This window comes from gamma proteobacterium symbiont of Lampromicra miyakona (genome assembly GCF_059730895.1).
The window spans coordinates 228,936-344,278 of the sequence record NZ_AP035932.1; the positions used below are offsets into that span (position 1 = coordinate 228,936).

The following is a 115,343-nucleotide window of genomic DNA, read 5'->3' on the forward strand; positions in this document are numbered from 1 at the left end:
TCCTCGTCGCGCAGCAGATGGCGGGCGATCAGCGGCGAGCCAGGGTAATAGCGCAGCGTGCCGGTTGGGTTGAGGTTGCGAATCGCCGCCAGATAGGGCTTCAGCAGCGCCGGTGCGTCCGGCTGTTGCCAGATACGCGCAATGCCTTCCAGATATTCGCCGGTACGTTCGGCGTGCTCACCGCTCAGCTGGTAACGTCCGGCACCGGCGTGGGTGTCCAGATAGAGGAAAGGTTTCTCCTTCTCCATCAGGGCGGTGAGAATCAGGCTTTCAACGGTGTGTTTCAGCACGTCGGCGTGGTTGCCGGCATGAAAACTGTGGCGATAACTCAGCATAAAAAAGAGGGGTCCGCGGTTGGATCAATGAAGTCGAATAGATCGTGTGTGGCGCGATTATAGCCGCGCCGCATAAAAATTGCTGACGTTTTACCATCCGCTTAAGTTTTCAGCGCGCGGGTCGCTTTAGCGGAATGCGACCGGTCTGGTAGAGAACTAATTTCACTCAGGGATAATTCGACTCTCGAAATTTTACCGCAGATTAAGTAAGTTAGTAGCCGAAAACGAAGCGGTCGCGAGCGAAATGCCAGGAATGCGTCTCTGGCAAGGAAACTTTTCGGCCATGGCCGTATAATTTTTTGCTTCAAGCATCCTTAATAACTCCTGGTGACAATAATGAAAAAAATGACTGGTATCGCGGTGGCAAGCCTGCTGGCACTGGCCGGCTGCGCGAAACAACAGCCTGTTCATAGCCTGGTAACGCCGCCCGCCGCCGACGCTCAGCCGATGGCTGAATCCGCTGCACGGCCTGACGGCCAGCCGTTTGTAACCGAAGCGCCAGCCCAGCCGGCCGCTGCCTCGTTCGCTGACGATCGCGCCAGCAATATTCAGCAGTGCCGTAAAGAGCTGGATGCGATGCGCCTCTACAGCCAGGCGTCTTATGACAGCTACCAGGCGGAGTTCCAGAAAATTGGCGCGCAGACCAACAAATATCTGCAGATTAAAGATTCGATTGGCGCAGATATTAACGATTTAGTCATGCCGCGCTATCAGTTCCAGATCCGTGAACTATGCTTCCGCATTAAAACCCGTCTGTCACAGCTGATTATTCGCCAGGCCGGTTAACAATAACGGCGTAAGCCGACCCCTTTTTTAACAGCGCGACAACCTCGCGCGGTGGATGGCTTCATCTCAATTAACATATTGAGATGAGGCCTTTTGTTTTCTTAGCGGCAAGGAGCCGCGACTGGAGGTTTTGATGACACAGCGTCATCTGCTGGCGGTGCTGATTAGCGCGGCCTTACTGCTACCCGGACAGGCCGCTTCAGCGGCTGATGATGACATGCTGCGCGCGTTCAGCGAAGCAGCGCGCACCCTGCCGCCGGCACCGGCAGCAAAACCACAGCCACCTGCAAAACCGGCCGCAAAACCGGCGGCGAAAACCGTCAGCAAGGCAGAGAAAAAAGCCGCAACAGCGCCCGATCACAGTGCGGAACTGACGCGTCTGCGCCTCCGCGTGGCGGAACTCGAAAAGCTGTCTGCGGCACCTGCGGTGAAAGCGGACGATGCGTTAAAGGCGCAGCTGGCTGCCAGCGACAAAAAACTGGCAGCGCTCAGCGCGGAGAAGCAGCAGCAGGAGAAAAACATCGCCACGCTGCAGCAGGCGCTGAAAGAGGCACAGCAGCAGCAAAGCGCCGGCAGCGCCCAGCTGACGAAACAGCTCAGTGACGCGCGCGCGGCGGCCACCCAGAGCGCCGATGCGCTTAAAGCGCTGAAAGGGGAAAACGACAAGGCGCTGGCGGCGCTGCAGGCTGAAAGCAAACAGCAGCTCAGCGCCCAGCAGGCCGGGAACGACAAAAAGCTGGCAGCGCTCAGCGCGGAGAAGCAGCAGCAGGAGAAAAATATCGCCACGCTGCAGCAGGCGCTGAAAGCGCTGAAAGCCGAAAACGAGAAAACGCTGGCGGCACTGCAGGCTGAGAGCAAAAAACAGCTCAGCGCCCAGCAGGCGGCAAGCGACAAAAAGCTGGCGGCGCTACAGGCAGAAAACGAGAAGGCGCTGGCGGCGCTGCAGGCTGAGAGCAAAAAGCAGCTCAGCGCCCAGCAGGCGGAAAGCGATAAAAAGCTGGCGGCATTACAGGCTGAAAGCAAACAGCAGCTCAGCGCACAACAGGCTGAGAGCGCCCAAAAACTGGCCGCGCAGCAGACTGCAAGCGACAAACAGCTGAAAGCGTTACAGTCACAGCAGACGGAAAGCGAGAAGAAGCTCACCGCCCTGCAGACGCAGCAGGCCGAGCGTGAAAAACAACTCGCCGCGCTGGATAGCGAAAAACAGCAGCAGGCGCACAACCTGGCGCAGCTGACGCGGGAACTGGAGGCAGCGAAGCAGCAACCGGCCGCCGCGCCGAAACTTTCTGCCCCGAAAAGCGATGCCGAACGCGATGGTTATACGCTGGGTCAGTTCATCGCCAGCAATGCGGTGGTGCAGCTGCAGATGGTCAAAGACATCGGCCTCAGCATCAGTATGGATCAGCTGATTGCCGGCTTAACCACCCAGTTGCAAAGCGGTGATTCGCTGCTTGATGGCGAAGAGATGGCGCGCCGTTACGCCACCATGCAGGCCTCCATTGGCAAAGGACTGAACGCACTGATTGAAAAAGGTTACGCGCAGCTGGACAAGAAAGTGGCGAAGCGTAAAGCGCTGAAGAAAGATCTCGGCATGCAGTGGTTTGCGGTGAAAAGCGTGAAAGGCAAACTGCTGCCGGACCAGCAGGCGGCGGTCAGCGTCCGCGTTACCACCCTGAGCGGCAAGGTAATCAATGATTTTTCGCACGATCAGGTGCCGTTCAACGACAGCCTGCCGCCACTGTTGCAGGAGGGCATGTCACTGACCGGTAAAGGCGGCGCAGTGGAAGGCTGGGCGCTGGCGAAAGATATTTACGAGCGCGAGCCGCTGCCACCGTGGGTCGCGCCGTATGATGTGATCCATTATCAGCTGACCATCAAATAACCTCTGGCCCGCCGTCTGGCGGGCTTTTTTTTCAACAATGCGCGATAAATCGCGTCGCTACTGATACGTGCACTTATTGTAGCGGCGCGATTCATCGCGCGTTTTTCTCTCTGCCCTTGCGGGTGGCATTGATTTTCCCCTCGTCTGGCCGCATGTTAGTAAAATTGCGCCGCGCCCCTGCGCGCGGCCCCACTCCATGATGAAAGGACTGCGCTTATGACCAATCCGTTACTCACGCCTTTTACGCTACCGCCTTTTTCCGCCATCAAACCTGAGCACGTGGTTCCCGCTGTAACTGAAGCGCTGAACGACTGTCGCGCAGCGGTGGAGCGCGTAGTGGCGCAGGGCGCGCCTTACACCTGGGAAAATTTAGTCCAGCCGCTGGCAGAAGTGGACGATCGCCTGGGCCGCATCTTCTCGCCGGTCAGCCATCTCAACTCGGTAAAAAACAGCCCGGAACTGCGCGAAGCCTACGAGCAGACGCTGCCGCTGCTGTCCGAATACAGCACCTGGGTGGGCCAGCACGAAGGCCTGTATCAGGCGTATCGCAACCTGCGTGAGGGCGAGAGCTACGCGCAGCTGGATACCGCGCAGAAGAAAGCGGTGGATAACAGCCTGCGCGACTTTGAGCTGTCCGGTATCGGCCTCGATAAACAGAAACAGAAACGCTATGGCGAGATCGCCGCGCGCCTCTCCGAACTGGGATCGGCTTACAGCAACAACGTGCTGGACGCCACCATGGGCTGGAGCAAACTGATCACCGACGAAGCCGAGCTGGCGGGCATGCCGGAGAGCGCACTGGCTGCGGCCAAAGCGCAGGCGGAAGCCAAACAGCAGGAAGGCTGGCTGCTGACGCTGGATATCCCGAGCTATCTGCCGGTGATGACCTACTGCGACAACGCCGCGCTGCGTGAAGAGATGTATCGCGCCTATTCCACCCGTGCCTCCGATCAGGGCCCGAACGCCGGTAAATGGGACAACGGCCCAATCATGGCGGAAGAGCTGGCGCTGCGCCACGAGCTGGCCGAGCTACTGGGCTTTGACTCATTCGCCGACAAATCGCTGGCGACCAAAATGGCGGAAAGCCCGTCTCAGGTGATCGACTTCCTGAACGACCTCGCCAAACGCGCGCGCCCGCAGGGTGAAAAAGAGCTGGCGCAGCTGCGTGCCTTCGCCAAAAAAGAGTTTGGCGTGGATGACATGAATCCGTGGGATCTCACCTATTACGGCGAGAAGCAGAAACAGCATCTGTATACCATCAGCGACGAACAGCTGCGTCCGTACTTCCCGGAATCACGCGCGGTGAACGGTCTGTTTGAAGTGGTGAAGCGTATTTATGGCATCACCGCCAAAGAGCGTACCGACGTGGATGTTTACCATCCGGACGTGCGTTTCTTCGACCTGTACGACGAGAGCGGCGAGCTGCGTGGCAGCTTCTACCTCGACCTTTACGCGCGCGAGCACAAGCGCGGCGGCGCGTGGATGGATGACTGCGTCGGGCAGATGCGCAAAGCCGATGGCAGTCTGCAGAAGCCGGTGGCGTACCTGACCTGTAACTTCAACCGTCCGGTTCAGGGCAAACCGGCGCTGTTCACTCACGATGAAGTGACCACGCTGTTCCACGAGTTCGGCCACGGCCTGCACCACATGCTGACGCGCATCGAAGCGCCGGGCGTATCTGGCATCAACGGCGTGCCGTGGGATGCGGTCGAGCTGCCGAGCCAGTTTATGGAGAACTGGTGCTGGGAGCCGGAAGCGCTGGCGTTCATCTCCGGCCATTACGAAACCGGTGAGCCGCTGCCGAAAGCGCTGCTGGATAAAATGCTGGCCGCGAAGAACTATCAGGCGGCGCTGTTCATTCTGCGTCAGCTGGAGTTCGGCCTGTTCGATTTCCGTCTGCACACCGAGTTTGATCCGGCGCAGGGCGCGCAAATCCTCGAAACCCTGCGTGAAGTGAAAAAGCAGGTTGCCGTGGTGCCGAGCCCGGAGTGGGGCCGCTTCCCGCACGCCTTCAGCCACGTGTTTGCCGGTGGCTACGCGGCGGGTTACTACAGCTATCTGTGGGCCGACGTTCTGGCTGCCGATGCCTATTCGCGCTTCGAAGAAGAGGGCATCTTCAACCGTCAGACCGGTCAGTCGTTCCTCGACAACATCCTGACGCGCGGCGGTTCCGAAGAGCCGATGGAGCTGTTCAAACGCTTCCGCGGCCGTGAACCGCAGCTGGATGCGATGCTGGAACACTACGGAATTCAGGGATAAGCCTGCTTGTGAAGATCGGTTTAGTGGATGAAACAGGCGCCGGAGACGGCGCCTTATTACATTTGGCGCAGCGCTGGGGGCTGGAGCAGGACGACAGCGCCACGCTGGCGCTGGCGCTGACAGCGCAGCATCTGGAGCTGCGTAAAGTCGATGAGCCAAAGCTTGGCGGCATCTTTGTCGATTTCGTTTCCGGCGCGATGGCGCACCGGCGCAAATTTGGCGGCGGACGCGGCGAAGCGGTGGCGAAAGCGGTGGGCATCAAAGGGGATTATCTGCCCGACGTGGTGGATGCGACGGCGGGGCTGGGACGTGATGCCTTTGTGCTGGCCGCGCTGGGCTGCCGCGTGCGCATGCTGGAGCGCCATCCGGTGGTCGCGGCACTGCTGGAAGATGGCTTGCGCCGTGGCTATGACGATCCGGAGATCGGCGGCTGGCTGCGCGAGCGCCTGACGCTGCTGCATGTGGTCAGCCAGCAGGCGCTGAGTGACATCACGCCGGCACCGGACGTGGTGTATCTCGATCCGATGTATCCACACCGGCAGAAAAGCGCGCTGGTGAAGAAGGAGATGCGGGTGTTTCAGTCGCTGGTGGGGCCGGACGAGGATGCCGATGCGCTGCTCGAACCGGCGCGCCGTCTGGCGAAGAAGCGCATCGTGGTGAAGCGCCCGGATTACGCACCGCCGCTGGCCGGCGTCGCCACTCAATCGGCGGTGGTGACCAAAAGCCACCGTTTCGATATTTATCCGCCGTTGTCGTAAGCAGTCACTATGGCTTAGCGGCGTGAATCATCGCGTCGCTGCAAGCCATATAATTTCATATCATGACGATGCATAACGTGGATTGTGCATAGCCATAAGTTAACTGGTTAAAACTCATATCTTTACTGTCTTCCGCCCGGAAATTCACTCCTTCCAGACTTATGCTAACCCATCAGGTATATTTCCGTTATTTTTTTTGATATCGGTGTTGCTATTTTTATGTTTTTTGTTTTTAAGGGTGAAATTACTGATAAACATCCGACTATATAAGATTTTTCCCCTAAGAGATTAATCTTAATATTTATCTAAGTCATTGATAAAATTAATTATATGTATTTTTTATCTGGATTTGTTTTGCGACATGTCTCAATAAGAAAGTGCGGTCCTTGTTGATATTATTTCCGCGTTAAGGATGGAGCTTTCATTGTGCTCTCTCATCCGGGAAATTTCTCAACGCTAACCTGGTTGTTTAGCGTGACTATTAAAATACATGGACTAAATAAATTATGAACGCCATCCCCGTTAATGTCGCCGTTGTAGACAAAAAAACGGTTGTCGAAGCGCAGGTGCTTCGCAACGGTAAAAATGGAAAACCAGTAAAAATCAAAGCCATTGCCAATGGGAAATATATCCTTGCTGAAGGTGAGAAGGGTGTTGCACCTGAAAACATCACCGTCAAGCGCGTAGGCAAAAGTCTCTGGGTTATCCTGGAGGATGGCGATCTGGATAAACCCGATCTCATCATTGAGGATTTTTTTGTCTACCCTGGTCAGCTGGTTGGTAAAGCAGAAGATAACGCTTTCCATGAATACATCGCCTCTGATGCGCGTGATGATCACGAAGCTGCAGCGCTTGCTGATGGCGATTATTCGGCGCTGGTGCTCGGGTCAGAATCCGTCCCGGGGCTGGATAATCTGCTGATTGCCGAAAATGGTCTGATTAATCCGATGCTGTTGGGGCTGGGTTTACTTAGCGCGATTGGTGCAGCGGCAGGCATCATTTATCACAACAATAAAAAAGATCACGGTAAGTCAGGTGAGGGTGAAGGCGGGAATCTGCCTGATCCGGTATTCACTCAAGGCGCAACCATTGATGCGGTGACGGATAACGTGGGCGCAATTCAGGGACCGCTGGCCAGCGGCGACTATACCGATGACGCGACGCCAACCCTGAGCGGCACTGGCACCAATCCTGGTAATACTGTTGAGATCTGGGATAACGGCACAAAAATTGGTGAAGCCATTGTCGATCAGGACGGTAACTGGACATTTACGCCAGGCACGGCGCTGGCTGAAGGCGACCATAGCTTTACGGTGATTGAACGCGACGGTAAGGGTAACACCAGCCAGCCTTCCGAACCGTTTGAGCTAATTATCGATCTCAAAGCGCCAGCACAGGCGACGCTGGACAGCGTATTCGACGATCACGGTTCGCTCACCGGGTTGATTGCCAACGGCGAGGCCACCGATGACAATACGCCGACCCTTTCCGGCAAAGCGGAACCGTACAGTACCGTATCGATCTACGACAACGGTGAAAAAATCGGTGAAGCACTGACTGATGCCAACGGCAACTGGACCTTCACCCCTGCAACGGCACTGGCTGATGGTGAGCACGCATTCACCGTGGTTGCTGCCGACCGTGCCGGTAATATCGGCCTGCCCTCTGCTCCTCACATCATCACTATTGATACGCAGGCACCGGTAAATCCGGGCATTGGTGAAGTCACTGACAACGTGGGTAGCATTGTCGGACCGGTAGACAACGGCGGCAGCACCGACGACAGGACTCCTACCATCGGCGGCGGCGGCACGCCTGGCGACGTGGTAACCATTATTGATGACGGCAAGCCGATTGGCAGCACTGTCGTGGGTGATGACGGCAAGTGGGAGTTTACGCCAGAACAGCCCCTGGAAGACGGTGAGCACAACATCGGTATCATCATCACCGATCCGGTCGGCAACGAGTCTGCACCATCAGATGATTACACCATTATTGTCGATACCCAGGCACCGGATAAGCCGCGTATTGTTGCGGTTATCGACAATCAGGGTGAACAGCAGGGTGAACTGCAGCCGGGCGATACGACCGATGATGCGCTCCCGACCATAAAAGGCGAGGCTGAAGCTGGCAGCATTGTTAATCTGTATGACAATGGCGTGCTGATTGGCTCCGCGCGAGCAGACGCCGCAGGCAACTGGGAATTTACCCCGAACAAACCGCTCAGCAATGGCGGACACTCTCTCACGGCAGAAGCAACTGACGCGGCGGGTAACGTCAGTGAACCGTCTGACAGCTTTGATTTCACGCTGATTACCGGTGGTGTGCCAAGCGCGCCGGCGATTATTGGTGTGCTGGACGATGTGGGTGATATTCAGGGCAACGTCGCGAAAAACGGTGTCACCGATGACACCCGCCCGACCGTGCATGGCACGGCACAGCCAGGTTACACCGTTTCTGTCTATGACGGAGACGTGCTGCTGGGCACCACCACCGCTGATGAAAACGGCCGCTGGCGCTTTACACCGGAAGTGGACCTGGCTGAAGGTGAACATCAGCTGTCCGCTACTGCTACCGATGCGGCGGGCAACATTAGTCCGCAGACCGGCGTGTATCCGATCATCATTGACACTACCCCGCCAGAAAATAGCGGCGACAACACCCTGACTGATGATGTCGGCGCGATTCAGGGCCCGATTAACAGTGGCGATACTACTGATGACGCCACACCTACCTTTGACGGTAAAACTGAGCCGGGCGCTGTAGTGATCATCCGTGATAACGGTGAAGAAATTGGCCGCGTTGTCGCGGACAAAGACGGTAACTGGACATTCACCCCTGAACAACCGCTGGCCGAAGGCGATCACAGCTTTACCGTACAACCGGTAGATAACGCCGGTAACAAAGGTGAAGAAAGCGCGCCAGTCGACTTCATCGTCGATACCTCTGGTGTTGAAGTGACGATTATCAACGTCTATGACGACGCAGGCGAAGCTGGCTACGTGCAAAAAGGTGGCGTGACTAACGATGCTACGCCGACCATCAATGGTTCAGCGACGCCAGGTGCGCTGATCCATATTTATGACAACGGTGAGCTGATTGGCTCCGCGCTGGCAAATTACAAGGGCGAGTGGTCATTTACACCAGCGGAGCCGCTGAATGAAGGCGAACACAGCTTTACCGCCACGGCGACGACCGAAGCCAATGGCGTCAGCGCACCGACCGCACCGTTTGATCTGATCATTGATATCACTGCCCCGGGCAACGACGGCATTGACGAGGTGCAGGATGACGTAGGTAGCGTTCAGGGACCCGTTGAAAGCGGCGAGGTGACTGATGACAGCACGCCAACGCTGGTTGGTGGCGGCACGCCGGGTGACGTGGTGACCATTATTGATAACGGCGAAACCATCGGTAGTACCGTCATCGGTGATGACGGCAAGTGGGAATTCACGCCAGAAACGCCACTCAACGACGGTGAACACGAGTTTGAAACCATAATCACCGATCCGGCGGGTAACACCAGCGAACCGTCCGATCCTTACACTGTCATCGTGGATACCACCCCACCCGCGAAACCGGAAATCGGCGATATCATTGACGATGTCGGTAACGAAACCGGGCCGATCGAAAACGGCGAATCAACCGACGACACGCAGCCGACCATCGGCGGTGGCGGCACACCGGGTGACGTAGTGACTATCATCGATAACGGTAATCCAATCGGCAGCACCGTGATCGGTGACGATGGCAAGTGGGAATTTACCCCGGAAGAGCCGCTGGAAGACGGCGAACACAATATCGGCATCATCGTGACCGATCCGGCAGGTAATGAATCCTCACCGTCTGACGATTACACCATTATCGTTGATACGCAGGCGCCAGAAAAACCTGTAATTAAAGAAGTATATGATAATCAAGGTGATAAGCAGGGTGCACTCAATCCGGGTGAGGTGACGGATGACGCCCAGCCGACCGTGCGCGGCGAAGCGGAGCCGGGTAGCCTGGTCAACCTGTATGACAATGGCCAACTGGTGGGTTCAGCTGTCACGAATGCTGAAGGCCAATGGGAATTCACGCCAACCCGACCGCTGCTGAACGGTGCGCATTCACTCACTGTGGAAGCAGTTGATGCGGCCGGTAACATTAGCGAACCGTCCGACAGCTTTGACTTCATGCTGGAGGCCGGCGGCGCGCCGACCGCACCGGCGATCACTGGCGTAGTGGACAACGTCGGAGATGTGCAGGGCGCAATCGAAAAAGGCGGCATGACCGATGATGTCCGTCCTGCCATTAACGGTACCGCGCAGCCAGACAGCGTAGTCACCGTGTATGCCGATGGCAAAGTGCTGGGGACCGCCCTGACGGATGCCGCAGGCAAATGGTCATTCACGCCAGATAGTGACCTGGCCGAAGGGCTGCGTAATCTGAGTGCTACCGCGACCAACGCGGCCGGTAATATCAGCCCGTCAACCGGACTCTACCCGATTGTGATTGACACCACCGCGCCTGATGCCAGCAGCGATAATCAGCTGACGGATGACGTTGGCGACATTCAGGGGCCGATTAATAGCGGCGACACTACGGATGACGCGCAACCAACCTTCAGCGGTGTGACCGAGCCGGGTGCGACCATTATTATCCGCGACAACGGCCAGCCGATTGGCAGCGCGGTCGCCGGTAAAGACGGCAACTGGCGCTTTACGCCGGACCAGCCGCTGGCGGATGGCGATCACAGCTTCACTGCGCAGCCAGTTGATAAAGCCGGTAATAAAGGTACGGAAAGCCAGCCAGTTGACTTCATTGTCGATACCTCTGCGGTGCTGGTGACCATCAATAGCGTTTATGACGATGCGGGTTCTGTCACGGGCAACCTGACCAGCGGTGCGGTCAGCGATGACACCACGCCAACCCTCAACGGTTCGGCGACGCCAGACGCGCTGATTCACATCTATAACAACGGCACGCTCATCGGTTCCGCAAAAGCCAACTACAAAGGCGAGTGGAGCTTTACGCCAGATGTTGCGCTGGCGGAAGGTGAACATCACTTTACGGCTACGGCGACAAACGCCGCCGGAACCAGCGCCGAGTCGTCACCTTTTGACCTCACCATCGATCTGACCCCGCCAGTCGTGGGCGGTATTGATAGCGTCCTGGATGACGTGGGCACGGTGCAGGGCCCGGTCGACAACGGTGGCATTACTGACGACACCACGCCTACGCTGGTAGGCGAAGGCGTGCCGGGCGATGTGGTGACCATTATCGATAACGGTGAAACCATCGGCAGCGCGGTAATTGGCGAGAATGGCAAGTGGACCTTTACGCCGGAAACCCCGCTCAACGACGGTGAGCACAAATTTGAAACCGTGATCACCGATCCGGCCGGCAACAGCAGCCAGCCGTCCGATCCGTACATTGTGACTGTTGATACGCAGGCGCCGAACAAGCCAGCGATTACCGAAGTGTTTGATGACCAGGGCGATCGCACCGGTGCGCTGAAATCCGGTGATACCACCGATGACAGCATTCCTACCGTGAAGGGCACTGCGGAAGCCAACAGCCTGGTGAAGATTTATGACAACGGTGAACTGATCGGTAGCGTGCGCGCTGACGGGCAGGGCAACTGGCGCTTCGAACCGGGCAAACCGCTGGTTAACGGCGCACACTCGCTGACCGTGGAAGCGATCGACGCGGCGGGCAACGCTAGCGAGCCATCAGAGAAGTTTGACTTCTCGCTGGCAGCCGGCGGTAAGCCAACGGCACCGGCTATCACTGGCGTGATGGACAACGTAGGTGACATTCAGGGTGCAATCCAGAAAGGCGGTCTGACCGACGACGCGCGTCCGACCATCAACGGTACCGCCCAGCCGGGCAGCATCGTTACGCTGCTGGTTGATGGCAAAGCTGTGGGCAGCACCCAGGCCGATGGCGCCGGGAACTGGTCATTTACGCCGGACAGCGATTTGGCGGATGGTGTGCGCAACATCACCGCTACCGCCACTAACGCGGCCGGTAATATCAGTCCGGAAACCGGGGCGTATCCAATTGATATCGATACCTCCGCGCCAGAAGCCAGCAAAGGTAATCAGCTGATTGACGACGTTGGCCTGGTGCAGGGTCCGATTAACAGCGGCGACATCACCGATGACGCGACGCCCACCTTTAAAGGTAAAACCGAGCCGGGCGCCACGGTAATCGTGCGCGATAACGGTAATGAACTGGGTCGCGCGGTAGCTGATAAAGACGGTAACTGGAGCTTCACGCCGGATCAGCCGCTGGCGGATGGCGACCACAGCTTTACCGTTCAGCCGGTGGATAAGGCCGGTAACAAAGGGCCGGAAAGTGACACCATTGACTTCACCGTAGACACCTCCAAAGTGGTGATTGCTATCACTCAGGTGTATGACGATGCGGGCAGCATTACCGGTAATCTCACGTCCGGTCAGGTGACAGATGACACCACGCCGACCCTGAAAGGCACCGCAACCGGCAACGCGCTGGTGAAAATTTACGACAATGGCCAGCTGATTGGCAGCACGGTGGCAGCCAAAGACGGCAGCTGGAGCTTTACGCCTGGCGTTGCGCTGAGCGAAGGGCCGCACAGCCTGACGGCGACCGCCACCACGCCGGCACACGGCGAGAGTGAGGCCACAGCCGCCTTCGATATCACTATTGATATCACGGCGCCAAACAACGCGGGTATTGAGGATGTCCGTGATGACGTGGGTACAGAGCAGGGCACCGTGGACAACGGCGGCGCGACTGACGATACCACGCCAACGCTGACTGGCGGCGGTAAACCGGGCGACGTGGTAACCATTATCGATAACGGTGAAACCATCGGCAGCGCGGTAATTGGCGAGAATGGCAAGTGGACCTTCACGCCGGAAACTCCGCTCAACGACGGTGAGCACAAATTTGAAACCGTGATCACCGACCCGGCGGGCAACAGCAGTAAGCCGTCGGATCCTTATGTAGTGAATGTGGATACGCAGGCACCGAATAAGCCAGCGATCACTGAAGTGTATGACGATCAGGGCGATCGCCGTGGACCAATCGCTGCAGGCGACACCACTGATGATGCGACACCGACGGTACGCGGTACCGCTGAAGCCGACAGTCTGGTGAATATTTATGACAATGGCGTGCTGATAGGCTCAACCCGCACTGACGGCAAAGGCAACTGGAGCTTCGAGCCACCGTTACCGCTGGCCAACGGTGCCCATGCGCTGACAGCGGAAGCGGTAGATGCCGCTGGTAACGTCAGCGAGTCGTCAGACAAGTTTGAGTTTGGCCTGATCAGCGGCGGTGTGCCGAATGCGCCGGCGATTACCAGCGTAATGGATAACGTAGGAGACATTCAGGGCCTGGTGCAGAAGGGAAGCGTCACCGACGATGCACGACCAACCATTAACGGTACCGCACAGCCGAACAGCCTCGTTACGCTTTATGCAGACGGCATTAAGCTGGGCACGGTAACGGCAGACGCCAACGGTAACTGGAGCTATACGCCAGCCAGCGATCTGCGTGACGGCGTGCATAACATCAGCGCGACTTCCACCAATGCTGCCGGCAACGTCAGCCCGGAAACCGGCGTCTATCCGATTGAAGTGGATACCACGGCGCCAGGCAACATCATCAATCCGGTACTGACGGATGATGTCGGCCAGGTACAGGGGCCGATTCGCAGCGGCGAGACCACCGACGATGCCACGCCGACCTTTAGCGGTAAAACTGAGCCGGGCGCTACAGTAATTGTGCGCGACAACGGCAAAGAGTTGGGCAGAGCGGTCGCCGATGACAGCGGTAACTGGACGTTTACCCCGGGCACGCCGCTGACAGATGGCAAGCACAGCTTCACCGCGCAGCCGGTCGATCTCGCCGGTAATCAGGGCCCAATTGGCGGGGCGATTGACTTTACCGTCGATACTTCTGCGGTGGTGGTAGCGCTGACTCGCGTGGAAGACAACGCCGGCAGTGTCAAAGGCGATCTGAGTTCCGGCCAGGCCACCGATGACACCACGCCAACGCTGTATGGCACCGCGACGCCGAACGCGCTGGTGAAAATTTATGACAACGGCAAGCTGATTGGTCAGGTAAGCGCTAACGCGCAGGGCCAGTGGAACTTCACGCCGGGTACAGCGCTCAGCGAAGGTTCGCACGCCCTGACCGTGACGGCGACCACTGAAGCACACGGCGAAAGTGAGCCAACCAGCCAGTTCGATCTGCTGATTGACATCACCGCGCCGAACAAGGGCGTGATTGACTCCGTCAGCGACGACGTCGGCACGGTTCAGGGACCAATTGGCAAAGGCGGCTACACCGATGACACCACGCCAACCCTGTCTGGCCGCGGTACGCCAAATGATAAGGTCACCATCATCGATAACGGTACACCGATTGGTGAAGCCACCGTTGGCAACGACGGGCGCTGGAGCTTTACCCCGACTACGCCGCTTAACGATGGTACGCACAACTTCACCGTGGTGATGACCGATCCGGTGGGCAACAGTTCGGCACCGTCTGACATCTGGCCGGTGATTGTCGATACCCAGGCGCCGAATCCGGTAGTGCTCACCAGCATCATGGATAACGCTGGCAGCGTGACCGGTGAGATTAAGCGCGACGGCGTGACCGATGATAAGCGGCCAACGCTGAATGGTATCGCCGAGCGTGACAGCCTGGTGACCATTTACATTGGTGAAGATGCAGTAGGCTCGGTGAAAGCTGATGCCAGCGGCAACTGGAGCTTTACCCCGGGCAGCGATCTGGCTGACGGACGCTATGAGTTTACCGTCACCGCCACTGACGCGGCCGGTAACACCAGCTATCCAACCCAGCCGTGGGCGATAACCGTTGATACCGTGGCGCCGAACCTGCCAGCGATTGTCCGCGTCTACGATGACGCCGGCAGCATCACCGGTGATGTGCTGAACAACGGTATTACCGATGACAAGCGGCCGACTATCAGCGGCACCGCCGAGGTCAACAGTATCGTTACCGTATACATCGACGGCACGCCTGCCGGTACGGTACGCACCGATGGCAGCGGCAACTGGAGCTTTACCCCGGGCAGCGATCTGGCCGATGGCCTGCACCGCATTACCGCCACCGCTACCGATACCGCGGGCAACATCAGCGGCCAGACCGCGGCGTGGAACATTACCGTAGACACCGTGGCACCGAACGCACCGGTAATTGTCACCATTGAAGATGATATCGGCAGCATTAAGGGCAACATCGATAAAAATGGCTTCACTGACGACAAGCGGCCAACCATCAACGGCACCGCCGAGGTCAACAGTCTGGTAACCATCTACATCGACGGCAAAGTGGTGGGCAGCACCCGCGCCAATGGCAGCGGTAACTGGAGCTTTATCCCGGCCAGTGACCTGTCGGACGGACTGCACCACATCAGTGCCAAAGCCAGCGATAGCGCTGGCAACAGCAGCGGTGAGGCTGTGACGTGGGATATTACCGTTGATACGGTCATCAGCACGCCCACCATTGACACGGTGTATGACAACGCTGGCAGCAAAACCGGTAACGTGGGCAAAGGGAGTAGAACTGATGACACTACGCCGACCTTATCCGGTAAGGCTGAAGCAGGCAGCGTGGTGACTATTTATGATGGCAGCACCAAACTGGGCTCAGTGAACGCAGGAATAGATGGTACCTGGACGTTTACTCCGTCCCCTGCACTGGCTAACGGTGCTCATCAGTTTAATGTACAGGCTACAGATAATGCGGGTAATACAGCCAAATCAGAAAGCTGGAATATTGCAATAGGTCCTGATGTTACATTAAAAAAAGGTTCCGAAAAGTTCATGTATAGTGATAAATACTTCTTATCCGGAACAACGCTTTCGAGTGGTTTGAAAATAACCACTAAACCTGGAGAATACTTTTTTATATACGATACCTATAACGTTCCTGGGGGAGTATTTAAATTGGACTCCAATGTTTCATCGGCCTTACATTTCGGTGCGACAACTGATATTCATTTTGCTACTTTAGGTTGGGGTTCAACAAATGTTTCCAGCAGCCCTTTATTCATCAAGGTTTATGATATAGATGGTAAATTAATACATACTCAACAAATACAAAGTAGTGTTTTTATGGAGTATGTTCAATTCGATTATGTCGCTCCTGAGGGTGTTTATATCAGCCATGTTGAGCTCTCAACTAAGGATTCGGGTGGGTTATATATTGATGATGTTAAATGGGGGAATGATATTTCCAAAGTGTCAAATAGTTCTGTTGATGTTTTGAATTATGATGATATCACGCCAATACACGACGAAAATTCTCTTATTAACGCTATTAATGATAATGATGGTTTAGTTCTTAGTGTCCAGAATTTCGAAAGTTTAAATGATATTAGGCTGAACGAAGTTTTCTCTTCTATAGGTGAGAATGGACTGGAAAATATTAAATATGAACAGCTCATATTAGAAGCATCTCAGGAAGAAACGATCACTTTAAATGATCTGCTCAAAGACGGCACCGATCTCGGCGACTGGTCGCAGGTCGCGGGCACGATTACTCAGGGCGGTCAGGTCTACGATGTCTATCGTCACAGCGGAGTGGAAGGTGAATTGCTGGTGCAGCAGGGGGTAAAAGTCGAACTGGATAATCATTAATCAGCCGTGGCTTTTTTAACCTGTTAACCATCAATACTAATCGGGTGCCCTTTTGGGCACCCGTGGAGGAGTTATGAAAACTTTCAGCCTTACCCTGCTGGCCGCACTGCTGGCCGGTTCCGCCACCTTTAGTCATACCGCGCTGGCGGCAAAACCGTTCGGTGAACTGTATCAGCCGGTGAGCGGCGTACCGGCGTCGCAATCGCAGGTAGTGTATTACCGCACACTGGCACAGTCGGGCAACGATGCGGCGCACGTGTATGTCGATGGCGAATTCCAGACCGCGCTGCTGCCGGGTGGCTTCAGCGTATTTTGCCTCAAACCGGGCAGCCACTCGCTGGATAACTACATGAAAGACGCGCCGCGTTACAGCGGTAAGCGCGCCCAGGCATGGCGCGACAACTTTGCCGGCGGCACCACCTACTTTGTGCGCCTCGGCAACGTCACCACTGGCCAGCCGCAGGTGGTCAGCCGCCAGCAGGCGGAGCGGGAACTCAACGGAGCGCAGCAGCAGATTCACGCGCTGTCGCGCGCATCATCGGTAGTGAAGTGTGACAACCTCGCGCCGCGCAGCTACAAAGACTACGTGCTGGCCGGTGACGTGCTGTTTAACTTTGGCAAATCGTCCATTGGCGATATCTCCGCCGCCGGCCGCCGCGCGGTCGGCGCGCTGATTGCCGAGCTGCAGCGCGATCGCGCCGAGCTGAAAAGCCTCGAAGTGATTGGTCACACCGACCCGATTGGTAACGCCAGCGCCAACCGCCAGCTCGGTCAGCAGCGCGCTGCTACGGTACGCCAGATGCTGATTGACGGCGGCCTGCCGGCCACGGTGATCCGCGCCAGCAGCGCGGGCAGCAGTGAACCGGTGGTGGAGTATTGTGAAGGATCGCGCGCCGCACAGATTGCCTGTAACGCGCCGAATCGCCGGGTGGTGGTGCGGGTGGCGCTGAACCAACAGCCGTAAGCGTCAGGAATTTCCCTAAGCCATGTTGTAGTTGTTCTGTTATTGCAGTCTTTTGCCCCTCGGTCCGAGGGGCTTTTTTACTGGTTATTCCTCTTCCTCATCGCGCAGCGGCACAATCAGCATATCGATATGCACGGTATTGATCAGCTGGCGCGCTGACGACATCAGCTTGCTCCAGAAATCCTGATGATGGCCGCACACCACCAAATCAACATCGTATTTTTTAATCGCGTCCACCAGCACCTGGCCGAGATCGCCGCTGCCGCTCAGGGTTTCGCTAATCGGATAACCGGCATTGGTGGAGAGCTCGCGCAGCGCGGTGTGTGTCTCTTCCGAAATACGCTTCTGCATATCGCCGAGGTTGACGTCAATCAGCCCGGTGTAGAGATCTGAATAGTTCACATCAACGTGAATCAGCGAGATTTTTGCATCATAAGGACGGGCCAGTGATACCGCTTTATCAACCAGTAACTGGCTTTCCGGGGAAAGGTCTACTGCAATCAGGATGTGTTTATAAGCCATGATAAAACTCCTTTCTCAAGATTCTGGGGCAACCCGAATTTCTGCCGTTTGGCTGGCGTAATCCTTTGCGCGTAACGGCGATGAAGCGCCACCAACCACAATGTCAGCCACGCAGGCGAATAATTGTTATATCCCGAGTATAGCCAGAGTGGGTAGCAAATGCTGCAAACCGAAGCCCGGCTGTGAGTCAGATCATGGGTTATCGCTTTTTTCGCTCGCGCTGAACGAAAATCATCGCTGGAAAAAATTTAAACAGATCTCCTACACTGAAAATGAGGGCCACTCCCGTCCGGGTAGCGCGCTCAGGTCCGCATAACAACAATGCAATTCGATTCATCTGTGGCTGGTTTATTTCCCGTGGGGCGTCTGCAGCTTTTCCCCGCTGCAGGTAACGTCATTGCGGCTCCAGCCGGGAGGGGAACATGATCAGCACTATCGCGCTTTTTTGGGCTCTGTGTGTGGTTTGTCTGGTGAATATGGCGCGTTACTTCTCATCGTTGCGCTCACTGCTGGCGGTGCTGCGCGGGTGCGATCCGTTGCTGTATCAGTATGTTGATGGTGCCGGTTTCTTTACGTCCCACGGTCAGCCGAGCAAGCAGGTGCGGCTGGTGCGCTATATATGGGAGAAACGCTATCGCGATCATCACGACGATGAATTTATTCGTCGCTGCGAGCGGGTGCGCGGTCAGTTTGTTCTGACCAGCGGGCTGTGTTTTCTGGTGGTGGTGAGCCTGATCGCTTTAGCGATTTGGCACTGAGAGGGGGAGCGGGTTCTGTCGCGGCGCGCTGTGTTGTATTCGCAACGCACCACGGCAGAACCGTGCAACGCTGAAGCGTTAAATCAGCTTCAGCGCAATCCAGTACAGCGAGCCAGACAGCAAAATACACACTGGCAGGGTGAATACCCAGGCCATCGCGATATTTTTGATGGTGCGGCTTTGCAGCCCACCGCCATCCACCAGCATGGTACCGGCAACCGACGATGACAGAATGTGCGTGGTCGAAACCGGCATCCCGGTGTAGCTGGCGATACCAATCGACACCGCCGCCGTGACCTGGGCCGACATGCCCTGCGCATACGTCATGCCTTTTTTACCGATCTTCTCGCCGATGGTGGTCGCCACGCGGCGCCAGCCAATCATGGTACCGATGCCGAGCGCCAGCGCGACCGCCACGATAATCCATACCGGCGCATACTCGATGGTGCCGAGCAGATCGCCTTTCAGCTTATTGAGGAAGCGCTTATCGTCGGCGCTGGTCTCCGGCAGCTTAGCGGCTTTGTCCGCGGTGTCGGAGATGCACAGCAGCAGACGACGCATCTGACCGCGCTGGTCAGGTGTGAGATCGCTGTAGCTCTGCAGATTACCCAGCAGACCCTGCGCACGGTTAATCGCATCGAGCGCACGGGAGCTATCACAATGGAACTCCTGCGGGCCGCCGAGCGACTCTTCCGGCGTCGGCACTGCCGGTGGCGCCATCTGCACGATGTGCGTCAGCGACTGGCCGTGCTGCTGGTAATACTGCTCCAGATGGTTCACCGCATCGCGCGTACGGGTAATGTCATAACCGGAGGCATTCATATTCACCACAAAGCCCGCCGGCGCGACGCCAATCAGCACCAGCATGATCAGGCCGATGCCTTTCTGACCGTCGTTGGCACCGTGCGAATAGCTCACGCCAATGGCGGAGACAATCAGCGCGATACGCGTCCAGAACGGCGGCTTTTTCTTGCCGTCGATCTTCTCGCGGTCAGCAGGCGTCATGTGGATGCGAGCCCGTTTTTTGGTGCTGCTCCAGTAGCGACGCAGCAGGAAAATCAGGCCACCCGCAATGATCAGACCAACAATCGGCGACAGAATCAGGGAGAGGAAAATATTGATGACTTTCGGCAGATTCAGCGCATCCACCACCGATGTGCCGGTCATCAGCGCATTGGTGAGACCAATACCGATGATAGCGCCGATCAGCGTGTGTGAACTGGACGCCGGTAAGCCGAGATACCAGGTACCGAGGTTCCAGATAATCGCCGCCAGCAGCATGGAGAACACCATGGCGAGCCCATGCGCCGAACCGACATTCAACAGCAAATCGGTTGGCAGCATATGCACGATGGCATAGGCCACGCTCAAACCGCCGAGCAGCACACCTAAGAAGTTGAACACACCGGCCATCACAACCGCCAGTTGCGCCCGCATCGCACGGGTGTAAATGACTGTAGCGACCGCGTTGGCAGTGTCGTGAAAGCCGTTGATTGCTTCGTAAAACAACACAAACAGCAGAGCAAGAACCAATAACAGGCCGGTGCTTAGGTCAAGACCAGCAAACAGATGTAGCATAAACGTTACGCCATTTTGGAGGACATGAACGCGGCGCATTATCTGCGACAACGTGCGCTATGGGAAAGAAAAATATAGCTCTTTTTTGTCTTAAATTTGTCATCCGGCAGGTAATTAAAGGCAAAAAGACCGCAAAATGAGCAAGTTACAATATGACACATTTACGGCAATTTTTTGTCACTGGCGCGAAAAGCCGCAGATCTCTACAATCAGCGCCTTTCAATCAGGTGGGTTAAGGCAGTGGAAAAGTTTGACGTTATCATTATTGGTGCAGGCGCGGCCGGCATGTTCTGCGCGGCACAGGCCGGGCAATTGGGCCGTCGCGTATTGCTGCTGGATAACGGCAAGAAGGCAGGGCGCAAAATCCTGATGTCCGGCGGCGGCCGCTGCAACTTCACCAATCTCTACACCGAACCGGCGGCGTACCTGTCGCACAATCCACATTTCTGTAAATCGGCGCTGGCGCGTTACACCCAGTGGGATTTCATCGATCTGGTTAATCGTCACGGCATCGCCTGGCACGAGAAAACTCTCGGCCAGCTGTTCTGCGATGATTCGGCGCAGCAGATTGTTGATCTGCTGCTGAAGGAGTGTGAAGCCGGCCAGGTGACGCTGCGACTGCGCAGCGAAGTGCTGAGCGTGGCGCGCGACGACGACGGTTACACGCTGCAGCTGAATGGCTCGGCGGTTCGCGCGGACAAGCTGGTGATCGCCAGCGGTGGTTTGTCGATGCCGGGACTGGGGGCAACACCGTTCGGTTATAAGGTGGCGGAACAGTTTGGCCTGCGCGTCCATCCAACGCGCGCCGCGCTGGTACCGTTTACGCTGCATAAGCCGCTGCTGGAGCAACTGAACACGCTTTCCGGCGTGGCGCTGCCGACCACCATCACCGCTCAGGACGGCACGCTGTTTAAAGAGGCGATGCTGTTTACCCACCGCGGCCTGTCCGGTCCGGCGGTGCTGCAGATCTCCAGTTACTGGCAGCCGGGCGAGTTTGTCACCGTCAACCTGTCGCCGGAGACGCCGCTGGACGATTTTATCGACGTGCAGCGCGCGGCGCATCCCAACCTCAGCCTGAAAAACAGCCTGGCGAAGATTCTGCCAAAGCGGCTGGTGGAAGTGCTGCAGGAGCTGCAGCAGATTCCCGACGTGACGCTGAAGCAGCTCAACAGCAAGCAGCAGAGCGAGCTGGTCACCACGCTGCACCAGTGGCGCGTGCAGCCAAACGGCACCGAAGGCTATCGCACCGCCGAAGTGACGCTGGGCGGCGTGGATACCACGCAGCTGTCGTCAAAGACCATGGAAGCGCGCGACGTGCCAGGGCTCTATTTCATCGGCGAAGTGGTGGACGTGACGGGCTGGCTCGGCGGCTACAATTTCCAGTGGGCGTGGAGCTCGGCGTGGGCGTGCGCGCAGGCGGTTTAATTTTTTAATAGTCGAGTGGTTTTTCCCTCACCCTAACCCTCTCCCGCAAGCGAGAGAGGGAACTGGCCGGTGCCGGTTGGGGAAAGGGAACTGGGCGGTGCTGGTAGGGGAAGAGGGAACGGGCTGGTACGCCAGGGTGCAATCGGTCATCTTCAGTCTTTGTCTGCGAGCTTTTCACACTTGCCCCCTGCTTCATGCCCCTTATTTTCCCCAGTTACGCACGGCATTCCCCGCCCGCAGCGGACCACTCCCTCTCCCGCAAGCGGGAGAGGGAACTGGGCGGTGCATGCCTTTCACATTTCCACTCGCTGCGCCTTCCCGGTTAACAAATGTTACGTACTGCATTCCCCGCCCGCAGCGGACCGCTCCCTCTCCCGCTTGCGGGAGAGGGCCGGGGTGAGGGCAAACCCAAACCCAAACCCAAACGACTAAGAATCTCCCCCATTTGTCAGACTGCACTGACCGGCGCGTAGGCCTGGTCTCATTAACCTTAAACCTGCCAGTCCTTAAAATAGCCTGAGGCCAGCCGGTCAGCACAGGGGAAGCGCAGGGATGAAAGACGCATACATGGATTGGTTCATTCACCACTTTATTCAGCCACCGCGCCAGGCGCGCGTGCGTTTGCTGGCTTACACCGGCGGGCCGGTGGCAGCGCATCAGCTGGCGAACAGCCTGCCGCGCTGGCTCACTAACGATGTGCAGCACCTGCGACGCGGCATGATGCGCGAGTACCGGGCGCAGATTAACGGCATGGCGCATTTTCCGGCGCTGGTGACGGATTTCAATGACGCGCGCACGCTGGCGCTGGGGGAGCTGCAGCCGCAAAGGTGTAAGCTAAGGCTGGTGATCAGCCCTGCAGCCGGTAAATTCTTCCTGTTCGACCAGACAGGCGATGTATGGATAGGTTGTATTTAACGTCTGATTTGCTTTGGACACGGCCATGGCAGGGGAAATTAAAGCCTGAAGGATACTGCTTCAACAAAATTGTGTCGCGCTGTTAAGGTTAGCATTTTGTTGTTATCGGATTATTCCCTCCGTGTTAAAAATCGAGCGCTGTTAACGCAAGAAAATTTTATTAACTAAAAGTGACGTCATTGTGATGTCCTTGATGCGCACGCCAGCATGGCATTAAGCGATGAAAAACCGCTTCTTGCCAGGCAATTAATTTTGCTACGACTGATTTCACGTGGGTGCAGTCCCATTTCCCGTGCAATCAACGACGGTTTCACTCCGCGTAATAAAGCACAAATGACGCGTTTTTCACGTATGAGGGCGTTTTTCCCGATTAATTGTTCTTCAATAGACTCAGGGTTAGCTTGCAGCAGATTATGTATTACCTGATGCAGCGTCGTTAATTTTTCTTTTTTCATTACCACATCACTGAAGTCTGCATCCAGGAGTGTGCGACGCATCGCCTTAGCTTCTTCATCCAATAAAATCAACGTGCTGCCTTTGAACCATTCAGGAATGAGAAGTAACTCTGCCAGACCTGCCGCATCACGAGGCAGGTCGGTAATCACTAAATCGGCATAACTAAACATGAGCTCATCTGATATTGCCTCTGGCGCACCCAGTATCGTTTGCACTTCACATCCCGGGAGTGAACGGCAAAGCTCTTGTAAACCGGTCAGCGCAAAATTGCAGCTCAGCGCAATAATGATTTTTTTGGTTTTATTATCGTCACCAGTGTTGAACAGAATATCCATTCCCATTTTTGTGCTCTTATTTTATGACGGTTTGTGAAATTGTTTACAGGGTGATTAATTGCGACATGAAGATCATACGATTAATGTTCTTACAAAGATATGGGATTGTTCATCGGTGCCGTGTAGGACGTGGCCTACGTTTTGTTATTTGATTATTATTGATTATTTGTTGAATTTATTAGTCTAATAGTTAGATAGAGGAAGTTTATATTTGGCTACTGACAGGAAATGAATCATGGCGAACTTTATCGTCGTCGACGATCATCCCATGGCGCGTATGGCTGTAACTTTTTTACTTGAAAAAGAAGGGCATACCTTAATTGCCGAAACTGATGATGGTCGCGAAGCACTCGAGCTGGTTGATCAGCATTACCCGGAAATCGTCGTAATGGATATTGATATTCACTCGATAAATGGTATTGAAGTAGTAAAAACTCTGCGCGCCAGGAGTTTTCCGGGTATTATTATTATCGTCTCAGGTAAGAATCAGAGTTTCTATGCAATACAGAGTATTCGCTGTGGCGCAAATGGTTTTATCAGTAAAAAAGACAATTTGCCGGAAATCATCACCGCAATTCGGGCGGCACAAAATGGTTATGGCTACTTTCCGTTAGCCGGTATTAATGCACCACCGGAACAGAGCAGCACTCATCCCGATATCCGGCTACTGGAATCGCTGTCGCCGCAGGAATTTCAGGTATTTAACTACCTGTTGAAGGGGCTGGATAACATGCGCATTGCTAACCGCATGAATCTTAGCAATAAAACCGTTTCTACTTATAAAAGCCGTCTGCTGGATAAGTTGCATTGTCAGAGCCTGCGCGATCTCTTTGCCTTTGCCAATCGTAATCATATGGAGTAGCGATGCTGCGCCTGGTCACTCTGCTTCTGCTGCTGTTGAGCCCGCTACTGGCCGCCCAGCCGCAGCCCGAAATATTTCAGTTGTTCAGCCGTGAAAAGCTGGCACCGATGCATATTGAGTTGAGCGGTGACGAGTGGCGCTGGCTGCGCATTAAACATGAGCTGCGCATCGCGGTGTGGGCACCGGAGCTGCCGCCTTATCTGATCTTTCAGGAGGCAGCGGGCAGCGGCAACAGCGTGGAAGGGATCTACGCCGATTATCTGCAACTGCTGGCGCGTAATCTTGGCGTGCAGGCGGTGATGGTGCGTTATCCCAGTCAGACGGCGGCGCAGGCAGCGGTGAAAAGCGGCGCGGCGGACGCCTTGTTTAGCTCGCCGGGGCGCGAACTGCACGATGCGGCGGCCTTCAGGGCGACAGACAGTTTTCTCATCGATCGTCCGGTGGTGATTGCTGCGGAGAAGCAGGCCTCACAGCCGGTGCCCTACGATGCGCCGCTGCGCCTCGCCATGCGCGAAGGCTCTCTTACCGATGCTCAAATCAAACAGCGTTTTCCGCAGGCCAGTATAGTGCGTTATCCCTCCAGCCAGGCGGCGCTGGCGGCAGTGGCCAGTGGCGAAGCGGACTATGCGCTCGGCAGCCTGCAGGCGGCGACGTTTTTGATTGAGCGCAGCTATGTCAATCAGCTGGCGCTGGCAGCGATTTTGCCGCAAGACGCGCTGTACGGCAGCCGTCTGGTGGTGAAAGCCGATAATCAGCCGCTGTTGAAAGCGCTGAATGCCACCATCGCCGCCATTCCCGGCGAACAGCATCGGCTGATTTCGCGGCAGTGGACGCAGCGGCCGGACGTCTGGCGCCTGCAGGAGCCGCTCAGCCTGACGCCGCGCGAGCAGCAGTGGCTGCAGCAGCATGCGCAGGTGAAAGTGGGGTTCAATCCGTTCTCCGCACCGCTGGCGCTGCTGGATGAGCAGGGTGAATTTCAGGGCATTAGCGCCGATCTGCTGCATCTGATCCAGCTGCGCACCGGGCTGTTTTTCACCCCGGTGCCGGCGTATTCGTGGCGTGACGGCGTACAGCAACTGGAGCAGCATCAGGTAGCGATGCTGGCAGCGGTGGCGCAGGATGGCGGCCATCAGGAGGCAGTGCGCTTTACCCGACCTTACCTGAAGGTGCCGCTGGTGCTGCTGGTGCCGGACCAGCCTGATGCGCCGCAGGCTCTCTATCCCGGCATGAAGCTCAGTATCGTCAAAGGCAATCCGGCGCGTCAGGCGCTGCTGGATCGTTTCCCCACGCTGCAGTTGTCTGAAGTGGATAACGCCAGCCTGGCGCTGCAGCTATTGCAGGAGGGCAAGGTCGCCGGGCTGATCGATAACCAGCTGAGCGTGAACACATTACTGGCGCGCTACGCGCAGCAGCCGCTGAAGATCGTGTCGCGTCTGGCGCTGCCGCCGGTGGAGCTGAGCTTTGCCGTCAGCCGCGATCAGCCGGAGCTGCTGAGCATTATTGATAAGGCGCTGGCCGACATTCAGCCGAGCGAAATCTCACTGATTGCCAGCCGCTGGCAGGGCACACCGCAGACCACGCGCACCACCTGGCAGCTATACCGCGCGCAGTTTTACGCCATCTCTCTGCTGACCGCGCTGCTGCTGATCGCCTGTCTGGCGTGGGTTTACTATCGCGGCAAAGAGGTGAAGCATCGCCGTCGCGCTGAAGCTGACCTGCAGGCTGAACTACGTTTTCGCGATGCGCTGCTGAATGGCCTGCCAACGCCGGTCTATGTGCTGGATCGCAACTGGAACGTGGTCAGTGCTAACGGTGCGTTTCAGCGCTTTTTTGCCGGCGTCGACGCACAGCGCCTGAGTTTTTCGCTTTACGATCAGCGCCATCCGCTGTCGCCGCTCATCAGCAAACTCTATCCGCTGATGAGCCCGGAAGCGGTCAACGACCCGGAACTGGTGGCGCTGGCGCATAACAGTCTGTGGGGCGATACCGCCCAGGATCTGGAAATTGAGATCGAGAACGGCAGCGAAGCGCGTATGGTGCACCACTGGGCGCAGGAGCAGCGCGATGCGCAGGGCAATATTACCGGGCTGATCTGCGGCTGGCAGGATGTTACCGCCTACGAACTGCTGATGCTGGCGCTGCAGGCGGAGAAAAAGGTGGCGGATGAGGCCAACCGCGCCAAGAGTTCGTTCCTCGCCACCATGAGCCATGAGATCCGCACGCCGATCAGCGCCATCATCGGCCTGCTGGAGCTGGAAGGGCGCAAACAGCGCGACAACGAAGCCATTCAGATCGCCTACGAGTCAGCCAACACGCTGCTGGGGCTGATTGGCGATATCCTCGACATGGCCAAGATTGAGAGCGGCCAGCTGGAGCTGATGCCGGAGTGGGTCAGCACCGAGCAACTGGTGCTGCCGGTGGTGCGGTTGTTTGACGGCATGGCCAGCGGCAAAAATCTGACGCTGCACTACCACAGCGATACGCCGCCGGGGCTGGAAGTGTTTATCGATGCCGCGCGCTTCCGCCAGGTAATCGCCAACTACATCAATAACGCCATCAAGTTTACCCACGAAGGCGGCGTGGAAGTGCGGGTGATCGGCCATGAGTGGGAAGACGGCTCGCTGGAGCTGGAAATTGAGATCGAAGACAGCGGCGTGGGCATCAGCGCTGCCGACCAGGCCAAACTGTTTCAGCCGTTTGCCCAGACCGAAGAGGGGCGCAAGCAGACCGGCACTGGTCTTGGTCTGGTGATTAGCGCCCAGCTGCTGGAGAAGATGCAGGGCACCATGAACCTCAACAGCCAGCCGGGACGCGGCACGCTGATTCAGCTTAACGTGATAATGCCGGCACGCCGGGCGCGCAAGCTGCTGGAGAAAACCCGCGTGGCGCGCAGCCGTGCGCTGCCGCAGCTGAATATTCTGGTGGTCGACGACCATCCGGCCAACCGCCTGCTGCTGCGGAGCCAGCTCAGCGAGCTGGGCCAGCAGATCAGCGAAGCCAGCAGCGGCGAAGAAGCGCTGGCGCTGCTGGCGCATCAGGCGTTCGATCTGATTATTACCGACTGCAATATGCCGGGCATGAGCGGCATCGAACTGACGCAGACCCTGCGCCGCAGCGGCAACGCGGTGAAAATTTTTGGTCTGACGGCGAATGCGCAATCGGACGTGCGCGTGCGCTGTCTGGAAGCGGGCATGAACGCCTGCCTGTTTAAGCCGCTGAAGATTGACAAGCTGGCCGAGCTGCTGAGCAGCAACGAGCCGGTCGCCGAAGTACCGGCGCTGGATTCGCTGCTGTCGCTCGAATCGCTGCGCGCCATGGTGTATCACGACGATGCGATGGTGGCGAAGATGCTGGCGAAGGTTGGCGAGGAGAGCCGCAACGATATGCAGCAGTGCTGGCGCCATTTTGATGCGCAGGACTGGCCGGCGCTGGCTTCATCGCTGCATCGGCTGGGCGGATCGGCGCAGATCATTTATGCCGGCGAGATCGATGATCTGTGCGGGCAGATCGAGCGCGCCTGCCAAAGCGCTGAAGATCAGGAGGTCATCCGCGAAGGGCTTCTCCTGCTGGAAGAGAAACTGGACACGCTGAACCAGTCGGTAATGCATTATTTGCAGGCGTCGTGATGGCGCGGTGCGGTAATTGAAATGCGCGATAAATCGCGCCGCTACGGTTTGTGCGACTGGATAATGCAGAATCGCATCCGCAATGAATCATGCATGATGGCGCGATTTCTCGCGCAGATATTCCTTCCATGTGATGCCGCTGATAACCGCACGGATGGTAGCGGCGCAATTTATTGCGCATTCCGCCGCGGTGCGGTAATTAAAATGCGCGATAAATCGCGCCGCTACGGTTTGTGCGGCTGGACAGTGCAGAAATCGCATCCACAATAAATCATGATGGCGCGACTTATCGTGCAGATATCCCTTCCATGTGATGCCGCAGATAACCGCACGGGTGGTAGCGGCGCAATTTATTGCGCATTCTGCCGCGGTGCGGTAATTGAAATGCGCGATGAATCGCGCCGCTACGGTTTGTGCGGCGGGATTATGCAGATATCGCATCCGCAATAAATCATGATGGCGCGACGTATCGTGCAGATATCCCTTCCATGTGATGCCGCAGATAACCGCACGGATGGTAGCGGCGCAATTTATTGCGCATTCTGCCGCGGTGCGGTAATTGAAATTGCGCGATAAATCGTGCCGCTACAACAATCTGCATCCTTTTACTGGTTTAAAACGCCACTTTCACTCCACTCAGCACATTCCAGTCGCTCACGCCGGGGCGATCCAGCCGCTGCTGCACCTGCAACTGCGTGCCGATCTCCACGTTTTCATGCAGCTGCCAGCTGACGTAACCGCCCAGCTGGGCGCTGTGGCGGGCGCGCTCAATCGGTAATCCGCGCATATCGCCGGCATCCAGCGTATTCTGCCTGCCGCTGTGCCAGACATAACGCGCCTCCAGCCCAAGCTTCACTGACGACAGCGGCTGATAATCATACTTAACGCCACCAGCCAGGCTGAACTGCGGCGCCAGCTGATAGTCCACCTGCTCCCCCTGTTGCTCGGTAAAATCCGCAATATGCAGCCATTGCACACCGGCTGCGGCCAGCGGCATCAGGCTATGCGCATCCTGCTGCCAGCGCCAGCCGGCTTCTGCGCCGATATTGCCGCTAACGGCGCTGATCCGCGCCACTTCACCCTGGGTTTCATGGCGTAAAGTGCCGCGATAATGCGTCAGCCCCAGCGGTACCTCCAGCTGCCAGCCCTCAGGCGGCTGAATGCCGATCAGCGCATTAATACCCTGGGTTTGCATACGCAACTGGCTGCGTCCCGCCGGCGTATCCGACAGCATAGTCACTACGCCTTTGTGCACGCCCGCACTGAAGGCTAGCGGGCTCTGTTCCGCTTCTGGCGTCCAGCGCGCGCCCAGCATCCAGCCCTGGTAGCGGCTGGTGGCATCGCTATCGCCCTGCGCACTGCGATAGCGCTCGCCACCGCTATAGCCATAGACAAACAGGTTGTGATGATCATCCAGGCTCATCTGCCGGGCAGCGAAGTGGAAGCGGGTTTGCATGGCGTCGTTGAGGGCATACAGCATGTTGGGCAGGGCGAGATAGGTCGGGATTTGTGGCGCGGGTGCTAATTGTGGCGGTTCCGGCTCAGGCGGCGGTGGCGGCGGCAATATGACAACTTCGCCACGACCGGGTGCTGGCGTCACGCCTTCCGGTGTATCAATTAACTGAGGAATACCATTGTCTGGCTCACCGGTCACAACCACGTTTTGTAATCGGTAATACCACAAATGATGGCTGTTATTGCCGGCCAGCACGCTGGATCGCACCAGGCCCGAGGTTGCCGGATTGATCTCATCAAACCACGAGCCGCGGGCGATCATTTTCCCAAGCTGTTTAATCCCTTCGCCGGTCTGGCGGCTGGCCTGCGCAAGCAGCGGCAGCTCAGGGATTTCCTGGGTTGATGGACCATGAAAGGGCCCCGGTGGATGCGGAATATTCGCAGCGTTAACGTTATTATTTTGTGATGTGGAAAATGCAGGGTAGCGCTCATCAGCGAATGCAGGAAGGCTATAACAGAACGTACTGATCACCAGCGTCAGCGGGGTAAGTTTCATATTCTCTTCCATGGATGAAAATAGCGAGAATCGCAAACCTAAAGCGACCGACTAACGTGGCAATTAAGTTTTGTCTGGTTTTTTTTCAGAAAAGCATAAAAAAGCCCGGTAAGACATGTCCCGGGCTGATGCGTGGTGAGAGCCGTGATTAAAAACTGATTTTCACACCGGCCTGCAGATTCCAGTCGCTGATGCCTTCCTGCGTCAGGCGCTGCTGGCCCTGAAGCTGGGTGTTAAGCTCCAGATTGTCCAGCACCTGCCAGCCGGCGTAACCGCTGTACTGCAGGCTATTGCCGCCGCGTCCGGTGGCGAAGCGCGCCGCCTGCTGGCCGTCACCAATCGCCACCCCATCGCGCTGGCTGATGCGCTGCACGTAGCGCGTTTCCGCGCCCAGCTTCAGCTTCTCGTTGAGGCGGAAGTCGTATTTTACGCCGCCGGAGAGCTGCCACTGCAGCGGATTCCGGTAGCTGACCTGTGCGCCGTTGTGGTTGCGATCGCTATCGATCCAGCTGGCCTGCAGTTTTACAGCGCTTGTCGATACTGTCCCAGGCAAATATCGGACTACCGCTATCACCTGGACGGGTACCAATGCTCAACGGAGAAAATGCCGGATTATCTGGCGCGAAGGTTCGCCACTTTATGTAGTAATGATAGAAAGTTGTAATGGCTTCGGGTTTGAAGGTTCCACCAGTGTTATAGACATAGGCCCCATCGATGGGTATCAATTTACCGGATTCGGGATCATCAATTTGCTGATAACCGGCACCCAGGCGCGCATATACGGTATAACGACTGCGATTTGCCAGAAAGTCTTCTTCGGTGATATATGGGGTAGGCGCGCTTTCAACAATTACCTTATTCACCCGCGGCAAGTGAAAATCTCTCGAAGGATCATCGTTATAGTTAATTCCGCGGTAAGTCGGCGCGAACCTGGCTTTGTTGCCTAAATTCAGCGACAGAACATATCGAACATGTTTGGCACCTGTGACAAAAGATGGCGCGATAAATGAGCTGAAACCCTCGTCGCTGACCATGCTAAAGTCCGGCATCGGCACGTCCAGTACATAGCCTTCAAAGGTGCCGTCTTTGCGATAGAGGGGAATATCGGTGGCACCGATAGCATATTTGCCCCGGTTTTCGGCAAAATCGCGGTATTCCTGCACGTCAATGTCATGGCGCATAATCCCGGCATAGGGTGAACCGCTAAGGCACAAGGTACCAATCAGCAGCGCCAGCTGGCTTTTTTTCATGATGTTCATTCCCTGAATGACGAGGAAAATTGAGCGGGCTACTTTATAAGCACATCGGTGCATTCCCCGTTAAGCCTCGTCTCAATCTGCCGGAGAAAAGCCTGAAAATGGCGTGCGGCATGGCGCGGTGAATCTGTTAAGATCGCGGCGTTTTCTTTTTCAGCTGGTCAATAAATCCATGTTAAAAATCAAATTCCTGCTGCCGCTGCTGCTGATTATCAGTGCGCTGATCTGGTGGCTGATGCCGCATTACAGCGATGAGGACAAGGCTTACTACATCGCGACCTTTTGTACGCTGACCCATGACGGGCGCGATAACAGCGCACAGGCGATGCAGCAGATTATTGAAGGCGGTAATTCGGATTATGCGCTGCAGAAGATTCATTTCCAGTCCGGGCTGGCGGAGCATCTGCAAACGGTATGGCAGGATTTGTCGCCGCAACAGCAGCAGCAGGCGCGGCAGGATGCGTTTGTCTGCCGCCAGTTGATGTCAGATAAGCTGCTGCCGGGCCAGCCGGTGCGCTGAGAAATAAAAGGATTTCACCGGCCGGACAGGCACGGTGCGGCGGAACATCAGCGCGATGAATCGCGCCGCTACAATCTGTGCGGTTGATAAGCACCGAAATGACGTTTCGCACGTACCGTAGCGGCGCAATTTATTGCGCAATGTCCTGAATGGACACAGTGCAACTCAACATCAGCGCGATAAATCGCGCCGCTACAATCTGTGCGGTCAACAGGCACCGAGATGATATTTCGCACGTACCGTAGCGGCGCAATTTATTGCGCAATGCCCGGATGGGCACGGTGCACCTGAACATCAGCGCGATAAATCGCGCTGCTACAATCTGTTCGGTCAACAGGCACCGAAATGATATTTCGCACGTACCGTAGCGGCGCAATTTATTGCGCGATGCCCGGATGGGCACGGTGCGGCGGAACATCAGCATGATAAATCGCGCCGCTACAATCTGTGCGGTCGACAGGCACCGAAATGACTTTTCGCACGTACCGTAGCGGCGCAATTTATTGCGCGATGCCTGAATGGGCACGGTGCCACTTAACATCAGCGTAATAAATCGCGCCGCTTCAACCTGTGCGGTTATAAATATTTTACCGACATATCAGACGTGATTAACGTACCGCGCAGCTAATACGCGCTGGAAACTTCCCATTATTTTCGCTGACCGGATTACAAACCGGTTTTTCCTGCTCGCTGCGATTAAACCCGACCTTGCGACACAGCGCGCAGGGATCGTCACTGCTGCGCAGCAGGGCTTCGGCAGCATCGCTCAGCTGGCGTTTACGGCAGAATAGCGGCGTGCAGCCCATCACCTGTTTAAACGAGCGGGTAAAGGATTGCTGACTTTCGAAATGGTATTTAACCGCCAGACTGATAATTGGCGTGCGGCTGAATTTCAGCTCGTTCACACAACAAATCAGTTTCTTTTTGCGAATATAACGCGCCAGCGTTTCGTTATGGTAACGGGCAAACAGTTTCTGTAAATACCATTTGGAATAGCCAGATTTCAGTGCAATATCATCAATGCTCAAACGTTGATCCAGGTTGGCCATAATCCATTCGGTCACCGAATCAATCACCCCTTGGTTGTATTTTTGCTGCATCATTATGGTCCTCCAATAACTCGACACAGTGTAATTAAATTAAACTTTTTAAGCACTGGCGTAACGTAAAGTTTTATCAGGAAATGGCTTTTTTATTAATTGTCATCAAGACTGGTCTTGTTTATCGTGAAATTAATCACCGACATGTTGTGATGATGTTGAATAGTTGCCGTAATTACGGCCGTTATTATTAACGCAAATGGGTTATCGCTTTGCGCGGCTTAACAGTCAAAGGTGTGACTGGCGGCGGCACGGTGCATCAATATCCACCGGCGGTTTTCGTGCCAGACTGAGGGTTTTTCCCCCTGTACAGAAGAGGTCACATGACGTTTCGTTTTCGATTAAAACCGTTACTCAGCGTAGCGCTGACGTCAGCGATGCTGTGCGGCACGCTCAGCGCGCAGGCCGCAGAGGCCGTGTATGGCGAGCAGCTGGAGGGATTTCACTATCCTTATCCGCTGCAGCATTTTACCTTCTCCTCCCAGCAGCAGTCACTCAGCATGGGCTATATGGACGTGAAGCCGGCGCAGCAGGCCAATGGTCAGACAGTGGTGCTGATGCACGGTAAAAACTTCTGCGCTGCCACCTGGGAAGACACCATCAACGCACTGAGCCAGCAGGGCTATCGCGTGATTGCGCCGGATCAGATTGGTTTCTGCACCTCCACCAAACCCGCCCGCTATCAGTACAGCTTCCAGCAACTGGCGCAAAACACCCATCAGCTGTTAGCGCAGCTCGGCGTTGAGAAAGCGGTGATCGTTGGCCACTCGACCGGCGGTATGCTGGCGACGCGTTACGCACTGATGTATCCGCAGCAGACGCAGAAGCTGGTGCTGGTCAATCCGATTGGCCTTGAGGACTGGAAGGCGAAGGGCGCGCCGTGGCGCTCGGTGGATCAATGGTATCAGCGCGAGCTGAAGCTCGACGCGGCGGGCATTAAGAAATATGAGCAGCACACCTATTACAGCGGCCAGTGGAAGCCGGAATATGACAAATGGGTGCAGATGCTGGCCGGGCTGAATAAAGGACCGGGGCATGAGAAAGTGGCGTGGAACTCGGCGCTGATCTACGACATGATTTTCACCCAGCCGGTCTATTACGAGTTTAAAGACCTGAAGGTGCCGACCACGCTGATGATCGGCACGGCCGATACCACCGCGATTGGCAGCGATATCGCTTCACCGGCGGTGAAAGCGCAGCTCGGCCATTACAATGTGCTGGGCAAACAGGTGGCACAGCTGATTCCCGGCGCGCGACTGATTGAGTTCCCCGGCATGGGGCACGCGCCGCAGATGGAAGCGCCAGCGAAGTTTAATCAGACGCTGATTGACGACCTGGCGCGTTAAGGTGAATGCCCGCGCAGCGGCTATCTGCGCGGCTGCCTTTTCTGATACTTGGCGGCGTACATGCGTGCGTCGCTGCTTTCCAGCAGCTGCTCCAGCGATTGCGGCTGCTGCGGATCAAATTCCACGATGCCCGATGAAAACTGCAGCGTGTAACGCCGCTCCAGATCCTGCATCTGTTTATGCAGATAGTGGGCGAAGCGCGCCAGCGTCGCTTCCGCCTCATCCTGACGAATGCCGTTCAGCAGCACTACAAACTCATCGCCGCCGAGCCGGGCAAAGATATCGGCATGGCGAAAACTCACCTTCATGGCATCGGCAAAGTCCATCAGCGCGCGGTCGCCCTCGCGGTGACCATACCGGTCGTTGATGGCCTTGAAACCGTCGAGATCGAGAAACGTCAGGCTGGCGGGCAGCTGTCTCAGCTGGCACTCATTCAGCGCCATCTGACCCAGCGTCATAAAGCCGCGCCGGTTGGTGATTTGCGTCAGCTCATCGGACGTCGCGGTCTGAAACGCTACCAGCTCGGCTTCGGCCATGGCCGCCAGATCGCGCAGCGCGTGCAGATCCTCCGCGTTGAACTGGCGCGCATGATTATCAATGATGCACAGCGTACCGACTTTGGCGCCGGACGGCGTGCGCAGCGGATAGCCCGCGTAGAAACGCACCGGATTGTCTGCATCGGTAACCAGCGGATTATCGCTGAAGCGCGTGTCGGCCAGCGCGTCCTCGACCACCATCACCTCATCCTGCAGGATGGTATGACCGCAAAAAGAGATGCTACGCGCGGTGGTTGGCCGATCAAAACCGTCACTGGATTTAAACCATTGATAGTCATTCTCCAGCAGACTGACCATCGCGACCGGAACGTCAAACAGACGTCGGGCAAGGCGGGTTAAACGGTCAAAACGCTCTTCTGTGGGTGTATGCAGAATGTTGAGCGCACGTAACTGGGCCAGACGCTGTGATTCGTCCGCAGGCAGTGCAGGTGCTTTCATCGCGTAACTCTTGTTAATGATGGATGTGTTACAGCAAACCGGATGTCGTGCCCGCGCAGGGGCAGAGAGCACTAAACAACCGCGGCAATCCGCGATTGTTTAGCGTAACGAGAGGATCAGAGCACTTTTTGCTCGGCAAGATCAAGGGCGAAATAGCTGAAAATGAGATCGGCACCGGCACGCTTAATGGCACCTAAGCTCTCCAGCACCACATTACGTTCATCAATGGCGCCCGCCTGAGCGGCAAATTTGATCATCGCGTACTCACCGCTCACCTGGTAAGCCGCCAGCGGCAGCGTGGTGCGCTCGCGGATATCACGCAGGATATCGAGGTAAGCGCCTGCCGGTTTGACCATCAGCGAATCTGCACCTTCCGCTTCATCAATCAGCGACTCGCGAATCGCTTCACGGCGATTCATCGGGTTCATCTGATAGGTTTTGCGGTCGCCTTTCAGCGCGGTGCCCGCTGCTTCACGGAACGGGCCGTAGAACGACGAGGCGAATTTGGTGGAGTAGGACATGATAGCGGTATCGGTAAAACCGGCCGCGTCCAGCGCCTGGCGAATCGCTTTCACCTGGCCATCCATTGCTGCTGACGGCGCGATGAAGTCGGCACCGGCCTGCGCAGCAACCACCGCCTGTTTGCCGAGGTTAATCAGCGTCTGGTCGTTGTCGACGCCGTGATCGCACAGCACGCCGCAGTGGCCGTGACTGGTGTATTCACAGAAGCAGGTATCGGACATGACAATCATTTCCGGCACCGTGTCTTTGCAGATGCGCGACATGCGCGCCACCAGGCCGTTTTCGTTCCACGCATCGCTGCCGGTGGCATCGGTGTGGTGTGAAATACCGAAGGTCATGACCGAACGGATACCGGCTTTGGCGATGCGTTCGATTTCGTACGCCAGACGTTTTTCCGGAATGCGCATCACGCCCGGCATGGCGTTGATTGGCACGTAATCATCCACGCCTTCTTCAACGAAGATCGGCAGGGCCAGATCGTTCAGGCTGAGGTGGGATTCCTGGAACAGTTCGCGCATCGACGCGCTTTTGCGCAGTCTTCTTGGGCGCTGAATGAGATTGAAATCAGACATGCTCGGTTAACTTATGCTGGTGAAAAAAGTGGCGACAGTTTACCCCTTTTCGCCGGGTAGCATGAAGGATTGTGTGCGGTGCGGGCCGGGCGTTGTTGCCGGTCGGCATCAATGCCGACCCTACAGCGCACCAGGCCACCGCAGCATCCCAACCCGCAGCACACCCGTGGGGTGCGCATTCATGCGCACCAGGCAACCGCAGAATCACAACCCGCAGTACACCCGCAGGGCACGCATTGATGCACACCAGGAATCAGTAGAATCCCAACCCGCAGCATACCCGTAGGGTGCGCATTCATGCGCACCATGAATCAGCACAATCACAACCCGCAGCACACCCGCAGGGCACGCATTGATGCACACCGGGAATCAGCAGAATCCCAACCCGCAACATACCCGTAGGGTGCGCATTCATGCGCACCTGGAAGCATCACCGCAGCACACACATTCTCACGCACCCGGCAACCGCAGAAACAAAACTCCCGCCGGGTGGCGGGAGTGAAAGGGCAGATTACTCGTTGATGTCCGGGTGCTGCTGCACCAGGTTTTTCCGCTTCGCCTCAAGGCGGGCGATCTCTTCATCAATATCTTCAATCTTCTGCTCGATATTGTCGTGATGCTCCTGCAGGATCTCACGCGCTTCTTCGAGGTCCGATGCCGCCGGTGTCGCGCCGCGCAGCGGTTTGTTGGCGGTCTCTTTCATGTACAGACCGGTCACCAGACCGACCACCGCCACCACCATCAGATAGTAAGCCGGCATATACAGATTGTTGCTGGCTTCCACCGCCCAGGCGGTCACGGTTGGCGTCAGACCGGCAATCAGAATCGAGATGTTGAAGGCGCTGGCCAGCGCACTGTAGCGAATGTGCGTCGGGAACATCGCCGGCAGTGACGAGGCCATCACGCCGGTGAAGGCGTTGAGGATCACCGCCAGCAGCAGCAGACCGGCAAAAATCAGCCCCAGTACGTTACTGTTGATCAGCATAAAGGCCGGAATCGCACAGAAGAACAGGGCGATACTACCGACGATCACGAACGGACGGCGGCCGAAGCGGTCGCTCAGCATGCCCATCACCGGTTGCACAAACAGCATCCCCATCATGATGGCGATGATAATCAGCACGCCGTGATCTTCCGAGTAGTGCAGGTTATGCGACAGATAGCTCGGCATGTAAGTCAGCAGCATGTAATAGGTCACGTTGGTGGCAAGCACCAGACCGATACAGGCCAGCAGGCTTTTCCAGTGTTTGCTGGCAATCTCTTTAAACGACACTTTCGGGCCGTCGCGCAGACCTTCGCGGTCGCCTTGCTCCAGCTTCTCAACATGCTGCTGGAACGCTGGGGTCTCTTCCAGTGCGTGACGCAGATACAGACCGATAATGCCCAGCGGCAGCGCGAGGAAGAACGGAATACGCCAGCCCCAGTCGAGGAATTTCTGCTCGCCAATCACCGTTGAGATCAGCACCACCACGCCCGCGCCCAGCACGAAGCCGGCAATCGAACCGAAGTCCAGCCAGCTTCCCATGAAGCCGCGCTTACGGTCCGGCGAATATTCGGCGACGAAGATTGACGCACCGGTATATTCCCCGCCCACCGAGAAGCCCTGAGCCATTTTCGCCAGCAGCAGCAGTATCGGTGCCCAGATGCCAATCGAGGCGTAAGAAGGGATCAGGCCGATACAGAAGGTACTGATCGACATGATGACAATGGTGATCGACAGGATTTTCTGGCGACCGTATTTATCGCCCAGCATGCCGAAGAACAGGCCGCCCAGCGGACGGATCAGGAACGGTACCGAGAAGGTCCCGAGTGCGGCAATCATCTGCACGCCAGGCGAGGCGTCCGGGAAGAACACTTTACCCAGCGCGTAGGCCACAAAGCCATAAACACCGAAATCGAACCATTCCATCGCGTTACCGAGTGACGCGGCGGTAATGGCCTTACGTAAACGAGCGTCATCGATAATCGTGACGTCATCCAGCCCAATAGGTTTTACACGCTTCCTACGTAATTTCATGAGGTTACCCTGTATTGGAATTCAAAAAGTCCTCAACGCTGCGGACTCGGTGGAGCGTTCAGTCCGCGGCGTTGAGAAAATTAAAGCATAGCCGTGAAAGTGGTTTTTTCCCTGGCCTGCCAAAGCAATTATTACTCAGGTAATTATTGCATCCCGCGACAGAGTATACCGTTTAAATGTGATATTTGTCATGTTTCCGCCAATAACTGGCTATTTTTTGGCTAAAACTATGGCCGTTTTGGTCCGCAATCGCGGCAAAAAAAATTGTCTGAATCGCGACGCAGGCCGCAGCGTAGATGCGCGGGCGAGCGAAAATATCTATACTTGCGCCAGTTTCTCTGCCGGAGATCGGGCGACGCATGGCACGCTTTGTTTTATTTGCAAAAAGTCTCTGTTTTGACGTTGACCAGCAGGTCCTCTTTCCGGTGCAGTCGCCCGCGCACCGCGTGGCGCTGACGCCGCTGCAAACCGCCATTCTGCGGCGCGTGATTGATGCGGATGGCAAACTGGTGCGCAACCAGACCCTGCATGCGCTGTTCCAGCGCGTCCCCAGCGACACACCGTTCGCCGAACGCCTGACGGCCACCATTGCTGCCATCAATCAGCAGGCGCAGCTGGCACACGCGCCGGGGCCGCTGGTGCATCAGGTGCCGCTGATTGGCTGCGTGCTGGCCGATCAGGTCGATGTGGCGCCGCTGAGCGATGAGCCGGTGGCTGCGCCAGCGGCAGCGGTGGTCAGTCCGCAACCTGCGCCTGCGCCGGCCAGCGTAAAGAAGAAGCGGCCTGTGCTGCGCTGGGTAATCGTTGCGCTGCTACTGGTGAATGTCGCGCTGGCGCTGCTGGCACGCCAGATGTTTGCGCCAGTGCAGCACGATGCGCTGGATTTCCGGCCGCTGCTGCGCATTCAGAACAGCCAGGTGTTTATCCCCAGCCACCTGAAAGCCGATTCGTGGGTGGTGCAGGACGCGCTGCGGCGCTATCGGCAGTGGCAGCCGCGCCTGCCGGATGGCTCAGCGCCACCGATGGTGTACATCAACCCGGTGCGCACCCGACTCTTTTCCAGCACCTTCCTGTGCGCCAAACCGATCGCGCAGAAGGACAACGAATGTATTTCATGGATGGTGTCCGCGCAGGAGATACCCGATGCGTAAAGCGATAATCACCACGGCAGTGGTGCTGGCCTTTGTGCTGCCGTGGGCGCTGGTGCTGCTGCTGCGGCCGGCAGAACCGGTGCCGGAGTGGTGTGAAGTACCGTATCGTATTGATCATGAAGGCGCGCCGGCTGGCGCGATTGATGCCACCATTCGCACGCGCTTTAAGGCGGACGGCAGCGGCAGCTCAACGCTGACCGGCACCGTCACGGTACGCGATCGCCACTATCGCCTGCATCGCGTATCCGATACCACCTGGCGCCGCCAGGGCGATTTCATGCTCAGCACCACGCGCAACGTACGTATTCTGGCAGACGACACCGTACCGCCCGCGCTGGCGGCGCAGATCGTGTTTTCGCCAGCGCGCGAGGGCAATAACGATTATTACCAGATGTACCAGCTGCCCAATGGCGACCAGATGATTAATTATGCCGGGCTGCCGCGCCTGTACTGCCACAGCTAACCCTGATGCTGTCGACGCGCCGGGGGCTTAAAGCAGCGAGCGCAGCGGCGCGCCGTGCAGCCAGCCAGCAATATCTTCCACCGCCTCGCTGAAGTAGGTGCGGTAATTAGTGTCGGCGACGTAGCCCAGATGCGGCGTCGCCAGCACGTTCGGCAACTGACGCAGCGGATGATCGGCCGGTAGCGGCTCCTGTTCAAAGACATCCAGCCCGGCGCCCGCCAGCTGACCAGACTGCAGTGCGCTGATCATCGCCTGCTGATCGACAATCCCGGCGCGCGAGGTGTTAATCAGCAGCGCGCCTGGCTTCATGTGCGCCAGCGCCGCGCCGTCCAGCAGATGACGGGTGCGCTCACTCAGCACCAGATGAATCGATACCACATCGCTCGCCCTGAGCAGCGCCGGCAGCGAAGCCATCTTCTCTGCGCCGCACGCCGCTGCGCGTGCTTCGCTCAGGTTCTGGCTCCAGGCGCACACGCGCATGCCAAAGGCGCGCGCCACGTTAGCCATCTCACCGCCAATCTTGCCCAGCCCAAGCAGGCCGAGGGTTTTGCCGTGCAGCGCCATGCCCAGCGTATGCTGCCACGCACCGTTGCTGCGCAGCGCCTGGCTCTCCGCCGGGATATGGCGTGCCAGACCGAGCAGCAGCCCCCAGCTCAGTTCCAGCGGCGCCGCGCTGCTACTGGCGGTGCCGCACACCGCAATCAGCCGTTCGGCACAGGCGTGCAGATCGATTGAGGCATTGCGCATGCCGGAGGTGACAATCAGCTTCAGATTGGGCAGGCGGCCTATCAGCCGGGCGCTGAGCGGGGTGCGTTCGCGCATCACCACCAGAATGTCGGCGTGCGCGATGTGAGCGACCAGTTCATCTTCGTCGGCGTAGTGGCGGTGCAGCGCGGTAGTTTGTACCTGCGGTTGCAGCGATGCCCAGCCGGCCAGCGACAGGGCAACATTTTGATAATCATCAAGAATGATGCAGTTCAGGCTCATGGTGGTCCTCAACGGGAAGCGGTTGGCGCCCCTGCTGATTAAGCCAGGCGCGAAGCTGGTTATTGTCCATCGGACGGGCGTAATAATAGCCCTGAATAAACACCACGCCACGCTGCTGCAGATACTGAAATTGCAACGCGGTTTCTACCCCTTCACCCAATACCTCGAGCTGCAGCTTGTGGCACAGATTGATGATGGCATCCAGCACCGGGGTTTCGATCTCCAGTCCTTCAATGGCGTTAATAAAGCCGCGGTCAATCTTCAGGTAATCGAGCGGGAAGGTCATCAGATAGGAGAGCGCGCAGTGGCCGGTACCGAAGTCGTCAATCGCCACCTTCATGCCGTGCGACTGCAGATAGCGCAGCTTGCGCGACACCGCGTCGCCGTCCTCGATCAGGCTGCGCTCGGTGAGCTCCAGCGTGATCAGCATCTGTTTGTCACGGATGTTGCGGGCAAAACGCATCATGTCCTGCACAAAATCGGGGTGTTGCAGATGCTCAGCTGCGAGGTTAAAGCCAATGTGGAAGCCCGGTTCAACCTGCCAGCTCTGGATATCTTCCGCCATCATCGCCAGCAGATGCTGGGTCAGCGGCACGATCATGCCTTCCGCTTCGGCATGGCTGATGAAGATATCCGGGCGGATCATTTCGCCGTTGGGCCGCTGCCAGCGCATCAGCGCTTCCGCACCGGTGCAGCGCTGAATCCCGGTGCTGTACACCGGCTGATAGTGCACTGTGAACTCACGATTGCGTATCGCCCGGCGAATTTCATCCGCCCATGAGAGGCGGCGGCGCAGCCAGTTGGCGGTCAGCACCATTAGCAATATCGAAAAGATGGCGGCCATCGGCAGAAAAATAAGCAGCGCCTGGCGCCAGGCTTTGATCAGCTCGGCGGCGGGTACCGTCACGCTGACGCTGATTGGATAGCGGCTGGACTCCGCCTGATAGTTGGCGCTGCTAAGGTACAGCAGCTCTGGCTGGTCGTCCGGACCGCTGGCGATGGGGCTGCCGCCGTTGAAGCGCAGGCTCATCTGATAACGGTTCGACTCGCCAATGGCGCGCATGAAGTCCATCAGATACTGGCCATCAATCACCGCCCAGAAACCGCTGCTGTCCGGCAGGTGACGCACGAAAATCACCGCCGGGCGATCCGGTACGCCGGAGGTGCCGCGGATCGACAGGCTCCACCAGGCTTTGCCGGTCACCGGCGGCGGCTGCATCATCATCCCGGCCAGCGTGTCGTGCTGCAGCCCGTAAGCCGACGAGCAGGTGATTTCGCTGCCCTGCAGGGTACCAATCGAGCGGAAGTAGGCGTTAAGGGTGCCGGCGCGCTGCAAATCTTCATCAATATCGGCGCAGCGACGATTCTGGTACTGACGCAGGCGGGTCACCATGTCCCAGGCGCTGTCGCTCATCTTTTCTGCCTGCGTCAGCAGGGCATTAGCGGTGGCAATTTGCTGCTGGCTGACCGTATGGCGCGCCTCAATGGCTGTGCAAAATATGCCCAGCACCAGCGGTAATAACCCGGCACAGACAATCAACAGCCAGCCAAAATCGCGTTGTCGTTTTTGCAGAGGCACCAGACTTTCCTCGGTCGGTTTAAGCAGCATTCAGGGAGCGCGTCACGGCGTCAGCAGCATAACACTTTCCCGCGGCCGTGCATGTTAGCGTTTTGATTTTCCACCAATCTGATACAAGTCAATTATGGTTCGCGCTTTGCGTTTATTGACAATGTTTTGCCGTTACTGGCATTTCCCGGCAGGAAAAAGCCTGTGGCACGAGATGATTAAGAATGTTGCGCCAGAATCATCAGGCATGGCGATGCGCGCTGACGCCATACGGCAGCGTCACTGCGCAGGGAAGCTGCCAGGCGATCGACAGATACGGATCGTCTGGCATCGTGGCGTGGTAAGACGTTACGGGCGCGGCGCGGGCCGATTATTTTTGACGCGCAGGCGCGGTTTGGGGCGGCCATTACCCAGCATTATCGCCAGCCGGCTGCCGCCCGGCGTGGTTTCCATCAGGATTTTGGTAACGCTGGTCAGCGGCACCGACAGCAGCATCCCGACCGGACCGAGCAGCCAGCCCCAGAAAATCAGCGACAGAAACACTACCAGCGTTGACAGTCCCAGCCCGCGTCCCATCAGGCGCGGTTCCAGCATATTGCCAAACACCATGTGAATGGCACTGAACAGCGCCGCCACCAGCACGGCGTCATACACATCATTCAACACCAGCGCCTGAATAAACGGCGGCACACCGGCGATAATCGGGCCGATATTGGGGATAAAATTGAGGATAAAGGCGACAACGCCCCAGAACAGCGCAAATTTGACGTCCAGCAGCATCAGCACCAGCCACACCGCCAGCCCGGTAATCAGGCTGACCAGCGTTTTCAGTGCCAGATAGTGCGTGACGCCCTTCAGCGCCTTGTGTAATCCGGCGATGCGGATCTGCGGATTCATCATCGCATTGCGCAATTTGTACGGCAGATGGTGCACCTCAAACAGCATGAACACCACGGTCAGAATCAACAGCACCACATTGGTCATGGCACCGGAGAACTGCGCCAGCAGCGTGGTAGCCATGTTCATAATCACATTGGGATCGAGCCGTGCCGCCAGTGCGCTGGTGGAGATATTGATATGAAACTGCGCGGCGAAATGCTGCAGCACCGTCAGCTTCTGTTCCAGCAGGCCGCGGATTTGCGGATAGGTATCGCTGAACTCGCTTACCGAACTGGCCAGCACCCCGACCAGCAGCAGCATCACAATGAAGATCACCGTGATCACCAGCGAGATCGCCACGCCGCGCCGCAGACCCCGACGCATCAGCAGGGTCACCAGCGGATTAAGCACAATCGCCAGGAAGCTGGCGAGTAAGAAGGGCACCAGAATATCCGACGCGGCACGAATGCCCGCCAGAATAATCACTAACATTGCCAGCTTGACCAGGATGTTCTGGCCAATTTTCTCCTGTGGCTTTTCGTTCATTCCCTCTCCTGAATGGTGGTTCGCTGTGGAAAGTGTAGTTGAACGCCAGTAAGTAATTGTTTGTTTAGGTGTAAGCGAAGCGAACCCGATAAGCACCGCCGGAGATACCGCCATCAGCCCGCCGCGAATCGACGGTGCGCACGGCGAGAAAAGGCGTATAGTAAAGCTTCAGCTATAAAAATTCCGTCAAACACGAGCGCAATCACTCATGCCTGACCAGCCCGCCGCGGCCGAATACAGCCGTTTTCGTCTGAATTTACAGATTCTCTCCATCGTGAAGTTCAACTTCGCCACCTATCTCACCATTGGCCTGCCGCTGGCGGTGCTGCCGGGCTTTGTCCATGACGGCCTGGGCTACAGCGCCTTCTGGGCCGGTGTGGTGATCAGCCTGCAATATGTCGCCACGCTGCTGAGCCGTCCGCATGCCGGTCGCTATGCCGACAGCTGGGGACCCAAAAAAGTGGTGGTGCTTGGGCTGTTTGGCAGCCTGGTGAGCGGGCTGTGTATTTTGCTGTCGGCGCTGATAGAGGAGCAGGAGGTGCTCAGCCTGGCGCTGCTGTGCCTCGGGCGCGTGCTGCTGGGCGTCGGGCAGAGTTTCTGCGGCACCGGCACCTCGCTGTGGGGCGTGGCGAAAGTCGGCTCGCTGCATATTGGCCGGGTGATCTCCTGGAACGGCATTGTCACCTATGGCGCGATGGCGATTGGCGCACCGCTTGGGGTGATGATCTTTCGCAGCGGCGGCCTGCTGCTGCTCTCCAGCGTGATTATCGCCATCAGCGTGCTGGCGATAGTGCTGGCGCTGCCCCGTGCGCCGGTGAAAGGCAGCAAGGCCAAACCGCTGCCGTTCCGCGCAGTGCTCGGTAAGGTGTACGGTTTTGGCCTGCTGCTGGCGATGGGCTCGGCGGGCTTTGGCGTGATCGCCACCTTTATCACCCTGTTTTATCAGGAGCGGGGCTGGGACGGTGCCGCCTTCGCGCTGACGCTGTTCAGCGCTGCGTTCGTCGGCATGCGCCTGCTGTTTCCCAACGCCATTAATAAGCTCGGCGGGTTGCGCGTCGCCAGCCTGTGTTTTGCCGTCGAGGCGATTGGCCTGCTGCTGGTGGCGGGCGCGTTCGATCCGTGGATGGCGAAGTTCGGCGCTTTTCTCACCGGCGCCGGTTTCTCGCTGGTGTTTCCGGCGATTGGCGTGGTCGCAGTCAAAGTGGTGCCGCAGCAGAACCAGGGCAGCGCGCTGGCTACTTATACCGCGTTTATGGATCTGTCGCTCGGCATCACCGGTCCGATCGCGGGCTTTATCATGAGCTTCGCCGGCGTACAGCTGGTTTATCTGCTGACTGCGCTGCTGGTGGGATTTGCGCTGCTTTGTACCCTGCGGATGATCAAGCGTCAGGCTGGATTGCCAGCCGAGGATGCTGCGTCCAGGTCGCCATAAATGGCGCCCCTACAGCATGACAGAGCGCGCATTGATGCGCACCGGGCAATCGACGTCGCCAGCACCGTAGGGTGCGCATTGATGCGTACCAGGCAATCCGCTGCGGCACTCACGCATCGGATGGGGGAAACAGGTGAAAAAAAAGGCCTCCGACCGAGGCCAACACTAACAAAAGCGTGTCGCTAAGACACAGATAAGGGTTCGTTTCACATCGCATTGTCTGCAGATGCTGCAAAGAAAACATTTATTTCGTTTTAATTGAATTATGAAATAACGGATATTGGATCTGCCTCGCAAAAATTTCATATTTCGTTTCATCCAGCCACGCACCGGCGCTGACCCTCTCGCTGACGGATCGTCCTGATAATCTCCCTGCTGCTGATTACGGGTGCAGGCCGCATCGGCATTGTCATCAGGCCCGCACTTTGCGCCAGTCCGCTAATGCTGACGGAAAAATGCGATCCAGGCCGCTAAAAGTAAATTTTCCAAAAAGAACTATTTGAAAAATTTATTTCACTGTAATAGCTTCATAGCACGCTTTCCGTATTGCCTGATCGGGCGCGACCCAGACTGACCCGCGGCCTGCAGGGACCTTACACATCAAAGAGGCAACGACATGACTATCGTAGGAAACTTTATCGGCGGCAAAATCACGCACAGCGCCAGCAACGAAACCATTCCGGTCTACGATCCGGCTACCGGCAAAGTGATCCGCGAACTGACGCAAAGCACGGCGGCAGAAGTGGCGCAGGCCATTGAGGTCGCCCATGCGGCGTTTCCGGAATGGTCGAAAACGGCGCCGCTGCGTCGTGCCCGCGTCATGTTCAACTTCAAAGCGCTGATGGAAAAACATCGCGATGAACTGGCGGCGCTGATTGTTTCTGAGCACGGTAAAGTCTGGTCCGATGCGCTGGGTGAGCTGACGCGCGGCATCGAAGTGATCGAATTTGCCTGCGGCATTCCGCACCTGATCAAAGGGGAAAACTCACCGAACGTCGGTTCCGGCGTTGACAGCTATTCACTGATGCAGCCGGTGGGTGTGGTCGCGGGCATTACGCCGTTCAACTTCCCGGCGATGGTGCCGCTGTGGATGTTCCCCATCGCGCTGGCGTGCGGTAATACCTTTGTGCTGAAGCCGCCGGCGCTCGATCCTTCTGCCTCGGTACGCATGGCTGAACTGCTGAAAGAAGCGGGGCTGCCGGATGGCGTGTTCAACGTGGTGCACTCCTCAAACGAAGACGCCGAGCAGCTGTATAAAGATCCGCGCATCGCGGCGGTCAGCTTCGTTGGCTCGTCCGGCGTGGCCGAGCACATCTACAAAACCGCCAGCGCGCATGGCAAACGCGTGCAGGCCTTCGGCGCCGCGAAAAACCACGCCATCGTGATGCCGGATGCCGATCTGGATGCCACCGTGAACGCCATCATGGGTGGTGCTTTCGGTTCTGCCGGGGAACGCTGCATGGCGCTGCCAGTGGTGGTGGCGGTTGGCGACGATACAGCCGACAAACTGATTTCGCGCCTGACGCCGCTGATCAAAGCGCTGCGCGTGGGGCCGGGCATGCAGCAGGGTGCAGAAGAGAATGAAATGGGGCCGGTGGTATCCGCTGCGCACCAGAAGAAAGTGCTGGGCTACATCGACAAAGGTGAGCAGGAAGGCGCGACGCTGGTGGTTGACGGACGCGGCGTGAAAGTCACGGGCCATGAAGAGGGCTACTACGTTGGCGGTACGCTGTTCGATAACGTCACGCCAGAGATGGTGATTTGGCGCGAAGAGATTTTTGGACCGGTGCTGAGCATCATGCGCGCCAGCGACTTCGACAGCGCGCTGCAGCTGGTGAATAGCCACGAATTTGGTAATGGCAGCGCCATCTTCACCAGCAACGGCCACACCGCCCGTGAGTTTGTGCACAACGTGGAAGCGGGCATGGTGGGCGTCAATGTGCCGGTGCCGGTGCCGATGGCGTTCCACAGCTTTGGCGGCTGGAAGCGTTCGGTGTTTGGTGCGCTCAACGTGCACGGTCCGGACGGGGTGCGTTTCTACACCCGCATGAAAACGGCAACCGTGCGCTGGCCGAGCGGTCAGCAGACCGTTTCTGAATTCAGCATGCCAACGCTGGGTTAATGTCGCGCAACAGGAGAAACAGGATGTCACTGATTTCAAAAGTGCAGCAGCCGGACAGCCACGGGCGTATCCAGCACGTGACGCCCGAGAGCGCCGGCTGGGAATACGTGGGCTTTGACGCTTATCTGCTGAAAAAGGGCCAGACGCTGCGGTTAAGCAGCGGCGAGAGAGAGTTGTGCCTGGTGCTGGTGGCCGGTCTGGCGTCGGTGAAAACCCGCGATGCAGAATTCCCTGGCATCGGTAAGCGCCTGTCGCCGTTTGAGCGCACGCCGCCTTACTCGGTTTACGTGCCGCATCATGATGAGGTTGAAGTCACTGCCGACAGCGATCTGGAACTGGCGGTATGCAGTGCGCCGGGCAGTGGCAATCTGCCGGCGCGGCTGATTGCACCGCAGGATGTTGGCGTGGAGCACCGTGGCAAAGGGCGCAATCAGCGCCTGGTGCATAACATTCTGCCGGATAATCAACCGGCCGACAGCCTGCTGGTGGTGGAAGTGTATACCGACGAGGGCGCGACCAGTTCGTACCCCAGCCACAAGCACGATGAGAAGGACAGCCCGGACGAAACCTATCTGGAAGAGACCTATTATCACCGTTTCGATCCTGAGCCCGGTTTCGCCATGCAGCGCGTCTACACCGACGACCGTTCGCTCGACGAGTGTATGGCCCCGTATAACCGCGATGTGGTAACGGTGCCGCGCGGGTATCATCCGGTGGCGACTCTGGCCGGTTACGATAACTATTATCTGAACGTGATGGCCGGGCCGGTACGGCTGTGGAAATTTACCTGGGAAAAGGATCACGCCTGGGTGAACAGTGAGCAGTATCCGCGCCGTTAATCGGGTCTCCGCGCGGTCGCCGGAAATGCGCACCAGGTTAAACGGCACACGCATTCACTGATGCGCACAGATAAAAAAGGCAGCCAGATGGCTGCCTTTGTTCCATTCGGTACCCGGGGTTTATTCGCTGCTGCTGTTATTCAGCGCCAGCGACACCGCCAGGGTTTGCGCCAGGCACAGCGAGGCCACCTGCGAGCGGAAGCCATCTACCTGCGCTTCGCGCACCACAAAACAGACATCGCTGAACGCCGCCAGCGGGCTGACCTGGCTGTCGGTGATGGCGATCTGATGCGCGCCACGTTTAGCGCCCAGCTCCACCAGTTCCACCGCTTCGCGCGCATACGGCGAGTAGCTGATAGCGATGACCACGTCTTTCGGATTCACCATGCTGAGCTGTTCAGTGAACATGCCGCCCAGGCCATCAATCAGAAAAGCGCGACGCTCCAGATGGCGCAGCGCATACACCAGATACGAGGCCACGCTGAACGAGCGGCGCAGACCGATGATGTAGATGTTCTCCGCCTCATTGAGCATTTTCACCGCTTTGTTCAGCTGGTCGGGATTCACCTGCATCGCCAGCTGCTGCAGCGCCTGGCTGTTGACCATGGTAAAGACGTTGAGGATCTCCACCGGGCTCTCCGGTGAGCTGGCGCTGTCGTCGGTGGCCGTCTGGCGGAACAGGCGCGCCCGTTCGGTATAGTTCACGGTCTCTTCCATCAGGTGCTGACGAAAGACCTGTTTCATTTCGTTGAAGCCGCTAAAGCCGAACGCGTTGGCGAAGCGGATCAGCGTGGAGGGCGGAACATCCGCCTGCTGGGCGATAGAGGCGACGGTATCAAACGCGATGCTGTTGCTGTTATCAAGGATATAACGAGCCACCTGCTTCAGGCGTTTACTCAGCGTCTCGTAGCGACGACGGATATCGTCCTGTAACAAGGTTAATTGCGTTGGGTTATTGGTCATTACTTCGGCCCGTCAGAAAAGGAAATATGGCTGGATAATGAGCGCTATAGTACCAGATGGATGGAAAATTTCATTTGTTTGACGCTATCGTGAAGGCTATTTCATCGGTTTATGAATTGCCTCACAAAACTCAGGGGGTTGAGGGCTTTCCCTCACCCTAACCCTCTCCCGCAGGCGGGAGAGGGGACAGTCCGGAGCGGTCTGATCGGTCTGACAGGGCTGGTACAATGCTTAACGACCTGCCTGAACGGCTCCCTCACCCTAACCCTCTCCCGCAGGCGGGAGAGGGGACAGTCCGGAGCAGTCTGACCGGCCTGACAGGACTGGTACAATGCTTAACGACCTGCCTGAACGGCTCCCTCTCCCGGTGGGAGAGGGCTGGGGTGAGGGCATCCGCGCGCAACACACTAAAAAGCGGCCCGTCAGGCCGCTTCTCAGCACATCCTCTTCAAATCCGTCAGCCGCGCGCGGCGCGCCAGTAGCCAATCAGGCGCAGATAATTGCCTTTCACGGTCTCAATCAGCGCTTTATCATCCAGCTCACCGTTCAGCCACTGGCGTGACGGCTGGCCAAAAATGGTGCGACCCACGGCAAAACCTTTCACCCACGTCGCCTGCGCGGCGGCGGCGAAGCCGGCTTTCAGCTTCTCTTCCGGCGCATCAAGGCCGAGTAACAGAATGCCGCGACAGTGCGGATCCTGCTGCTCAATCAGCTCGCCGATCGCCTGCCAGCTCTCCGCCGTCAGCGGTGGTAGCTTCCACCAGTCCGGCTGCACGCCCAGGCTATAGAAGTGGCTCAGCATGTCGTAATAGTAGGACTCGTTACGGTCCGGGTTGCTCTCCGGCAGAATCACTTCCAGCAGCAGCTCGTGCCCGCTTTTGTTACAGCTGCGCCACACGTCAAGAACCAGCTCGTCCTGCTCTTTACGCAGTTCAGCACTGTCATGGGGATGATAAAACACCAGGCACTTGACGACGTGTTCGGCCGGCCAGTCCACCAGCTGAGAGCCAATATTGCCGTGCTCAAGACGCAGTGGTCGTGAGCTCGGCAGCTCAATGGGCCGCCCAATCCACCAGTGCTTGCCGGTGATGGCGTTGAGCGCTTTCTGGCCGTACGTGGTATCCGCCAGGATGCCACTCTTCTCATTGAGACCGGCTTCGTTAGCCGCCTCCTGTGCCGCCTGCAGCAGCAGCAGTTTCAGTTGCGGAATGCGCTCCTCGCTGACACCCGCTTCGCGCGCCATATCGGCCAGCTGTTTACGGTGGTCAAAGGCGAACACATTCAGCTCCGGCCACTGCTGCTTACGCGTGGTAACGCGATGCAGATGATTGAGGCGCGCATCGAGATCCGGGCGTTTCACCGCGTTATCGCGGCTGAGGAAATCGTCCAGCTCTTCTTTCGTTGGCATCGCCGGTGCACAGCCGTGACGGGATACCACCAGTGCGCCACAGGCGTTAGCGTAGCGGCACGCCTGCTCCCAGCTCTCATCGTTGAGCCAGCCGCGCAGCAGGCCCGACATAAACGCATCGCCGGCGCCCAGTACGTTGAGCACCTCAACGCGCACGCCGCTGTGCAGGCGCGTCTGTTCCCAGCTATCAGGAATCTCGCCCTCAAACACCACACAACCCAGCGGCCCGCGTTTGCAGACCAGCGTGGCACTGCTGGCCTTACGCACATTTTTCAGCGCGGTCAGCGTATCGGTACTGCCACCGGCGATATGGAACTCTTCTTCCGTTCCGACGATCAGATCGAAATAGTGCACCACTTCCTGTAGCTGCTGCGTCACCTGGCCGGACTCAATGAAACGCGTTTCACCGTCACCCAGTGAGGTCAGACCCCATAGCACCGGGCGATAATCGATATCCAGCGCGGTACGCAGACCGTTGCGCCGGGCGATATCCAGCGCTTTCAGCACCGCCGCCCGCGTGTCCGGATGCGACAGGTGGGTGCCGGTTATCGCCACGGCGCGGGACGAGGTAATGAACTCTTCGCGAATGTCCTCGGGAACCAGCCCCATATCCGCACAGTTGTCGCGATAGAAAATCAGCGGAAAGGTCTCTTCGTCTTTGATGCCGAGAATCACCAGCCCGGTCAGGCGCTGCTTATCGGTGATCAGCCCGTCAGTATTGCAGCCCACGCGCTGCAGCTCTTCACGCAGGAAGCGGCCATTGTGTTCGTCACCGACGCGCGCCAGCATCGCCGACTTCAGCCCCTGGATCGCGGTGCCATAAGCTACGTTGCCGGAAGAGCCGCCGAGGTATTTGTTAAAGCTGGTCATATCTTCCAGGCGCGAGCCAATTTGCTGGCCGTAAAGATCGACGGCGATGCGTCCAATACAAATCACATCAAGCCGCTTCTGTTGTGTACTCATACTGATGGTTTCCTTCTGTGATAAGCAGACACGGCGGGCGCTGCCGCCCACTATCAAGCGCAATGCTTCCGGGGTCTCGGGGTGCCTGACTGGCTATGTGGGCAGTATGAGGAATAAAAATTCCAAACACAATATGAAATGAAACATCCATCGCGATTTTGTGAGCCAGGTAAAACTCTGGTGCCGCTACCTTTCCCGCCCTTTACGCCTTGCTCGTTTCGCGGGTGCTCTGGCTTGTGAGCCAGCTCGCAGGAAATGATGACGGATGAGAGGAAGCTGCTGACGTGAAATGAAATTTCGTTATGATGGCTGAGGCACAGCAGGCTGTTTCACTTTGCTGTCATCCCGTCCCGTCATCGCCCGCGTTTCAGCGCCGAATTTGATCTTCATCGCAAAATGAAATGTTTCTTCTGTAATCAGGTTTAATGGAAAAAACATTTGTTTATAATCGCCACACGTTTCACTTAGCGTCGGGCGCGTTTTCACCGCCGACCCGAATCGCGTCGTACCCCCTGAGCGGGTACCACATGTAAAGGAAGAAGCATATGGGCACTATCAGACTGACTACCGCACAGGCGCTGGTGAAATTTCTGGATAACCAGTACCTGAACGTTGACGGCGTTGAAACCAAATTCGTGCACGGCATCTTTGCTATTTTCGGCCACGGCAATGTGCTAGGCCTCGGCCAGGCGCTGGAGCAGGACAGCGGCGATTTACAGGTGTATCAGGGCCGTAACGAGCAGGGTATGGCGCACGCTGCCATCGGTTTTGCCCGGCAGTCGCTGCGCCGTCAAATCATTGCCTGTACCTCTTCCGTCGGACCGGGTGCCGCCAACATGATTACCGCGGCAGCCACGGCAACAGCCAACCGGATTCCACTGCTGCTGCTGCCGGGCGATGTGTTCGCCACGCGCCAGCCGGACCCGGTGCTGCAGCAGATCGAGCAGAGTCACGATCTCAGCATCAGCACCAACGATGCCTTCCGCGCAGTGAGTAAATACTGGGACCGCGTGAGCCGTCCGGAACAGCTGATGACCGCCTGTATCAATGCGCTGCGCGTGCTGACCGATCCGGCGGAAACCGGGGCGGTAACGCTGGCGCTGCCGCAGGATGTGCAGGGCGAAGCCTGGGATTTCCCGGAATACTTCTTCCACAAACGCGTGCACTTGCTTGACCGGCGTCTGCCGACGGCGGCCCAGCTGGACGCGGCGCTGGCATTGATTGCGCGTAAGCACAAGCCGCTGATTGTAGTGGGTGGCGGCGTGAAATACTCCGATGCCGGTCAGGCGCTGCTGAGCTTTGCCGAGCGTTTCAATATTCCGTTTGCCGAAACGCAGGCCGGCAAAGGCACCATCGTTTCCGACCATCCGCTGAACGTGGGTGGCGTGGGTGAAACCGGCTGTCTGGCGGCGAACCTGCTGGCCAAAGAGGCCGATCTGGTGATCGGTATTGGTACGCGCTATACCGATTTCACCACGGCTTCAAAATGGATTTTCCAGCATCCGGAAATCAGCTACCTCAACATTAACGTCAACAACTTCGACAGCTACAAGCTGGATGGCGTGCAGCTGCTGGCGGATGCACGCGAGGGATTAACCGCGCTGGAAGCCGGACTGAACGGCTTTGAGAATCACTGGGGTGGCCAGATTGAACAGGCCCAGAGCAAGCTGCTGAAAGAGACGCAGCGCGTGTACGCCGCCACTTTCAACACCGACGACTTTATTCCGGAAATCGCTGACCACATCGATCGCACTGCGCTGTTCGCCGAGTTTGAGCGTTTGACAAAGTCGGTGCTGACGCAGAGCAGCGTGCTGGGCACCTTAAACGAACAACTGCCAAAGGATGCGGTGATTGTCGCCGCCGCCGGCAGTCTGCCGGGTGACCTGCAGCGCGTATGGCGCACCAAAGATTACAACGCGTATCACGTTGAGTACGGCTACTCGTGCATGGGTTACGAAGTGAATGCCGCGCTGGGCGTGAAGCTGGCACAGCCGCAGCGCGAAGTCTACGCCATGGTGGGTGACGGCTCGTTCATGATGCTGCACTCCGAGCTGGTCACCTCGATTCAGGAAGGGGCGAAAATCAACGTCATCCTGCTGGATAACATGACCAATGGCTGCATCAACAACCTGCAGATGGAACACGGCATGGACAGTTTCAACACCGAGTTCCGCTTCCGTAATCCGCAGGGCGGCAAGCTGGATGGCGGCTTCGTGCCGGTAGATTTTGCGGCGATAGCCGCCGGCTACGGCTGTAAAACCTACCGTGTCACCACGCTGGAGCAGCTGAAAGCGGCGCTGGAAGATGCGCAGCAGCAGACGGTTTCGACCCTGATTGACATCAAAGTGCTGCCAAAAACCATGGTGCACAAATACTTCAGCTGGTGGCACGTCGGCGTGGCGCAGGCTTCCACCTCAGAGCGGACGCAGCAGGTGGCCGACAAGCTCAATCAGCATATTCAACAGGCGCGTAAGTACTAACCCTTTTCAGGCCGGCGCTGCCCGGCCCGTTTTACCCTACTTATCCGACTCTACAGGTGTAATTATGACGCTCAAACTCGGTGTAATCGGTACCGGCGCAATTGGTCAGGAACATATTCGTCGCTGCAACAACGTGCTGCAGGGCGCAAAAGTGGTGGCGGTTTCAGACATCAATGTGGAAGGTGCGCGCGCGGCGCTGCAACGGCTGAATATCCAGGCCGAAGTGTATCAGGATGGCCATCAGGTGATTAACTCGCCGGAAGTGGATGCCGTGCTGGTGACCTCGTGGGACCCGACGCATGAAGAGTTCACGCTGGCCGCGATTGCCGCCGGGAAACCGGTGTTCTGCGAGAAGCCGCTGGCGCTGAGCGCAGAGGGCTGCCGTCGCATTGTCGACGCCGAGATTGCGCACGGCAAACGTCTGGTGCAGGTGGGCTTTATGCGCCCGTATGATGCCGGCTATCGCGCGCTGAAAAAGGTGATCACCGACGGTGATATCGGCGAGCCGCTGATGCTGCACTGCGCGCACCGTAATCAGAGCGTCGGCGAGAATTACACCACCGACATGGCCATCACCAACACCCTGATTCACGAGCTGGATGTCCTGCGCTGGCTGACCGAGGACGATTACAAAAGCGTGCAGGTGGTGTTCCCGCGCACGACCTCAAAGTCACACGCGAAGCTGAAAGATCCGCAAATCGTGCTGTTTGAAACACAGAAGGGCATCCGCATCGATGTGGAGATCTTTGTGAACTGCGCGTACGGCTATGACATTCAGTGTGAAGTGGTGGGCGAAGAGGGCATCGCCAGACTGCCGGAGCCGTCGGCCATTCAGATGCGCAAAGATGCCCGCCTTGGCAACGCGCTGCTGACCGACTGGAAAGATCGCTTTATCGACGCCTATGACGTTGAGCTGCAGGCGTTTATCAATGATGTGAAAGCGGGCCAGCTGAGCGGGCCTTCTGCCTGGGATGGCTTTGCCGCCTCGGTGGCTGCCGATGCCTGCCTGAAGGCGCAAACCAGCGGCGCGATTGAGCCCGTTGCCATGCCGCCGCGTCCGGCGTTTTACCAGAAATAATCAGGCGCGAGCGCTAAACCTATCCACGGCAGCGGATTACCGCTGCCTCTCTGTATCAGGGAGCTGAAAATGAACCAAGAGAACGTCAAACTGGCGATTGCGCCGATTGGCTGGACCAACGACGACATGCCGGAACTCGGCAGCGAAAATACTTTCCAGCAAACGGTCAGCGAGATGGCGCTGGCGGGTTTCACCGGCAGCGAAGTGGGCAGCAAGTATCCGCGCGATCCGGCAGTGCTGAAGCCGATGCTGGATATCCGCGGTATGCAGATTTGTAACGCCTGGTTTAGTACCTTTTTTGCCAACGGTGACAAAGCGAAAACCATCGATCAGTTCATCAACCACATGAACTTCCTGCACGCCATGGGCGCGCGCGTGATTGGCTGCTCGGAACAGAGCAAAAGCATTCAGGGCACGTCGCTGCCGGTGCTGGAGCAGAAGCCGGTTTTCACTGACGAAGAGTGGCGCCTGACGGCAGAGGGTTACAACGAACTGGCGGCGATCGCGGCGCAGAAAGGGATGCGCGTGACGCTGCATCATCACATGGGCACCGGCATTCAGACGCCAGCCGAGATCGACCGTTTTATGGCAATGACCAACGATAACGTCGGTCTGCTGTACGACACCGGCCACATTTACTACTCCGAAGGATCACAGCAGGTGATGCTGGATGTGCTGACCCAGCATCTGCCGCGTATTTTCCACGTGCATCTGAAAGATGTACGTGACAGCGTGGTCGCAGAGGTGCGCGCAAACTCGCTGTCGTTCCTCGACGGAGTGAAAAAAGGCACCTTCACCGTACCAGGCGATGGCGTGATCGATTTCAAGCCGGTATTCAAAATCCTTGATGATTACGGCTATAAAGGCTGGATGGTGGTCGAAGCGGAACAGGATCCGGCCATCGCTAACCCATTCGAATATGCAGTGAAAGCCCGTAAATATATTCGTGACAATGCCGGGCTGTAAATTTGCGTGTTAATTAGCGCAATGAATTGCGCCGCTACGATAAATTCGGTAGTGACCTTCGTCATTATCGATCGCACACACTGTAGCGGCGCGATTTATCGCGCTATGTATCAATTGCTCTTCTGCAATCGACTCATTTCATTGTCTTTATTCACTGTGTAATCTCCTGAATCCAGTGAGAATATCACGCCACCATCCTGCTTCCGCTGAATTTTCATCAGTAAATTTTTATCCAGACAATTAGCAGGGGGGGGCATTTGCTTAAAGCAAATGCGGTCCTTTTTTTCTAATGACTGATATCCCTCACCTAGTGCATAAAAATAATAGGTGATGGGGCCATTATCATTAAAGGCTTTAATATTGTATTTTGACGTTATTTGCGGCTGGTGAATCAACCACCACCTTATTTTTTTATCGTCAGAGTAAGGCAGGTGATCGACGATAATTGATGCAGAATAGTAATCCTGGTGAACGTCAATAACGTTAACTTCCCTGAAGTTCAGGTAGCAGTATATGCCACTGGCTAATGCAACAAGCAGAATTAATCCTGCCCATGTCTTCCTGCTCATTAACGGCCGCCTTCAATATCTATCACAGCATCCATGTTCGTCAGAAAAGGACGAAAGCCAAATTTATCATAACGTTGTAAGGTGAACCATATCTTAAAAAACTGAAATTGTCTGAATTTATGCTTGTGAATATCATGCGTATCCAGACCGAAATGATCCTGTCCGCTGAAGCGCATTTTTGCCCTCCAGCGCGCACCATTAACGTCAAGACTCAATATGTCAATTTTGGTAGCATAAACATCATGAACAGTAATGCCTAAACCATTTATTTTATCCATAATTAATGAATCGAACTTTGGCAGGATCGAGTTATTAATGGCAGAATTAATATCACCTATATTTTTCAATGGCAGGCCTTTGATACCATAATCAATATTAACATTGAGCGTATCAATTATGGCTTTGTGTGTACTGTTTATGCTTCTGTCGTTCATAATTTTGTCCCGATATGCCATATCCAGCGACAAATCCCGAAACGGCAGGCCGCTGGAGCGCATAAAATGCTCCAGCATCTTATTTATCAGGAAACGTTGCGGGCCAACAAGTGCGAAAGGTAATGACGTGGTTTGCATCTCAGCAAACAGCAGCCTGGCGCACTCCAGCGGTGAAAGCTTTTCGCCAGGTTTCGCATAAGCACCAGCAAAGCGCGACTGGGGATTATGGAAGGGATGCAGCCACGTCATGCTCCACGGGTCGACCACATTGGAAATGTGGGTGAGGCCGAATTCGTTTTTCATCCGGCGTTCACAGATATCGCCGTAGCGCATATCGTCAGCGCCATAGTCATTAAACATGCGCTGTGTGGTGAAGATATTGAGCGGAAAAGTGGCTAAAGCCATGCGTGATACTCCCTGTCACTGACGAGTCCGTTAATCCGGTCGCGGATTATTTAGTCAGTAAGTGGAGCGGTGAGAATTGATCTGGTGCAGTGCCTTGTGTGAATAACCTCTCGCCGACACAAAAAGAGAAAAAACAAAAACCCCGCGCGGTGGCGGGGTTGAGGACAATGCTTAAGCCGATTAGGAAGCCAGCGACAGCGCCGGTTTCTGGCCGTTTTCTGCCAGCCAGTCGCGGATGCGCGCCTGTTCGGCTTCGCTCAGCCACATACCCTGCTTGGTACGGCGCCAGATGGCGTCGTCCAGCTCGCGCACCCACTCGTGCTTCACCAGGTAACGCAGTTCGGCTTCATAGAATTCGTGGCCAAAGTTTTCACCCAGATCTTCACGGCTCTTCGCGCCTTCCAGCAGCACTTCAGTACGGCTGCCGTAGGTGCGGGCGAAGTGACGTGCCATGCCTTCGCTGATGAACGGATAGCGACGGCGCAGGCTGGCAGCGTAATCTTCACGCGTACCGGAGAAATCACCGCCTGGCAGCACGGCGTTTTTGGTCCACGCCGGACCGGCATCGGGGTAGTATTTCGCCAGTTTCTCCAGCGCATGCTCCGCCAGCTTGCGATAGGTGGTCAGCTTGCCGCCGAACACAGACAGCAGCGGTGCCTGACCGTTGTCATCGTGCACGTCCAGCGTGTAATCACGGGTGATCGCCTGCGGTGAATCGGATTCATCATCGCACAGCGGACGCACGCCGGAGTAGGTCCAGACGATATCGTCGCTGGTCAGTTGCTTTTTAAAGTGCGCGTTATACACCTTCAGCAGGTAGCTGATTTCATTGTCATCGATTTTGACATTTTTCGGATCGCCTTTGTATTCGACGTCGGTGGTACCGATGATTGAAAACTCATCCATCCACGGAATTACAAACACGATGCGGTTATCTTCGTTCTGCAGAATGTAAGCCTGCTTCTCGGTGTGCACGCGCGGCACCACGATATGGCTGCCTTTGATAAGGCGAATACCGTACGGCGATTTCAGCTTCAGGCCATCGTCAAAGAACTGTTTCACCCAGGGACCGGCGGCGTTAACCAGCCCTTTGGCGCGCCAGGTGTAGGTTTTGCCGGTATCGACGTCTTCCGCTTCCACCATCCACAGGCCGGCTTCACGCCAGGCGCGGGTTACGCGGGTGCGGGTGCGCACTTCGCCGCCCTGTTTCACCACTTCCTGCGCGTTAAGCACCACCATGCGCGCATCGTCTACCCAGCAGTCGGAATATTCGAAACCGCGCGTAATTTCAGGCTTCAGGGCCGATTCCGCGCCAAAACGCAGACCTTTACTGCCTGGCAGCGTAGTGCGCTTACCGAGGCGATCGTACATAAACAGGCCCATGCGGATCATCCACGCCGGACGCAGATGCGGGCGGTGTGGCAGACGGAAACGCATCGGGAAGGCGATGTGTGGCGCCATTTTCAGCAGCACTTCACGTTCGGCCAGCGCTTCGCCCACCAGACGGAATTCGTAATGTTCCAGATAGCGCAGGCCACCGTGAATCAGCTTGGAACTGGCAGAGGAGGTTGCACAGGCCAAATCCCGCGCCTCCAGCATCAGCACTGACAGGCCGCGTCCTGCAGCATCCACTGCAATGCCGGCACCGTTGATGCCGCCGCCGATCACGATCAGGTCTTTGGTTTCCACGTCATCTCCTCCGATGTTCGGAATAGTTCTAAAATGTTCGTTTTCGAGCGTAATAATAATCGGAAACCAACATTGACGCCAGCGCTTAACTCAATAAAAACATTCTTGCGTGATATAGCTAACATTTCGGCAGGAAAAAAATCACATATCCACAGGATTTGTCAGGTTATGGCGGCGGCTTATCAGGGTAAACTAACGCCAATTGATGACGAGGTAATGAGAGACCCATGGAAACCTTCGAGTGTATTAACGTCCTGCAGGCTAACGAGCATCTGGCACAGGGAGCGCAACTGGTAGACATCCGCGATCCGCAAAGCTTCGCCATGGGCCACGCCACCGGTGCCCAACATCTGACCAATGACAACCTGGCGACGTTCATTGCCGGCGCCCGGCACGACCAGCCGGTGCTGGTGATGTGCTATCACGGCAACAGCAGTAAAGGCGCGGCGCAGTTCCTGTTAAGCCAGGGCTTTAGCGACGTCTACAGCATCGACGGCGGTTTTGATGCCTGGCGCGCGGCGTTTCCGACGCAGGTCGCCATCGGCAGCCTCTGATTGACCGATTAAAGGAAGGAGAGCACCGCATGATGCGCATCACCCAGTTTAACCAGCCGCGTATGGCGCAGGCGTTTGTCGATTACATGGCGACGCGCGGCGTCACGCTGCGCATTGAGCGCGAAAGCCACTATGTCATTGTGCTGGATGACGACAGCAAGCTGGAGATGGTCGAAAACGAACTCGCGCAGTTCGTGCGCGATCCCAACCATCCACGCTATCAGGCGGCGAGCTGGCACAGCGGTACTACCGACAGCGGTCTGCGTTATGAGCGTGGCAATATCTGGGCAAACATTCGCGAACGCGCGGGCCCGCTCACGCTGACCATCATGATCGCCTGCGTGGCGGTGTTTATCCTGATGCAGATTGTCGGCGACGATGTGGTACTCGGCTGGCTGGCCTGGCCGGCGGATTCCTCCCAGTATTTTCAGGTGTGGCGCTGGTTCAGCCACGCGCTGCTGCACTTCTCGCTGCTGCACATTCTGTTCAACCTGATGTGGTGGTGGTATCTCGGTGGTGCGGTAGAGAAGCGCCTCGGCAGCGGCAAGCTTTTCGTTATCATGCTGATTTCAGCACTGCTGAGCGGCTGGATGCAGGCGAAGTTCAGCGGCGTGCTGTTTGGCGGGCTGTCCGGCGTGGTCTATGCGCTGATGGGCTACTGCTGGCTGCGCGGCGAGCGCGATCCCGAAAGTGGCATTTATCTCGAGCGCGGCCTGATTGGCTTCGCTATTGTATGGCTGGTGATTGGCTGGTACGGCGCCTTTGGCCTGTCGATCGCGAACGCTGCGCACGTCACCGGTTTGCTGGTGGGGCTGGCAATGGCGTTTGTTGATACGCGCAAACGCGCACGTCGCTAGCAGCAGGATAAAAAGAACACGGCCTTGAGCCGAGGAGAGAGATGTGAAGCAGACGCAACGTCATGACGCCATTATCGATCTGGTCCGGCGTCAGGGGTATGTCAGTACGGAAGAGCTGGTGGATCACTTTGAGGTCAGCCCGCAGACTATCCGGCGCGATCTGAACGATCTGGCCGATCAAAACAAAATTCAGCGTCATCACGGCGGCGCAGCGCTGCCTTCCAGCTCGGAAAACACCGCGTGGCAGGATCGCAAAATGATGTGGTCGGCGGAAAAGGCACGCATCGCCGAGCGTGTGGCGAGCCAGATCCCGGACGGTGCCACGCTGTTTATTGATATCGGCACCACGCCGGAAGCGGTGGCGCATGCGCTGCTCAACCACAACAATCTGCGTATCGTCACCAACAACCTCAACGTGGCGATTTTGCTGATGGGCAAGCCGGATTTCCGCGTAATTATCGCCGGCGGTGAAGTGCGCACGCGCGACGGCGGTATCATGGGGGAAGCCACGCTCGATTTTATCTCGCAGTTCCGGCTCGATTACGGCATTCTCGGCATCAGCGGTATTGATATGGACGGTTCGCTGCTGGAGTTCGACTATCATGAAGTGCGCACCAAACGCGCCATTATCGAGAACTCGCGCTGCGTGATGCTGGTGGTGGATCACTCGAAGTTTGGCCGTAACGCCATGGTTAACCTTGGCAACATGAGCCTGATTGATTACCTGTATACCGATCAAACCCCGCCGTTAAGCGTACTGAAGGTGATTGAACAGCACGAAGTCCATCTGGAGCTGTGCTGATTTCCCAGGTGCGCATCAATGCGCACCCTGTGAGGCACCAGGTCATCGCACTTATTGTAGGGTCGCCATTGATGGCGACCAGGCCGCAGCGGCACGCCTTTTTTCACTGCATCTTCATTTCCCTGTCGCTTTTTTCAGCGTCCGCGGCTTAACTTACTCTTTCAGATTTGCGCTTGCCCGTGTTTACCGTTTCGGATGCAAAGGGATGCACTATGTCGCCGCTAAAATTCAATAAAACCCGCTTTGACGCCGCGCTGACCCGCCAGTGGCAGCAGCTCGGACTGACTTCCGCCCGGCAGATGACGCCGCATCAGTGGTGGCAGGCGCTCAGCCGGGCGCTGATGGAACTGCTCGCCGCACAGCCGCCCGTGCCGCCGAAAAGCGCTCAGCGCCACGTTAATTATCTCTCAATGGAGTTTCTGCCCGGCCGGCTGACCGGCAATAACCTGCTCAATCTCGGCTGGTATAACGAGGTGGCTGCCGCGCTGGCAGAGCACCAGGTTGAGCTGAATGAACTGCTGGAGGAGGAGGTCGATCCGGCGCTGGGCAACGGCGGTCTGGGACGGCTCGCGGCCTGCTACATGGATGCGATGGCGACGGTCGGCCAGCCGGCGATGGGGCACGGCCTCAACTATCAGTACGGACTGTTTCGTCAGTCGTTTGTGGCCGGACAGCAGCACGAAGCGCCGGATGACTGGCAGCGCGATCGCTATCCGTGGTTCCGCCACAACGCGGCGCTGGATGTGCCGGTGGGGCTGGGCGGTAAGGTCAAAAAGCGCGACGACGGCAGCGTCGAATGGCGTCCGGCACAGCAGCTGATCGGCCAGGCCTGGGATCTGCCGGTAATCGGCTATCGCAACGGCATCACGCTGCCGCTGCGCCTGTGGCAAGCCACCAGTGCGCAGCCGTTTGACCTGACGCTGTTTAACGCCGGGAAATTCCTGCAGGCGGAGCAGCCGGGCATTGAAGCCGACAAGCTGACCAAAGTGCTCTATCCCAATGACAACCATGCGCCAGGTAAACGTCTGCGGCTGATGCAGCAGTATTTCCAGTGCGCCTGCGCGGTGAGCGACATACTGCGTCGTCACCGGCTGGCGGGCCGTGCGCTGCATACGCTGCCGGATTTCGAAGTTATTCAGCTCAACGATACCCATCCCACCATCGCTATTCCGGAGTTACTGCGTCTGCTGCTGGATGAGCATGGCCTGAGCTGGGACGACGCCTGGCACATTACCAGCCGCACCTTTGCGTATACCAATCACACGCTGATGCCGGAGGCGCTGGAGCGCTGGCCGGCGAGCCTGCTGCGCGAACTGCTGCCGCGCCATCTGCAAATCATCAAACAGATCAATCGCCAGCTGAAGCAGCAGGTCAAACAGCGCTGGCCGAATGACAGCGCCCTCTGGCACAAGCTGGCGGTGGTGAGCGACGGCGAAGTGCGCATGGCCAATTTGTGCGTGGTGAGCTGTTTCGCCGTCAACGGTGTGGCAGCGCTGCACTCGCAGCTGGTGGTTAACGATCTGTTCCCGGAATATCACCAGCTGTGGCCGCACAAGTTTCATAACGTCACCAACGGCATTACGCCGCGCCGCTGGCTGAAGCAGTGCAACCCCCTGCTGTCCGCGCTGATTGACGACAGCCTGCAGGTGGAGTGGGCCAACGATCTCGACGCGCTGGAATGGCTGGCGCCGCTGGCGAAGAAGAAAAGTTTTCGCCAGCAGTTCCGCACCATCAAGCAGCAAAACAAACTGCGGCTGACGGTGTACATCAAACGCGTGACCGGCATCGATATCAATCCTGACGCGCTATTTGATGTGCAGATCAAGCGCCTGCACGAATACAAACGCCAGCATCTCAGTCTGTTGCACATCCTGCACTGCTATCGCCAGCTGCGCGATAACCCGGACAATCCCGACTTCGTGCCGCGCGTATTTTTGTTTGGCGCTAAGGCGGCGCCCGGCTATTTGCTGGCAAAAAACATCATCTGTGCCATCAATAAAGTCGCGGAGGTGATCAACAACGACCCGCTGGTGGGCGATCGCCTGAAAGTCGTGTTTGTGCCGGATTACCGGATTACCGCCGCCGAGCTGATCATTCCGGCAGCCGATCTCTCGGAGCAGATCTCCACGGCCGGTTACGAAGCCTCCGGTACCGGCAACATGAAGCTGGCGCTCAACGGCGCGCTGACCATTGGCACGCTGGACGGGGCTAACGTGGAGATTGCCGAGGCGGTCGGTGAGAAAAATATCTTTATCTTCGGCAACACGGTGGATGAGGTAAAAGCACTGAAGGCCGACGGTTACAGTCCGAAGAAACTGCGTAAGCACGATCGCTATCTCGACGGTTTGCTGAAGGAGCTGGAAAAGGGCAAATTCAGCGATGGCGACCGGCAGGTATTTGCGCCGCTGCTGGAGAGCCTGAGCAAACAGGGCGATCCGTGGCTGGTACTGGCCGATTTCGCCGCTTACATCGCGGCGCAGCAGCGCGTCGAAGCGCTGTGGCGCGATCCGGAAGCGTGGACCAAAGCGGCGATTCTCAACACGGCGCATACCGGCCGCTTCAGTGCCGATCGTTCGATTCGCGATTATCAACAGCGTATCTGGCAGGCGGCGCGCTGAGCCGCCGGAAAATGACGCTGCATGCGTAATGTGCGCACGGCAACGAAGGAGACAACATGGCCATGAAGAAACTGGATCAGGCTGCACGGGATGCCGGTATCGCACTGAGTTTTATCAACAATAAAGGTGAGTCACAGACCATCAGCGACGACACCAAACGCGCGCTGCTGGCGCTGATGGATGCCCCGACGGGCAACGCGCCACCGCTGCCGCCGGTGCTGGTGTTCACGCCGCCCGGGCTGCCTGAACTGACGCCGCAGGGCAGCGACGACTACCGCTGGCAACTGGTGAGCGAGCAGGGGCAGCACTATGACGGCACGCTGAGCGCGGGAGAAAGCCTGGCGCTGCCGGCAGAACTGCCCGAGGGCTACCATCAGCTCACGCTGAGCACTTCACGCCAGCAGTGGCAGACGCGCATTATCATCGCACCGGCGCGCTGTTATCTGCCGCCAGCGCTGGCGCAGGGGGAGAAGCGCTGGGGCGCGCTGGTGCAGCTCTACACGCTGCGCTCGGCGCGTAACTGGGGCATCGGCGACTTTGGCGATCTGATGCAGATGCTGGAGCAGGTCGCCGCTCACGGCGGCGATTTCATCGGTCTCAACCCGCTGCATGCGCTCTATCCGGCGCAGCCGGAGCACGTCAGCCCGTACAGCCCGAGTTCGCGCCGCTGGCTCAACGTGCTGTACATCGACATCAATCAAATCGACGAATTCACCCACAGTGAAACCGCCCAGCGCTGGTGGCACAGCGCGCCAACGCGCAAAGCGCTAAAACAGGCGCGCAGCGCAGCGTTTGTCGATTATCGCGCGGTGACGACGCTCAAGCTGACTGCGCTGCGTTTTGCCTGGCAGCACGCGCAGCCGCAGCTGACACAGCAGCCGGCGTTTCAGCAATTTCTTGCGGAAGGCGGCGATGCGCTGCGCTATCAGGCGGCATTTGACGCCATCGTGGCAGCGCGCAGTCAGCAGCATCCCGACGAGTGGGGCTGGGAAAAGTGGCCGTCAGGCTGGCAGCAGGCGCAGCAGCCAGAGGTGCAGCAGTGGTGCGCACAGCATGAGGACGACATTCTGTTCTGGAGCTGGCTGCAGTGGCTGGCGCAGCAGCAGTTCGCCGCCTGCTGGCAGCGTAGCCAGCAACTCGGGATGGCGGTCGGGTTATATCGCGATTTGGCGGTTGGCGTGGCACAGCACAGCGCGGAAACCTGGCAGGATCCGCAGCTGTATAAGCTGGGCGCGTCGGTGGGCGCACCGCCGGATCCGCTTGGCCCGCTCGGGCAGAACTGGGCGCTGCCGCCGCTCGATCCACATGTACTGCGCGCGCGGGGCTATCAGCCGTTTATCGATCTGCTGCGCGCCAATATGCGCGATTGCGGGGCGCTGCGCATCGATCACGTTATGGCGCTACTGCGTTTGTGGTGGATTCCCTATGGCGAAAGTGCCGATAAAGGCGCGTATGTCGCCTATCCGGTGCACGACCTGCTGGCGATCCTTGCGCTGGAGAGTCAGCGTCAGCGCTGCATGGTGATCGGTGAAGATCTCGGCACCGTGCCGCAGGAGATCGTCAGCCTGCTGCGCGACCGCGGCATTTTTTCGTGGAAGGTGCTGATGTTCGAGTGCGGGGAGGACGGGCAGTTCCGGCCACCGGCAGCCTATCCGCGCCAGTCGATTGCCAGCGCCAGTACCCATGATTTGCCGACGCTGAGCGGATTCTGGCATGCCGCCGATCTGCAGTTGCGCGAGCAGCTGGGGCTGTTTACTAAACGCAGCATGCTGAAGGCGGCCATCGCGGAACGCGATGGGCAGAGAACCGCGTTGCTGAACGCCCTGAGCGAGGCGCAAGCCATTGATACGCGCAGCAAAAACCGCGCCGGCCAGCGTCTGACGCCTGCGCTGAATCAGGGCGTGCACCGCTTTCTGGCGTACACCGACAGCGCCCTGCTGGGGCTGCAGCCGGAGGACTGGCTGGGAATGGAGACGCCGGTCAACGTGCCGGGCACGGTAGCCGAATACCCCAACTGGCGGCGCAAACTGCGCGTACCATTGGAGAAGTTGTTTAGTTACCGGAAAGTGCAGCAGCTGCTGGCGATCGTCAATGAAGGGCGTAAGAAGCCGTAAAACACGCGGCAGCCGGGGTGGCTGCCGCATCTTCTATCAGTAGTAGGAGTGCTCGCCGCGCTGATGCTCGGTGAGATCGCGCACGCCTTTCAGCTCAGGGAAGGCGGCCAGCAGCTCTTTCTCGATGCCGTCTTTCAGCGTCACGTCAATCATCGAGCAACCGTTACAGCCGCCGCCGAACTGCAGAATGGCGTAGCCTTCGTCGGTGATCTCCATCAGCGAGACGCGACCGCCGTGGCTGGCCAGCTGCGGGTTGATCTGCGCCTGCAGCAGATACTCCACGCGCTCAACCATCGGCGCATCGTCCGACACTTTACGCATCTTAGCGTTCGGCGCTTTCAGCGTGAGCTGTGAGCCGAGGTTATCGGTCACGAAGTCGATTTCCGCATCTTCGAGGTACGGCGCGCTCAGCTCATCAACATAGGCAGACAGCTTGTCGAACTTCAGTTCGGTATCGGTGGCTTCGACCGCGTCCGGCGGGCAGTAGGAGACGCCGCACTCGGCGGTTGGCGTACCCGGGTTAATAACGAATACGCGAATCTGGGTGCCATCTTCCTGTTTTGACAGCAGTTTTGCGAAGTGCTCTTGCGCAGTATCAGTAATACGGATCATGGCGATTGCTCAATAGTTGACTAAAATACCTGGTTATAATACGCCCAACGCCGACGCTCTACAAGGTACGGCACAGGCATCCTATGTGTACGCTGGCCGCGCCCTGCGCCAGTAATAAGCGGCTGATTTCCCCCACCGTGCTGCCGGTGGTCACCACATCATCGATAAGCAGGATGTGGCGTCCGCGCACCGCCATTTCAAGGCGAAACGCGCCACGCAGATTGCTTTTCCGGGCGCGGGCGCTGAGCACATGCTGCACCGCACCGTGTCGCACCCGGCGCAGACCTTCGCGGTATTCACAGCCGAGCCAGCGCGCCAGCGGTTTAGCCAGCAGCGCGGCCTGATTATAACCGCGATGCCAGGCGCGGCGGCGATGCAGCGGCACGCTCAGCACCAGATCGATACGCGGCAACGGCTGCTGGCGGCGCTTTGTTAATAATTTTAACAAAAGCAGCCGTGCCAGCATCACCCTGAGTGCGGTTGCGCGCGAGAATTTGAGCTGCTGCACCCATTCGCTCAGCGGCGGCACATAATCACTCACGCAAGTGAGCGCCTGCCACGGCGGCGGCCGGCGCAGACAGCGTCCGCACGCTTGATCGCCGCTGGCCGGCAGTCCGCAGCAGGGACAGAGCGCCGGCATCGCCGGTAGCTGACGCAGACATACGCTGCACAGGCCGTGCCGGGCGATACGCAGCGGCAGACGGCATAGCCAACACAGGGCCGGGATTGCTAGCATAGCGACCTCCTTTTCACTTTTCGGGAGTGTAACCGATGGGTTCGCTTTACTGGCACACCACAGGCACAGGCGATCGCGATCTTGTGCTGCTGCACGGCTGGGGACTGAACGCCGAAGTGTGGCAACACATTGTTCCGCGACTCAGCCCGCATTTTCGTCTGCACCTGGTGGACCTGCCGGGATTTGGCCGCAGCCAGGGATTTGGGCCGCTGAGCCTGGCGCAGATGGCGCAGCAGCTATTACCGCAGTTGCCAGCGCGCGCCGTGCTGCTCGGCTGGTCGCTGGGCGGCTTAGTGGCCAGCCAGCTGGCGCTGAGCCAGCCCGATCGCGTGGCGGCATTAATTAGCGTGGCCTCGTCGCCGTGCTTTACCGCCCGGGATGAATGGCCCGGCATTCAGCCTGAGACGCTGGCGACGTTCCAGCAGCAATTGAGCAGCGATTTCCAGCGCACGGTGGAGCGTTTTCTCGCGCTGCAAACCATGGGGACGGAAAATGCGCGTCAGGATGCGCGCCAGCTGAAAGAGGTAGTGCTGTCGCAGCCGATGCCGTCAGTGGCGGTACTGGAAGGGGGATTGAACATTCTGCGCCACGATGATTTGCGCAGCGCACTGGATGGGCTGACGCTGCCGTTCCTGCGTATTTATGGCGCGCTGGATGGCCTGGTGCCGCGCCGCATTGCGCCGCAGCTGGATGCGCGCTGGCCGCATTCGCAGTCGGTTGTCATCGCGAAGGCCGCGCACGCGCCGTTTATTTCGCACCCGGAGGCGTTCTGCCAGCAGGTGCAGCAGTTCATCCACGCAGCCACATAAACTGCCAGGCGGCCAGCACCAGCGGCTGGCTGCCATCCACGCGCTGCCCGCTGATCACATCCTGAAAAGGGCGCGCCTGCGGCAGCGTGGTGCTGATCTCGCGGCTGCTGAGATTGAACACGCACAGTAACCCTTCGTCGCTGTCCGCGGCGTGACGGCGCAGCAGCAGCACCGCGTTGTCGCTCTCCAGCAGCGTCATCGGATTGTCCGGATGGAACGCCGGCTGACGGGTGCGCAGCTGAATCAGCGCGCTAAGCCGCTCAAACACCTGCTGACGCAACGGGTTGCCGCCGCTGATTTGCTGTTCGATATCGCGCAGGCTGTACTTCTCACGGTTGATGGCGCGGTTGTGCCCGGCAGCGCGCACGCCTTCGTTGTCATTGCGCGAGCCGAGAATACTTTGAATATAGATGGCGGGCACGCCGGGAAAGGCCAGCAGAATCGCGTGCGCCAGCAGGAAGCGACGCAGGCGCGTCTCGTCATCGTCGGTCTGGTGATTGAGCGCATCCAGATACGTTACGTTGATTTCATACGGGCTGGTGCTGCCGTCCGGGTTGTTTTTATAGGACACCAGCGCGCCCTCCAGCGCCAGTTCACGCACCAGCGCCACAATCTCCACTTCCGACAAAATTCCGCGTGCCGGATTGAGGCCAATGCCGTCGTGCGAGGCGAGAAAATTAAAGAAGGTGGTGCCGCCATTCCCGGGCTCAAGCGTGCTGGCCCACTGGCGCAGCGCGCGCGCCGAGCCGGAGTGAATGGCGTGCAGCACCAGCGGTGGCAGCGAAAACTGGTAAACCATCTGCGCTTCGTCGTGGCCGTTGCCGAAATAGCTGATGTTATCCTGATGCGGCACGTTGGTTTCGGTCACGATCACCGTACCTGGCGCGACTTCGTTGGCGATGGCGCGAAACAGCTTCACCAGCTGATGGGTTTTGGTCAGATGGATACAGCGTGTGCCCGGCGTTTTCCACATGTAGCCCACCGCGTCCAGCCGCACGTAATCCGCGCCTTTGTTGAGATAATCCAGCAGTACGCCCACCATGCGGATCAGCACCTGCGGATTGGCGAAGTTGAGATCGATTTGGTCGGCGCTGAAGGTGGTCCAGATAAAGCGCGTGTCGCCGTTAGCGAGGGTAAACGGCGTCAGCAGCGGTGAGGTGCGCGGGCGCGTCACGGCGCTGAGATCAGTCGCAGGCGGCATGCTGATAAAGAAGTCGTCCCAGCCGGCATCCTGCGCCAGAAAGTGGCGAAACCACGCGCTGTGCGCCGACATGTGGTTACAGACGAAATCGAACATCAGCCGGGTTTCGCTGTGCAGCGCCGTGATGTGCCGCCAGTCACCGCAGATCGGATTTACCTGGTGATAATCGATAACCGAGAAGCCATCGTCGGACGAATAGGGGAAAAATGGCAGCAGATGCACCAGGCTGAAGGTGGACTGCAGATGCTGCTGAAAAAAACGCGTAAAGCTGGCGAGCGTGGGCTGCTCGGGTTCGCGGAACTGGTCAGCGTAACTGATCAGCACCACGTCTTTTTCATCCCAGTGCGCTTTACGCGGCAGCTTTACCGTGTCGCGCGCCGCGCGGATGTGCGAAAGCAGGCGCTCGCGCGCCGCGACGGGGAAGCTACCTTCATAAATCTCATCGAGCAGGAAGTTGATAATGTCCATCGGATCGCCGGGTTACGCGGAAGGTCATTTTTTCACACGGTTTTTTCAGCGTAGTCCGCCAGGACAATTTATCAACCTCCTGTACTCGCGCGCCGCTTAGCGTTTCTTCCCAAACGCGGCCGCCAGCGCATCGCCCATCGCACTGTTACCGACGCTGCTGCTGGCAGGTTTGCCGCGGCCTTTGGCACCGGCGGCCGGCCGCGCGGTCTCTTTGCCTGCGCCACGGTTGCCGCCGCTGCGCGCGTTGCTTTCACCCGGCTGCTCATCCAGACGCATGGTCAGCGCGATACGCTTACGCTGCAGATCGACTTCCATCACCTTCACTTTGACGATATCGCCGGCTTTCACCACCTGATGCGGATCGTCTACGAATTTGTCCGACAGCGAAGAGATATGCACCAGGCCGTCCTGATGCACGCCGATATCGACGAACGCGCCGAAGTTGGTCACGTTGGTCACCGCACCTTCCAGCACCATGCCCGGCAGCAGGTCGTTGAGCGTTTCCACGCCTTCGGCAAACTGCGCGGTTTTGAACTCCGGACGCGGATCGCGGCCCGGTTTCTCCAGCTCTTTGATGATATCGGTGACGGTCGGCAGCCCGAAACGCTCATCGGTGAAGTCGCGCGCATTCAGGTCGCGCAGGCTACCCGGATTGCCCATCAGTTCATTCAGCGCCTGTTCCGTAGCGGCGAGAATGCGCTCCACCAGCGGATAGGCTTCCGGATGCACCGTTGAGGCATCCAGCGGATTATCGCCGTGGTTAATGCGCAGGAAGCCAGCGCACTGTTCAAAGGCTTTCGGCCCAAGGCGGCTCACCTTCAGCAGCTGCTGGCGGTTCTGGAAACGGCCGTTTTCGTCACGCCAGCTGACAATGTTCTGCGCCATCATGCGCGTCAGACCAGCGACGCGCGTCAGCAGCGCCACCGAAGCGGTATTCAGATCGACGCCCACGGCGTTCACACAATCTTCCACCACCGCATCGAGTTTTTTCGCCAGCTGGCTCTGGCTGACATCGTGCTGATACTGGCCAACGCCAATCGATTTCGGGTCAATTTTGACCAGCTCTGCCAGCGGATCCTGCAGACGACGGGCGATAGACACCGCACCGCGCAGCGAAACGTCGAGATCGGGGAACTCCTGCGCCGCCAGTTCGGAAGCGGAATAGACCGATGCTCCGGCCTCACTGACAATCACTTTTTGCGCTTTGATTTGCGGGAACTGCTTCTGTACGTCGAGGAAGAAACGCTCGGTTTCACGTGAAGCGGTGCCGTTGCCGATCGCCACCAGTTCAACCTGATGTTTCGCGCACAGTGCCGCCACCGAGGTCGCGGCTTTGGCCGCCTGGCCGGTATGCGGATAGATGGTATCGGTCGCGACCAGCTTGCCGGTAGCATCGACCACCGCCACTTTGACCCCGGTGCGCAGGCCAGGATCGAGGCCCATGGTGGCGCGCATGCCGGCGGGAGCTGCCATCAGCAGATCGTGCAGATTACGGGCAAACACGTTGATCGCTTCGTCTTCCGCCCGTTCGCGGATGGTGCCCATCAGTTCGGTTTCTAGGTGCAGCAGGACCTTGATGCGCCAGGTCCAGCTGACCACGGCTTTGCGCCAGCTGTCGGCCGGTGCGTTGTTCAGGCGCAGGCCAAGGTGGTCGGCGATCAGCGTTTCACCGTAGCTTTCGCGCGGCGCTTCATCAAACTGCGGATCGGCGTTGAGCGACAGCTGTAAAACGCCTTCGTTACGGCCACGGAACATGGCCAGCGCGCGGTGCGACGGCACGCTGCTCAGCGCTTCGTGATGATCGAAGTAGTCGCGGAATTTAGCGCCTTCTTCCTCTTTGCCTTCCACCACGCGCGCAACCAGATGGGCGTTCTTCCACAGGTATTCACGTACTTTCGCCAGCAGCGTGGCGTCTTCGGCGAAGCGCTCCATCAGGATATAGCGTGCGCCATCCAGCGCGGCACGCACATCGGCAACGCCTTTGTCCGCGTCGACATAACGCGCTGCCAGCTGCTCGGGGTCCTGAGACGCATCGTTCCACAGCATCTCAGCCAGCGGTTCCAGCCCGGCTTCGATAGCGATCTGCCCGCGCGTGCGGCGCTTCTGCTTATAAGGCAGATAGAGATCTTCCAGCTCGGTTTTGTTCAGCGTGCCGTTGATGGCAGTGGCTAATTCCGGTGTCAGTTTGCCCTGGTCTTCAATGGATTTCAGAATCGACTGGCGGCGTTCCTCCAGCTCACGCAGATAGCCGAGACGGCTCTCCAGCGTACGCAGCTGGGTATCATCCAGCCCGCCGGTCACTTCCTTACGGTAACGTGCGATAAACGGCACGGTGTTCCCTTCATCCAGCAAGCGAATGGCGGCGTCAACCTGGTCGGCGCGTGCCTTCAGCTCACCTGCGATAATCTGGCTCAGCGAATCTTTCATCATCAGTAACTGTCTTGCTTACACAGGGTTAGAAATAGGGGACAGTTATACGGACTGAGGCCGCAAATTGCCAGCCGCTGACCGGTGAATCCGTCTTTTTCTGAATGCAGCGCGCAACTCAGAGAAACTTAGCCACCTATGTGTTAAACCCCAGCGCAATGGCGTGCCGGTTGCTGCCAGGCTCGCCCCGCCTCTGCCCTATAATCCGTGGCAAACCACGGAAGGAGGGTGAAGCAATGATCAAATTACTGCTGCTGCTGGCCGGACGCGAGCTGCTGGTGCGTTATCGTCTGCTGATTTATGGCCTGGCGCTGTGCGGCGTGCTGCTGGCCGGCATGATCGTGGCGGACGTGCTGGTCGATGGGCATATCAATCTGTCGCTACAGGTGCTGGCGCTCTTACTGTCGCTGTCGCTGCTGTTTAACCTGCTGAGCGGCGAGGTGTCGCTGCAGCGCTGGCTTAATCTGCTGTTTTCCCTGATTTTTGTCGGCACGCTGCTGGCCGGCGCGCTGTGGCACGGTGATGAAAGGCAACTAAAGAAACTGCTGCTGACGGTGATGGAAATCTGCCTGTTGTTTAACGGCCTGTTTCGCTGTCTGAGCGCGGCGCTGATTCAGCGTCAGCGCTGGGTGCGACATTTTATGCTGGGCTGCGGCGAGATGGTTCTTAGCGTGGTGCTGTTTTTCAATGACAACCTGCATACCTGCCTGTTGCTGGGCAGCTGGCTGGTACTGTTGCTGCTGTCGTTCAGCCTGACGGTGTGGCGCGTCTGGCGCCAGTGGCAGCGCCTGCCGGCGGGTCAGTCCGTTACGCTGCTGCCGTGGTTTTGTCGCGGCCATCGTCATATCGCGCGGCTCCGGCCGTGGCAGCAGGCCCGCTTTCCGCCGGACGCTGCGGCATTTCCTCTCTGTGTCCACGTCTGGCAGGCGCAGTCTGAAGCCAGTCAACAGCCGAAGCGCTATGTGATTGACCGTTACATCGGCGTGATTAACGGTGAAGGGCACTTTTGTACCGGCCACGCGGCACTGAGCTTTGGCGAGTGCGGCTACATCAGCCTTTATCCGCAGCAGGAGATCGATCCGCAACCGCACGAGCTGCCGCGTCTGCTGCTGGCCGGACAGATTAACGATCGTCCCGGCCGTTTTCTCCCCTCGCTGGCGGCAGAGATTGCCGACTGGCGCAGCCCGGATTTAACCTTCAGTTTTCAGCACTACAACGGACAGGCGCTCGCCAGCTACTGGCAGGCCAACCGTGGTGACAGCCTGTATAATCTGACGGCAAAAAACTGTTCGACCACCGTGGTGGATGCGCTGGACGTGGCGTTTGAAGGCTATTACGGCCAGCGGCTGCAGCAGGTGTTTGCGCTGCTGTTGCAGCCGGCATTCTGGGGCGCCTGCGTGCTGCGCGAACGGGCAGAAATCATGACCTGGACGCCCGGCCTGGTCGCCGATTATGTGCGCCTGATGAAAAAGACGCTGGGTGCCTGTCCGGGCAGGTAAGGCTTTGTGATAGCCTCTGTGCAGTGAACAGGGCTGTAACCACGAGTGAAGCGATGAAAACCCAACTGATTACCCGCGAAGGCTATAACAAGCTGCGTGCTGAGCACGACCATCTGTGGAATGAGAAGCGGCCGGAAATCACCCGCATTGTCTCCTGGGCCGCCAGCCTGGGCGATCGCTCTGAAAACGCCGATTACACCTATAACAAGCGCCTACTGCGCCAGATCGATCGGCGCGTGCGCTATCTGCGTAAATGCCTCGCCGAGCTGAAAATCGTTGATTATGCGCCGCAGCAGGAGGGCAAAGTGTTCTTCGGTGCCTGGGTGGAAGTAGAGAATGAGCAGGGCGACGTGAAGCGTTTTCGCATCGTCGGACCGGACGAGATCTATGGCGATACGGTGAAAGAGTACATCTCCATCGACTCGCCGATGGCGCGCGCGCTGATCAAAAAAGAGGTGGATGACGAGGTGACGGTGAACACGCCGGAAGGACAGAAGGTGTGGTTTGTGAACCGCATTGAGTACGTCACGGAAAGTGAGGAAAAAAGAGGCGGAGAGTAATGGCCTGGTGAAACAAGCCGGGGCGCAACTTATTCTCCGCTGGCGAAAGGGCTGGCAGTATAAGAGGGGGAAGCGCCGCAGCCTTGCCGCGCCATATAAGCGTTATTTGCCCGGCGTGGTCGCCGTGGTCGTTGAGGTGCTGCTGCCGCCGTGATCGCCGCCGCCCATGGTGGCCAGCGCGACGCCGAGCAGGGCTCCCACCGCACCGATGCCGATAGCATCTGAATTACCTTTGGCCGTGGTCGACGCCTGTGCGCCGGCGGCTTCGCCCGCTGGCGTAGCGGCCTGAACCTGTGTGAGGCTGGTGAGTACCAGAGCGCTCAGCAGAACAACGGTTTTTTTCATCTTTCTTCTCCACATGAACTCAGTAAGCAGGTACCGATGCAGTGTCGGAGATCATTTGCGCAGAGGAAAGGGGAGTTTACTGACTGATTTAAATCACTTTATTTAACACTGGCCTTATTTTGCGCGCGCACTGGCACTGTTCCGAGCGCGGATACGCAGTGAGCGTAGAAAACGCGATATTTTATGCTGCTGAGCGCGGCCGCTGGCTTATCCAACAGGCGAAACTTAAGCCAAATGGCGCGCCCTGCCTGACGGCGGAAGCGGGACGGCCCGGCTGGACCACTCGCCGGCAGAAAACGCCGCTGATTTTCAGACAAGCGCTAAACGGCGTCAAAATCAGTCAGAAAAGCGCGAGCGGAGCCGCAGTTCGCGGTTAAAATTAAAGATAAGCTGCTGTTTAATATGCTTTGTAACAATTTCGGCTAGAATATAAACCATTAATGACTGTCACAGACAGGCATCTTTTTTACACAATATCGGCTCAGGCAATGGCGCCTTTGGGAGTTGAACATGCAAGAGAACTACAAAATTCTGGTCGTCGATGATGATATGCGTCTGCGCGCACTGCTCGAACGCTATCTCACCGAACAGGGCTTTCAGGTGCGCAGCGTCGCCAACGCCGAGCAGATGGATCGTCTGCTGACCCGCGAATCATTCCATTTAATGGTGCTCGATTTAATGCTGCCGGGCGAAGATGGCCTGTCAATTTGCCGTCGTCTGCGTAGCCAGAGTAACCCGATGCCGATCATTATGGTCACCGCGAAAGGTGAAGAGGTCGATCGTATCGTGGGGCTGGAAATCGGCGCCGATGACTACATTCCAAAACCGTTCAACCCGCGTGAGCTGCTGGCGCGAATTCGTGCTGTGCTGCGTCGTCAGGCCAATGAGCTGCCGGGCGCGCCGTCGCAGGAAGAAGCGGTCATCGCCTTCGGTAAGTTCAAACTGAACCTCGGCACGCGCGAAATGTTCCGTGAAGATGAGCCGATGCCGCTGACCAGCGGAGAGTTCGCCGTGCTGAAAGCGCTGGTGAGCCATCCGCGTGAGCCGCTGTCGCGCGATAAGCTGATGAACCTGGCGCGCGGGCGTGAGTACAGTGCGATGGAGCGTTCTATCGACGTGCAGATCTCTCGTCTGCGCCGCATGGTCGAAGAAGATCCGGCGCATCCGCGCTACATCCAGACTGTCTGGGGCCTTGGCTACGTGTTCGTTCCGGACGGCAGTAAAGCATGAGGCGATTGCGCTTCTCACCCCGCAGTTCGTTTGCCCGCACCCTGTTGTTGATCGTTACCTTGCTGTTCGTCAGCCTGGTAACGACCTACCTGGTGGTGCTCAATTTCGCCATTCTTCCCAGTCTGCAGCAGTTCAACAAAGTCCTCGCCTACGAAGTGCGTATGCTGATGACCGATCGGCTGCAGCTGGAGGATGGTACGCAGCTGGAAGTGCCGCCGGCCTTCCGGCGCGAAATTTATCGTGAGCTGGGCATCTCGTTGTACACCAACGCGGCGGCGGAAGAGAGCGGGCTGCGCTGGGCGCAGCATTATGAATTCCTCAGTGAACAGATGGCGCAGCAGCTGGGCGGGCCGACCGACGTGCGGGTTGAGGTTAACAAAAACTCGCCGGTGGTCTGGCTGAAAACCTGGCTGTCGCCGGATATCTGGGTGCGCGTACCGCTGACCGAAATCCATCAGGGCGACTTCTCACCGCTATTCCGCTATACCCTGGCGATTATGCTGCTGGCGATTGGCGGCGCCTGGCTGTTTATCCGAATACAAAACCGACCCTTAGTCGATCTTGAACACGCTGCGTTGCAGGTGGGGAAAGGCATTATTCCGCCACCGCTGCGCGAATACGGTGCCTCGGAAGTGCGTTCGGTGACGCGCGCTTTCAACCAGATGGCGGCGGGCGTGAAGCAGCTGGCCGATGACCGTACGCTGCTGATGGCCGGCGTCAGCCATGATTTACGCACGCCGCTGACGCGCATCCGTCTCGCCACCGAGATGATGGGCGAGGAAGATGGCTACCTGGCCGAGTCGATCAACAAAGATATCGAAGAGTGTAACGCCATCATCGAGCAGTTCATCGATTACCTGCGCACCGGGCAGGAGATGCAAACCGAGCGCGCCGATCTGAATAGCGTGCTGGGCGAAGTAGTGGCGGCGGAGAGCGGCTACGAGCGCGAGATTGAGAATGCGGTGATGGACGCGGAGCTGATGCTGGATATTAACCCGCTGTCGATTAAACGCGCGGTGGCGAATCTGGTGGTTAACGCGGCGCGCTACGGGAACGGCTGGATCAAGGTCAGCAGCGGTCAGGAATTGAATCGCGCGTGGTTCCAGGTGGAGGATGATGGTCCGGGCATTAAGCCGGATCAGTTACAGCATCTGTTCCAGCCGTTTGTACGCGGCGACAGCGCGCGCAGCACCAGCGGCACCGGCCTGGGCCTGGCGATTGTGCAGCGTATTATCGATGCGCATGACGGATCGCTGGAGATTGGCGACAGTGAACGCGGCGGATTACGTATCCGTGCGTGGTTACCGATTCCGGAAAACAGCGCCACGACGGCAGTAAGCAGTAACGTTAGTTAAATTTCCGCACCAACCGTAGCGGCGCAATCTATTGCGCATCCATCAGCGATATTACCGCTGCAGGCATACGCGATAAATCGCGCCGCGACGAAATGTGCCATCGCTAAGCCGCCGTTGTGGCGGCCAGGTTACCTCACAGCTGCGGGCCGGCCTGCACCAGCGCCTTACCGGCATCGTTATCGGTGTACTTCTCGAAATTGGTGATAAAGCGCTGCGCCAGCGCTTCGGCAGCCTGCTGCCAGGCGGCGGCGTCAGGCCAGCTGCGGCGCGGATCGAGAATGGCATCGTCCACCTGTGCCAGCGTGGTGGGCACCTGCAGATTGAACACCGGCAGCGTCACGGTCTCCGCTTCATCCAGCTCACCGGCCAGAATCGCGTTGATGATAGCGCGCGTGTCTTTCAGCGAAATGCGCTTGCCGCTGCCGTTCCAGCCGGTATTCACCAGATAGGCCTGCGCGCCAGACGCCTGCATACGTTTCACCAGCACATCCGAGTACTGCGTTGGATGCAATGTCAGGAACGCCGCGCCAAAACAGGCGGAGAAGGTTGGGGTGGGTTGCGTCACACCGCGTTCGGTGCCGGCCAGTTTGGCGGTAAAGCCGGACAGGAAGTGGTACTGGGTTTGCTCCGGCGTCAGACGCGAAACCGGTGGCAGTACGCCAAACGCATCGGCGGTCAGGAAGATGACCTTCTTCGCGTGGCCCGCTTTCGACACCGGCTGCACGATGTTTTCGATGTGCTCGATTGGGTAAGACACGCGGGTGTTTTCCGTCTTGCTGGCGTCGGCGTAATCGACCGTGCCGTCAGCGCGCACCACCACGTTCTCCAGCAGCGCATCGCGGCGAATCGCGCGGTAAATCTCCGGCTCGGCCTGCTCTGACAGATTGATGGTTTTGGCGTAGCAGCCGCCTTCGAAGTTAAAGACGCCGTCGTCGTCCCAGCCGTGCTCATCGTCGCCGATCAGCTGACGATCCGGATCGGTAGAGAGCGTGGTTTTACCGGTACCGGACAGGCCAAAGAACACCGCCACGTCGCCCGCTTTGCCGACGTTGGCCGAGCAGTGCATTGAGGCGATACCCTTCAGCGGCAGCAGATAGTTCATGATGGCGAACAGGCCTTTTTTCATCTCGCCGCCGTACCAGGTGCCGCCGATCAGCTGCATGCGTTCGGTCAGGTTAAAGGCGACAAAATTCTCGGAATGCAGCCCCTGCGCCTGCCAGTCCGGATTGGTGCACTGCGCTGCGTTCATCACCACGAAATCCGGCGTAAACTCAGCCAGTTCGGCCTCAGTCGGACGGATAAACATGTTTTTGACGAAATGCGCCTGCCACGCCACTTCCATCACGAAACGCACGCTGAGGCGGGTGTCCGGGTTGGCGCCGCAGAAGGCGTCAATCACAAACAGACGCTTGCCGGAAAGCTGTTGCGTGCAGCGATCTTTCAGCGCCTGCCAGGTTTCCTGTGACAGCGGCTGGTTGTCGTTCTTGCCGTTGCCAACGTCGTTCCACCACAGCGTGTCACGCGTGGTGTCATCCCGCACGATGTATTTATCTTTCGGCGAACGTCCGGTGAAGATGCCGGTATCCACGGCAATGGCACCGCTCTGCGTCAGGGTGCCGCGCGCGTAACCTTCCAGCTCCGGGCGGGTTTCTTCCTGAAATAACGTGGCGTAATCAGGGTTGTACACCACCTCGGTGGTGCCGCTAATTCCGAGCGTTTCGAGGTCTTGCGATGTCAGGCCGTTAACGCGCATGTGACTGCTCCTTAAATCGGTACTTCATGGCATTTTTTATGAGGGTTTCTGCGTCCTGCTGCGCATAGCCGCACAGGGCAGATCGCGCGCAGTGTACACGTCTGAGCGAGGTGGAAAAGTGAAGAGAGTTAAAAATGCGAGCTGGAACGTGACAAGTAGAGAAATCTGCCACTTATGAAACTAAAGTTAGCGTAAATTAGTTAATTTCCGTGAAAAATCATAGCGCTACGCCGGCGGAAAATACGGGCGGCGTCACCGCCCGTTTGCTGATTAATGCAGTTGATCGCTATTGCCGGAGGGAGCGTTACGAATAGCAGCAATATCCACGGCGTCGTACACATAGTGCGTGCCGCAGTAGTCGCAGTGCATATCGATTTTGCCGTCTTCGACCAGAATCTCATCCACTTCCTCTGGTGGCAGCGTTTTCAGCACTTCACCGCAGCGTTCGCGCGAGCAGGTGCATTTGAAGCTGACCGGCGCCGGATCGTAAACCGTGGCTTCTTCCTGATGATAGAGACGCCACAGTACGTCAGTAGCGGGCAGCTCAATCAGCTCTTCGCTCTTCACGGTTTCGGTTAACGTGGCCAGATGGTTAAAGTCATCCAGGTTGGGCTCCTGCGCGGGCAGCACCTGCAGCAGAATACCGGCTGCGCCTTTCTCGCTGGTGCGAATGAACAGGCGGGTTGGCAGCTGCTCGGAACGCATGAAGTAATCTTCCAGACAGCCCGCCAGCGTATCGGCTTCCAGGCCGACCACGCCCTGATAGCGCTCGCCTTTCTCAGGCGAAATGGTGATCACCAGATAGCCGTTACCCACCATCTGCTTCAGGCTGCTGCCGGCGGCAATCTCCGCATCCTCTTTCAGCCGCGCCACGCCGCGCAGCTCCTGGCGGTTATTTCCGTTGATCACCGCCATGCTCAGCGGGCCATCGCCCTGCAGCTGCACGGTGATGTCGCCGTCAAATTTCAGCGTAGCGGTGAGCAGGCTGGTGGCGACCAGCAGTTCGCCCAGCAGGGTTTTGACCGGCTCGGCGTAGTCGTGGTTCTGCACGATGTCGCGCCAGGTTTGAGATGCGTTGACCAGCTCGCCGCGCACGGCGACGTTTTCAAACAGGTAACGATGCAGTTGATCTTGAACAGACATAAGGTTTCTCTCGTGGGGGCGCGAGTTATTCATCGCCCGACAATTTAAATTTCAGCAGATCGCGGCGCTCTTTTTTATCCGGGCGACGATCGGGATGCGGCATGGTCAGGGCATTCATTTTGCGAGCCAGCGCGTTCTTTTCGCGCTTTTCGATGCTGGCGGCCGTCTCCGCGTACATCTGCTGCGCTTCGCTGGCCGGACGCCGCTGGTCGCCGATGGCGGTGATGATCACCGTGCGCTCATCGTTGCCCTGACGCAGCGTCAGCTCGGCCTGCAGTTCGACCACTTTGCCCGGTTTGCTGCGCTGGCCGTTGTAGTGCACTTTGCCGCCTTCAATCATGTCGCGAGCCAGCGCGCGGGTTTTATAGAAGCGCGCGGCCCACAGCCATTTATCAAGGCGGACGCCTTCACTGGTTTTCTCTTTCATTGCGGCTCCTGCTGTTACGCTGCGTCGCGCCGTGTGGCGATCGGTCGCACATGGTCGCATGACGCCGGAAAGATGGACCGGGCCGGTGCCGGATACCCAAAGGTATGGGTACAACGTGATAAATCAAGGGCGAGGTGCCGTTGCGGGCTGCCGATCCATCGCCAATCCCTTAAGCGTAATCGGCATTTTGTTTTCCGCCCTGAAAAACAGGGCGACAGGGTAGCACAGAAGGCGGAGGGTCAGAACAGCGAGCGCACGCTCTGCATAGTGCTGAGGTTGTGGTTAAAGCACTTGTCGTAATACTGCTGAATCTGCGCCATACGCAGGCGGTTGCGGTGGATGCGGCGCAGCGCCAGCAGGCCGTTGCTGACGGCGCTGACAATCAGCACCAGCATCAGCAGCGCGGTGCCCAGATAGCGCCACTGCGCCATGGCGTCGGGCTCGTTGTGCAGGGCGATGTGGCGTGTGCCGTTGGCATCGGTGGTAATGCTGGTAATGATACCGCTGGCGGCAAACGGCGTGTGCAGCAGCATGCCGGACAGGCGCTGCAGTTCGTGCCATTGTGAAGGGGCGTCGAGATCGAACAGCGCCACCGACGGCTGCGGCTGGTTCACCATCTGCCGGCCTTCATCGCTAATGATCAGGAATCCGCCCGGCGGCGGGCTGTTAAGGGTTTCCGCCGCGCGACGCGTCTCCCGCGAGAAGAAGGTCGAGGTGGCGGTGTTCACCAGATTCTCCAGCGCTTCGGCGCTAACCGGGCGCAGCAGCACGTTCATGCCGTTGAGCTTGCCGGAATCCGCACGGTGAATCAGCGTATCCCAGTCTTTGGCATTACCGAGGTTGACCAGCGCATTTTTCAGGCGCACGCAGTCCTGCGGCTGGCTGCACAGCTGCTGGGTTTTCAGCACCAGGTCGGAGAAATCATCCAGCAGGATCATGCCTGATTTCTGAATCGCCGATGCCAGCTGCGGGTTAAGTTTCGGGTCGGTGTTGGTTTCCGGATGCAGCTGCTGCGTGGTGGTCTCCAGCAGCGCGGCGGCTTTGTCGATGATGTCGGACTGCGGCAGCGGCAGCGGCGCAGCGTTGTTCCAGTAAATCGCCGAGCAGTCGAACGGCATGTAGCCGTAGCTGCGGTTGCTCTGGTAATTGCCCGGAACCGAGCACATGCCGGTGCCGCTCACTTTCAGGCTATCGCCAATGTGCAGCGGCAGGGCAGTGAGTTTATCGACGCTGTTCACTTCCACGCTCTCAGTCCCTTTTAACCAGGCGAGGCTGAGTTTGATCGGCATGCTGAGCGGAATCCAGCTCACCAGCATCACCAGCACCAGCAGCGAACCGCACGCCAGCACTAGGTTTTTACGCCAGCGCTGTACCGGGAAGTTGCGGACTTCATCCTGTAACGACAGGAAGCGCCCCTGGCGTACCACCTGACGATTCAGGTAGATATCCACATCTGTCACCTGGCCCAGGTCGTGCGCCACATAAGGCTGCCAGTGTGCCGGATAGATTAAGTCGATGATGCCGAGCGAAATGTTGCTCTGCTCCTGATTGGATTCGCCAAACAGGCCCCAGCGCTTCGGTGCGCCGCGCAGACAGTGCACATCGCGCAGCCCTTTTTCACCGGGGAATCGGTACATAAACCACAGGCTGACAGCGACGATCGCGCCGGCGGGCAGCGCAATCCACAGCATCAGGCTGCCGGGCAGCACCAGGCTGAGGAAAAACAGCAGGAAGGCGCAGCAAATAGCGCTGGCTTCACGCGTGCCGTCGGCGCGCGACAGCTGATACTCTTCCGGCGACTCTTTGCGCACCTGTAGCAGCTCGACGTTTTCGCTCTCCTCTTTACGAATCGAAGCGTTGGTCGACATCGGCCGCACCAGCGGTGGCAGCGCCGGTTGTTCCACCGCATAGTTCACCAGCGAGTGCCCGTTGAGCGAGATCACCAACGGCAGGGTCTGGGTACGGATCAGCTCGACGTAGTTTTCTTCAGCGATGTACTGCTCCCACAGCGGCGGCAGATGTACCTCGACTTCATCCAGGTAGTAGCGCCATTTGTGGGGATCGTCAGTGGAGAGGCCGTAACGGGTGATGGAGCGGGTAACGGGATAAACATTATTGCTCTGTGCGGTCAGCGCCAGCGCTTCGGGTTCCCGTGACGATCGGGTCGATCGCCCGCCGCTGTGCTGACGCGCTTTACCCAGCGACGCAATATACTTCTCAACGGCAGCGCGTTCTTCATCGGTGAGTTTACGGCAGGGCGGACTGATAAACGGCAGTGGTTTCGCCAACGGCGGACGATGCCGCATAGCGTACCAGTAGCCGATTCCGGCCACTAACGAACAGGCCAGCATGACAGCCAGAATGACGATAAGAGTGCTCATGCTTTGCTCAATCCAGCCAAAAAACTGCCGTCACGTTTACGATGTGCTCCCGGTAAAACCTGCAATACGAGTCAATTTTGGCGAGCAGAAGTCATTCTGACAAGAGGCAAATGAAACAAAATACCGCGCAAAATCATTGTATTATAAATTTGTTAGATTATTCCTTAACGGGATGGTACTCACAAGCCCCTCAATTAAACATCGGTATTATCCGAATTTGCTGCTACCCCGTTGACTTATTGTGAAAATCTTACTGTGCAGATAACAAGAAGTTGTTAGCGGCAGCGGGCAAATGTATGTCACCATGATTGACCCGCGCTGCGTGTCGCACAATGCCGCGGGCTTCGGTATGCTGACGTCATCGCGTTTCACAAGGCTGTGCTAAGTTTGAGGCTGATATGACCACTCCCCTGAAAAAACCTGACATCCTCAACGTGGAAGCGGTGGCCCGCTCCCGCCTGTTTACCATCGAAGCGGTTGATCTCGCCTTCAGCAACGGTGCGCGTCGCGTCTATGAGCGCATGAAGCCCTCCGATCGTGAAGCGGTGATGATTGTGCCGATCATTGGCGATGACGTGATCCTGATCCAGGAGTACGCCGTCGGACTGGAAACCTATGAGCTGGGCTTCCCGAAAGGTTTAATCGATCCGGGTGAAAGCGCTTTTGAAGCCGCTAACCGTGAGCTGAAAGAAGAAGTGGGCTTTGGCGCGCACCAGCTGGAAGCGCTGGGCAAACTCACCATGGCGCCGTCCTATTTCTCCAGCAAGATGAATATCGTGGTAGCTGAAGGGTTGTACGAAGAGAAGCTGGAAGGGGATGAGCCGGAGCCGCTGATTGTACGCCGCTGGCCGCTCAGCAATCTGCTGGCGCTGCTGGAAGAGCCGGATTTTCGCGAGGCGCGTAACGTCAGCGCGCTGTTCATGGTGCGTGAGTGGCTGGTGAAGCAGGGGCGGTTGAGTTATTGAGGACACCTGGCGGCGCAATAAAAGGCGCGGAAAGTCGCACGGGGTAAAAACAAAAAGCCGGGGATTTCCCCCGGCTTTTTTGATCAAAACAGTTCGTGGCTTTCACCGTTGTCCATGATGGTGGTGCCCACATCATGTACTGAGTACTCGGTCGGCTGGGTGCCGTTAATGAAGTACTCCTGACGGGTGTTGCCGCCACCGTTGGCCAGCTTGCCGGTGCTGCGGTCAATGGTCACCGTCACCACGCCGTCCGGCGGTGTCAGCGGCTGCACCGGCACACCATCCAGCGCCACTTTCATGTAATCATCCCATGCCGGCTGCGCACTCTTCGCGCCGCCTTCGTAGCCGGAGATCTGATCCGGAATCGCACCCGATACCGTGGTGCGTCCCAGCGCGCGCGAATCATCGAAGCCAATCCACACCGACGTCACCACGCCCGGACCATAACCGGAGAACCAGGCGTCTTTGGAACTGTTGGTGGTACCGGTTTTGCCGCCGATATCGTTGCGCTTCAGATCGCGACCGGCACGCCAGCCGGTTCCCATCCAGCCCGGTTCACCGAAGATGTTGGAGTTCAGCGCGCTCTTAATCAGGAACGCCAGCGGCGTGTTGATTACGTGCGGCGCATACTGCTGATCGCCGGCCGGCTGCGGCTGCGCCGGTACCTGCTCCAGCTCGGGCTGCGGCACGGTCTGATTCTGCTGCTGATTCGAGGTGGCGACGTTTTCCACGCTCTCTTCATTCAGCGCCACCGACTTTTTGGTGTCGCCATAGATCACCGGCAGATTGCACTGCGGGCAGGCGATCTTCGGCTGCGCCTGGAAAATCACGCCGCCCTGTTCGTTCTCGATCTTCGCGATGTAGTAAGGATCGACCAGGAAGCCGCCGTTGGCCATCACCGCATAGCCGCGCGCCACCTGCATTGGCGTGAAGGATGCGGCGCCCAGTGCCAGCGACTCGGTATGGATAATGTTCTGCGCCGGGAAGCCAAAGCGCTGCAGATACTCAGCGGCGTAATCAACGCCCATAGCACGCATCGCGCGCACCATCACCACGTTTTTCGACTCACCCAGCCCCTGGCGTAAACGAATCGGACCCGCATAAGTCGGCGGCGAGTTCTTTGGTCGCCAGTCTGCGCCGGCGCCGGCATCCCAGCGTGAAATCGGCACGTCGTTGAGGATGGAGGCCAGCGTCAGGCCGCGGTCCATGGCGGCGGTATACAGGAACGGCTTGATGTTCGAGCCGACCTGACGCAGCGCCTGGGTGGCGCGGTTGAACATACTCTGGTTGAAGTCAAAACCACCGACCAGCGCGCGTACCGCACCGTCTTCCGGATTAAGCGACACCAGCGCCGAATTCACCAGCGGTACCTGTCCCAGCCACCACGCGTCACCGACTTTGCGTACCCAAATCTGCTGGCCAGCCTGCAGCACCTGAGTGACGCTGCGCGGCGTCGGGCCCTGCAGGGTATCGGATTTATACGGACGCGCCCAGCGCACGCCGGCTAAAGTCAGCGAAACGCTGCTGCCATCTTTCAGCATGGCGGTGGCTTCGTCGGCGCTGGCGCTGGTGACCACGGCGGCATTCAGCGGACCGTAGACCGGCAGATTTTTCAGCGTATTGACGATGCGGGTGTGATCCCAGCTGGCTTCACCCACTTTCCACAGCACGTTGGTCGGGCCGCGATAGCCGTGACGCATATCGTACGCCATCACGTTGTTACGCACCGCCTGCTGTGCGGCTTCCTGCAGATGGCGGGTCACGGTGGTATACACCTTGTAGCCATCGTCATAGGCGCTGTCGCCGTAGCGTTTCACCATCTCCTGACGCACGAGCTCGGTGAGATACGGTGCAGAGAAGGCAATTTCCGGGCCGTGATAGCTGGCGGTCAGCGGCGTGTTGCGCGCGTCGTTATACTGCTGCTGCGTGATGTAGTTCTGATCCAGCATGCGAGCCAGCACCACATTACGGCGCGCCAGCGCACGGGCGTGTGAATAGAGCGGATTAAAGGTCGACGGCGCTTTCGGCAGGCCGGCGATCATCGCCATCTCACTCAGCGACAGCTGATCGACCGGTTTACCGAAGTACACCTGCGCCGCCGCACCGACGCCGTAAGCGCGATAGCCGAGATAGATTTTATTCAGATACAGCTCAAGGATTTCATCCTTACTCAGCAACTGCTCGATGCGAATCGCCAGGAAGGCTTCCTTGATTTTACGCATCAGCGTGCGTTCAGGGCTGAGGAAGAAGTTACGCGCCAGCTGCTGCGTAATGGTACTGGCGCCCTGCGAGGCGTGGCCGGAGACCAGCGCGATGCTGGCGGCGCGGAAAATCCCCACCGGGTCGACGCCGTGATGCTCATAAAAGCGGCTGTCTTCGGTGGCGATAAACGCTTTGATTAGCTCAGGCGGCATCTGTTGCAGGGTGAGCGGGATACGGCGCTTTTCACCGTACTGGGCGATCAGCTCGCCATCCGCGCTGTAAACCTGCATCGGGGTTTGCAGGCGCACATCTTTCAATGTGTTCACATCAGGCAGCTGCGGCTCTATGTATTTGTACAAACCATAAACCGTGCCGGCTCCCAGCAAAATGCAACACACTGCAAGGATCAATAAATACTTTACGAACTTCACCTGAGAATTCCCATCTGTTGGCGTTTGGGCAGTTTATAAACAATCGCGCGGTAGTATAAAGGCAAGCCTGACGCTTTGATATACCCGTCATTCTTCATGCAATGCGGGTAATCATCCTTTTTCCTGTAACGATAAGGAGATCGCGCGCATGGCTTTTCAGCGCTGGCAAATTGGACTGGACATCCAGAACGGGCAACTCTGCGCCCTTGGCATTGAACGACGCCGTCACGGATGGCAGCTGCGACACTGGTGGCAGCAGCCGCTGCCGCACGATACGTTACGCAACGGCGTGTTGCAAACCTCGCCAGTGTTACAGGAGATGTTGGTGCGCTGGCAGCGTCATTTACCCAGGCGCTACTCACTGCGCGTTGGCCTGCCGCCGCAGCTGGTGCTGCAGCGCACGCTGCCGTTGCCGCAAACCTCACTGCGCGAGCCGGCGCTCAGCCGCTACGTTAACGCGTCCGCATCGCGTCTGTTCCCGGTCGAAGCCGCCTCGCTGTCGCTGGATTACCGGCTGGGCGGCAGCGCCAGCCAGCTGCACGTCACCGCCGCGCGCCGCGACGTCATCGCCCAGTGGCTGGCGCCGCTGCAGCAGGCCGGACTGCGCCCCGACGTGTTTGAGCTGAGCAGTCTGGCACTGACGCAGATCGCTATGCGCGTTCCGCTGCGCCCGCATCAGCTGCTGATCCATCCGCTCTGCGACCACTGGCTGTGGACGCTGGCCGGCGAAAATAGCGCCTGCGGCGCGGCAACCGAACCCCTGACGCTCGCCCATCTGCGTGACACCTTTCCCCAGGCACAAACGGTGTTCTGCACCTCACCGCAGGCGTTGCCGGAGGCGGAAGTGCAGCGCTGCAAACCACTGGCGCTGCTGCACTATCTGCAACCGCCACTACCGGCAGAGGCGGGCGCGCTGGCGATTGCGCTAGGCCTGGCGCTGCGTCCGGAGGATTACTGATGCTGGCGGTCAATTTGCTCCCGTGGCGGGCACAGCAGTTGCTGCTACGCCGCCAGCACAGTGTGGCGTTGCTGGTTGTCGTGCTGCTGGTAACGCTGTTACTCACGCTGCTGCTGTGGTGGCGCGCTGAACAGCGGCTCCAGCATGCAGCCCGGCAGCAGGCCGATATGACCATGCAGCTCCAGCAGATACAGCAGCGGCTGGCGCAACAGCAAACGCTGATGGCGCGGCGGGATGATCTGTTACGCAGGCAGCAGGCGCAGCAACAGCGGCTGCAGCAGCATCAACGCTGGCAGCAGTTCTGGCAGCAACTGCCCGCACTGATGCCAGAGACGCTGTGGCTGAGTCGCGTGGAGCGGCGTCAGGGGCAACTGGTGCTGGACGGTCTGGCGCAAAGCCTGGCTGATGTCAGCGCGTTCCGCCATCAGCTGCAGACGCAGCCGCTGTTTGCGGCGGTGAAGCAGGGCAGCGTACAGCGTCAGGCGCAGGGGGATTACCGCTTCGCGCTGCGCGCCCGGCTGCAGGAGGCGACCGATGAATGAACTCATCCAGCGCTGGCTGCAGCTGGCACTGACGTGGCGAATAGCCAGCCTGCAACTGCTGGCGCTGCTGCTACTCGGGCTGGCGTGGCTACTGCTGCTGCGTCCGCAACAGCAGCAATTCAGCACGCTGCAACAGCAGCTGTCACAACTGGCGCAGCAGCACCAGCAACGTCAGCAGCAGCTGGACGCGCGACCGGCCATCGAACAGCTCCAGGCGGAGATCGCAACGTTGCAGCCAGCGGCAACGGCGGCGTCCGTATCGTTAGAGCAACTGGTGGCAGCGCGCGGCAATCTGCTCGAGGCATGGCATCCGGACAGCCAGCCACAGCAGCTGGCGCTGCGCCTGAGCTGGCCGCAATTTCTGCCGCTGTTCAGCGGGCTGGCTGCGACGGCATTAGCGGTGCCACAGCGTTTTCAGCTGCAGGCGGAGCAGGGCGTGTTACACAGCGAGTTCTGGCTGGAGAGTGACGATGCGGAGTAGCGCACTGGTGTTACTGCTGTGCAGCAGCTGGGCGCTGGCGCGCGATCCGTTCCAGCCGCAGGCTGCCAGCCAGTGTCAGGCGCCCGCTGCCGTACCGCAGGGCTGGCGATTACAGGGCATCATTGGTCGCGCGCCGCACTTTGTGGCCTGGCTGGTTTCACCGCAGGGCAAACGTCAGCGGCTGAGTGCACCGGCTGCTTTTCCGGTGGCACCGTGGCAGGTGACCCAGCTCAGTGCACATACGCTGGTACTGAGCGCCACGCAAAGCTGTCCGCCGCAGCACATCACATGGGTAATAAAAGGAGGATTTTATGAAAAGGATAACGCTGCTGCTGTGGCTGGCGCTGAGCAGTCCGCTGCACGCCGCTGATCAGCCCCTGAGCCTGGTATTTGATGATGCGCCGGTCGAGCGCATTTTGCAGGCGCTGGCTGACTATCAGCAAACCAACCTGCTGATCGCGCCGGGCGTGGAGGGGCGGCTGTCGCTGCGACTCGATAACGTCGGCTGGGAGCGCGCACTGGCGCTGGTCACGCGGCTGGCGAAACTCACCGTGATCCAGGAGGAGGGCGTGCTGCTGGTTTATCCGGAGAGCTGGCAGCAGCGACAGGCACAGCAGGCACAGGCGGAGCGTGAAGAGAAGCAGCTGCAGGCGCCGCTTGAGCAGCGCACCGTCACGCTGCACTACGCCAGCGCCAGCGATGTCTACCGCAGCCTGCAGGCGGAACGCTCGCTGATGACGCCGCGCGGCAGCGTGACGGTGGATAGCCGTACCAACAGCCTGTTGCTGCGGGACAGCGCGCAGGCGCTGCGCGACACCGAGCGCTGGCTGCAGGCGCTGGATCTGCCGCTGGAGCAGGTTGAGCTGTCAGCGCACATTGTCACCATCAATGAAGAGCATCTGCGCGAGCTCGGCGTCAGCTGGAGCAGCGCACCCGGCGATGTCGTCACCGGGGCGCTGCGCAATCCGCAGCTGCTGGTGCCGCTGACGGTGAGCAATCCGGCGATACGCGCCGGCGTCACGCTCGGACCGATGAGCGGCGAACTGCTTAACCTGGAGCTGAGCGCGCTGGAGCAGGAGAACCAGATCGAAATCATCGCCAGCCCGCGGCTGTTTACCTCACACCAGCAGACCGCCACCATCAAGCAGGGCACCGAAATTCCCTATGAGGTGAAATCCGGTAACAGTGGTGCGACGGCGATCGAGTTCAAAGAGGCGGTGCTGGGCATGGAGGTGACGCCAGTGGTATTGGGCAACGGGCGTATTCAGCTCACGCTGCGGCTGAGCCAGAACATGCCGGGTCGCAGCCTGACGATGGGGGAAAGTCAGGTGCTGAGCATCGATAAGCAGGAAATCGCCACTCAGGTGACGCTGCGCGACGGTGAAACGCTGGCGCTGGGCGGTATTTTCCAGCAGCAGCGCACCCAGGGCGAAAAGCGCGTGCCGTGGCTGGGCGAGGTGCCGCTGCTCGGCAGTCTGTTTCGTCAGCAGACCGACGAGCGCAAAAAACGTGAGCTGGTGATCTTCATCACGCCGCGACTGGTCAGGGAAGCAGCGCTTACCGCCGGATAAAGCGGAAAATTCGCTCCATATGACCAACTGCGTTGACGCAGGGCAGGAATTAGCATACAAGGTTTAGCGATTTTAAAACGGTGTAACGGAACGCGGCAGGATAACCTTCCGGCGGGTGTCAGTGACAAGCGATACTGACATCGAAAGAAATATGCCCGAATTTTGGGTGGTACAGGACGTCAGCAACGGCACCTATTCCACAGTTTACGCAGGTAAGCTGTCGGGAGCGACAGGCCCAGCCAGCGCACCTGTAGCGCGCACAAGGATGGCAAAAAAGGAAGAGCGTTACCGTCTCGCGAACCACAGACCGGTCCTGTTTGAAGGTCGCCGGGGGCAATTTATTCGGTTGCCAAACGGCCATGAGTGTTGAGATAATTTTCCGTCTGACTCTTGCTAACGCTCATGAGGTCTCAGTTCCTGTCCCGCCAGCAATGTGCTGAACGCGGGGTATCATCAACGAATTCTTAGTAATACCGACAAAATGGCAGAGAAACGCAATATCTTTCTGGTTGGGCCGATGGGTGCCGGCAAAAGCACTATTGGTCGTCAGTTAGCTCAGCAACTCAATATGGAATTTTTCGATTCCGATCAGGAAATTGAGCGACGTACCGGAGCGGATGTAGGCTGGGTATTTGATGTGGAAGGCGAAGCCGGTTTTCGCGATCGTGAAGAGAAAATCATCAACGAGCTGACCGAGAAACAGGGCATTGTCCTGGCGACCGGTGGCGGCTCCGTCAAATCCCGTGAAACCCGTAATCGTCTCTCCGCCCGCGGTGTGGTCGTCTACCTCGAAACCACCATCGAAAAGCAACTTGCCCGCACTCAGCGTGATAAAAAGCGTCCGCTGCTGCAGGTTGACGAACCGCCGCGCGAAGTACTGGAAGCGCTGGCTGGCGAACGTAATCCGCTTTATGAAGAGATCGCTGACGTCACCATTCGCACTGACGATCAAAGTGCAAAAGTTGTCGCCAATCAGATCATCAACATGCTGGAAAAAAATTAATCCAGCACCCTGAGGGCTCAGCAATAGGTATCGGTCATCATGGAGAAGATCACTGTCTCACTGGGGGATCGCAGTTACCCCATCACCATCGCTGCCGGACTGTTTAACGATCCGGCTTCTTTTTGGCCGCTGAAAGCCGGCGACAATGCCATGCTGGTGACGAATCAGACGCTGGCACCGATCTATCTGGACAAACTCGCGACGCTGCTGAGCAACGCCGGGGTGAAAGTGGATCAGGTGATTCTGCCCGACGGTGAGCAGTACAAAACGCTGGCGGTGATGGACGAGGTTTTCACCGCGCTACTGCAGAAGCCGCACGGCCGTGACACCACGCTGATTGCGCTGGGCGGTGGCGTGATTGGCGATCTGACCGGCTTTGCTGCTGCCAGCTACCAGCGCGGCGTACGCTTTATTCAGGTGCCGACCACCTTGCTGTCGCAGGTTGACTCCTCGGTTGGGGGCAAGACTGCGGTGAACCATCCCCTCGGTAAAAACATGATCGGTGCTTTCTACCAGCCGGCTTCGGTGGTGGTTGATACCGACTGCCTCACTACGCTGCCGCCGCGCGAGCTGGCCTCCGGTCTGGCGGAAGTGATCAAATACGGCATCATTCTCGACGGTGAATTTTTCCAGTGGCTGGAGCAGAATCTTGATGCGCTGCTGGCGCTGGATAACACCGCCATGGCTTACTGCATTCGCCGCTGCTGCGAGCTGAAAGCCGACGTGGTGGCGGCCGACGAGCGTGAAACCGGCCTGCGTGCGCTGCTCAATCTCGGTCATACTTTTGGCCATGCGATTGAAGCGCATATGGGTTACGGCAACTGGTTGCACGGTGAAGCGGTTGCGGCGGGCATGGTAATGGCGGCGCGCACTGCTGAGCGTCTGGGTCAGTTCAGCGCTGCCGATACTGACCGCATTATTGCGCTGCTGCAGCGTGCTGGCCTGCCGGTTAACGGCCCGGCCAGCATGACGGCAGAAGCTTATCTGCCGCACATGATGCGCGATAAAAAAGTGCTCGGCGGCGAGCTGCGTCTGGTGCTGCCTCTCGCTATTGGCCGCTCCGAAGTGCGTGGCGGCGTGGCGCATGATATGGTGCTGGCTGCGATTAACGATTGCAAAGTATCTTGATTATCCCCGTACTACGTCGGGCTGCTGTCCGGCGGGGGAACAGTGAGCAGTGATGCGGCACGTGGGAAGCGTGCCGTTTTACGGAGGAGGCTAAATGGATGAGTTCAAACCGGAAGACGAGTTAAAACCTGACGCCAGTGACCGCCGTCCCACGCGGCCTCGCAAATCGTCTTCTGCGCCGAAAGCGAAAGTACCGGTTTCCCGTCAGCATATGATGATGGGCATCGGCATTCTGGTGCTGCTGATTCTGGTGCTGGGCATTGGCTCCGCGCTGACCGGCCCGGACGAGAAGAAACCGGCCAGCAACAGCGCCAGCACCGGTAGCGCGGCTCCGGCTGGCGGCGGCAGTGAAAAGAATATCGACCTGTCAGGTTCAACCACCATGAGCGGCCAGCAGAATGCCACGCCGTCGGCTGAGGGCACCGCCGGTAACGCCGCATCCGCCGGCAGTGACGGTCAGTCCATCTCCATGCCGTCTGTCTCCTCCACGCCGACTCAGGCAGCACCGGTTGACACACCGGCCAACCAGCAGCGCGTAACGCTGCCGGGCGATCTCAATACCGCGCTGAACAATCAGCAGGGTTCCGTTGATGCCGCGGCGCAGGGCGCACAGGGCAACAGTTCGCTGCCTACCGCACCGGCAACGGTCAGCGGCAGCGCCGGCAAAGCGGTCACGCCGCCGGCGGTACGCGCTGAGACGCCACCGCGCAGCCTCGGTGCCAGCAGCAGCCACAAAACCCCGGCTGCCAGCAAACCGGCTGCAGTGAAAGAGAACAAAACGCACACCACCACCGCGCACAACAGCGCACCGGCCAGCAGTGGCGGTGCCAGCAAGTCGCTGCCATCGGGCGGCAACTACACGCTGCAGCTGAGCGGTGCGTCGAAAGAAGCGAGCCTGAACGCCTGGGCGAAGAAACAGAATCTGAGCGGTTATCACGTGTATAAAACCACGCGTAACGGCCAGCCGTGGTACGTGCTGGTGAGCGGCGCTTATGCCACACCGGCCGAAGCCAAACGTGCAGTAGCTTCACTGCCGGCGGAAGTGCGTGCGGCGAACCCGTGGGTTAAACCGCTCAGCCAGGTGAAGAAAGAGAGCCAGTAAGTGATGTGGGGCCGCGCTGCTGCGGCCCCGTTCTAAGCGCAGATCTGCTGTCGGTTTCGCCACAGCCAATAATTAAGATGTAATAGCCACGACAGCATGAAGAAAAATCGCGCTTTCCTGAAATGGGCCGGAGGGAAATACCCGCTGCTTGACGATATCCGTCGTCATCTGCCACAAGGTGATTGTTTAATCGAACCTTTTGTCGGCGCCGGTTCCGTATTCCTCAACACCGATTATGACCGTTATCACCTGGCGGACATCAACGGTGATCTGATCAATCTCTACAATATCGTCAAAACGCGCACCGCCTCGTTTATTGAAGACGCGCGCCAGCTGTTCAGCGCCAGCGGCAATACGGCGGAAACCTATTACGCCCAGCGTACGGCGTTCAACGCCAGCACGGATACCTATCAGCGCGCCGTGCTGTTTCTTTATCTCAACCGCCACGGTTACAACGGCCTGTGCCGTTACAACCTGCGCGGTGAATTTAATGTGCCCTTTGGTCGCTATCGTAAGCCGTACTTCCCGGAAGCCGAACTGTTATGGTTCGCCGAGCGCGCGCAAAAAGCCACCTTTGTCTGTGAATCGTACGATGTTACTCTGGGCAACGCCCCTGCAGGCTCAGTGGTTTATTGCGATCCGCCGTACGCGCCGCTGTCGGCGACGGCTAATTTTACCGCTTACCACACCAACAGCTTTAGCCTGCGCGAGCAGCAGCACCTGGCGGAACTGGCCAGTAAGCTGGCGCAGGAGAGCCGCATCCCGGTACTGATTTCAAACCACGATACCCTGCTGACGCGCGAGTGGTATCAGCATGCGGATTTACACGTAGTTAAAGCCCGGCGTTCCATCAGCCGAAGCATAAGTGGTCGCACTCAGGTTGACGAACTGCTGGCGCTTTTCCGCTAGCCTGTTTCGTCCGCGACCAACGCATCACGCCAGCTCCGGCTGGCGCACAAAATTGGGAGATTCGGATGAAACAATTTTTACTGGCCCCATCAATCCTTGCCGCTGATTTTGCCCGCCTGGGCGAAGATACCGCTAAAGCGCTGGAAGCGGGTGGCGACGTGGTGCATTTCGATGTGATGGACAACCACTATGTTCCCAATCTGACCATGGGGCCAATGGTGCTGAAAGCGCTGCGCGATTACGGCATCACCGCGCCCATCGATGTGCATCTGATGGTCAAGCCGGTCGATGCGCTGATCCCGGAATTCGCCAAAGCGGGTGCCAGCTTCATTACTTTCCATCCCGAAGCCAGCGAGCACGTTGACCGTACGCTGCAGCTGATCAAAGAGCACGGCTGTAAAGCCGGTCTGGTGTTCAATCCGGCAACGCCGCTCAGCTATCTCGATTACGTGATGGATAAGCTCGACATCATTCTGCTGATGTCGGTCAACCCAGGCTTCGGCGGCCAGTCCTTTATTCCAGGCACGCTGGATAAACTGCGCGAAGCGCGTCGTCGCATTGACCAGAGCGGTTACCAAATCCGTCTGGAAGTGGATGGCGGCGTGAAGATCGATAACATCGGTCAGATCGCGGCGGCCGGGGCTGATATGTTTGTTGCCGGCTCGGCGATCTTCGGTCATCCGGATTACAAGAAGGTGATCGATGAGATGCGCAGCGAACTGGAGAAAGTTAATGGCTCATTTCACTGATATCCGCGCGCTGGCGTTCGATCTCGATGGCACGCTGGTGCACAGCGCGCCAGGCCTGGCACAGGCGATCGATCTGGCGCTGGCCGATTTGCAGCTGCCGCCCGCAGGCGTTGAGCGCGTCTCAACCTGGATTGGCAACGGTGCGGACATCATGATGGCGCGGGCGCTTACCTGGGCGCTGGGCCGTGAGCCGCAGGCCGACGAGCAGCGCGACGCGCGTGCGCTGTTCGACAAACACTACGCCGCAACGGTGGAAGCCGGCAGTACGCTGTTTCCACAGGTGCAGGAGACGCTGGCTGCGCTGCACGCCAGCGGTCAGCCGCTGGCCATCGTCACCAACAAACCTACACCGTTTGTTGCTCCGCTGCTGCAGTCGCTCGGCATTGCCGACTACTTTTCTCTGATCATCGGCGGCGACGATGTGGTGGTGAAAAAACCACATCCGGCGGCGATTTTCCTCGTTCTCGGCCGTTTCGGCGTGCTTCCAAAACAATTGCTGTTTGTCGGTGATTCGCGCAATGATATTCTCGCTGCCCAGGCGGCGGGCGTGCCAAACGTTGCGATGACCTTCGGCTACAACTACGGTGAGCCGATTGCCACCAGCCAGCCCGATTTAACTCTCGATACTTTTAGCGAACTTTTGCCCGTTCTCGGGCTGTGATTATCAGGACATAACATGAGCAAACCCATCGTTTTCAGCGGCGCCCAGCCTTCCGGTGAACTGACCATTGGCAACTACATGGGTGCGCTGCGTCAGTGGGTGCAGATGCAGGATGATTTCCACTGCATTTACTGCATCGTCGATCTGCACGCCATCACCGTTCGTCAGGACCCGGCCGCGCTGCGCAAAGCCACGCTGGATACGCTGGCGCTATACCTTGCCTGCGGTATCGATCCGGAAAAAAGCACCATCTTCGTGCAGTCGCATGTACCGGAGCACGCGCAGCTGAGCTGGGTACTGAACTGCTACGCCTACTTCGGCGAACTGAGCCGCATGACGCAGTTCAAGGACAAATCGGCACGTTACGAAGAGAACATCAACGCCGGCCTGTTCGATTATCCGGTGCTGATGGCGGCCGATATTCTGCTGTATCAGACTAACCAGGTGCCGGTCGGCGAAGACCAGAAGCAGCACCTTGAGCTGAGCCGCGATATCGCCGCGCGCTTCAATGCGCTGTACGGCGATGTGTTTAAAATTCCTGAGCCGTTTATTCCGAAGTCCGGCGCGCGCGTGATGTCGCTGCTGGAGCCGACGAAGAAGATGTCGAAATCCGATGACAACCGCAACAACGTGATTGGTCTGCTGGAAGACACCAAATCGGTGGTGAAGAAGATTAAGCGTGCAGTGACCGACTCGGAAGAGCCGCCGGTGGTGCGCTACGACATCAAAGAGAAAGCGGGCGTGTCTAACCTGCTGGATATCCTGTCAGGCGTGACCGGTAAGTCGATTGCGCAGCTGGAGCAGGAGTTCGAAGGCAAAATGTATGGTCACCTGAAAGGCGCGGTGGCAGATGCTGTGTCTGAGATGCTGACTGAGCTGCAGGAGCGTTATCATCGTTTCCGCAATGACGAAGCGTTCCTCAACCAGGTAATGCGCGATGGCGCAGCGAAAGCCCGTGCGCATGCCCAGGAAACGCTGAAGAAAGTGTATGACGCCGTAGGCTTCGTGGCGCAGCCATAAGCCGGTTTGCCGGGGCGCAGCACAACGCGCCCCGCAGGCTTTACTTCACCCGATGCAGCGTCAGCTCTGCGCCATCCCAGAATAGCCGCGCATTGCCGTCGGCCAGCACGCTCAGTACCGCGCCCGGTGCCGGTCCCCACGCCTGATTGCCACAGTGCACGTTGAAGCCATAGCGAAAGCTGAAATCACGATCCTGTCCTGCCCCGCTGGCGGCGCTCAGGCGCGGTTTTCCCTGGCAATTGTCAGTCGCCGGATTGATGCCGCGTTCGGCAGTGCCGCGCGTCCAGCTAATCGCATTGGGTTTAAACGCCACGCGCGCGCCCATAAACTGCGGATCGTTTTTGATGTAAATCTGGCCGTTCTCCTTTTTCGGCGTCACGGCAACCACCTGCCATTCGCCCGTGACCGATGACCACGTTACCGGGGCGGCACTCACCGCCGCGCTCAGCGGCATCAGCAGCGCCGCGGCCAGAGAAATAATGCGCATGGAAACTCCTTGTGATTGATTTGGCTGCTCAGTCTGGCGGCAAAGCGCAGCGCTGTACAGTATTTTACCGCATCAGAACCAGCGCAGCTGCGTGCGCAGGCTGACCACGCGGCCCACAATGATCAACGCCGGACTGGCAAACTGCTGTGCCAGCGTTGCCAGCTCCTGCAGCGTGGCGCAGGCGACGCGCTGCTGCGGCGTGGTGCCGTGCTGCACGATAGCCACCGGCATCGCTGCGTCCATCCCGTGCCGTAACAGCTGCTGCTGAATGTCGGCCGCCTGGCTGAGGCCCATATAAAACACCAGCGTCTGCTGCTCCGCCGCCAGTTTGCCCCACTCCATTTCGCCGTGCTGCTGCAGATGGCCGGTGACGAAGCGCACGCTCTGGGCATGGTCGCGGTGGGTGAGGGGAATACCGCTGTAGGCGGCACAGCCGGAGGCGGCGGTGATGCCCGGCACCACGCTGAACGGGATGTTATGCTGCGCCAGCACCTCCAGCTCTTCGCCGCCGCGGCCAAAAATAAAGGGATCGCCGCCCTTGAGACGCACCACACGCTTGCCGCGCTGCGCCTGCTCCAGCAGCAACTGGTTGATTTGTTCCTGCGGCACGCAGTGATGGCCCGCCTGTTTACCCACGAAGAGGCGTTCGGCATCGCGCCGCACCAGATTAAGAATCGGCTCCGATACCAGCCGGTCATACACCACCACATCAGCCTGCTGGATAGCCTGCAACCCTTTCAGCGTTAGCAGACCGGCATCACCCGGCCCGGCGCCGACCAGCACGACTTCGCCCTGCTGCGTCAGCGGCGCCGCAAACAAGGCATCGACCTGTGCGGCAGCGCGTGCCCGATCGCCGTTGGCCAGCGTTTGGGCCAGCCGATCGCTGGTAAAGAAGCGCTCCCAGAAGGCGCGGCGTGGCGCCATGGCGCTAAAATGCTGCTTCACGCGCTCGCGCAGTGAGCCCGCCAGCGCAGCCAGTTCGCCGAGATGCTGGGGCAGCATCGCCTCCAGCTTCTCACGCAGCAGACGCGCCAGCACCGGCGCGCGGCCTCCGGAAGAGACGGCGATCATCAGCGGCGAGCGGTCGATGATCGACGGCATAATGGCGCTGGCCTGCTGCGGCGCATCCACCAGGTTACAGAAGAGGCGGCGCTGTTCGGCGGCGTCAGCCACCCGCTGATTGACGGCATCATCGCTGGTGGCCGCAATCGCCAGCCAGCATTCATCCAGCCAGTCATCGGTGAATGCGCCGTGCAGTAACGTCACTTTTCCCTGTTGAGCCCACAGCTGAAACGCCGGAGAAAAATCCCGCGCGCCGACGTACAGCTCTGCGCCGGCCTCCAGCAGCAAACGCGCTTTGCGTTCAGCCACATCGCCTGCGCCAACCAGTAAACAACGCTTGCCTTGCAGCCGACAAAACAGCGGAAAGTAATCCATAACGAATCCTGAAAAAAAGCCCGCACGGTGCGGGCTGTGGAAGGGATTATACCGATTTCAGCGGCGAAGCCTGGGCTTGCGTCTGCGGGCGCTGCGCCTGCGGCGTGGCATACCAGTAGCCGAGGCCCATCAGCACCATGCCAGAGAACATATTGCCGAGCGTCACCCACAGCAGGTTGTGGCCGATGCCGCGCAGCGTCAGGTCGGCGCTGTGCTGACCAAACCACGACAGCGCAAATACCGTCATGTTGGCGATGGAGTGCTCGTAACCGGAGGCGATAAACGCCAGCAGGCACCACCAGATAGCGATGAACTTCGCGGCCCCTTCGCTGCGCACCGCCATCCAGATCGCCAGACACACCAGCCAGTTGCACAGCGCGCCTTTAAAGAACAGCGCCATCGCCGTCTGCGTGGTTTTTGCCAGCGCTACGCTGTGGATCAGCGAGCCGGCGTTCGGCAGCAGCGCACCAGCGGCGTAGTAGTAGAGCAGGGCGACAAACACTGAGCCGATCAGGTTACCCAACCAGGTTTGCGGCAGCACGCACCACATCTGGCCGTGGCTGATGGTGCCGGCTTTGACGCCCACGGTGAGGAACATGGTATGACCGGTAAACAGCTCGGAACCGGCGATGATCACCAGCGTCAGGGCAATACCGAAGGTGGCGCCCATCAGCAGTGGACGATATGCCGGGTCCGCCAGGTTACCGAGGGTGAAGATCAGGATGATCGCCAGGCCAACGTAAGCGCCGGCCATCGCCGATCCAATCCAGAAGGCCAGCGGGCTGTGCTGCGCGGTGCGTACAATGCGCGCCGCATTGGCGGCGCAGGTGTTCAGGGTGTCAGAAAACATAGTGACGTCTCATAAAGTGAAGGAATTCTGTCAGGCGCAGACTTCGACCTGGCCGTTGCTGACGCGCACCGCATAGCTCGCCACCGAGCGGCTTTCATCTTCCAGACAAACGCCATCGCTCAGGCGAAAACGCTGTTTTTTCAGCGGGCTGGCGACCCACAGCGTGTGCTGGTGTTCGGCGATCAGGCCGCGCGATAACACGCTGGCTTCAGCAAACGGGTCGATGTTGCTCAGAGCGTACAGCTGCGCATCGTCGCGCGGGCGAAAGATGGCGATCTGCTGGCCGTTAACCAGCGCGCACACGCCGGTAGCGGGCAGGATTTGTGTGAGTTCACACACGGTGTACCACTGGCTCATGCGTCAGCCTCCTCGATCAGGGTAATAGCGATGCGCTCCGCCGGACGCGCCGGGCGATGCTGCTCGCGTTCACTGACGTGCTGCACCAGCGGGTCGCGCTGCGGGCTGTTAATAAACGTGGCGAAGTGCGCCTGTTGCTGCGGGTCGTTAACCGTGGCGGTCCATTCACAGCGAACATCAGCGCGCAGACGCGTCAGCTCCTGCTCCAGCTGAGCGTTAAGGCCGAGCCGGTCGTCGATAATCACGCTGCGCAGATAGTCGATGCCGCCGTCCAAGCTCTCCAGCCACAGCGAAGTGCGCTGCAGGCGGTCGCCGGTGCGGATGTAAAACATCATGAAGCGGTCGAGATACTGCAGCAGCGTGTCGCGGTCGAGGTCAGCCGCCAGCAGATCGGCGTGGCGCGGTTTCATGCCGCCGTTGCCGCACACGTACAGGTTCCAGCCTTTTTCGGTGGCGATGACGCCGACATCTTTGCCCTGCGCTTCGGCGCATTCACGGGTGCAGCCAGAGACGCCAAACTTCATCTTGTGCGGCGTGCGGATGCCTTTGTAGCGGTTTTCCAGCTCAATGCCGAAGCCGAGGCTGTCGCCAACGCCATAGCGGCACCAGCTGCTGCCGACGCAGGTTTTCGCCATGCGCAGCGCTTTGGCATAAGCCTGTCCGGTTTCAAAGCCGGCGGCAATCAGCTGTGACCAGATGGCCGGCAGGTCGTCGCGCTGCGCCCCAAACAGGCCGATGCGCTGTGAGCCGGTGATTTTGGTGTAAAGGTTGTACTGCCGCGCCACTTCGCCCAGCGTCATCAGCCCCTGCGGCGTGATTTCACCGCCGGCGGTGCGCGGAATCACCGAGTAGGTGCCATCTTTCTGGATGTTGCCGAGATAGAGATCGTTGCTGTCCTGTAGCGGCGTGTGCTGCGGCTTGAGGATGTATTCGTTCCAGCAGGAGGCCAGCAGCGATCCGACGGTCGGTTTACACACTTCACAGCCGTAACCCTGGCCATACTTCGCCAGCAGCGCGTCAAACGACTTGATCTCCTCCACGCGGATCAGGTGATACAGCTCCTGGCGCGAATAGGCGAAATGCTCGCACAGGTGATGATTGACTTCGATGCCCTGACGGCTCAGCTCAGCGTTCAGCACCTGCGTAATCAACGGGATGCAGCCGCCGCAGCCGTTACCGGCGCGGGTTTCGGCTTTCAGCGCCGCCACGGTGTGGCAACCCGCCTGCACCGCGTTAACGATATCGCCTTTGCTGACGTCAAAGCAGGAGCAGATTTGCGCGCTGTCCGGCAGCGAATCGACGCCCAGCGCCGGTTTTTCGCCGCTGCCCGCCGGCAGAATCAGCAGCGCCGGGTTTTCCGGTAAGGCGATGTGATTGAGCGCCAGCTGCAGCAGATTGCCGTAGTTGCTGGTATCGCCCACCAGCACCGCGCCGAGCAGAGTTTTGTTGTCTTCGCTGACGATCAGGCGCTTATACACGTGCTGCTGTTCATCGAGCCAGATGTAGCTGCGCGCGCCCGGCGTGCGGCCGTGCGCATCGCCAATGCCGCCGACATCCACGCCCAGCAGCTTGAGTTTGGCGCTCATATCGGCACCGGCAAAGACGCTGTCACGCCCAACCAGCGCATCGCTGGCGACCTGCGCCATTTTGTAGCCCGGCGCCACCAGACCGTAAATCCGATCCTGCCAGGCGGCACATTCCCCAATCGCGTAGATCGCCGCATCGCTGGTCTGGCAGCGATCGTTGATGGCAACGCCACCGCGCTGGCCGAGCGCCAGGCCGCACTGTTGCGCCAGCTTATCCTGCGGACGAATGCCGGTGGAGAACACGATGAAGTCGACGTCGAGCGCGCTGCCATCGGCGAACGCCAGCGTTTTACCGCCCTTAGCGTGATGCACAATCTGCCGGGTATTTTTGCCGGTATGGACCTGCACGCCCATCTGTTCGATCTTACGCCGCAGCTGTTCGCCGCCCTGTGTATCCAGCTGTTCCGCCATCAGCACCGGCGCAAACTCAATCACGTGCGTTTCAATGCCGAGATTTTTCAGCGCGCCCGCCGCTTCCAGTCCGAGCAGACCGCCGCCAATCACCGCACCGCGTTTGCTGCGGCGCGCGCAGGCTTCAATGGCGTTGAGATCTTCGATGGTGCGATAGACAAAGCAGTCACTGCCCTCCGCGCCGGCGATCGGCGGGATCCACGGATAAGAACCGGTGGCCAGAATCAGCGTGTCGTAATGCACCGCACGACCGGTATTGGAGTGAATCAGCTTTTCCTCACGGTTGAGGGTAATGGCGCGCTCGCCGAGCAGCAGATTGACCTGATGCTTTTCGTAGTAGCCTTCGCGCACCAGTGAGAGTTCTTCGGCGGTGTGGTGGGAAAAATAGGCGGAGAGATGGACGCGGTCATAGGCGACGCGGGGCTCTTCACAGAAAACGGTTATCGCGAACTGCTCAGGGGCGGCTTTGTCGATCAGTTCTTCGATAAAGCGGTGGCCAACCATGCCGTTGCCAATAATAACGACACTGTGCTTGCTCATGCTTGCCTCAAAATTTGCGGGATCTGCGCCTACCTTAGCGCGCTGTTTCTGGCGCTTATTGACGTACATCAACTGCGGCTTTATATACCCATTTAGAGGTATGATGCTGATTTTACGCGTTTTTATCTAAGTCTTTTATTTGGTTGAAAATTACCCAATGGCGGCAGAAAAGTTGCCAGCGGCGCGGCCGTTTTTCGTGCTAGCTTAAGATGTTGCGTTTTCAGCGGAGAAGGATATGACCCAGCAAGCGTTTAAGTGGATAAACAACCTGCGCCTGGCAGGCCAACCGGGTTTATGGCAGATCGAAATTCGCCACGGCAACATCAGCGCCATTATTCCGCAGCCGCCGCAGACTGCCGCCCAGCCGGATGCGCTGGATGCCGCCGGTGGGCTGGCGAGCGCGCCGTTTATCGAGCCGCATATTCATCTCGACACTACGCAAACCGCTGGCGAACCGGCGTGGAATCAGTCCGGCACGCTGTTTGAAGGCATTGAGCGCTGGGCTGAACGCAAGGCGCTGCTCAGCCATGAGGATGTGAAGCAGCGCGCGCGGCAGACGCTGAAGTGGCAAATTGCCAACGGCATTCAGCACGTGCGCACCCACGTGGATGTGTCCGATCCCACGCTGACCGCATTAACCGCGATGCTGGAGGTGAAAGCGGAGATGGCGCCGTGGATCGATATCCAAATCGTGGCCTTTCCGCAGGAGGGCATTCTCTCTTATCCCAACGGCGAAGCGCTGCTGGAAGAGGCGCTACGCCTTGGTGCCGATGTGGTGGGCGCGATCCCGCATTATGAATTTACCCGCGAATATGGCGTCGAATCGCTGCACAAGGCATTTGCGCTGGCGCAGCGCTATGACCGGCTGGTGGACGTGCACTGTGACGAGATTGATGATGAGCAGTCACGCTTTGTCGAAACCGTGGCGGCGCTGGCGCACCGCGAGGGCATGGGCGCGCGCGTCACCGCCAGCCACACTACGGCGATGCATTCGTACAATAACGCCTATACTTCGCGGCTGTTCCGCCTGCTGAAGCTGTCACAGATTAACTTTGTCGCCAATCCGCTGGTGAATATTCATCTGCAGGGACGCTTTGACAGCTACCCGAAACGGCGCGGCGTGACGCGGGTGAAAGAGCTGCTGGAGGCGGGTATCAACGTCTGCTTCGGCCATGATGATGTGTTCGATCCCTGGTATCCGCTCGGCACCGCCAGCATGCTGCAGGTGCTGCACATGGGGCTGCACGTCTGTCAGCTGATGGGCTATGAGCAGATCGACAGCGGTCTGCAACTCATCACGCACAACAGTGCCAAAACCATGCAGCTGGCGGATTATGGCGTGCAGGTGGGCAACGCGGCCAGCCTGATTATTTTGCCTGCTGATAACGGGTTCGATGCGCTGCGCCGTCAGGTGCCGGTGCGCTATTCGCTGCGTAAGGGCGTGCTGGTGGCGGCCACACAGCCGGCAAGCAGTGAAATTTATCTCGGTGCTAGCGAAGCGGTGACGTTCCGGCGTTAAGGGAGCGGGAAGAGGAATAGCGGCGCGAGGCTTCGCGCCGCTCGGGGATCAGGCAGTCTGGTGAGCGTGCTGGCGATGTTTGGTGACAAAGCCGAGCAGCACACACATCACAAACACCACCGCGTACAGCGCGTTCGCGGTGGACAGCGCCGCGTGGGCACCGCCTTTCGCCACGATCGGGCCGGTGACCACGAAGGTCAGCATGGTGCCGACGGTGCCGCAGGTGAGGATGAAGTTCACCAGCTTCGGCGATGACGCTTTGGTCTGCAGCGAGCCCAGCGTGATGATGGTGGTGTAAATGGCGCTGGAGAAGAAGCCAAGCGACATAATGATCCAGTGCAGCATGCTGGCATCGGTGGTTTTCACGAACCAGAACATCAGGCCGGTGGCCAGCAGCGCCAGCACCACCAGAATGCGTTGCAGGTCGAAGAAGCGCAGCAGGAAGCTGAACGCCCACATGCCGACCATATAGGCGGTCCAGAAGTTACCGACCAGCTGACCGGCTGCCGCGATATCCATGCCCATTGTTTTGGTGGCGTATTCCGGTACCCAGGAGATGAAGCCGAGCTGGCCGAGGATGTAGCACAGTGCCGCAATCGACAGGAACAGCACGCCGATGCCCCACTTCTCTTTTTCGCCGCCCTGCACCGCGGCTTCGCTCTTCAGCACCGGGAACTCGACCATCAGCGTCAGGATGAAGATCGCCACGTAGATCACGCCAATGCAGGCGTAAACCCAGTACCACGGCAGCGCGCGCGCCAGCAGAATGCCCGCGATAATCGGGAAGATGGTGCCGGCCATGCTGAAGAACGAGTCGGTAAACAGCAGACGGGAACCGCGCTGGCGACCATCGTACAGATGGGTAATCAGGAAGGTGCCGATCGACATGGTGATACCGCTGACCACGCCGAGCACGAACATGCACAGCGAGAACACCGTGAGGTTATGGCTGGTCATCAGCCCGGCCACGGCGAGGATCATCAGCACAAAGCCAAAGATCAGCTGGCGCTTGAGTGGCACAATAACCATCAGCCAGGCGTTCAGGAACACCGCCGCCAGAATACCGGCGTTAAGGAAAGTGAAGGTGTTGCTCATCTCGGAGATGGGCAGCTGGAAATACTGGGCAATATTATCCAGCACCATACCGGTAACGATCACCAGTGCGCCGGTGAGCGCATAGGAGAAAAAGCTGATCCAGGTAAGGCCAATGCGATTACGGTTTGTCATGTTCTGAACCTGTGATGCGCCGACGTGGCAAAAAGTGTCATGAATTGTAAATGGATCTGTGATCGTAATAAACAAGCAGTGAAACGTGCGAGAAATATTTCATTAATAGTGTGATTTTCGTCACGCAAATGATTGCGCGACGGGAAAAGTATGACGATAGCAACATCAGCGTAAATATAGGTAAAACGCTGGCTCTTGTATTACATGCTCTTTACAATCAATCTCGTTTTTGAGCTTGCTCTCCAAGGTAAGGAATCTTTCATGCTTAAACGTACTTTGACAGCGGCGGTTGCCCTGTTAGCGCTCTCTTCTGTATCTGCTTCGGCTCTGGCGGCGAAAGGGGATACGCACGTGCTGCTCACCACCTCTGCGGGCAATATCGAACTTGAACTGGATAATCAGAAAGCCCCGGTTTCAGTAAAAAACTTTGTGGATTACGTGAATAACGGCTTCTACAACAACACCATTTTCCATCGTGTGATCCCGGGTTTCATGATTCAGGGCGGCGGCTTCACGGCGGATATGCAGCAGAAGCAGACCAACGCGCCGATCAAAAACGAAGCGGATAACGGCCTGCGCAACCTGCGTGGCACCATTTCCATGGCGCGTACCGCTGAGAAAGACAGTGCGACCAGCCAGTTCTTCCTGAACGTGGCGGACAACGCTTTTCTTGACCATGGCCAGCGCGACTTCGGCTATGCGGTGTTTGGTAAAGTAGTGAAAGGCATGGATGTGATCGACAAGATCGCCCAGGTGCCGACCAAAGATGTCGGGCCATACCAGAATGTGCCGTCAAAACCGATTGTTATCACTTCCGCGAAAGTCCTGCCGTAATCCCTCTGCGCGCCACCTCTGGGTGGCGCCGTCTGCCGCGCTCCGGCAAAGCTGAAATTTGCTCTTATACTTAGGGCACATCCTGCTTGCCGGAGGCGCTATGAGCAGCAAACTCACCGAAAAACAGAAAATCACGTTGTGGCAGCAAACCCGTGCGGCCAATTATCAGGCCAGCTGCAAACTGGCCGGTTACACGCTGAATGAACCTGCCGTCGAGAGCGCCCAGGCGGACGATCGTCTGGCATCGCTGAGGAGGCAATATGGCGGATAACAGCCTGGCGGTGCGCGATCCCTATTTGTGGCACAACGATGACGTGCTGAAAAACCTGCTGGAAATTCACGACGTGGCGCAACTGCGTAAAGCCGAGCTGGCATTCAGCGCGGCGCGGCTGGCCACGCTGGCGCTCGGACCGGCCACGCCCGGTCTGCCGCACCTGCGTCATATTCACCGCACGCTGTTTCAGGATATCTACAGCTGGGCCGGCGAACTGCGTACCATCGACATCTGGCGCGACGACACGCCCTATTGCCACTGCGAGTACATCGAGAATGAGGGCAATGCGCTGATGAGCGCACTGGAGGAGGAAGAGGGCCTGTGCGACCTCGACCCGCAGACCTTCGTGGCACGCATCGCGCATTACTACTGTGAAATCTACGTCCTGCATCCGTTCCGTGCCGGAAACGGGCGGGCACAGCGCATCTTTTTCGAACAGCTGGCGCTGCACGCGGGCTATCTGCTGAACTGGGATACGCTGGAGCCTGAAAGCTGGCACCAGGCCATCGTCGCCGGCGTTGGCGGCGATCTCGCGCCGCTCAATGCGCAGTTTGCGAAAGTGGTGAGTCCGGCGCGTTAAAATGCGTAGAATAGCGGCGGTTTTACTGGCCTGAGGGCATTATGCTGCTGCTAATTGATAACTACGACTCCTTTACCTGGAATCTCTACCAGTACTTCTGTGAACTGGGCGCGCAGGTGCGTGTGGTGCGCAACGATGCAATGACGCTGGAAGAGATGACGGCGCTGCCGCTGAGCCATCTGGTGATCTCGCCGGGCCCCTGCACGCCGGATCAGTCCGGCATCTCGCTGGCAGCGATCCGCCACTTTGCCGGACGGCTGCCGATTCTTGGTGTCTGTCTTGGCCATCAGGCGATTGCGCAGGCCTACGGTGCGCAGGTGGTGCGCGCGCGCCAGGTGATGCACGGCAAAACCTCTGCGGTGCAGCACACCGGCCAGGGCGTATTCCGCAACCTGAATAATCCGCTGACCGTCACGCGCTATCACTCGCTGATTGTGGCGCGCGACACGCTGCCGCCGGAGTTTGAAGTCACCGCCTGGAGCCTGCGCGATGGCGTTGCCGATGAGATCATGGGCTTCCGCCATCGTACGCTGCCACTGGAGGGCGTGCAGTTCCATCCGGAGAGCATTCTCAGTGAGCAGGGACATCAGCTGCTGGCGAATTTCCTCAATACGTAACTTCCGTTTGCCATTGCATGATTTTTTATGCATATTTTGTGATTATAATTTCACATCAGCTCAACAAATAACCCGATGAGGTCATCAATGGCAGCGGAAAATCTAGCGGTAAGCCGGGAAACGTTCGATAACGTTATTTTGCCTGTTTATGCACCTGCGCAGTTTGTGCCGGTCAAAGGCAAAGGCAGCCGCGTGTGGGATCAGCAGGGCAAAGAGTATATCGACTTCTCCGGTGGTATCGCGGTCACCGCGCTTGGCCATTGTCATCCGGCGCTGGTGGAAACGCTGAAAAGCCAGGGCGAAACCCTGTGGCACACCAGTAACGTGTTCACCAATGAGCCGGCACTGCGCCTCGCCAGTAAACTGATCGCGGCGACCTTCGCCGAGCGGGTATTCTTCGGTAACTCCGGTGCCGAAGCGAACGAAGCGGCGTTCAAACTGGCGCGCTACTACGCCTGCAAAAAGCACAGCCCGTTCAAAAGCAAAATTATCGCTTTCCACAACGCCTTCCACGGCCGCACGCTGTTCACCGTCTCGGTGGGCGGTCAGCCGAAATACTCCGATGGCTTTGGCCCGAAGCCGGCGGATATCGTCCATGTGCCGTTTAACGATCTGGCCGCGGTGAAGGCGGTAATTGACGACCACACCTGCGCGATTGTGGTGGAGCCGATTCAGGGGGAAGGCGGCGTGATGCCGGCAACGCCGGAATTCATGCAGGGATTGCGTGCGCTGTGCGATCAGCACAACGCGCTGCTGGTGCTGGATGAAGTGCAGAGCGGCATGGGCCGCAGCGGTAAGCTGTTTGCTTACGAACACTATGGTATCAAGCCAGATATCATCACCACCGCTAAAGCGCTGGGCGGCGGTTTCCCGGTGAGCGCGATGCTGACCACCCATGAAATCGCCTCGGTGATGGCGCCGGGCGTGCACGGCACCACCTACGGCGGCAACCCGCTGGCCTGTGCGATTGCCGAAACCGCGCTGGATATCATCAATACGCCCGAGGTACTGAATGGTGTCGACGCGCGCCGTGAGCAGTTTGTCTCGGCGCTGCAGAAAATCAATGAGCAGTTCGACATCTTCAGTGAAATTCGGGGCAAAGGGCTGCTGCTGGGTGCCGTACTCAACGCGCAGCACGCCAGCAAAGCGCGCGATATCCTCAACGCTTCCGCCGCTGAAGGCCTGATGGTACTGACCGCCGGCAGCGATGTGATTCGCTTTGTGCCGTCGCTGGTGATTGAGCCGACCGATATCGCCGAAGGCATGGCGCGCTTTGCCCGGGCGATCGCGAAAGTCCTGAACTAACCTTTCGGCTTCAGCACGCTGAGCCAGCGGCCGTGATGCGGGCGCTGGCTCCACGCCAGTGAAGAAATGGTGTGCATCACATTGAGGTGCTGCAGAATGCGCTTCACATGCTGTTCGACAATCGTCACCGGCCCCTCATTCAGATTCTCCGGCGCTTCCAGAATATTGCTGTCGTTGCCCGGCCCGTCGTAAGCCAGCCGCTGCTGACAGCGCTGCAGCGCGATTTCACAGGACTGCAAATAGCGCTCCGCCAGCTTTGGCGTCAGCATGGTGTGCTCGCGCGCCAGAATGGTCATGGCGTTGATGTGCTCGACGATAAACTGGCTGTGAGTCACCCACAGGCGCATATCTTTCAGATACTGAAAGTTAAAGCCCGGTTCGGTGGACGCCTGGTTGAGCGAGTTAAACAGCGCGTTGTGCGCCTGGTTAACCTTGACGCGCTGATACGCCAGCTTCTCCGGCGCCTGCTCCGGACCGAGCAGCAGGCGCAGCGCCTCCTGATAAGCCTCCAGCGCATCGTGCGCATTATTGCGCAGCAGCCCGCTCTGCCACTGCGGCCATAGCCAGATCATACCGGCGAAGGCAATCAGGCAGCCCATCAGCGTATCCATCATGCGTGGCAGCAGGAACTGCGCGCCATTCAGTGACAGCAGCTGCAGCGAATACACCGCCGTCACCGTAAAGCCAATCATCGACCAGCCATAATATTTACGCGTGATCAGATAGCTGGCGAGCGTGATGACCAGCATGGTCAGCAGGGCAATCGACTCCGGAACAGCAAAGCGCAGCGACGCCGCGGCGATCAGCAAGCCGGCGAAGGTGCCGAGCGCCCGGTGCTGAATGCGCACGCGCGTGGCGCTGTAGCCGTTCTGGCTGACAAACATGATGGTCATCAGAATCCAGTAAGGCTTGGGAATATTGAAGAACAGCGCCAGCGCGCTGCCGAACATTAGCATCACCGCGAAGCGCGCCGCCGTCCGCAGCGCGGCAGATTTCAGCGACAGGTAGCTGCGCAGCGCCGGCAGCAGCGGCAGGCGGCGCTGGCGATCGGCCATCAGGTCGCGGGTGTACAGTGGCTTCTGCGTGCGCAGCACGCGGGCGATGCGGCTGAAATGGTAGAGGCAGAAATTACCGACCGGATTATCCGGGTGCTGCCGGGCAATTTTCTCCAGCGCGCCGAGCGGCTTCTCCATGTGGAAGCGTTCCGGCAGCTGGTGATAGAGAATGGCATCGGCCAGCACGCGCAGCCGTGCCGAAATGATTTTCGCGTTCCAGCGGATCACCGCCTCGGCGTGGCTCTGCTCCACCAGCTTTTGCACCTCTTCCGGCTGGTGCAGGCTGACCGAGATATGTTCCTGCAGATCGAGCGCGACCTGGAAAGCGCGCGTCAGGCGTTTATGGCTGTTATCACGGCTGGCGGACAGCATATGCATCTGCTGGTAGCAGGTGGTGATCAGATCGACCGCTTTCTGCTGGCGCGCCAGTAGCGGCGGCAGCGCTTTTTCCGGATCGGTCAGCTGCGTCAGCAGGGTGTATTTGGCGTCGCAGTAATCGGCCAGCTCGCGGTACAGCAGGCTGAGGGTCTCGCGCATCGGCTGCTCTTTCCACAGCCAGAACCAGAACCAGTTAAACAGCCCGTACCACAGCGTCCCGCCGATATACAGCAGCGGCGGGACCCACATCGGCATACGGCCGACGAGGCTTAAGGTAAAGATGGCGGCGATCAGCGTGCCGGGCAGCAAACGACCATGCAGCGGGCTGATTTCACCGGTCACGCCCACCAACAGCGGCAACACCAGCAGAATCAGCGGCAGCGGCACAGCGTAAGCCGTGAGGTACTGAATCAGAAAACTGCCGCTGGCGAACAGTGCGCCGCCGACAATCAGCCGTTTGAAGAACCGCTTGTGTGGCGTATCCAGACCGGCGATGTTGCAGCAGGCCGGCACCAGGGAGAACAGCAGCCCTTTTTGCAGATCGCCAAACAGCCAGCCGAGCGCCACAGGCAGGCACAGCACCAGCGTTTGCCGCAGCGCATAGTTAACTTCCGGATGATAGATGATTCGACGCCACATCAGCTCATCGTAAACAGAAACGGCGCGATGTTGCCATCACGCCGTAGGTGAGAAGAAATCAGCGGGTGCCGTAAACGACGATGGTTTTGCCGTGTGCAGAGATCAGGTTCTGATCTTCCAGCATTTTCAGGATACGACCCACGGTTTCGCGTGAGCAGCCCACGATCTGACCAATCTCCTGACGGGTGATTTTGATCTGCATACCGTCCGGGTGGGTCATGGCATCAGGCTGTTTCGCCAGGTTGAGCAGCGTTTGCGCGATACGGCCGGTCACATCGAGGAAGGCAAGGTTGCCGACTTTTTCAGATGTTACCTGCAGGCGACGCGCCATCTGCGCCGACAGGCGCATTAAAATATCCGGATTGACCTGAATCAGCTGACGGAATTTTTTGTAGGAAATTTCAGCCACTTCGCAGGCGGTTTTCGCACGTACCCAGGCGCTACGCTCCTGGCCCTCTTCAAACAGGCCGAGCTCACCGATGAAATCCCCCTGATTGAGGTAGGAGAGTATCATCTCTTTGCCTTCTTCATCTTTAATCAGTACCGCGACGGAACCTTTCACGATGTAGTACAGCGTTTCCGCTTTCTCACCCTGATGGATGAGGGTGCTTTTGGATGGATATTTGTGAATATGGCAATGGGACAGGAACCATTCGAGTGTAGGGTCTGTTTGCGGTTTGCCGAGAACCATTCGCTATTATCCTCTGTTGTAATCGTGCCCAAAATACAGGGGGCAGTTTTCCCTGTCAGGCGGTGAAATCGTCCAGCGTTTCCCGTGAGGGACAGTTATTCGGGGGTGGATTCGTAAGCGATGCTTTTGATTCGTCCCGCTTTCGTCTTTCGTGACGAAAATATTTTCAGCACTGTTTGTAGCATAGCTTTTGCAACCTGTCTCCTGTTGTCTCGCTTCAGCAGGTGGGTGATGCGTCTGCATTGCTGTTTGTCAGGTGAAAGCGTACTCTGGCGGCAAAACCGCCGCTTCAGGAGAAAGAATAATGCAGGCACGAGTGAAATGGGTGGAAGGGCTGACCTTTCTCGGAGAATCCTCATCCGGTCATCAGGTATTAATGGACGGCAATTCCGGTGATAAAGCGCCCAGCCCGATGGAGATGGTGTTGATGGCTGCGGGCGGCTGCAGCGCGATTGACGTGGTGTCGATTCTGCAAAAGGGGCGCAACGATGTCGCCGATTGTGAAGTCAAACTGACCTCGGAACGCCGCGAAGAAGCGCCACGCATTTTTACGCATATCAATCTGCATTTTATTGTCAGCGGCAAAGCGCTGAGCGATAAAGCGGTAGCGCGCGCGGTGGATCTGTCCGCGGAGAAGTACTGCTCGGTCGCGATCATGCTGGGCAAGGGCGTCGAGATAACGCACAGCTACGAAGTGGTGGAGCTGTAATCCAGCCGGGAGCGCGGCCCTGCGCTCCCGATCTCAGTTCCTCACGGCGAAACTGGCGTATTAGCCTGCGCTATTCAATACGTTTTCCTTCAATCAACCGCTGCACCAGCGGCGTCATGATCAACTCCATCGCCAGTCCCATCTTGCCGCCCGGCACCACCAGCGTATTCATGTGGGAAATAAACGAGCCCTGGATCATCGCCAGTAAATAAGGAAAAGCGATGCCCTCCAGGCCGCGAAAATGGATCACCACAAAGCTCTCATCCAGCGACGGGATTTCACGCGCGGCAAACGGGTTCGAGGTATCCACGGTCGGCACGCGCTGGAAGTTGAGGTGCGTGCGGGAAAACTGCGGCGTGATGTAGTTGATGTAGTCTTCCATCGAACGCACCACCGAATCCATCACCGCTTCGCGCGAATGGCCGCGCTCGCTGGTGTCGCGTACCAGTTTCTGAATCCACTCCAGATTAACAATCGGTACCACGCCAACCAGCAGATCGACGTGTTCAGCCACGTTATGCTGCTGCGTCACCACGCCGCCGTGCAGGCCTTCATAGAACAGCACATCGGTGTTTTCCGGCAGCGGCTGCCAGGGTGTAAACGTGCCCGGCACCTGATTCCACGGCACCGCTTCATCGTAGGTGTGCAGATATTTGCGCGACTGGCCGAGTCCGCTCTGACCATAGTCGCGGAAAGTCTGCTCCAGCAGGCCGAAGTCGTTGGCTTCCGGGCCAAAGTAGCTGATGTGACGCCCGAGGTCGCGCGCCTTACGAATCGCCATGTCCATTTCCGGACGGGTATAGCGATGGAAACTGTCGCCTTCTACTTCCGCCGCGTGCAGATCCAGCTGCTGGAAAATTTTACGGAAGGCGAGACTGGTGGTGGTGGTTCCGGCGCCGCTGGAACCGGTAACGGCTATGACTGGATGCCTGGCTGACATAACAGCGCTCCCTGTGAAGTCCGGCGATGAGCATTGTTACCACGAATTGCCGCCTGACGCATCAGCCGCGAAATTCACGCCGCGGCATAATATTGACCGATTCATGCAATTCTGACCACACCAGTACCACCTCGCCCTGCTTGAGCTGGCGGCGCACGTCGGCCACTTTCTGCGTCAGGCTGCGCTCCTGCTCGCCATAATCGGTGCCTTCACGCAGCACAAAACTTTCTATCAGGTTTTCCAGCGTTGTCGGGTCGAGTTCTTGCCAGGGAATAATCACAATTACATATCCAGATAAGTTGAGAGCCAGTCCGGCACGCGCTGCTCCAGCCACATTTTGGGTCGCAGCAGGCTGCCGCCCACGAAGCCGACGTGACCGCCTTGCTGCGTCAGCTGATACTCAATTGTGGCAGACAACTGCTGCGGCTGCGGGATCACCGCATCGGTCATGAAGGGATCGTCTTTAGCATGGATGATCAGCAGCGGCTTGCGCACGCCGGTCAGCAATGGCATGGCGCTGGCGCGCTGATAATAGTCGCGCGCATCAATAAAACCGTGGGCGCGGGCGGTAATCGCATCATCAAACTCACGCAGCCGGCGGAAGGCGTGCAGCTGCGTCAGATCGACCGGCAGCGTGCCCGGCCAGGCGCGCAGTTTGCGCGTGGCGTTTTTCTTCAGCTGGGTCAGCAGGTAGTGCTGATAAAAGCGTGAAAAGCCCACGTCCAGCTTCTGGCTGCACGGCTCCAGCGCCAGCGGCGCGGAAATGGCGACCGCGGCATCCAGCGGGGCCGACGTGCCCTGCAGCCCCAGCAGACAGGCCAGCATATTGCCGCCGAGCGAAACGCCGACCGCGGCAGTCGGCACCGTGCCCCATTCGCGCTGCAGCCAGTGCAGAAAATAGGTGGCATCTTCAGTTTCACCGGAGTGATAGATGCGCTGCAGACGGTTAGGCTCGCCGCTGCAGCCGCGGAAGTGCATGATCACCGCCAGCCAGCCGCGCGCCTGACACGCCTGCATCAGCCCATGGGCATACGGGCTGCGGAAACTGCCTTCCAGCCCGTGGAACAGCACCATACGCGGCTTGTGACGTGCCTGTGCCGGATTTTCGCTCCACGCCAGATCGACGAAGTCGCCGTCCGGCAGATCGAGGCGCTGCCAGTGCGGGCGCAGCGTGACGCGCCGGCGCAGCAGACGCGGCAGCAGCGTTTGCAGATGCGCATTGCCGAAGCCGCGCAGCGGGGTAAAGCGCTCGCCGCTCGGGCGATCAAAATAGCCTGGGATAGTACTTGTCTGATGCATAACTCGCTGATAGCTTCGATGGGTTGTTCGCTTTTCTGGGTGAGGAGCACCCGAATATACATGGAACTGAGTCTTTTTTTATCAATGCTGGGCTTTCTCTGGGTCGCGGCCATCACGCCAGGGCCCAATAATATGTTACTTACCGCCTCAGGTGCTAATTTTGGCTTCCTGCGCACCTTTCCACTGCTGATTGGTATCATGATTGGCATGCAGGTGATGTTGCTGATGGTGGCGTTTGGCATCGGCAGCCTGATTCTGCTCTATCCCTCACTGCATCTGGTACTGAAAGTGGCCGGTAGCCTCTACCTGCTGTGGCTGGCGTGGAAAATTGCCACCGCCGAATACGAAACGCTGGAGACCGACGATGCCAGCGTGAAGCAGATGCCTTTCTGGCAGGGCGGGTTACTGCAACTGATCAACCCGAAAGCGTGGCTGATGGCGCTGGGTGCGGTCGCCAGCTTTAGCCTTGCCGGCAGCGCCTATCTGCATTCCGTGGTGGCGATCAGCATCGGTATGGCGCTGGTGAACGTGGTTTCCGGCGTGATCTGGATGGGTTTCGGCTCGCTGATTGGCCGCCTGCTGCGCAGCCCGCGCGCGTGGAAAATCTTCAA

The 115,343-nt window shown here is 58.2% G+C and carries 93 protein-coding genes (2 of these 93 cut by a window edge); 52 read left to right on the plus strand and 41 right to left on the minus strand.

Annotated features, from left to right (window positions below; all coding sequences use genetic code 11):
* Positions 1 to 335, minus strand: partial view of a 23S rRNA (adenine(2030)-N(6))-methyltransferase RlmJ gene (locus AC6I8P_RS01070; RefSeq protein ID WP_021508100.1) — the 5' portion only. Its footprint begins 508 nt before the window's first position; only the first 335 of its 843 coding nucleotides appear in the window; its start codon is at positions 333 to 335; its stop codon lies off the left edge, out of view.
* 336 nt (positions 336 to 671) lie between these two features.
* Between AC6I8P_RS01070 and AC6I8P_RS01075 the strand changes: the two genes are divergently transcribed.
* From AC6I8P_RS01075 to AC6I8P_RS01100, 6 genes are all read left to right on the plus strand, one after another.
* Positions 672 to 1,121: a YuaE family lipoprotein gene (locus AC6I8P_RS01075; protein ID WP_021508101.1), complete on the plus strand. Its 450-nt coding sequence runs from the start codon at positions 672 to 674 to the stop codon at positions 1,119 to 1,121.
* 133 nt (positions 1,122 to 1,254) lie between these two features.
* Positions 1,255 to 3,003, plus strand: a complete 1,749-nt coding sequence (locus AC6I8P_RS01080) for a hypothetical protein (RefSeq protein ID WP_498030912.1) — start codon at positions 1,255 to 1,257, stop codon at positions 3,001 to 3,003.
* 216 nt (positions 3,004 to 3,219) lie between these two features.
* The gene (gene prlC, locus AC6I8P_RS01085) at positions 3,220 to 5,262 is read left to right on the plus strand and encodes an oligopeptidase A (protein WP_104189813.1); all 2,043 of its coding nucleotides are present in this window, start codon (positions 3,220 to 3,222) and stop codon (positions 5,260 to 5,262) included.
* Positions 5,263 to 5,270: 8 nt separating this feature from the next.
* The gene (gene rsmJ, locus AC6I8P_RS01090) at positions 5,271 to 6,020 is read left to right on the plus strand and encodes a 16S rRNA (guanine(1516)-N(2))-methyltransferase RsmJ (RefSeq protein ID WP_498030913.1); all 750 of its coding nucleotides are present in this window, start codon (positions 5,271 to 5,273) and stop codon (positions 6,018 to 6,020) included.
* Between the two features lie 506 nt (positions 6,021 to 6,526).
* Positions 6,527 to 16,663, plus strand: coding sequence for an Ig-like domain-containing protein (locus tag AC6I8P_RS01095; protein WP_498030914.1), 10,137 nt, complete (start codon positions 6,527 to 6,529; stop codon positions 16,661 to 16,663).
* 73 nt (positions 16,664 to 16,736) lie between these two features.
* Positions 16,737 to 17,627 carry an OmpA family protein gene (locus tag AC6I8P_RS01100; protein WP_498030915.1) on the plus strand — a complete coding sequence of 297 codons (891 nt, stop codon included), beginning with the start codon at positions 16,737 to 16,739 and terminating at the stop codon, positions 17,625 to 17,627.
* A gap of 84 nt (positions 17,628 to 17,711) precedes the next feature.
* Here AC6I8P_RS01100 and uspA read toward each other — a convergent pair whose 3' ends face one another.
* The gene (uspA, locus tag AC6I8P_RS01105) at positions 17,712 to 18,149 is read right to left on the minus strand and encodes a universal stress protein UspA (RefSeq protein WP_021508107.1); all 438 of its coding nucleotides are present in this window, start codon (positions 18,147 to 18,149) and stop codon (positions 17,712 to 17,714) included.
* A gap of 422 nt (positions 18,150 to 18,571) precedes the next feature.
* Here uspA and uspB point away from each other — a divergent pair, with 422 nt between their 5' ends.
* Positions 18,572 to 18,907, plus strand: coding sequence for a universal stress protein UspB (gene uspB / locus AC6I8P_RS01110; protein WP_010618665.1), 336 nt, complete (start codon positions 18,572 to 18,574; stop codon positions 18,905 to 18,907).
* Positions 18,908 to 18,985: 78 nt separating this feature from the next.
* Here the strand turns inward: uspB and pitA are convergent, their stop codons facing one another.
* Complete coding sequence (pitA, locus tag AC6I8P_RS01115; RefSeq protein WP_021508108.1) at positions 18,986 to 20,485, minus strand: inorganic phosphate transporter PitA; 1,500 nt, start codon at positions 20,483 to 20,485, stop codon at positions 18,986 to 18,988.
* A 240-nt stretch (positions 20,486 to 20,725) separates the two neighbouring features.
* Between pitA and AC6I8P_RS01120 the strand changes: the two genes are divergently transcribed.
* Together AC6I8P_RS01120 and AC6I8P_RS01125 are read left to right on the plus strand one after the other, a co-directional pair.
* Positions 20,726 to 21,910 (plus strand): BaiN/RdsA family NAD(P)/FAD-dependent oxidoreductase, encoded by a 1,185-nt coding sequence (locus AC6I8P_RS01120; RefSeq protein ID WP_211726985.1) that lies wholly within the window; start codon positions 20,726 to 20,728, stop codon positions 21,908 to 21,910.
* Between the two features lie 567 nt (positions 21,911 to 22,477).
* Positions 22,478 to 22,825: a hypothetical protein gene (locus AC6I8P_RS01125; protein WP_136548270.1), complete on the plus strand. Its 348-nt coding sequence runs from the start codon at positions 22,478 to 22,480 to the stop codon at positions 22,823 to 22,825.
* A gap of 176 nt (positions 22,826 to 23,001) precedes the next feature.
* Here the strand turns inward: AC6I8P_RS01125 and AC6I8P_RS01130 are convergent, their stop codons facing one another.
* Complete coding sequence (locus tag AC6I8P_RS01130) at positions 23,002 to 23,622, minus strand: hypothetical protein (RefSeq protein ID WP_421040022.1); 621 nt, start codon at positions 23,620 to 23,622, stop codon at positions 23,002 to 23,004.
* Positions 23,623 to 23,851: 229 nt separating this feature from the next.
* Between AC6I8P_RS01130 and AC6I8P_RS01135 the strand changes: the two genes are divergently transcribed.
* Both AC6I8P_RS01135 and AC6I8P_RS01140 read left to right on the plus strand, forming a co-directional pair.
* Positions 23,852 to 24,478, plus strand: a complete 627-nt coding sequence (locus AC6I8P_RS01135; protein WP_059012542.1) for a response regulator — start codon at positions 23,852 to 23,854, stop codon at positions 24,476 to 24,478.
* 2 nt (positions 24,479 to 24,480) lie between these two features.
* Positions 24,481 to 28,104 carry a response regulator gene (locus AC6I8P_RS01140; protein WP_421040023.1) on the plus strand — a complete coding sequence of 1,208 codons (3,624 nt, stop codon included), beginning with the start codon at positions 24,481 to 24,483 and terminating at the stop codon, positions 28,102 to 28,104.
* An 87-nt stretch (positions 28,105 to 28,191) separates the two neighbouring features.
* On the opposite strand, the gene AC6I8P_RS01145 is transcribed toward AC6I8P_RS01140, so the two are convergent.
* From AC6I8P_RS01145 to AC6I8P_RS01160, 4 genes are all read right to left on the minus strand, one after another.
* On the minus strand, positions 28,192 to 28,545 hold the full coding sequence (locus tag AC6I8P_RS01145; protein ID WP_498030916.1) for a hypothetical protein: 354 nt from the start codon (positions 28,543 to 28,545) through the stop codon (positions 28,192 to 28,194).
* Positions 28,546 to 28,717: 172 nt separating this feature from the next.
* On the minus strand, positions 28,718 to 30,115 hold the full coding sequence (locus AC6I8P_RS01150; protein ID WP_159378017.1) for an autotransporter domain-containing protein: 1,398 nt from the start codon (positions 30,113 to 30,115) through the stop codon (positions 28,718 to 28,720).
* Between the two features lie 148 nt (positions 30,116 to 30,263).
* Positions 30,264 to 30,668: a hypothetical protein gene (locus AC6I8P_RS01155; RefSeq protein ID WP_159378018.1), complete on the minus strand. Its 405-nt coding sequence runs from the start codon at positions 30,666 to 30,668 to the stop codon at positions 30,264 to 30,266.
* Positions 30,613 to 31,365: a S6 family peptidase gene (locus tag AC6I8P_RS01160; RefSeq protein WP_498030917.1), complete on the minus strand. Its 753-nt coding sequence runs from the start codon at positions 31,363 to 31,365 to the stop codon at positions 30,613 to 30,615. The genes AC6I8P_RS01155 and AC6I8P_RS01160 overlap by 56 nt, the downstream gene beginning before the upstream one ends.
* Before the next feature lie 178 nt (positions 31,366 to 31,543).
* On the opposite strand from AC6I8P_RS01160, the gene AC6I8P_RS01165 reads away from it, so the two are divergent.
* Positions 31,544 to 31,891, plus strand: coding sequence for a hypothetical protein (locus AC6I8P_RS01165; protein WP_031279814.1), 348 nt, complete (start codon positions 31,544 to 31,546; stop codon positions 31,889 to 31,891).
* Between the two features lie 608 nt (positions 31,892 to 32,499).
* Here AC6I8P_RS01165 and AC6I8P_RS01170 read toward each other — a convergent pair.
* On the minus strand, positions 32,500 to 32,994 hold the full coding sequence (locus AC6I8P_RS01170) for a helix-turn-helix domain-containing protein (protein ID WP_058780202.1): 495 nt from the start codon (positions 32,992 to 32,994) through the stop codon (positions 32,500 to 32,502).
* A 320-nt stretch (positions 32,995 to 33,314) separates the two neighbouring features.
* Between AC6I8P_RS01170 and AC6I8P_RS01175 the strand changes: the two genes are divergently transcribed.
* The gene (locus AC6I8P_RS01175; protein WP_459746282.1) at positions 33,315 to 34,337 is read left to right on the plus strand and encodes an alpha/beta fold hydrolase; all 1,023 of its coding nucleotides are present in this window, start codon (positions 33,315 to 33,317) and stop codon (positions 34,335 to 34,337) included.
* A gap of 20 nt (positions 34,338 to 34,357) precedes the next feature.
* On the opposite strand, the gene AC6I8P_RS01180 is transcribed toward AC6I8P_RS01175, so the two are convergent.
* From AC6I8P_RS01180 to proP, 3 genes are all read right to left on the minus strand, one after another.
* Complete coding sequence (locus AC6I8P_RS01180) at positions 34,358 to 35,332, minus strand: GGDEF domain-containing protein (RefSeq protein ID WP_498030918.1); 975 nt, start codon at positions 35,330 to 35,332, stop codon at positions 34,358 to 34,360.
* Positions 35,333 to 35,448: 116 nt separating this feature from the next.
* Positions 35,449 to 36,426, minus strand: coding sequence for a porphobilinogen synthase (gene hemB, locus AC6I8P_RS01185; protein ID WP_031279816.1), 978 nt, complete (start codon positions 36,424 to 36,426; stop codon positions 35,449 to 35,451).
* 511 nt (positions 36,427 to 36,937) lie between these two features.
* Positions 36,938 to 38,443, minus strand: a complete 1,506-nt coding sequence (proP, locus tag AC6I8P_RS01190) for a glycine betaine/L-proline transporter ProP (protein WP_021508120.1) — start codon at positions 38,441 to 38,443, stop codon at positions 36,938 to 36,940.
* A 359-nt stretch (positions 38,444 to 38,802) separates the two neighbouring features.
* Between proP and AC6I8P_RS01195 the strand changes: the two genes are divergently transcribed.
* Together AC6I8P_RS01195 and AC6I8P_RS01200 are read left to right on the plus strand one after the other, a co-directional pair.
* Entirely contained in the window at positions 38,803 to 39,594 is a 792-nt protein-coding gene (locus tag AC6I8P_RS01195) for a hypothetical protein (RefSeq protein WP_058774975.1), read from the plus strand.
* Positions 39,587 to 40,057, plus strand: a complete 471-nt coding sequence (locus AC6I8P_RS01200) for a hypothetical protein (protein WP_058780199.1) — start codon at positions 39,587 to 39,589, stop codon at positions 40,055 to 40,057. Before AC6I8P_RS01195 ends, AC6I8P_RS01200 begins: the two co-directional genes overlap by 8 nt.
* Positions 40,058 to 40,084: 27 nt before the next feature.
* Here AC6I8P_RS01200 and AC6I8P_RS01205 read toward each other — a convergent pair whose 3' ends face one another.
* The 3 genes from AC6I8P_RS01205 to AC6I8P_RS01215 all read right to left on the minus strand — a co-directional run bounded on the left by AC6I8P_RS01205 (position 40,085) and on the right by AC6I8P_RS01215 (position 44,036).
* Complete coding sequence (locus AC6I8P_RS01205) at positions 40,085 to 41,044, minus strand: D-2-hydroxyacid dehydrogenase family protein (RefSeq protein ID WP_459746284.1); 960 nt, start codon at positions 41,042 to 41,044, stop codon at positions 40,085 to 40,087.
* Positions 41,019 to 42,623 carry an EAL domain-containing protein gene (locus AC6I8P_RS01210; RefSeq protein ID WP_058775014.1) on the minus strand — a complete coding sequence of 535 codons (1,605 nt, stop codon included), beginning with the start codon at positions 42,621 to 42,623 and terminating at the stop codon, positions 41,019 to 41,021. Before AC6I8P_RS01210 ends, AC6I8P_RS01205 begins: the two co-directional genes overlap by 26 nt.
* Positions 42,624 to 42,959: 336 nt before the next feature.
* Positions 42,960 to 44,036: an AI-2E family transporter gene (locus tag AC6I8P_RS01215; protein ID WP_021508125.1), complete on the minus strand. Its 1,077-nt coding sequence runs from the start codon at positions 44,034 to 44,036 to the stop codon at positions 42,960 to 42,962.
* 208 nt (positions 44,037 to 44,244) lie between these two features.
* On the opposite strand from AC6I8P_RS01215, the gene AC6I8P_RS01220 reads away from it, so the two are divergent.
* The 3 genes from AC6I8P_RS01220 (at position 44,245) to iolB (ending at position 48,429) form a co-directional block, all read left to right on the plus strand.
* Positions 44,245 to 45,468, plus strand: a complete 1,224-nt coding sequence (locus AC6I8P_RS01220) for an MFS transporter (protein WP_238561404.1) — start codon at positions 44,245 to 44,247, stop codon at positions 45,466 to 45,468.
* Between the two features lie 616 nt (positions 45,469 to 46,084).
* Entirely contained in the window at positions 46,085 to 47,590 is a 1,506-nt protein-coding gene (locus AC6I8P_RS01225) for a CoA-acylating methylmalonate-semialdehyde dehydrogenase (protein WP_315655423.1), read from the plus strand.
* A 23-nt stretch (positions 47,591 to 47,613) separates the two neighbouring features.
* On the plus strand, positions 47,614 to 48,429 hold the full coding sequence (gene iolB, locus AC6I8P_RS01230; RefSeq protein ID WP_058759327.1) for a 5-deoxy-glucuronate isomerase: 816 nt from the start codon (positions 47,614 to 47,616) through the stop codon (positions 48,427 to 48,429).
* A 120-nt stretch (positions 48,430 to 48,549) separates the two neighbouring features.
* On the opposite strand, the gene AC6I8P_RS01235 is transcribed toward iolB, so the two are convergent.
* Together AC6I8P_RS01235 and AC6I8P_RS01240 are read right to left on the minus strand one after the other, a co-directional pair.
* A complete protein-coding gene (locus AC6I8P_RS01235) occupies positions 48,550 to 49,392 on the minus strand; it encodes a MurR/RpiR family transcriptional regulator (RefSeq protein ID WP_031279682.1) in 843 nt (280 codons plus the stop codon).
* Between the two features lie 457 nt (positions 49,393 to 49,849).
* Positions 49,850 to 51,763, minus strand: a complete 1,914-nt coding sequence (locus tag AC6I8P_RS01240; protein WP_058759326.1) for a bifunctional 5-dehydro-2-deoxygluconokinase/5-dehydro-2-deoxyphosphogluconate aldolase — start codon at positions 51,761 to 51,763, stop codon at positions 49,850 to 49,852.
* Between the two features lie 545 nt (positions 51,764 to 52,308).
* On the opposite strand from AC6I8P_RS01240, the gene iolD reads away from it, so the two are divergent.
* The 3 genes from iolD (at position 52,309) to iolE (ending at position 56,287) form a co-directional block, all read left to right on the plus strand.
* Positions 52,309 to 54,243 carry a 3D-(3,5/4)-trihydroxycyclohexane-1,2-dione acylhydrolase (decyclizing) gene (gene iolD / locus AC6I8P_RS01245; protein WP_058774980.1) on the plus strand — a complete coding sequence of 645 codons (1,935 nt, stop codon included), beginning with the start codon at positions 52,309 to 52,311 and terminating at the stop codon, positions 54,241 to 54,243.
* Positions 54,244 to 54,307: 64 nt separating this feature from the next.
* Positions 54,308 to 55,321 (plus strand): bifunctional inositol 2-dehydrogenase/D-chiro-inositol 1-dehydrogenase, encoded by a 1,014-nt coding sequence (gene iolG / locus AC6I8P_RS01250; protein WP_021507394.1) that lies wholly within the window; start codon positions 54,308 to 54,310, stop codon positions 55,319 to 55,321.
* A gap of 69 nt (positions 55,322 to 55,390) precedes the next feature.
* Positions 55,391 to 56,287, plus strand: coding sequence for a myo-inosose-2 dehydratase (iolE, locus tag AC6I8P_RS01255; protein ID WP_058770955.1), 897 nt, complete (start codon positions 55,391 to 55,393; stop codon positions 56,285 to 56,287).
* A gap of 110 nt (positions 56,288 to 56,397) precedes the next feature.
* Here the strand turns inward: iolE and AC6I8P_RS01260 are convergent, their stop codons facing one another.
* The 3 genes from AC6I8P_RS01260 to glpD all read right to left on the minus strand — a co-directional run bounded on the left by AC6I8P_RS01260 (position 56,398) and on the right by glpD (position 59,384).
* Positions 56,398 to 56,856, minus strand: a complete 459-nt coding sequence (locus AC6I8P_RS01260; RefSeq protein ID WP_211724965.1) for a DUF943 family protein — start codon at positions 56,854 to 56,856, stop codon at positions 56,398 to 56,400.
* The gene (locus tag AC6I8P_RS01265) at positions 56,856 to 57,695 is read right to left on the minus strand and encodes a DUF3289 family protein (protein WP_211724964.1); all 840 of its coding nucleotides are present in this window, start codon (positions 57,693 to 57,695) and stop codon (positions 56,856 to 56,858) included. Before AC6I8P_RS01265 ends, AC6I8P_RS01260 begins: the two co-directional genes overlap by 1 nt.
* Positions 57,696 to 57,875: 180 nt before the next feature.
* Positions 57,876 to 59,384 (minus strand): glycerol-3-phosphate dehydrogenase, encoded by a 1,509-nt coding sequence (gene glpD, locus AC6I8P_RS01270; RefSeq protein WP_058759321.1) that lies wholly within the window; start codon positions 59,382 to 59,384, stop codon positions 57,876 to 57,878.
* 227 nt (positions 59,385 to 59,611) lie between these two features.
* On the opposite strand from glpD, the gene glpE reads away from it, so the two are divergent.
* The 5 genes from glpE to malQ all read left to right on the plus strand — a co-directional run bounded on the left by glpE (position 59,612) and on the right by malQ (position 66,329).
* A complete protein-coding gene (gene glpE, locus AC6I8P_RS01275) occupies positions 59,612 to 59,938 on the plus strand; it encodes a thiosulfate sulfurtransferase GlpE (RefSeq protein WP_058759320.1) in 327 nt (108 codons plus the stop codon).
* Positions 59,939 to 59,970: 32 nt separating this feature from the next.
* A complete protein-coding gene (gene glpG, locus AC6I8P_RS01280; protein ID WP_125309891.1) occupies positions 59,971 to 60,795 on the plus strand; it encodes a rhomboid family intramembrane serine protease GlpG in 825 nt (274 codons plus the stop codon).
* 43 nt (positions 60,796 to 60,838) lie between these two features.
* A complete protein-coding gene (locus AC6I8P_RS01285; protein WP_058759319.1) occupies positions 60,839 to 61,597 on the plus strand; it encodes a DeoR/GlpR family transcriptional regulator in 759 nt (252 codons plus the stop codon).
* Positions 61,598 to 61,809: 212 nt separating this feature from the next.
* Positions 61,810 to 64,215, plus strand: coding sequence for a maltodextrin phosphorylase (gene malP, locus AC6I8P_RS01290; RefSeq protein WP_498030919.1), 2,406 nt, complete (start codon positions 61,810 to 61,812; stop codon positions 64,213 to 64,215).
* A 56-nt stretch (positions 64,216 to 64,271) separates the two neighbouring features.
* A complete protein-coding gene (gene malQ / locus AC6I8P_RS01295; protein ID WP_498030920.1) occupies positions 64,272 to 66,329 on the plus strand; it encodes a 4-alpha-glucanotransferase in 2,058 nt (685 codons plus the stop codon).
* Positions 66,330 to 66,365: 36 nt separating this feature from the next.
* Here the strand turns inward: malQ and nfuA are convergent, their stop codons facing one another.
* Together nfuA and gntX are read right to left on the minus strand one after the other, a co-directional pair.
* Positions 66,366 to 66,941: a Fe-S biogenesis protein NfuA gene (gene nfuA, locus AC6I8P_RS01300; protein ID WP_021507402.1), complete on the minus strand. Its 576-nt coding sequence runs from the start codon at positions 66,939 to 66,941 to the stop codon at positions 66,366 to 66,368.
* Positions 66,942 to 66,999: 58 nt separating this feature from the next.
* Positions 67,000 to 67,677, minus strand: coding sequence for a DNA utilization protein GntX (gntX, locus tag AC6I8P_RS01305; RefSeq protein WP_211724961.1), 678 nt, complete (start codon positions 67,675 to 67,677; stop codon positions 67,000 to 67,002).
* Between the two features lie 35 nt (positions 67,678 to 67,712).
* On the opposite strand from gntX, the gene bioH reads away from it, so the two are divergent.
* A complete protein-coding gene (gene bioH / locus AC6I8P_RS01310; RefSeq protein ID WP_211724960.1) occupies positions 67,713 to 68,486 on the plus strand; it encodes a pimeloyl-ACP methyl ester esterase BioH in 774 nt (257 codons plus the stop codon).
* Here bioH and AC6I8P_RS01315 read toward each other — a convergent pair.
* Both AC6I8P_RS01315 and AC6I8P_RS01320 read right to left on the minus strand, forming a co-directional pair.
* On the minus strand, positions 68,467 to 70,155 hold the full coding sequence (locus tag AC6I8P_RS01315) for an alpha-amylase family glycosyl hydrolase (protein WP_211724959.1): 1,689 nt from the start codon (positions 70,153 to 70,155) through the stop codon (positions 68,467 to 68,469). The two genes, bioH and AC6I8P_RS01315, sit on opposite strands and share 20 nt — an antisense overlap.
* A gap of 96 nt (positions 70,156 to 70,251) precedes the next feature.
* Positions 70,252 to 72,582: a Tex family protein gene (locus tag AC6I8P_RS01320; protein ID WP_428846713.1), complete on the minus strand. Its 2,331-nt coding sequence runs from the start codon at positions 72,580 to 72,582 to the stop codon at positions 70,252 to 70,254.
* Between the two features lie 236 nt (positions 72,583 to 72,818).
* Between AC6I8P_RS01320 and AC6I8P_RS01325 the strand changes: the two genes are divergently transcribed.
* Together AC6I8P_RS01325 and greB are read left to right on the plus strand one after the other, a co-directional pair.
* Positions 72,819 to 74,081, plus strand: coding sequence for a hypothetical protein (locus AC6I8P_RS01325; protein WP_459746295.1), 1,263 nt, complete (start codon positions 72,819 to 72,821; stop codon positions 74,079 to 74,081).
* Between the two features lie 53 nt (positions 74,082 to 74,134).
* A complete protein-coding gene (gene greB, locus AC6I8P_RS01330; RefSeq protein WP_021507408.1) occupies positions 74,135 to 74,641 on the plus strand; it encodes a transcription elongation factor GreB in 507 nt (168 codons plus the stop codon).
* Positions 74,642 to 74,743: 102 nt separating this feature from the next.
* Here greB and yjbE read toward each other — a convergent pair whose 3' ends face one another.
* Positions 74,744 to 74,986 carry an exopolysaccharide production protein YjbE gene (gene yjbE, locus AC6I8P_RS01335; protein WP_021507409.1) on the minus strand — a complete coding sequence of 81 codons (243 nt, stop codon included), beginning with the start codon at positions 74,984 to 74,986 and terminating at the stop codon, positions 74,744 to 74,746.
* A 510-nt stretch (positions 74,987 to 75,496) separates the two neighbouring features.
* Between yjbE and ompR the strand changes: the two genes are divergently transcribed.
* Both ompR and envZ read left to right on the plus strand, forming a co-directional pair.
* Complete coding sequence (gene ompR, locus AC6I8P_RS01340; RefSeq protein ID WP_001157751.1) at positions 75,497 to 76,216, plus strand: osmolarity response regulator transcription factor OmpR; 720 nt, start codon at positions 75,497 to 75,499, stop codon at positions 76,214 to 76,216.
* Positions 76,213 to 77,571 carry a two-component system sensor histidine kinase EnvZ gene (gene envZ, locus AC6I8P_RS01345; protein WP_031279686.1) on the plus strand — a complete coding sequence of 453 codons (1,359 nt, stop codon included), beginning with the start codon at positions 76,213 to 76,215 and terminating at the stop codon, positions 77,569 to 77,571. The genes ompR and envZ overlap by 4 nt, the downstream gene beginning before the upstream one ends.
* A gap of 133 nt (positions 77,572 to 77,704) precedes the next feature.
* Here the strand turns inward: envZ and pckA are convergent, their stop codons facing one another.
* From pckA to AC6I8P_RS01365, 4 genes are all read right to left on the minus strand, one after another.
* Positions 77,705 to 79,324 (minus strand): phosphoenolpyruvate carboxykinase (ATP), encoded by a 1,620-nt coding sequence (gene pckA, locus AC6I8P_RS01350; RefSeq protein WP_021507411.1) that lies wholly within the window; start codon positions 79,322 to 79,324, stop codon positions 77,705 to 77,707.
* Between the two features lie 270 nt (positions 79,325 to 79,594).
* Positions 79,595 to 80,467, minus strand: coding sequence for an Hsp33 family molecular chaperone HslO (gene hslO, locus AC6I8P_RS01355; RefSeq protein ID WP_021507412.1), 873 nt, complete (start codon positions 80,465 to 80,467; stop codon positions 79,595 to 79,597).
* 25 nt (positions 80,468 to 80,492) lie between these two features.
* Positions 80,493 to 80,894: a ribosome-associated heat shock protein Hsp15 gene (gene hslR, locus AC6I8P_RS01360; RefSeq protein WP_021507413.1), complete on the minus strand. Its 402-nt coding sequence runs from the start codon at positions 80,892 to 80,894 to the stop codon at positions 80,493 to 80,495.
* Positions 80,895 to 81,133: 239 nt separating this feature from the next.
* On the minus strand, positions 81,134 to 83,275 hold the full coding sequence (locus AC6I8P_RS01365; RefSeq protein WP_349844139.1) for an intracellular growth attenuator family protein: 2,142 nt from the start codon (positions 83,273 to 83,275) through the stop codon (positions 81,134 to 81,136).
* Between the two features lie 398 nt (positions 83,276 to 83,673).
* Between AC6I8P_RS01365 and nudE the strand changes: the two genes are divergently transcribed.
* Positions 83,674 to 84,240 carry an ADP compounds hydrolase NudE gene (nudE, locus tag AC6I8P_RS01370; RefSeq protein ID WP_021507415.1) on the plus strand — a complete coding sequence of 189 codons (567 nt, stop codon included), beginning with the start codon at positions 83,674 to 83,676 and terminating at the stop codon, positions 84,238 to 84,240.
* 83 nt (positions 84,241 to 84,323) lie between these two features.
* Here the strand turns inward: nudE and mrcA are convergent, their stop codons facing one another.
* Positions 84,324 to 86,873, minus strand: a complete 2,550-nt coding sequence (gene mrcA, locus AC6I8P_RS01375) for a peptidoglycan glycosyltransferase/peptidoglycan DD-transpeptidase MrcA (RefSeq protein WP_349844140.1) — start codon at positions 86,871 to 86,873, stop codon at positions 84,324 to 84,326.
* 148 nt (positions 86,874 to 87,021) lie between these two features.
* On the opposite strand from mrcA, the gene pilM reads away from it, so the two are divergent.
* From pilM to trpS, 12 genes are all read left to right on the plus strand, one after another.
* Positions 87,022 to 87,831 (plus strand): type IV pilus biogenesis protein PilM, encoded by an 810-nt coding sequence (gene pilM / locus AC6I8P_RS01380; protein ID WP_275027591.1) that lies wholly within the window; start codon positions 87,022 to 87,024, stop codon positions 87,829 to 87,831.
* On the plus strand, positions 87,831 to 88,373 hold the full coding sequence (locus AC6I8P_RS01385) for a PilN domain-containing protein (RefSeq protein WP_498030921.1): 543 nt from the start codon (positions 87,831 to 87,833) through the stop codon (positions 88,371 to 88,373). Before pilM ends, AC6I8P_RS01385 begins: the two co-directional genes overlap by 1 nt.
* On the plus strand, positions 88,366 to 88,854 hold the full coding sequence (locus AC6I8P_RS01390; RefSeq protein ID WP_199189003.1) for a HofO family protein: 489 nt from the start codon (positions 88,366 to 88,368) through the stop codon (positions 88,852 to 88,854). Before AC6I8P_RS01385 ends, AC6I8P_RS01390 begins: the two co-directional genes overlap by 8 nt.
* Positions 88,844 to 89,224, plus strand: a complete 381-nt coding sequence (locus AC6I8P_RS01395) for a HofP DNA utilization family protein (protein WP_498030922.1) — start codon at positions 88,844 to 88,846, stop codon at positions 89,222 to 89,224. The genes AC6I8P_RS01390 and AC6I8P_RS01395 overlap by 11 nt, the downstream gene beginning before the upstream one ends.
* Positions 89,166 to 90,425, plus strand: coding sequence for a DNA uptake porin HofQ (hofQ, locus tag AC6I8P_RS01400; RefSeq protein WP_498030923.1), 1,260 nt, complete (start codon positions 89,166 to 89,168; stop codon positions 90,423 to 90,425). The genes AC6I8P_RS01395 and hofQ overlap by 59 nt, the downstream gene beginning before the upstream one ends.
* A gap of 481 nt (positions 90,426 to 90,906) precedes the next feature.
* Positions 90,907 to 91,428, plus strand: coding sequence for a shikimate kinase AroK (gene aroK, locus AC6I8P_RS01405; protein WP_010617392.1), 522 nt, complete (start codon positions 90,907 to 90,909; stop codon positions 91,426 to 91,428).
* A 39-nt stretch (positions 91,429 to 91,467) separates the two neighbouring features.
* Positions 91,468 to 92,556, plus strand: a complete 1,089-nt coding sequence (gene aroB / locus AC6I8P_RS01410; protein ID WP_058780177.1) for a 3-dehydroquinate synthase — start codon at positions 91,468 to 91,470, stop codon at positions 92,554 to 92,556.
* Between the two features lie 94 nt (positions 92,557 to 92,650).
* On the plus strand, positions 92,651 to 93,658 hold the full coding sequence (locus AC6I8P_RS01415; protein WP_166711863.1) for an SPOR domain-containing protein: 1,008 nt from the start codon (positions 92,651 to 92,653) through the stop codon (positions 93,656 to 93,658).
* Positions 93,659 to 93,754: 96 nt separating this feature from the next.
* Positions 93,755 to 94,567 carry an adenine-specific DNA-methyltransferase gene (gene dam, locus AC6I8P_RS01420; RefSeq protein WP_021507424.1) on the plus strand — a complete coding sequence of 271 codons (813 nt, stop codon included), beginning with the start codon at positions 93,755 to 93,757 and terminating at the stop codon, positions 94,565 to 94,567.
* Positions 94,568 to 94,632: 65 nt separating this feature from the next.
* Positions 94,633 to 95,316 (plus strand): ribulose-phosphate 3-epimerase, encoded by a 684-nt coding sequence (gene rpe, locus AC6I8P_RS01425; RefSeq protein WP_021507425.1) that lies wholly within the window; start codon positions 94,633 to 94,635, stop codon positions 95,314 to 95,316.
* On the plus strand, positions 95,300 to 95,977 hold the full coding sequence (locus AC6I8P_RS01430) for a phosphoglycolate phosphatase (protein WP_481657253.1): 678 nt from the start codon (positions 95,300 to 95,302) through the stop codon (positions 95,975 to 95,977). The genes rpe and AC6I8P_RS01430 overlap by 17 nt, the downstream gene beginning before the upstream one ends.
* Positions 95,978 to 95,992: 15 nt before the next feature.
* Positions 95,993 to 96,997: a tryptophan--tRNA ligase gene (gene trpS, locus AC6I8P_RS01435; protein WP_058770971.1), complete on the plus strand. Its 1,005-nt coding sequence runs from the start codon at positions 95,993 to 95,995 to the stop codon at positions 96,995 to 96,997.
* Between the two features lie 40 nt (positions 96,998 to 97,037).
* Here the strand turns inward: trpS and AC6I8P_RS01440 are convergent, their stop codons facing one another.
* The 5 genes from AC6I8P_RS01440 to nirB all read right to left on the minus strand — a co-directional run bounded on the left by AC6I8P_RS01440 (position 97,038) and on the right by nirB (position 102,665).
* Positions 97,038 to 97,484 (minus strand): hypothetical protein, encoded by a 447-nt coding sequence (locus tag AC6I8P_RS01440; RefSeq protein WP_215480636.1) that lies wholly within the window; start codon positions 97,482 to 97,484, stop codon positions 97,038 to 97,040.
* A gap of 72 nt (positions 97,485 to 97,556) precedes the next feature.
* Positions 97,557 to 98,921 (minus strand): siroheme synthase CysG, encoded by a 1,365-nt coding sequence (gene cysG / locus AC6I8P_RS01445; RefSeq protein ID WP_215480635.1) that lies wholly within the window; start codon positions 98,919 to 98,921, stop codon positions 97,557 to 97,559.
* A gap of 46 nt (positions 98,922 to 98,967) precedes the next feature.
* Entirely contained in the window at positions 98,968 to 99,771 is an 804-nt protein-coding gene (gene nirC / locus AC6I8P_RS01450; protein ID WP_021507430.1) for a nitrite transporter NirC, read from the minus strand.
* 30 nt (positions 99,772 to 99,801) lie between these two features.
* Positions 99,802 to 100,128 (minus strand): nitrite reductase small subunit NirD, encoded by a 327-nt coding sequence (gene nirD / locus AC6I8P_RS01455; protein ID WP_021507431.1) that lies wholly within the window; start codon positions 100,126 to 100,128, stop codon positions 99,802 to 99,804.
* Complete coding sequence (gene nirB, locus AC6I8P_RS01460; RefSeq protein ID WP_498030924.1) at positions 100,125 to 102,665, minus strand: nitrite reductase large subunit NirB; 2,541 nt, start codon at positions 102,663 to 102,665, stop codon at positions 100,125 to 100,127. Before nirB ends, nirD begins: the two co-directional genes overlap by 4 nt.
* Before the next feature lie 235 nt (positions 102,666 to 102,900).
* Here nirB and AC6I8P_RS01465 point away from each other — a divergent pair, with 235 nt between their 5' ends.
* Positions 102,901 to 104,184: a cytosine deaminase gene (locus tag AC6I8P_RS01465; protein WP_141496736.1), complete on the plus strand. Its 1,284-nt coding sequence runs from the start codon at positions 102,901 to 102,903 to the stop codon at positions 104,182 to 104,184.
* Positions 104,185 to 104,232: 48 nt separating this feature from the next.
* Here AC6I8P_RS01465 and tsgA read toward each other — a convergent pair whose 3' ends face one another.
* The gene (gene tsgA, locus AC6I8P_RS01470) at positions 104,233 to 105,411 is read right to left on the minus strand and encodes an MFS transporter TsgA (RefSeq protein WP_278709012.1); all 1,179 of its coding nucleotides are present in this window, start codon (positions 105,409 to 105,411) and stop codon (positions 104,233 to 104,235) included.
* Between the two features lie 261 nt (positions 105,412 to 105,672).
* Here tsgA and ppiA point away from each other — a divergent pair, with 261 nt between their 5' ends.
* From ppiA to argD, 5 genes are all read left to right on the plus strand, one after another.
* Positions 105,673 to 106,245, plus strand: a complete 573-nt coding sequence (gene ppiA / locus AC6I8P_RS01475; RefSeq protein ID WP_021507435.1) for a peptidylprolyl isomerase A — start codon at positions 105,673 to 105,675, stop codon at positions 106,243 to 106,245.
* Between the two features lie 100 nt (positions 106,246 to 106,345).
* Positions 106,346 to 106,516, plus strand: a complete 171-nt coding sequence (locus AC6I8P_RS01480) for a YhfG family protein (RefSeq protein WP_021507436.1) — start codon at positions 106,346 to 106,348, stop codon at positions 106,514 to 106,516.
* A complete protein-coding gene (locus AC6I8P_RS01485) occupies positions 106,506 to 107,099 on the plus strand; it encodes a putative adenosine monophosphate-protein transferase Fic (RefSeq protein ID WP_021313655.1) in 594 nt (197 codons plus the stop codon). The genes AC6I8P_RS01480 and AC6I8P_RS01485 overlap by 11 nt, the downstream gene beginning before the upstream one ends.
* Positions 107,100 to 107,140: 41 nt before the next feature.
* Positions 107,141 to 107,716, plus strand: a complete 576-nt coding sequence (locus tag AC6I8P_RS01490) for an aminodeoxychorismate synthase component II (RefSeq protein ID WP_021507437.1) — start codon at positions 107,141 to 107,143, stop codon at positions 107,714 to 107,716.
* A gap of 87 nt (positions 107,717 to 107,803) precedes the next feature.
* Complete coding sequence (gene argD, locus AC6I8P_RS01495; RefSeq protein WP_059012478.1) at positions 107,804 to 109,021, plus strand: bifunctional acetylornithine/succinyldiaminopimelate transaminase; 1,218 nt, start codon at positions 107,804 to 107,806, stop codon at positions 109,019 to 109,021.
* On the opposite strand, the gene AC6I8P_RS01500 is transcribed toward argD, so the two are convergent.
* Positions 109,018 to 111,093, minus strand: a complete 2,076-nt coding sequence (locus AC6I8P_RS01500; protein WP_021507439.1) for a YccS/YhfK family putative transporter — start codon at positions 111,091 to 111,093, stop codon at positions 109,018 to 109,020. The genes argD and AC6I8P_RS01500 overlap by 4 nt on opposite strands.
* A gap of 58 nt (positions 111,094 to 111,151) precedes the next feature.
* A complete protein-coding gene (crp, locus tag AC6I8P_RS01505) occupies positions 111,152 to 111,784 on the minus strand; it encodes a cAMP-activated global transcriptional regulator CRP (protein ID WP_000242755.1) in 633 nt (210 codons plus the stop codon).
* A gap of 304 nt (positions 111,785 to 112,088) precedes the next feature.
* Here crp and AC6I8P_RS01510 point away from each other — a divergent pair, with 304 nt between their 5' ends.
* Complete coding sequence (locus AC6I8P_RS01510) at positions 112,089 to 112,493, plus strand: OsmC family protein (RefSeq protein WP_021507440.1); 405 nt, start codon at positions 112,089 to 112,091, stop codon at positions 112,491 to 112,493.
* 70 nt (positions 112,494 to 112,563) lie between these two features.
* On the opposite strand, the gene AC6I8P_RS01515 is transcribed toward AC6I8P_RS01510, so the two are convergent.
* The 3 genes from AC6I8P_RS01515 to AC6I8P_RS01525 all read right to left on the minus strand — a co-directional run bounded on the left by AC6I8P_RS01515 (position 112,564) and on the right by AC6I8P_RS01525 (position 114,732).
* A complete protein-coding gene (locus AC6I8P_RS01515; protein WP_021507441.1) occupies positions 112,564 to 113,433 on the minus strand; it encodes a phosphoribulokinase in 870 nt (289 codons plus the stop codon).
* Between the two features lie 61 nt (positions 113,434 to 113,494).
* Complete coding sequence (locus AC6I8P_RS01520; protein WP_152390382.1) at positions 113,495 to 113,713, minus strand: YheU family protein; 219 nt, start codon at positions 113,711 to 113,713, stop codon at positions 113,495 to 113,497.
* Positions 113,714 to 113,715: 2 nt separating this feature from the next.
* Positions 113,716 to 114,732, minus strand: coding sequence for a hydrolase (locus AC6I8P_RS01525; RefSeq protein WP_498030925.1), 1,017 nt, complete (start codon positions 114,730 to 114,732; stop codon positions 113,716 to 113,718).
* Between the two features lie 60 nt (positions 114,733 to 114,792).
* Here AC6I8P_RS01525 and AC6I8P_RS01530 point away from each other — a divergent pair, with 60 nt between their 5' ends.
* On the plus strand, positions 114,793 to 115,343 hold the 5' portion of the coding sequence (locus AC6I8P_RS01530) for a LysE family translocator (RefSeq protein WP_031279689.1). The gene runs 52 nt beyond the window's last position; the window shows 551 of its 603 coding nt (coding positions 1-551); the start codon lies at positions 114,793 to 114,795; the stop codon falls past the right edge of the window.

Excerpts from the sequence above, each read along its gene's own strand:
- AC6I8P_RS01075 (WP_021508101.1), top strand. The coding sequence starts at position 672 with ATGAAAAAAATGACTGGTATCGCGGTGGCAAGCCTGCTGGCACTGGCC.
- AC6I8P_RS01080 (WP_498030912.1), top strand. The coding sequence starts at position 1,255 with ATGACACAGCGTCATCTGCTGGCGGTGCTGATTAGCGCGGCCTTACTG.
- prlC (WP_104189813.1), top strand. The coding sequence starts at position 3,220 with ATGACCAATCCGTTACTCACGCCTTTTACGCTACCGCCTTTTTCCGCC.
- AC6I8P_RS01095 (WP_498030914.1), top strand. The coding sequence starts at position 6,527 with ATGAACGCCATCCCCGTTAATGTCGCCGTTGTAGACAAAAAAACGGTT.
- AC6I8P_RS01100 (WP_498030915.1), top strand. The coding sequence starts at position 16,737 with ATGAAAACTTTCAGCCTTACCCTGCTGGCCGCACTGCTGGCCGGTTCC.
- uspA (WP_021508107.1), bottom strand. The coding sequence starts at position 18,149 with ATGGCTTATAAACACATCCTGATTGCAGTAGACCTTTCCCCGGAAAGC.
- uspB (WP_010618665.1), top strand. The coding sequence starts at position 18,572 with ATGATCAGCACTATCGCGCTTTTTTGGGCTCTGTGTGTGGTTTGTCTG.
- pitA (WP_021508108.1), bottom strand. The coding sequence starts at position 20,485 with ATGCTACATCTGTTTGCTGGTCTTGACCTAAGCACCGGCCTGTTATTG.
- AC6I8P_RS01125 (WP_136548270.1), top strand. The coding sequence starts at position 22,478 with ATGGATTGGTTCATTCACCACTTTATTCAGCCACCGCGCCAGGCGCGC.
- AC6I8P_RS01130 (WP_421040022.1), bottom strand. The coding sequence starts at position 23,622 with ATGGGAATGGATATTCTGTTCAACACTGGTGACGATAATAAAACCAAA.
- AC6I8P_RS01135 (WP_059012542.1), top strand. The coding sequence starts at position 23,852 with ATGGCGAACTTTATCGTCGTCGACGATCATCCCATGGCGCGTATGGCT.
- AC6I8P_RS01140 (WP_421040023.1), top strand. The coding sequence starts at position 24,481 with ATGCTGCGCCTGGTCACTCTGCTTCTGCTGCTGTTGAGCCCGCTACTG.
- AC6I8P_RS01145 (WP_498030916.1), bottom strand. The coding sequence starts at position 28,545 with ATGCGATATCTGCATAATCCCGCCGCACAAACCGTAGCGGCGCGATTC.
- AC6I8P_RS01150 (WP_159378017.1), bottom strand. The coding sequence starts at position 30,115 with ATGAAACTTACCCCGCTGACGCTGGTGATCAGTACGTTCTGTTATAGC.
- AC6I8P_RS01160 (WP_498030917.1), bottom strand. The coding sequence starts at position 31,365 with ATGAAAAAAAGCCAGCTGGCGCTGCTGATTGGTACCTTGTGCCTTAGC.
- AC6I8P_RS01165 (WP_031279814.1), top strand. The coding sequence starts at position 31,544 with ATGTTAAAAATCAAATTCCTGCTGCCGCTGCTGCTGATTATCAGTGCG.
- AC6I8P_RS01170 (WP_058780202.1), bottom strand. The coding sequence starts at position 32,994 with ATGATGCAGCAAAAATACAACCAAGGGGTGATTGATTCGGTGACCGAA.
- AC6I8P_RS01175 (WP_459746282.1), top strand. The coding sequence starts at position 33,315 with ATGACGTTTCGTTTTCGATTAAAACCGTTACTCAGCGTAGCGCTGACG.
- AC6I8P_RS01180 (WP_498030918.1), bottom strand. The coding sequence starts at position 35,332 with ATGAAAGCACCTGCACTGCCTGCGGACGAATCACAGCGTCTGGCCCAG.
- hemB (WP_031279816.1), bottom strand. The coding sequence starts at position 36,426 with ATGTCTGATTTCAATCTCATTCAGCGCCCAAGAAGACTGCGCAAAAGC.
- proP (WP_021508120.1), bottom strand. The coding sequence starts at position 38,443 with ATGAAATTACGTAGGAAGCGTGTAAAACCTATTGGGCTGGATGACGTC.
- AC6I8P_RS01195 (WP_058774975.1), top strand. The coding sequence starts at position 38,803 with ATGGCACGCTTTGTTTTATTTGCAAAAAGTCTCTGTTTTGACGTTGAC.
- AC6I8P_RS01200 (WP_058780199.1), top strand. The coding sequence starts at position 39,587 with ATGCGTAAAGCGATAATCACCACGGCAGTGGTGCTGGCCTTTGTGCTG.
- AC6I8P_RS01205 (WP_459746284.1), bottom strand. The coding sequence starts at position 41,044 with ATGAGCCTGAACTGCATCATTCTTGATGATTATCAAAATGTTGCCCTG.
- AC6I8P_RS01215 (WP_021508125.1), bottom strand. The coding sequence starts at position 44,036 with ATGAACGAAAAGCCACAGGAGAAAATTGGCCAGAACATCCTGGTCAAG.
- AC6I8P_RS01220 (WP_238561404.1), top strand. The coding sequence starts at position 44,245 with ATGCCTGACCAGCCCGCCGCGGCCGAATACAGCCGTTTTCGTCTGAAT.
- AC6I8P_RS01225 (WP_315655423.1), top strand. The coding sequence starts at position 46,085 with ATGACTATCGTAGGAAACTTTATCGGCGGCAAAATCACGCACAGCGCC.
- iolB (WP_058759327.1), top strand. The coding sequence starts at position 47,614 with ATGTCACTGATTTCAAAAGTGCAGCAGCCGGACAGCCACGGGCGTATC.
- AC6I8P_RS01235 (WP_031279682.1), bottom strand. The coding sequence starts at position 49,392 with ATGACCAATAACCCAACGCAATTAACCTTGTTACAGGACGATATCCGT.
- AC6I8P_RS01240 (WP_058759326.1), bottom strand. The coding sequence starts at position 51,763 with ATGAGTACACAACAGAAGCGGCTTGATGTGATTTGTATTGGACGCATC.
- iolD (WP_058774980.1), top strand. The coding sequence starts at position 52,309 with ATGGGCACTATCAGACTGACTACCGCACAGGCGCTGGTGAAATTTCTG.
- iolG (WP_021507394.1), top strand. The coding sequence starts at position 54,308 with ATGACGCTCAAACTCGGTGTAATCGGTACCGGCGCAATTGGTCAGGAA.
- iolE (WP_058770955.1), top strand. The coding sequence starts at position 55,391 with ATGAACCAAGAGAACGTCAAACTGGCGATTGCGCCGATTGGCTGGACC.
- AC6I8P_RS01260 (WP_211724965.1), bottom strand. The coding sequence starts at position 56,856 with ATGAGCAGGAAGACATGGGCAGGATTAATTCTGCTTGTTGCATTAGCC.
- AC6I8P_RS01265 (WP_211724964.1), bottom strand. The coding sequence starts at position 57,695 with ATGGCTTTAGCCACTTTTCCGCTCAATATCTTCACCACACAGCGCATG.
- glpE (WP_058759320.1), top strand. The coding sequence starts at position 59,612 with ATGGAAACCTTCGAGTGTATTAACGTCCTGCAGGCTAACGAGCATCTG.
- glpG (WP_125309891.1), top strand. The coding sequence starts at position 59,971 with ATGCGCATCACCCAGTTTAACCAGCCGCGTATGGCGCAGGCGTTTGTC.
- malP (WP_498030919.1), top strand. The coding sequence starts at position 61,810 with ATGTCGCCGCTAAAATTCAATAAAACCCGCTTTGACGCCGCGCTGACC.
- malQ (WP_498030920.1), top strand. The coding sequence starts at position 64,272 with ATGGCCATGAAGAAACTGGATCAGGCTGCACGGGATGCCGGTATCGCA.
- nfuA (WP_021507402.1), bottom strand. The coding sequence starts at position 66,941 with ATGATCCGTATTACTGATACTGCGCAAGAGCACTTCGCAAAACTGCTG.
- gntX (WP_211724961.1), bottom strand. The coding sequence starts at position 67,677 with ATGCTAGCAATCCCGGCCCTGTGTTGGCTATGCCGTCTGCCGCTGCGT.
- bioH (WP_211724960.1), top strand. The coding sequence starts at position 67,713 with ATGGGTTCGCTTTACTGGCACACCACAGGCACAGGCGATCGCGATCTT.
- AC6I8P_RS01315 (WP_211724959.1), bottom strand. The coding sequence starts at position 70,155 with ATGGACATTATCAACTTCCTGCTCGATGAGATTTATGAAGGTAGCTTC.
- AC6I8P_RS01320 (WP_428846713.1), bottom strand. The coding sequence starts at position 72,582 with ATGAAAGATTCGCTGAGCCAGATTATCGCAGGTGAGCTGAAGGCACGC.
- AC6I8P_RS01325 (WP_459746295.1), top strand. The coding sequence starts at position 72,819 with ATGATCAAATTACTGCTGCTGCTGGCCGGACGCGAGCTGCTGGTGCGT.
- greB (WP_021507408.1), top strand. The coding sequence starts at position 74,135 with ATGAAAACCCAACTGATTACCCGCGAAGGCTATAACAAGCTGCGTGCT.
- yjbE (WP_021507409.1), bottom strand. The coding sequence starts at position 74,986 with ATGAAAAAAACCGTTGTTCTGCTGAGCGCTCTGGTACTCACCAGCCTC.
- ompR (WP_001157751.1), top strand. The coding sequence starts at position 75,497 with ATGCAAGAGAACTACAAAATTCTGGTCGTCGATGATGATATGCGTCTG.
- envZ (WP_031279686.1), top strand. The coding sequence starts at position 76,213 with ATGAGGCGATTGCGCTTCTCACCCCGCAGTTCGTTTGCCCGCACCCTG.
- pckA (WP_021507411.1), bottom strand. The coding sequence starts at position 79,324 with ATGCGCGTTAACGGCCTGACATCGCAAGACCTCGAAACGCTCGGAATT.
- hslO (WP_021507412.1), bottom strand. The coding sequence starts at position 80,467 with ATGTCTGTTCAAGATCAACTGCATCGTTACCTGTTTGAAAACGTCGCC.
- hslR (WP_021507413.1), bottom strand. The coding sequence starts at position 80,894 with ATGAAAGAGAAAACCAGTGAAGGCGTCCGCCTTGATAAATGGCTGTGG.
- AC6I8P_RS01365 (WP_349844139.1), bottom strand. The coding sequence starts at position 83,275 with ATGAGCACTCTTATCGTCATTCTGGCTGTCATGCTGGCCTGTTCGTTA.
- nudE (WP_021507415.1), top strand. The coding sequence starts at position 83,674 with ATGACCACTCCCCTGAAAAAACCTGACATCCTCAACGTGGAAGCGGTG.
- pilM (WP_275027591.1), top strand. The coding sequence starts at position 87,022 with ATGGCTTTTCAGCGCTGGCAAATTGGACTGGACATCCAGAACGGGCAA.
- AC6I8P_RS01385 (WP_498030921.1), top strand. The coding sequence starts at position 87,831 with ATGCTGGCGGTCAATTTGCTCCCGTGGCGGGCACAGCAGTTGCTGCTA.
- AC6I8P_RS01390 (WP_199189003.1), top strand. The coding sequence starts at position 88,366 with ATGAATGAACTCATCCAGCGCTGGCTGCAGCTGGCACTGACGTGGCGA.
- AC6I8P_RS01395 (WP_498030922.1), top strand. The coding sequence starts at position 88,844 with ATGCGGAGTAGCGCACTGGTGTTACTGCTGTGCAGCAGCTGGGCGCTG.
- hofQ (WP_498030923.1), top strand. The coding sequence starts at position 89,166 with ATGAAAAGGATAACGCTGCTGCTGTGGCTGGCGCTGAGCAGTCCGCTG.
- aroK (WP_010617392.1), top strand. The coding sequence starts at position 90,907 with ATGGCAGAGAAACGCAATATCTTTCTGGTTGGGCCGATGGGTGCCGGC.
- aroB (WP_058780177.1), top strand. The coding sequence starts at position 91,468 with ATGGAGAAGATCACTGTCTCACTGGGGGATCGCAGTTACCCCATCACC.
- AC6I8P_RS01415 (WP_166711863.1), top strand. The coding sequence starts at position 92,651 with ATGGATGAGTTCAAACCGGAAGACGAGTTAAAACCTGACGCCAGTGAC.
- dam (WP_021507424.1), top strand. The coding sequence starts at position 93,755 with ATGAAGAAAAATCGCGCTTTCCTGAAATGGGCCGGAGGGAAATACCCG.
- rpe (WP_021507425.1), top strand. The coding sequence starts at position 94,633 with ATGAAACAATTTTTACTGGCCCCATCAATCCTTGCCGCTGATTTTGCC.
- AC6I8P_RS01430 (WP_481657253.1), top strand. The coding sequence starts at position 95,300 with ATGGCTCATTTCACTGATATCCGCGCGCTGGCGTTCGATCTCGATGGC.
- trpS (WP_058770971.1), top strand. The coding sequence starts at position 95,993 with ATGAGCAAACCCATCGTTTTCAGCGGCGCCCAGCCTTCCGGTGAACTG.
- AC6I8P_RS01440 (WP_215480636.1), bottom strand. The coding sequence starts at position 97,484 with ATGCGCATTATTTCTCTGGCCGCGGCGCTGCTGATGCCGCTGAGCGCG.
- cysG (WP_215480635.1), bottom strand. The coding sequence starts at position 98,921 with ATGGATTACTTTCCGCTGTTTTGTCGGCTGCAAGGCAAGCGTTGTTTA.
- nirC (WP_021507430.1), bottom strand. The coding sequence starts at position 99,771 with ATGTTTTCTGACACCCTGAACACCTGCGCCGCCAATGCGGCGCGCATT.
- nirD (WP_021507431.1), bottom strand. The coding sequence starts at position 100,128 with ATGAGCCAGTGGTACACCGTGTGTGAACTCACACAAATCCTGCCCGCT.
- nirB (WP_498030924.1), bottom strand. The coding sequence starts at position 102,665 with ATGAGCAAGCACAGTGTCGTTATTATTGGCAACGGCATGGTTGGCCAC.
- AC6I8P_RS01465 (WP_141496736.1), top strand. The coding sequence starts at position 102,901 with ATGACCCAGCAAGCGTTTAAGTGGATAAACAACCTGCGCCTGGCAGGC.
- tsgA (WP_278709012.1), bottom strand. The coding sequence starts at position 105,411 with ATGACAAACCGTAATCGCATTGGCCTTACCTGGATCAGCTTTTTCTCC.
- ppiA (WP_021507435.1), top strand. The coding sequence starts at position 105,673 with ATGCTTAAACGTACTTTGACAGCGGCGGTTGCCCTGTTAGCGCTCTCT.
- AC6I8P_RS01480 (WP_021507436.1), top strand. The coding sequence starts at position 106,346 with ATGAGCAGCAAACTCACCGAAAAACAGAAAATCACGTTGTGGCAGCAA.
- AC6I8P_RS01485 (WP_021313655.1), top strand. The coding sequence starts at position 106,506 with ATGGCGGATAACAGCCTGGCGGTGCGCGATCCCTATTTGTGGCACAAC.
- AC6I8P_RS01490 (WP_021507437.1), top strand. The coding sequence starts at position 107,141 with ATGCTGCTGCTAATTGATAACTACGACTCCTTTACCTGGAATCTCTAC.
- argD (WP_059012478.1), top strand. The coding sequence starts at position 107,804 with ATGGCAGCGGAAAATCTAGCGGTAAGCCGGGAAACGTTCGATAACGTT.
- AC6I8P_RS01500 (WP_021507439.1), bottom strand. The coding sequence starts at position 111,093 with ATGTGGCGTCGAATCATCTATCATCCGGAAGTTAACTATGCGCTGCGG.
- crp (WP_000242755.1), bottom strand. The coding sequence starts at position 111,784 with ATGGTTCTCGGCAAACCGCAAACAGACCCTACACTCGAATGGTTCCTG.
- AC6I8P_RS01510 (WP_021507440.1), top strand. The coding sequence starts at position 112,089 with ATGCAGGCACGAGTGAAATGGGTGGAAGGGCTGACCTTTCTCGGAGAA.
- AC6I8P_RS01515 (WP_021507441.1), bottom strand. The coding sequence starts at position 113,433 with ATGTCAGCCAGGCATCCAGTCATAGCCGTTACCGGTTCCAGCGGCGCC.
- AC6I8P_RS01525 (WP_498030925.1), bottom strand. The coding sequence starts at position 114,732 with ATGCATCAGACAAGTACTATCCCAGGCTATTTTGATCGCCCGAGCGGC.